The sequence below is a fragment of the Sphingomonas paeninsulae genome (assembly GCF_003660165.1).
GTDB lineage: Bacteria > Pseudomonadota > Alphaproteobacteria > Sphingomonadales > Sphingomonadaceae > Sphingomonas_O > Sphingomonas_O paeninsulae.
Map to the genome: position 1 here is coordinate 512012 of NZ_CP032828.1, position 112031 is coordinate 624042.

At 58.9% G+C, this 112031-nt stretch carries 116 protein-coding genes and 3 pseudogenes (2 of these 119 running past the window's edge); 54 read left to right on the plus strand and 65 right to left on the minus strand.

Features of this window, described 5'->3' with window-relative positions:
* A protein-coding gene (locus tag D3Y57_RS03655) for a TonB-dependent receptor (protein WP_121151431.1) crosses the window boundary here: on the minus strand, positions 1-1666 show its 5' portion. It extends 665 nt beyond the left edge of the window; only the first 1666 of its 2331 coding nucleotides appear in the window; it begins with the start codon at positions 1664-1666; its stop codon lies beyond the left edge, outside the window.
* A 133-nt stretch (positions 1667-1799) separates the two neighbouring features.
* A complete protein-coding gene (locus D3Y57_RS03660; protein ID WP_239025725.1) occupies positions 1800-2717 on the minus strand; it encodes a 3-keto-5-aminohexanoate cleavage protein in 918 nt (305 codons plus the stop codon).
* Between the two features lie 390 nt (positions 2718-3107).
* Between D3Y57_RS03660 and D3Y57_RS03665 the strand changes: the two genes are divergently transcribed.
* From D3Y57_RS03665 to D3Y57_RS03675, 3 genes are all read left to right on the plus strand, one after another.
* On the plus strand, positions 3108-3650 hold the full coding sequence (locus tag D3Y57_RS03665; protein WP_162986921.1) for a TetR/AcrR family transcriptional regulator: 543 nt from the start codon (positions 3108-3110) through the stop codon (positions 3648-3650).
* A gap of 227 nt (positions 3651-3877) precedes the next feature.
* Positions 3878-4201 carry an EthD domain-containing protein gene (locus D3Y57_RS03670; protein ID WP_162986922.1) on the plus strand — a complete coding sequence of 108 codons (324 nt, stop codon included), beginning with the start codon at positions 3878-3880 and terminating at the stop codon, positions 4199-4201.
* Positions 4198-5850 carry an FAD-binding protein gene (locus D3Y57_RS03675; RefSeq protein ID WP_121151437.1) on the plus strand — a complete coding sequence of 551 codons (1653 nt, stop codon included), beginning with the start codon at positions 4198-4200 and terminating at the stop codon, positions 5848-5850. The genes D3Y57_RS03670 and D3Y57_RS03675 overlap by 4 nt, the downstream gene beginning before the upstream one ends.
* 38 nt (positions 5851-5888) lie before the next feature.
* On the opposite strand, the gene D3Y57_RS03680 is transcribed toward D3Y57_RS03675, so the two are convergent.
* Positions 5889-6734, minus strand: coding sequence for a TIM barrel protein (locus D3Y57_RS03680; RefSeq protein ID WP_162986923.1), 846 nt, complete (start codon positions 6732-6734; stop codon positions 5889-5891).
* A 135-nt stretch (positions 6735-6869) separates the two neighbouring features.
* Between D3Y57_RS03680 and D3Y57_RS03685 the strand changes: the two genes are divergently transcribed.
* The gene (locus tag D3Y57_RS03685; RefSeq protein WP_162986924.1) at positions 6870-7310 is read left to right on the plus strand and encodes an EthD domain-containing protein; all 441 of its coding nucleotides are present in this window, start codon (positions 6870-6872) and stop codon (positions 7308-7310) included.
* Between the two features lie 50 nt (positions 7311-7360).
* Here the strand turns inward: D3Y57_RS03685 and D3Y57_RS03690 are convergent, their stop codons facing one another.
* The 8 genes from D3Y57_RS03690 to D3Y57_RS03725 all read right to left on the minus strand — a co-directional run bounded on the left by D3Y57_RS03690 (position 7361) and on the right by D3Y57_RS03725 (position 13428).
* Positions 7361-7699 carry a DUF4286 family protein gene (locus tag D3Y57_RS03690; RefSeq protein WP_121151443.1) on the minus strand — a complete coding sequence of 113 codons (339 nt, stop codon included), beginning with the start codon at positions 7697-7699 and terminating at the stop codon, positions 7361-7363.
* A 31-nt stretch (positions 7700-7730) separates the two neighbouring features.
* Positions 7731-8072, minus strand: coding sequence for a 2Fe-2S iron-sulfur cluster-binding protein (locus D3Y57_RS03695; protein WP_430738981.1), 342 nt, complete (start codon positions 8070-8072; stop codon positions 7731-7733).
* Positions 8062-8571, minus strand: a complete 510-nt coding sequence (locus D3Y57_RS03700; RefSeq protein WP_121151445.1) for an SRPBCC family protein — start codon at positions 8569-8571, stop codon at positions 8062-8064. The genes D3Y57_RS03695 and D3Y57_RS03700 overlap by 11 nt, the downstream gene beginning before the upstream one ends.
* 9 nt (positions 8572-8580) lie before the next feature.
* Entirely contained in the window at positions 8581-9357 is a 777-nt protein-coding gene (locus D3Y57_RS03705; protein WP_162986925.1) for a lipoate--protein ligase family protein, read from the minus strand.
* Positions 9358-9406: 49 nt separating this feature from the next.
* Positions 9407-11152, minus strand: coding sequence for an FAD-binding protein (locus tag D3Y57_RS03710; RefSeq protein ID WP_121151449.1), 1746 nt, complete (start codon positions 11150-11152; stop codon positions 9407-9409).
* 1 nt (position 11153) lies between these two features.
* Entirely contained in the window at positions 11154-11462 is a 309-nt protein-coding gene (locus D3Y57_RS03715) for a YciI family protein (protein WP_121151451.1), read from the minus strand.
* A 33-nt stretch (positions 11463-11495) separates the two neighbouring features.
* Complete coding sequence (locus D3Y57_RS03720; protein WP_121151453.1) at positions 11496-11951, minus strand: nuclear transport factor 2 family protein; 456 nt, start codon at positions 11949-11951, stop codon at positions 11496-11498.
* A gap of 88 nt (positions 11952-12039) precedes the next feature.
* Positions 12040-13428, minus strand: coding sequence for an aromatic ring-hydroxylating oxygenase subunit alpha (locus tag D3Y57_RS03725; RefSeq protein ID WP_121151455.1), 1389 nt, complete (start codon positions 13426-13428; stop codon positions 12040-12042).
* 166 nt (positions 13429-13594) lie between these two features.
* Here D3Y57_RS03725 and D3Y57_RS03730 point away from each other — a divergent pair, with 166 nt between their 5' ends.
* Complete coding sequence (locus D3Y57_RS03730) at positions 13595-14164, plus strand: carboxymuconolactone decarboxylase family protein (protein WP_121151457.1); 570 nt, start codon at positions 13595-13597, stop codon at positions 14162-14164.
* Positions 14165-14170: 6 nt separating this feature from the next.
* On the opposite strand, the gene maiA is transcribed toward D3Y57_RS03730, so the two are convergent.
* From maiA to D3Y57_RS03780, 10 genes are all read right to left on the minus strand, one after another.
* Positions 14171-14815 (minus strand): maleylacetoacetate isomerase, encoded by a 645-nt coding sequence (gene maiA / locus D3Y57_RS03735; RefSeq protein WP_347400364.1) that lies wholly within the window; start codon positions 14813-14815, stop codon positions 14171-14173.
* A 50-nt stretch (positions 14816-14865) separates the two neighbouring features.
* Positions 14866-15396: a VOC family protein gene (locus tag D3Y57_RS03740; RefSeq protein ID WP_121151459.1), complete on the minus strand. Its 531-nt coding sequence runs from the start codon at positions 15394-15396 to the stop codon at positions 14866-14868.
* Complete coding sequence (locus tag D3Y57_RS03745) at positions 15393-16325, minus strand: alpha/beta fold hydrolase (RefSeq protein ID WP_121151461.1); 933 nt, start codon at positions 16323-16325, stop codon at positions 15393-15395. The genes D3Y57_RS03740 and D3Y57_RS03745 overlap by 4 nt, the downstream gene beginning before the upstream one ends.
* 98 nt (positions 16326-16423) lie before the next feature.
* The gene (locus D3Y57_RS03750; RefSeq protein WP_121151463.1) at positions 16424-17125 is read right to left on the minus strand and encodes a 2-oxo acid dehydrogenase subunit E2; all 702 of its coding nucleotides are present in this window, start codon (positions 17123-17125) and stop codon (positions 16424-16426) included.
* A complete protein-coding gene (locus D3Y57_RS03755) occupies positions 17122-17355 on the minus strand; it encodes a biotin/lipoyl-containing protein (protein ID WP_121151466.1) in 234 nt (77 codons plus the stop codon). Before D3Y57_RS03755 ends, D3Y57_RS03750 begins: the two co-directional genes overlap by 4 nt.
* Positions 17352-18419, minus strand: a complete 1068-nt coding sequence (locus D3Y57_RS03760) for an alpha-ketoacid dehydrogenase subunit beta (RefSeq protein WP_121151468.1) — start codon at positions 18417-18419, stop codon at positions 17352-17354. The genes D3Y57_RS03755 and D3Y57_RS03760 overlap by 4 nt, the downstream gene beginning before the upstream one ends.
* A complete protein-coding gene (locus D3Y57_RS03765; RefSeq protein ID WP_239025726.1) occupies positions 18406-19407 on the minus strand; it encodes a thiamine pyrophosphate-dependent dehydrogenase E1 component subunit alpha in 1002 nt (333 codons plus the stop codon). The genes D3Y57_RS03760 and D3Y57_RS03765 overlap by 14 nt, the downstream gene beginning before the upstream one ends.
* An 18-nt stretch (positions 19408-19425) precedes the next feature.
* Positions 19426-21585 (minus strand): TonB-dependent receptor, encoded by a 2160-nt coding sequence (locus D3Y57_RS03770; protein ID WP_121151470.1) that lies wholly within the window; start codon positions 21583-21585, stop codon positions 19426-19428.
* A 134-nt stretch (positions 21586-21719) separates the two neighbouring features.
* A complete protein-coding gene (locus D3Y57_RS03775; RefSeq protein ID WP_121151472.1) occupies positions 21720-22826 on the minus strand; it encodes an NADH:flavin oxidoreductase in 1107 nt (368 codons plus the stop codon).
* 40 nt (positions 22827-22866) lie between these two features.
* Positions 22867-23223, minus strand: a complete 357-nt coding sequence (locus D3Y57_RS03780) for an EthD domain-containing protein (protein WP_121151475.1) — start codon at positions 23221-23223, stop codon at positions 22867-22869.
* A gap of 224 nt (positions 23224-23447) precedes the next feature.
* Between D3Y57_RS03780 and D3Y57_RS03785 the strand changes: the two genes are divergently transcribed.
* The 8 genes from D3Y57_RS03785 to D3Y57_RS03820 all read left to right on the plus strand — a co-directional run bounded on the left by D3Y57_RS03785 (position 23448) and on the right by D3Y57_RS03820 (position 30399).
* A complete protein-coding gene (locus D3Y57_RS03785) occupies positions 23448-25133 on the plus strand; it encodes an FAD-binding protein (RefSeq protein WP_239025727.1) in 1686 nt (561 codons plus the stop codon).
* Positions 25134-25289: 156 nt separating this feature from the next.
* Positions 25290-25976, plus strand: coding sequence for a GntR family transcriptional regulator (locus D3Y57_RS03790; RefSeq protein ID WP_162986926.1), 687 nt, complete (start codon positions 25290-25292; stop codon positions 25974-25976).
* A gap of 19 nt (positions 25977-25995) precedes the next feature.
* On the plus strand, positions 25996-26457 hold the full coding sequence (locus tag D3Y57_RS03795) for a nuclear transport factor 2 family protein (protein ID WP_121151481.1): 462 nt from the start codon (positions 25996-25998) through the stop codon (positions 26455-26457).
* Positions 26458-26662: 205 nt separating this feature from the next.
* Positions 26663-27070 carry a transposase gene (locus D3Y57_RS03800; RefSeq protein WP_121150514.1) on the plus strand — a complete coding sequence of 136 codons (408 nt, stop codon included), beginning with the start codon at positions 26663-26665 and terminating at the stop codon, positions 27068-27070.
* Positions 27067-27420, plus strand: coding sequence for an IS66 family insertion sequence element accessory protein TnpB (tnpB, locus tag D3Y57_RS03805; protein WP_121150512.1), 354 nt, complete (start codon positions 27067-27069; stop codon positions 27418-27420). The genes D3Y57_RS03800 and tnpB overlap by 4 nt, the downstream gene beginning before the upstream one ends.
* 68 nt (positions 27421-27488) lie before the next feature.
* A complete protein-coding gene (gene tnpC / locus D3Y57_RS03810; RefSeq protein WP_121150510.1) occupies positions 27489-29051 on the plus strand; it encodes an IS66 family transposase in 1563 nt (520 codons plus the stop codon).
* 65 nt (positions 29052-29116) lie between these two features.
* Positions 29117-29752 carry a CoA transferase subunit A gene (locus tag D3Y57_RS03815; RefSeq protein WP_121152107.1) on the plus strand — a complete coding sequence of 212 codons (636 nt, stop codon included), beginning with the start codon at positions 29117-29119 and terminating at the stop codon, positions 29750-29752.
* Between the two features lie 11 nt (positions 29753-29763).
* Complete coding sequence (locus D3Y57_RS03820) at positions 29764-30399, plus strand: 3-oxoacid CoA-transferase subunit B (RefSeq protein ID WP_121151483.1); 636 nt, start codon at positions 29764-29766, stop codon at positions 30397-30399.
* 228 nt (positions 30400-30627) lie between these two features.
* On the opposite strand, the gene D3Y57_RS03825 is transcribed toward D3Y57_RS03820, so the two are convergent.
* From D3Y57_RS03825 to D3Y57_RS03840, 4 genes are all read right to left on the minus strand, one after another.
* Entirely contained in the window at positions 30628-30819 is a 192-nt protein-coding gene (locus D3Y57_RS03825) for a hypothetical protein (RefSeq protein WP_121151485.1), read from the minus strand.
* 162 nt (positions 30820-30981) lie between these two features.
* Positions 30982-33120: a TonB-dependent receptor gene (locus D3Y57_RS03830; RefSeq protein WP_121151487.1), complete on the minus strand. Its 2139-nt coding sequence runs from the start codon at positions 33118-33120 to the stop codon at positions 30982-30984.
* A 73-nt stretch (positions 33121-33193) separates the two neighbouring features.
* Positions 33194-34795, minus strand: coding sequence for a class I adenylate-forming enzyme family protein (locus D3Y57_RS03835; RefSeq protein ID WP_121151490.1), 1602 nt, complete (start codon positions 34793-34795; stop codon positions 33194-33196).
* Positions 34785-36092, minus strand: coding sequence for an MFS transporter (locus D3Y57_RS03840; protein WP_162986927.1), 1308 nt, complete (start codon positions 36090-36092; stop codon positions 34785-34787). The genes D3Y57_RS03835 and D3Y57_RS03840 overlap by 11 nt, the downstream gene beginning before the upstream one ends.
* 323 nt (positions 36093-36415) lie before the next feature.
* Between D3Y57_RS03840 and D3Y57_RS03845 the strand changes: the two genes are divergently transcribed.
* The 3 genes from D3Y57_RS03845 to D3Y57_RS03855 all read left to right on the plus strand — a co-directional run bounded on the left by D3Y57_RS03845 (position 36416) and on the right by D3Y57_RS03855 (position 39439).
* Positions 36416-37114 carry a FadR/GntR family transcriptional regulator gene (locus D3Y57_RS03845; protein WP_162986928.1) on the plus strand — a complete coding sequence of 233 codons (699 nt, stop codon included), beginning with the start codon at positions 36416-36418 and terminating at the stop codon, positions 37112-37114.
* A gap of 749 nt (positions 37115-37863) precedes the next feature.
* Positions 37864-38967 carry a DNA (cytosine-5-)-methyltransferase gene (dcm, locus tag D3Y57_RS03850; RefSeq protein ID WP_239025728.1) on the plus strand — a complete coding sequence of 368 codons (1104 nt, stop codon included), beginning with the start codon at positions 37864-37866 and terminating at the stop codon, positions 38965-38967.
* The gene (locus tag D3Y57_RS03855; protein WP_205590052.1) at positions 38960-39439 is read left to right on the plus strand and encodes a very short patch repair endonuclease; all 480 of its coding nucleotides are present in this window, start codon (positions 38960-38962) and stop codon (positions 39437-39439) included. The genes dcm and D3Y57_RS03855 overlap by 8 nt, the downstream gene beginning before the upstream one ends.
* Here D3Y57_RS03855 and D3Y57_RS03860 read toward each other — a convergent pair.
* On the minus strand, positions 39409-40752 hold the full coding sequence (locus D3Y57_RS03860; protein WP_121151501.1) for an MvaI/BcnI family restriction endonuclease: 1344 nt from the start codon (positions 40750-40752) through the stop codon (positions 39409-39411). The two genes, D3Y57_RS03855 and D3Y57_RS03860, sit on opposite strands and share 31 nt — an antisense overlap.
* 188 nt (positions 40753-40940) lie before the next feature.
* On the opposite strand from D3Y57_RS03860, the gene D3Y57_RS03865 reads away from it, so the two are divergent.
* Positions 40941-42359, plus strand: a complete 1419-nt coding sequence (locus D3Y57_RS03865) for a protein NO VEIN domain-containing protein (protein WP_121151503.1) — start codon at positions 40941-40943, stop codon at positions 42357-42359.
* Positions 42360-42546: 187 nt separating this feature from the next.
* Here D3Y57_RS03865 and D3Y57_RS03870 read toward each other — a convergent pair whose 3' ends face one another.
* Complete coding sequence (locus D3Y57_RS03870) at positions 42547-42921, minus strand: hypothetical protein (RefSeq protein WP_205590032.1); 375 nt, start codon at positions 42919-42921, stop codon at positions 42547-42549.
* Between the two features lie 348 nt (positions 42922-43269).
* Positions 43270-43808: pseudogene (trbF, locus tag D3Y57_RS03875) on the minus strand (conjugal transfer protein TrbF); the annotation flags it as partial.
* Positions 43809-43860: 52 nt separating this feature from the next.
* Between trbF and D3Y57_RS03880 the strand changes: the two are divergent.
* Positions 43861-46293, plus strand: coding sequence for a TonB-dependent receptor (locus D3Y57_RS03880; protein ID WP_121151505.1), 2433 nt, complete (start codon positions 43861-43863; stop codon positions 46291-46293).
* A 365-nt stretch (positions 46294-46658) separates the two neighbouring features.
* Here the strand turns inward: D3Y57_RS03880 and D3Y57_RS03885 are convergent, their stop codons facing one another.
* From D3Y57_RS03885 to D3Y57_RS03900, 4 genes are all read right to left on the minus strand, one after another.
* Positions 46659-47300: a glutathione S-transferase family protein gene (locus D3Y57_RS03885; RefSeq protein WP_121151507.1), complete on the minus strand. Its 642-nt coding sequence runs from the start codon at positions 47298-47300 to the stop codon at positions 46659-46661.
* 17 nt (positions 47301-47317) lie between these two features.
* On the minus strand, positions 47318-48700 hold the full coding sequence (locus tag D3Y57_RS03890) for an MFS transporter (protein WP_162986929.1): 1383 nt from the start codon (positions 48698-48700) through the stop codon (positions 47318-47320).
* Between the two features lie 7 nt (positions 48701-48707).
* Entirely contained in the window at positions 48708-49883 is a 1176-nt protein-coding gene (locus D3Y57_RS03895) for a thiolase family protein (protein ID WP_347400365.1), read from the minus strand.
* A 166-nt stretch (positions 49884-50049) separates the two neighbouring features.
* Positions 50050-52494: a TonB-dependent receptor gene (locus D3Y57_RS03900; protein ID WP_121151511.1), complete on the minus strand. Its 2445-nt coding sequence runs from the start codon at positions 52492-52494 to the stop codon at positions 50050-50052.
* 366 nt (positions 52495-52860) lie between these two features.
* Between D3Y57_RS03900 and D3Y57_RS21525 the strand changes: the two genes are divergently transcribed.
* The 6 genes from D3Y57_RS21525 (at position 52861) to D3Y57_RS03925 (ending at position 59436) form a co-directional block, all read left to right on the plus strand.
* The gene (locus D3Y57_RS21525) at positions 52861-53271 is read left to right on the plus strand and encodes an acyl-CoA dehydrogenase family protein (RefSeq protein ID WP_430738982.1); all 411 of its coding nucleotides are present in this window, start codon (positions 52861-52863) and stop codon (positions 53269-53271) included.
* Complete coding sequence (locus D3Y57_RS03905; RefSeq protein WP_430738983.1) at positions 53187-53993, plus strand: acyl-CoA dehydrogenase family protein; 807 nt, start codon at positions 53187-53189, stop codon at positions 53991-53993. Before D3Y57_RS21525 ends, D3Y57_RS03905 begins: the two co-directional genes overlap by 85 nt.
* A complete protein-coding gene (locus tag D3Y57_RS03910) occupies positions 53993-55204 on the plus strand; it encodes an acyl-CoA dehydrogenase family protein (RefSeq protein ID WP_121151513.1) in 1212 nt (403 codons plus the stop codon). The genes D3Y57_RS03905 and D3Y57_RS03910 overlap by 1 nt, the downstream gene beginning before the upstream one ends.
* A 121-nt stretch (positions 55205-55325) precedes the next feature.
* Positions 55326-56846 (plus strand): class I adenylate-forming enzyme family protein, encoded by a 1521-nt coding sequence (locus D3Y57_RS03915; RefSeq protein WP_162986930.1) that lies wholly within the window; start codon positions 55326-55328, stop codon positions 56844-56846.
* 22 nt (positions 56847-56868) lie between these two features.
* Positions 56869-58167 carry an FAS1-like dehydratase domain-containing protein gene (locus D3Y57_RS03920; protein WP_121151518.1) on the plus strand — a complete coding sequence of 433 codons (1299 nt, stop codon included), beginning with the start codon at positions 56869-56871 and terminating at the stop codon, positions 58165-58167.
* Between the two features lie 126 nt (positions 58168-58293).
* A complete protein-coding gene (locus tag D3Y57_RS03925) occupies positions 58294-59436 on the plus strand; it encodes an acyl-CoA dehydrogenase family protein (RefSeq protein WP_121151520.1) in 1143 nt (380 codons plus the stop codon).
* 41 nt (positions 59437-59477) lie between these two features.
* On the opposite strand, the gene D3Y57_RS03930 is transcribed toward D3Y57_RS03925, so the two are convergent.
* Together D3Y57_RS03930 and D3Y57_RS03935 are read right to left on the minus strand one after the other, a co-directional pair.
* Positions 59478-60347, minus strand: a complete 870-nt coding sequence (locus D3Y57_RS03930; RefSeq protein ID WP_121151522.1) for an alpha/beta fold hydrolase — start codon at positions 60345-60347, stop codon at positions 59478-59480.
* On the minus strand, positions 60344-61576 hold the full coding sequence (locus D3Y57_RS03935; protein WP_121151524.1) for an MFS transporter: 1233 nt from the start codon (positions 61574-61576) through the stop codon (positions 60344-60346). Before D3Y57_RS03935 ends, D3Y57_RS03930 begins: the two co-directional genes overlap by 4 nt.
* A gap of 116 nt (positions 61577-61692) precedes the next feature.
* Between D3Y57_RS03935 and D3Y57_RS03940 the strand changes: the two genes are divergently transcribed.
* Positions 61693-62475, plus strand: coding sequence for an enoyl-CoA hydratase-related protein (locus D3Y57_RS03940; RefSeq protein WP_121151526.1), 783 nt, complete (start codon positions 61693-61695; stop codon positions 62473-62475).
* Here the strand turns inward: D3Y57_RS03940 and D3Y57_RS03945 are convergent.
* The 9 genes from D3Y57_RS03945 to D3Y57_RS03985 are packed head-to-tail and all read right to left on the minus strand — an operon-like array spanning position 62472 to position 72222.
* Positions 62472-62933 carry an HIT family protein gene (locus D3Y57_RS03945; protein ID WP_121151528.1) on the minus strand — a complete coding sequence of 154 codons (462 nt, stop codon included), beginning with the start codon at positions 62931-62933 and terminating at the stop codon, positions 62472-62474. The two genes, D3Y57_RS03940 and D3Y57_RS03945, sit on opposite strands and share 4 nt — an antisense overlap.
* Positions 62930-63745: an HTD2 family dehydratase gene (locus D3Y57_RS03950; RefSeq protein WP_121151530.1), complete on the minus strand. Its 816-nt coding sequence runs from the start codon at positions 63743-63745 to the stop codon at positions 62930-62932. Before D3Y57_RS03950 ends, D3Y57_RS03945 begins: the two co-directional genes overlap by 4 nt.
* Positions 63745-65376, minus strand: coding sequence for an acyl-CoA dehydrogenase family protein (locus D3Y57_RS03955; protein WP_121151532.1), 1632 nt, complete (start codon positions 65374-65376; stop codon positions 63745-63747). The genes D3Y57_RS03950 and D3Y57_RS03955 overlap by 1 nt, the downstream gene beginning before the upstream one ends.
* Positions 65373-66590 (minus strand): CoA transferase, encoded by a 1218-nt coding sequence (locus tag D3Y57_RS03960; protein ID WP_121151534.1) that lies wholly within the window; start codon positions 66588-66590, stop codon positions 65373-65375. Before D3Y57_RS03960 ends, D3Y57_RS03955 begins: the two co-directional genes overlap by 4 nt.
* 1 nt (position 66591) lies before the next feature.
* Positions 66592-67770 carry an acyl-CoA dehydrogenase family protein gene (locus D3Y57_RS03965; RefSeq protein ID WP_121151536.1) on the minus strand — a complete coding sequence of 393 codons (1179 nt, stop codon included), beginning with the start codon at positions 67768-67770 and terminating at the stop codon, positions 66592-66594.
* Positions 67763-68971 carry an acetyl-CoA acetyltransferase gene (locus D3Y57_RS03970; RefSeq protein ID WP_121151538.1) on the minus strand — a complete coding sequence of 403 codons (1209 nt, stop codon included), beginning with the start codon at positions 68969-68971 and terminating at the stop codon, positions 67763-67765. The genes D3Y57_RS03965 and D3Y57_RS03970 overlap by 8 nt, the downstream gene beginning before the upstream one ends.
* Before the next feature lie 43 nt (positions 68972-69014).
* Positions 69015-70469 carry an OB-fold domain-containing protein gene (locus D3Y57_RS03975; protein ID WP_121151540.1) on the minus strand — a complete coding sequence of 485 codons (1455 nt, stop codon included), beginning with the start codon at positions 70467-70469 and terminating at the stop codon, positions 69015-69017.
* Positions 70466-71302 (minus strand): MaoC family dehydratase, encoded by an 837-nt coding sequence (locus tag D3Y57_RS03980; protein WP_121151543.1) that lies wholly within the window; start codon positions 71300-71302, stop codon positions 70466-70468. Before D3Y57_RS03980 ends, D3Y57_RS03975 begins: the two co-directional genes overlap by 4 nt.
* Positions 71302-72222 carry an SDR family NAD(P)-dependent oxidoreductase gene (locus tag D3Y57_RS03985; RefSeq protein WP_121152108.1) on the minus strand — a complete coding sequence of 307 codons (921 nt, stop codon included), beginning with the start codon at positions 72220-72222 and terminating at the stop codon, positions 71302-71304. The genes D3Y57_RS03980 and D3Y57_RS03985 overlap by 1 nt, the downstream gene beginning before the upstream one ends.
* Before the next feature lie 104 nt (positions 72223-72326).
* On the opposite strand from D3Y57_RS03985, the gene D3Y57_RS03990 reads away from it, so the two are divergent.
* The 6 genes from D3Y57_RS03990 to D3Y57_RS04015 all read left to right on the plus strand — a co-directional run bounded on the left by D3Y57_RS03990 (position 72327) and on the right by D3Y57_RS04015 (position 77412).
* Positions 72327-73070 (plus strand): IclR family transcriptional regulator, encoded by a 744-nt coding sequence (locus D3Y57_RS03990; RefSeq protein ID WP_162986931.1) that lies wholly within the window; start codon positions 72327-72329, stop codon positions 73068-73070.
* Between the two features lie 64 nt (positions 73071-73134).
* Positions 73135-74163 carry an acyl-CoA dehydrogenase family protein gene (locus D3Y57_RS03995; protein ID WP_121151547.1) on the plus strand — a complete coding sequence of 343 codons (1029 nt, stop codon included), beginning with the start codon at positions 73135-73137 and terminating at the stop codon, positions 74161-74163.
* Positions 74163-75317 (plus strand): acyl-CoA dehydrogenase family protein, encoded by a 1155-nt coding sequence (locus D3Y57_RS04000; protein WP_121151549.1) that lies wholly within the window; start codon positions 74163-74165, stop codon positions 75315-75317. The genes D3Y57_RS03995 and D3Y57_RS04000 overlap by 1 nt, the downstream gene beginning before the upstream one ends.
* A gap of 45 nt (positions 75318-75362) precedes the next feature.
* The gene (locus D3Y57_RS04005; RefSeq protein ID WP_121151551.1) at positions 75363-76367 is read left to right on the plus strand and encodes an aldo/keto reductase; all 1005 of its coding nucleotides are present in this window, start codon (positions 75363-75365) and stop codon (positions 76365-76367) included.
* A 200-nt stretch (positions 76368-76567) separates the two neighbouring features.
* Positions 76568-76894, plus strand: coding sequence for a helix-turn-helix domain-containing protein (locus D3Y57_RS04010; RefSeq protein ID WP_121151553.1), 327 nt, complete (start codon positions 76568-76570; stop codon positions 76892-76894).
* 53 nt (positions 76895-76947) lie between these two features.
* A complete protein-coding gene (locus tag D3Y57_RS04015) occupies positions 76948-77412 on the plus strand; it encodes a hypothetical protein (RefSeq protein WP_162986932.1) in 465 nt (154 codons plus the stop codon).
* Positions 77413-77450: 38 nt separating this feature from the next.
* On the opposite strand, the gene D3Y57_RS04020 is transcribed toward D3Y57_RS04015, so the two are convergent.
* From D3Y57_RS04020 to D3Y57_RS04035, 5 genes are all read right to left on the minus strand, one after another.
* Positions 77451-77633 (minus strand): hypothetical protein, encoded by a 183-nt coding sequence (locus tag D3Y57_RS04020; protein WP_121151557.1) that lies wholly within the window; start codon positions 77631-77633, stop codon positions 77451-77453.
* Between the two features lie 79 nt (positions 77634-77712).
* Positions 77713-78225, minus strand: a complete 513-nt coding sequence (locus D3Y57_RS04025; RefSeq protein WP_162986933.1) for a winged helix DNA-binding protein — start codon at positions 78223-78225, stop codon at positions 77713-77715.
* 142 nt (positions 78226-78367) lie between these two features.
* A complete protein-coding gene (locus tag D3Y57_RS04030) occupies positions 78368-79036 on the minus strand; it encodes a JAB domain-containing protein (RefSeq protein WP_239025819.1) in 669 nt (222 codons plus the stop codon).
* Positions 78934-79338 carry a hypothetical protein gene (locus D3Y57_RS20695; protein WP_239025826.1) on the minus strand — a complete coding sequence of 135 codons (405 nt, stop codon included), beginning with the start codon at positions 79336-79338 and terminating at the stop codon, positions 78934-78936. The genes D3Y57_RS04030 and D3Y57_RS20695 overlap by 103 nt, the downstream gene beginning before the upstream one ends.
* Positions 79339-79929: 591 nt before the next feature.
* Entirely contained in the window at positions 79930-80940 is a 1011-nt protein-coding gene (locus tag D3Y57_RS04035) for a sigma-54 interaction domain-containing protein (protein WP_239025729.1), read from the minus strand.
* Positions 80941-80944: 4 nt separating this feature from the next.
* On the opposite strand from D3Y57_RS04035, the gene D3Y57_RS20015 reads away from it, so the two are divergent.
* Complete coding sequence (locus tag D3Y57_RS20015; protein WP_205590053.1) at positions 80945-81154, plus strand: hypothetical protein; 210 nt, start codon at positions 80945-80947, stop codon at positions 81152-81154.
* Positions 81155-81264: 110 nt separating this feature from the next.
* On the opposite strand, the pseudogene D3Y57_RS04040 reads toward D3Y57_RS20015, so the two are convergent.
* The 13 genes and pseudogenes from D3Y57_RS04040 to D3Y57_RS04100 all read right to left on the minus strand — a co-directional run.
* Positions 81265-82134, minus strand: a pseudogene (locus tag D3Y57_RS04040) (flagellar motor protein MotB); the annotation flags it as partial.
* A complete protein-coding gene (gene motA, locus D3Y57_RS04045; RefSeq protein ID WP_121151568.1) occupies positions 82134-82997 on the minus strand; it encodes a flagellar motor stator protein MotA in 864 nt (287 codons plus the stop codon). The gene motA and the pseudogene D3Y57_RS04040, both read right to left, overlap by 1 nt.
* Positions 82998-83110: 113 nt before the next feature.
* Complete coding sequence (locus D3Y57_RS04050) at positions 83111-83950, minus strand: flagellin (protein WP_121151570.1); 840 nt, start codon at positions 83948-83950, stop codon at positions 83111-83113.
* Positions 83950-85278, minus strand: coding sequence for a flagellar hook-associated protein FlgK (gene flgK, locus D3Y57_RS04055; protein WP_121151572.1), 1329 nt, complete (start codon positions 85276-85278; stop codon positions 83950-83952). The genes D3Y57_RS04050 and flgK overlap by 1 nt, the downstream gene beginning before the upstream one ends.
* On the minus strand, positions 85275-85532 hold the full coding sequence (locus D3Y57_RS04060) for a rod-binding protein (RefSeq protein WP_121151574.1): 258 nt from the start codon (positions 85530-85532) through the stop codon (positions 85275-85277). The genes flgK and D3Y57_RS04060 overlap by 4 nt, the downstream gene beginning before the upstream one ends.
* A complete protein-coding gene (locus D3Y57_RS04065) occupies positions 85529-86614 on the minus strand; it encodes a flagellar basal body P-ring protein FlgI (RefSeq protein WP_121151576.1) in 1086 nt (361 codons plus the stop codon). The genes D3Y57_RS04060 and D3Y57_RS04065 overlap by 4 nt, the downstream gene beginning before the upstream one ends.
* Complete coding sequence (locus D3Y57_RS04070; protein WP_239025730.1) at positions 86614-87240, minus strand: flagellar basal body L-ring protein FlgH; 627 nt, start codon at positions 87238-87240, stop codon at positions 86614-86616. Before D3Y57_RS04070 ends, D3Y57_RS04065 begins: the two co-directional genes overlap by 1 nt.
* Before the next feature lie 10 nt (positions 87241-87250).
* Positions 87251-88033 carry a flagellar basal-body rod protein FlgG gene (gene flgG, locus D3Y57_RS04075; RefSeq protein WP_121151580.1) on the minus strand — a complete coding sequence of 261 codons (783 nt, stop codon included), beginning with the start codon at positions 88031-88033 and terminating at the stop codon, positions 87251-87253.
* A 10-nt stretch (positions 88034-88043) separates the two neighbouring features.
* Positions 88044-88787: a flagellar basal body rod protein FlgF gene (locus D3Y57_RS04080; RefSeq protein WP_121151582.1), complete on the minus strand. Its 744-nt coding sequence runs from the start codon at positions 88785-88787 to the stop codon at positions 88044-88046.
* 2 nt (positions 88788-88789) lie between these two features.
* On the minus strand, positions 88790-89620 hold the full coding sequence (locus D3Y57_RS04085) for a flagellar hook-basal body complex protein (protein WP_121151584.1): 831 nt from the start codon (positions 89618-89620) through the stop codon (positions 88790-88792).
* Positions 89621-89633: 13 nt separating this feature from the next.
* Complete coding sequence (locus tag D3Y57_RS04090) at positions 89634-90275, minus strand: flagellar hook assembly protein FlgD (protein ID WP_121151586.1); 642 nt, start codon at positions 90273-90275, stop codon at positions 89634-89636.
* Positions 90272-90664: a flagellar basal body rod protein FlgC gene (gene flgC, locus D3Y57_RS04095; RefSeq protein WP_430738999.1), complete on the minus strand. Its 393-nt coding sequence runs from the start codon at positions 90662-90664 to the stop codon at positions 90272-90274. The genes D3Y57_RS04090 and flgC overlap by 4 nt, the downstream gene beginning before the upstream one ends.
* An 8-nt stretch (positions 90665-90672) precedes the next feature.
* Complete coding sequence (locus D3Y57_RS04100) at positions 90673-91014, minus strand: flagellar basal body rod protein FlgB (protein WP_121152109.1); 342 nt, start codon at positions 91012-91014, stop codon at positions 90673-90675.
* Positions 91015-91383: 369 nt separating this feature from the next.
* Here D3Y57_RS04100 and D3Y57_RS20020 point away from each other — a divergent pair, with 369 nt between their 5' ends.
* Genes D3Y57_RS20020 through D3Y57_RS04115 form a run of 3 tightly spaced genes read left to right on the plus strand, consistent with a single transcriptional unit; the run spans position 91384 to position 92327 of the window.
* Positions 91384-91683: a flagella basal body P-ring formation protein FlgA gene (locus D3Y57_RS20020; protein WP_162986936.1), complete on the plus strand. Its 300-nt coding sequence runs from the start codon at positions 91384-91386 to the stop codon at positions 91681-91683.
* Between the two features lie 57 nt (positions 91684-91740).
* Positions 91741-92025 carry a flagellar biosynthesis anti-sigma factor FlgM gene (locus D3Y57_RS04110; protein ID WP_239025820.1) on the plus strand — a complete coding sequence of 95 codons (285 nt, stop codon included), beginning with the start codon at positions 91741-91743 and terminating at the stop codon, positions 92023-92025.
* Positions 92022-92327, plus strand: coding sequence for a hypothetical protein (locus tag D3Y57_RS04115; protein WP_121151596.1), 306 nt, complete (start codon positions 92022-92024; stop codon positions 92325-92327). Before D3Y57_RS04110 ends, D3Y57_RS04115 begins: the two co-directional genes overlap by 4 nt.
* Before the next feature lie 142 nt (positions 92328-92469).
* Here D3Y57_RS04115 and D3Y57_RS04120 read toward each other — a convergent pair whose 3' ends face one another.
* Entirely contained in the window at positions 92470-92835 is a 366-nt protein-coding gene (locus D3Y57_RS04120; protein WP_121151599.1) for a peptide deformylase, read from the minus strand.
* 224 nt (positions 92836-93059) lie between these two features.
* On the opposite strand from D3Y57_RS04120, the gene yghU reads away from it, so the two are divergent.
* Positions 93060-93941, plus strand: a complete 882-nt coding sequence (yghU, locus tag D3Y57_RS04125; protein WP_121151601.1) for a glutathione-dependent disulfide-bond oxidoreductase — start codon at positions 93060-93062, stop codon at positions 93939-93941.
* 337 nt (positions 93942-94278) lie between these two features.
* Here the strand turns inward: yghU and D3Y57_RS04130 are convergent, their stop codons facing one another.
* Entirely contained in the window at positions 94279-95157 is an 879-nt protein-coding gene (locus tag D3Y57_RS04130) for a HEPN domain-containing protein (RefSeq protein ID WP_239025731.1), read from the minus strand.
* A 173-nt stretch (positions 95158-95330) separates the two neighbouring features.
* Positions 95331-95986 (minus strand): annotated as a pseudogene (locus D3Y57_RS04135) (nucleotidyltransferase domain-containing protein); the annotation flags it as partial.
* A gap of 248 nt (positions 95987-96234) precedes the next feature.
* Between D3Y57_RS04135 and D3Y57_RS04140 the strand changes: the two are divergent.
* Genes D3Y57_RS04140 through D3Y57_RS04150 form a run of 3 tightly spaced genes read left to right on the plus strand, consistent with a single transcriptional unit; the run spans position 96235 to position 99829 of the window.
* Entirely contained in the window at positions 96235-97005 is a 771-nt protein-coding gene (locus tag D3Y57_RS04140; protein ID WP_121151605.1) for a lytic transglycosylase domain-containing protein, read from the plus strand.
* Positions 97002-99119 carry a flagellar biosynthesis protein FlhA gene (gene flhA / locus D3Y57_RS04145; protein ID WP_121151607.1) on the plus strand — a complete coding sequence of 706 codons (2118 nt, stop codon included), beginning with the start codon at positions 97002-97004 and terminating at the stop codon, positions 99117-99119. Before D3Y57_RS04140 ends, flhA begins: the two co-directional genes overlap by 4 nt.
* On the plus strand, positions 99110-99829 hold the full coding sequence (locus D3Y57_RS04150) for a sigma-70 family RNA polymerase sigma factor (RefSeq protein WP_121151609.1): 720 nt from the start codon (positions 99110-99112) through the stop codon (positions 99827-99829). Before flhA ends, D3Y57_RS04150 begins: the two co-directional genes overlap by 10 nt.
* Before the next feature lie 152 nt (positions 99830-99981).
* Here the strand turns inward: D3Y57_RS04150 and D3Y57_RS04155 are convergent, their stop codons facing one another.
* Complete coding sequence (locus tag D3Y57_RS04155) at positions 99982-100797, minus strand: flagellin N-terminal helical domain-containing protein (RefSeq protein ID WP_121152110.1); 816 nt, start codon at positions 100795-100797, stop codon at positions 99982-99984.
* Positions 100798-101236: 439 nt separating this feature from the next.
* Between D3Y57_RS04155 and fliE the strand changes: the two genes are divergently transcribed.
* From fliE to D3Y57_RS04230, 15 genes are all read left to right on the plus strand, one after another.
* Positions 101237-101563: a flagellar hook-basal body complex protein FliE gene (gene fliE, locus D3Y57_RS04160; protein WP_121151611.1), complete on the plus strand. Its 327-nt coding sequence runs from the start codon at positions 101237-101239 to the stop codon at positions 101561-101563.
* On the plus strand, positions 101563-103245 hold the full coding sequence (gene fliF, locus D3Y57_RS04165) for a flagellar basal-body MS-ring/collar protein FliF (RefSeq protein ID WP_121151613.1): 1683 nt from the start codon (positions 101563-101565) through the stop codon (positions 103243-103245). The genes fliE and fliF overlap by 1 nt, the downstream gene beginning before the upstream one ends.
* Positions 103238-104245, plus strand: a complete 1008-nt coding sequence (locus D3Y57_RS04170; protein ID WP_162986938.1) for a flagellar motor switch protein FliG — start codon at positions 103238-103240, stop codon at positions 104243-104245. The genes fliF and D3Y57_RS04170 overlap by 8 nt, the downstream gene beginning before the upstream one ends.
* Before the next feature lie 67 nt (positions 104246-104312).
* Positions 104313-104783: a FliH/SctL family protein gene (locus tag D3Y57_RS04175; RefSeq protein ID WP_162986939.1), complete on the plus strand. Its 471-nt coding sequence runs from the start codon at positions 104313-104315 to the stop codon at positions 104781-104783.
* Complete coding sequence (locus D3Y57_RS04180) at positions 104780-106114, plus strand: FliI/YscN family ATPase (RefSeq protein WP_121151619.1); 1335 nt, start codon at positions 104780-104782, stop codon at positions 106112-106114. The genes D3Y57_RS04175 and D3Y57_RS04180 overlap by 4 nt, the downstream gene beginning before the upstream one ends.
* A complete protein-coding gene (locus D3Y57_RS04185; RefSeq protein WP_121151621.1) occupies positions 106111-106524 on the plus strand; it encodes a hypothetical protein in 414 nt (137 codons plus the stop codon). Before D3Y57_RS04180 ends, D3Y57_RS04185 begins: the two co-directional genes overlap by 4 nt.
* A 383-nt stretch (positions 106525-106907) precedes the next feature.
* Positions 106908-107909, plus strand: coding sequence for a hypothetical protein (locus tag D3Y57_RS04190; RefSeq protein WP_162986940.1), 1002 nt, complete (start codon positions 106908-106910; stop codon positions 107907-107909).
* Positions 107910-107922: 13 nt separating this feature from the next.
* Positions 107923-108423: a flagellar basal body-associated FliL family protein gene (locus tag D3Y57_RS04195; RefSeq protein WP_121151625.1), complete on the plus strand. Its 501-nt coding sequence runs from the start codon at positions 107923-107925 to the stop codon at positions 108421-108423.
* Positions 108420-109253, plus strand: coding sequence for a FliM/FliN family flagellar motor switch protein (locus D3Y57_RS04200; RefSeq protein ID WP_121151627.1), 834 nt, complete (start codon positions 108420-108422; stop codon positions 109251-109253). Before D3Y57_RS04195 ends, D3Y57_RS04200 begins: the two co-directional genes overlap by 4 nt.
* Complete coding sequence (gene fliN, locus D3Y57_RS04205) at positions 109250-109558, plus strand: flagellar motor switch protein FliN (RefSeq protein ID WP_121151630.1); 309 nt, start codon at positions 109250-109252, stop codon at positions 109556-109558. The genes D3Y57_RS04200 and fliN overlap by 4 nt, the downstream gene beginning before the upstream one ends.
* A gap of 62 nt (positions 109559-109620) precedes the next feature.
* A complete protein-coding gene (locus D3Y57_RS04210; RefSeq protein WP_162986941.1) occupies positions 109621-109776 on the plus strand; it encodes a flagellar biosynthetic protein FliO in 156 nt (51 codons plus the stop codon).
* Positions 109773-110489 (plus strand): flagellar type III secretion system pore protein FliP, encoded by a 717-nt coding sequence (gene fliP, locus D3Y57_RS04215; RefSeq protein ID WP_121151633.1) that lies wholly within the window; start codon positions 109773-109775, stop codon positions 110487-110489. The genes D3Y57_RS04210 and fliP overlap by 4 nt, the downstream gene beginning before the upstream one ends.
* A gap of 1 nt (position 110490) precedes the next feature.
* On the plus strand, positions 110491-110766 hold the full coding sequence (locus tag D3Y57_RS04220) for a flagellar biosynthetic protein FliQ (protein ID WP_121151635.1): 276 nt from the start codon (positions 110491-110493) through the stop codon (positions 110764-110766).
* A 20-nt stretch (positions 110767-110786) separates the two neighbouring features.
* Positions 110787-111497, plus strand: a complete 711-nt coding sequence (locus tag D3Y57_RS04225; RefSeq protein WP_162986942.1) for a flagellar biosynthetic protein FliR — start codon at positions 110787-110789, stop codon at positions 111495-111497.
* Positions 111494-112031, plus strand: partial view of an EscU/YscU/HrcU family type III secretion system export apparatus switch protein gene (locus D3Y57_RS04230; protein ID WP_121151639.1) — the 5' portion only. Its footprint extends 596 nt past the window's final position; only the first 538 of its 1134 coding nucleotides appear in the window; the start codon lies at positions 111494-111496; its stop codon lies beyond the right edge, outside the window. The genes D3Y57_RS04225 and D3Y57_RS04230 overlap by 4 nt, the downstream gene beginning before the upstream one ends.

The window sequence follows — 112031 nt, forward strand, 5'->3', positions numbered from 1 at the left end:
GTCGCAAAGTTTTGTCGAATAGGCGAGCCTTGAGCCCAATCTCGCCGCCCCGATCGGTTTGCTGGTCGTAGTTCAGTTTCACACCAGTGTAATTTCCACCCGCCGAGCCGTTGAACCCTCCGGAAAGAAAGCCTCGCCGGTAAGATGCGAACAGATTGATGTCCGGTGTTGCGCTCCATTTCAGCGTAACTTCGGGTGAAAAATTTGACCAGCTATCCGCAGGGACCGCGGAAATCTGCTCGATGCCCCTGGAAATCGTCCGAAGCCGCTTATCCTCATGTGAATAACGCCCTCCTCCCGATAGCTCGATATTGTTTGCCGGTTTAAGAATGAGCTGGCCAAAAAGCGAATAAGATTTGCCCCGCTGGCTATTGTCGACATTGAAGAGGCTGGTAATTACCCCGCCCGGTGAAAAATAAGCGCGGTTATTATAGTCTATGGCCCCGGACTGGTACATTCCACCGGCTGAAACGTTTATAAAGCCAGGCAGTGTCGTGAGAACGCGGAGTTCCTGATTGATATCTCGATAGGTAACGCGCTCTGGAGTATAAAGCAGGTTACTCTGGATATCGATCGCGCTCGTGTTGCTTAGATTCTCTGTATGAAACCGATAGACACCGGTGAGCGAGGTTATTGTTACGTTGTCCACTGGAGTGAAATTGAGTTCCAGTGAGGACAGAAGTTGATTCCGATCGGAATAGAGGCGGCCCCCATGTTTGGTGGGGTAGATAGCCTGAAATGCAGGTCCCGGGTCGATCAGTGAAGTTCGCCCGTTTAATTGGCAGTCCATCCGGATACTGGCCAGCTGAGGCGTTGCGCCCGAACAGGCGGAAATCTGATTGGTAGACGTCGATCCCGTATCTTCTCCTTCGCCGTATGCAAATTTGAATCGAGCGCTGAACCGATCGTCCGGAGAATATTTGAGTGTTACCCGGCCAGCAAATTCGTGCCCCTGCGGTCCATAACCAAAGGATTTAAGAGAGCCGGGAGCGGCGACGCCGACATTTTCTATGTAGCCGCGCATCCCAGAAAAATAACCGGCAACGCGCACGCCCAATGTTTCCGTGATCGGCCCCGAAACATATCCCTCCAAGCGGGTTTCGTGGGCATTGAATTCGTAGCCAGCGGAAACTTTCATTTCCAATTGAGCGGTGGCATCGGCGCTGCGAATTGAAATCACCCCGCCTGGACTGTTTTTTCCAAAAAAAAGGGCCTGTGGTCCTTTCAGGATTTCAACGCTGGAAACGTCCATGGAAGCGAGCCGTTGAACGCTTGATCTTGCGACCTGGATGCCATCGATGTTGAACGAAACTGCCTGATCGGAAAACGGGTTGATTTCCGACCCAGCAATTCCGCGTATCGCGATCGGGGCGCCCTGAACCCCGCCCGTGTTTTCGCCAATCAGAAGGAGCGGAGTGATCCGGGATAACCCTTCAACATTGACGATAGAGCGACGGCCCAGTTCTTCCCCGCTGACGGCTTGTAAGACGACCGGCGCATCGAAAGCAGTTTCCAGTCGTTTTCTGGCAGTGACGATAATTTCACCATCCACCTGTTGCCCATTTTCGTCTTTTTGCGGCGAAGTTGTTTGAGCAAAGCTTGAATGCACGACGAGTAAGCTCGCCGCCGTGCAAAGTAGCTTGCAAGCGCAGTTACGGATTCTCATTTCCCTCTCCTGTTGTATAAGCCGCGTCGTTGGCGCGCAGCATTTCTCGAATGCGAGCTCTGGGGCCTCCTCTTTTGGGAAGCGCGGCCTCAGAAGTCCGCAATTCTTGAACGAACTATGCTATGCAGAGCCTTTAGGCGTCAGCGAACGATCTTTGCTTCGCTTTTAGCAAGTTTTTTGCGTCGCGACCTTCGGCCACCGGGCGCCCAACCTCGGCTGCTAGTGCACGGGCAGCGTCGACCGTTTCGACATTGGTCATCTCGGTACCGCCAGCAGTGTCTTCGATTCCAACACGAAGGTGACCGCCGCGCTCCAGCGCATAACGCGCGACAGGCGTATCGAGCAGAACGCCCGCCTGACAGCTCACGATCCAGGGGAGATCAATGCCCTCCATCATGGAAAGATATATATCGAGCGCCTCTTTCGTGGGATGCATGCCGAAGTTGACGCCCTTCACCTTGTGAAGGCCCATAGTGTAGGGGCCGCCGAAATAGAGTTTGATTATGGTTCCGGCAGGAAACATGTTGCGCTCAGCATATGCTCGCACCCAGCGAAGCTGCCCCGGCTCATAAATGCCAAGAGACATGGGCACGTCGGTTTTCTGAGCAAATTGCACCATCTCAAATGACTGGGCATAGGTTAGCCCATTGAGATTGCTGTTCGTCGGAAGTCCCCGTTCATCCAGTATATCGAATTGGGTAATGCCGGGATCGATCGCAAACATGCGCAGCACGCCGTCATCGAACATTGGGCGAAGATGCGCGTTCTTTTCCCAAAGCTCGTCGCCTTTCAGATAGTCGCCATACATAAGCGCATCAGGATATGTCTCGAGAATTGCCCGTTCGATGGCCACCATTTGCTTGACGCCCTCTTCGCGGGGCGCGCGAAAGTCATGATGGTGATGAATGATCGCGGCGCCGGCCGCTAAGCAGGCGCGCGCATCGGCTATCGTTTTTTCCATGCGTTGGACAGGTTCCCCTCTCCGCAATGGCGTGATGGCTGCTTCCAGAACGACCGGAGAGTTGGATTTATTATAAATACTTGATGACATTTAATCAGTTCCCTTTACATTTTTATGTTACTGAACATCAAAAATTATAACTAAATTGCTGTATGAAAATGAATGCGATATTCATGCATTAATATTCGATATGTTATCGAATATTACTTAACTTATGCTCATACTGAACGTTATATATGGTAGATTATCATTCAATTTTGCCGCATTATCACAAGTGGCAGTAACTGCCAAGATCAAAAATGTTAGAATAAAATAGGTCGAGCTAGATTTTTGGGGGGCCTGCGCAGAAATGCTGCGCGCGGGTACTCGCGAAACATTTCACGGCGTATGCTAAAGTGATTTGGAGAATTTTTTGTGAGATTCCTATCGACCAACGGGACGCACGCGGCGGCTGACAAGGCAACGGGTTACGATCCGGCGATGAGCGTCTCCCAGGCGGTGCTTGCCCTGTTTGTCGAGACCGGCACGACGCAGTTCAGTGTAAAGCAACTGGCCGAACACGCTGGAGTGTCCGAGCGAACATTCTATCGCTATTTCCCGCGCAAAGAAGATGTTGTCAGGCCTGTCCTTTCTGCGGGGGCAAGCCAACTTAGCGATCTACTGATACATCGGGATGATTCCGAATCCCTCACCGTGGCTATCAGTGGCGCTTTCGCCGCTTCATGGTGGGCCGACTCGCCTATCGAGTCGCAAACTCTGCGTCGCCTGATGAAAGAAACAGAAGTATTCCGTGCAGTCTGGCTCGATATTATCGTAGAAACCGAGAACAGGCTTGCGGTTGCCTTGGCAACAAGAATGGCCGCCGGTACCGGCAACGCACGTGCAAAGCTGATGGCAAGTATCGTCTGTGCCGTCATCAGGGCTTCCGTCGAGGGTTTAGACAGTCAATCACACACCCTCGCTACCGTCTTTTCCCACAACCTCGATCTGGTGGCGGCGGGGTTGTTTAACGTAGAGCCTTGATCGTTTTTATGCAGCTTGGCGATGCCGCCACGGCAGGAAGCCAGTTGTCTCCCTGATACCAGCCATCTCCAGTTCAGTAGCTTAAAACTCCTTGAATGCGTCGATCGGTAGCAGAATTGTCCCGTCGGTTTCTTGACATCCTTCCGTCCGTGTAATCATATCATTCTAAGATATTAATAGAGGCCCTCGTCGGTTTTTTCCGGACGGATGCTATAATGAGGATGTCCATGTTCAAGGCGATCTGCCTGATCAAACGCAAATCCGGTATGACTCTGGATGCATTTATCGATCGCTATGAGCATCGCCATGCCGCGCTGTGCGCTAGATTGATTCCCGATATGGTGAATTATGTCCGGCGCTATGTGGTGACCGAGCTCTGGTACGAAGACCGCGCCGCCTACGAAATCTCGATGAAGACCCTTGAAGCACCCGAAAAGGCAGCTGCATTGCGCGCAGACGAACAGGAGCTCTTCGATCTTGCATCGATTCGGCGCTTTATCGTTGATGAGCGAGCTACGGTTTTTCCGCTGGGGAACACGTCGGCGTTATGAGCGAAACGCGTGAGGTGGATTTTCTGATCGTCGGAAGCGGAGCGGGCGCGATGTCGGCGGCCTTGCGCATGGTAGATCAGGGACTTTCGGTACTGATCGTCGAAAAGCAGTCGCAGTTCGGAGGATCAACCGCAATCTCGGGAGGCGTGCTGTGGATCCCGTGCAGCACTGTCGCGCGGCGGGCCGGGTCGGCGGATACAATGGACGAAGCGCGCGCTTATTTTGACGCGTGTCTTGGTCCGGAAACCCCGGCTTCGTCGCGCAGCCGTCGCACGGCCTTTTTGGAAAAGGGACCGGAGTGTTTAGATTTTCTGGAGCGGCTCGGGATGCGCTGGGCATTTGGTGACGGCTATTCTGACTATCACGAGGGCGAATATGCCGGTGGTAGTGTGCGCGGCCGTGCAGTCGTCGCTCCGATGTTCGACGCGCGGACGCTTGGCATCTGGATGGATCGCATCGGGTTCAATTTCGACCTTCCGCCGGTAATGTTCCAGGAAACGGTGCCGCTCCGCAGCAGGGGGCGAACCTGGGCCAGCAGGATCGCCTATTTTCGCGTCGCGCTACGGATGGCACGCAACAAACTGGGCGCCCGAATTGTCGGCATGGGCGGTGCATTTTATGGTCGACTGTTTGCACAAGCGGTTGCGCGCGGCGTGGAGTTCAGCGCCGGTGTGACGATCCAGTCGCTGACGGGGCAGGACGGCGCGGTCACCGGCGCGATAGTGCGCGAGGACGGGCATGATGTTGTTATTCGTGCGCGCCGGGGCGTGCTGCTGAATTCCGGCGGTTTCTCGCTGAACCGCCTCATGCGCGACATATGGCAACCAAGGCCTAGCTCGATCGACTGGACACTCGCCAATCCCGGCGACACCGGCGAGATGATCGAGATGGTGCATGGCATGGGTGGCGCGCTCGCCTTGATGGACGCGAGCTGGTGGCTGCCAGGAACCGTGTTGCCGGGCGACGTGCGAACCTATCTCGTGCCCGAATTACAGCAGCCGCACGGTTTCGTCGTTGATTCCAGCGGCCAGCGCTACATGAACGAGGCGACCTCCTATGTTGCGATCGGTCGGAGCATCTATGAACGCAACAAAACGGTATTGGCGGTCCCCAGTTGGCTCGTCATGGACCAACAATATATGAACAAATACCTCATCCTCGGCGCATCGATGCGCACGATCCCTCCGGCTTGGCTGGAGACGGGGGTCATCGTGGAGGCGGCCAGCCTCGCGAATCTCGCAATTAGGTGCGGTTTGCCCGCCGCTGCGCTTGAGGCGTCGGCCGATCGTTTTAACGAAATTGCGATTTCCGGAGTCGACGAGGATTTTGGACGCGGACACAGCGCTTACCACCGCTTGTTCGGCGACCCGCTTCACAAGCCGACGCCGGGTCTTGGAACGGTGGAGAAGGCTCCTTTTTATGCGATGCCTATTTTTCCAGCCGATGTCGGCACGGCGGGAGGATTGCTGACCGACGAACATGCACGTGTGCTGCGAGAAGATGGAACGCCGATTGCAGGGCTTTATGCTACCGGCAATTGCACTGCGACGATCATGGGCCACAGTTATCCGGGCGCCGGTGCCAGCATCGCGCCATCGCTGGTGTTCGGGTACATTGCGGCCGAACACGCTATTTCCAATAGCCACTGAAGAGCTTAGTTATTGCGCTGACGACGGTTACAGTTCGATCAGATCGCCCTGTCGATCGCTTCGAGCCGCTCCAGCATAAGGTGTTCTCCCGCAATGCCCGGCATGGCCACCTCATGTTCCAGTTCGATCAGCCCGGTATAGCCTAGACTGCGGATGTGTCGCAGCACATTGACCCAGTTCAACTCGCCGCTGCCCATTTCGGCACGCCCGGGGTTATCTGCTACCTGAACTGCCGCCACCATGTCCCAGCATCGCGTCAGCGTATCAATCACGTCGCCGCCGCGCGCCTGAACGTGAAAGATATCGAGGAGAATGCGGACCGCAGGACTGCCGACCGCCAGTGCTACCGCATAGGCGTCGGCGACATCTGACAGGAGCAACATGGGGTAGTCGCGGGCGTTCACCGCCTCGAGACAGATGATGACTCCCGCGCGTTCTGCCAGTGGCGCGACCCGCTTCAAATTGTCGATCAATGCCGCTTGCTGGAAGGCGGGCGATTCACGGTCGTTGCGACCTATCAACGTCGTCATAAGTTTTGCGTTGGCTCGCTTGGCGGTTTCGATCGAGAGTTCCAGTTCGCCTTGGAGCGCGGTCTGTTCGTCCGGATCGCGCGAAGACCAGCGGCCGAGATTCCAGCTTTCGACATTATTGACGAAGCATCCCATCTCCAGCCCGCGTCGGGCGAGTTCAGCGCCGATACGCGCCTGGTCGGCGGGTGCGCGCAACTTCAGGAAATTATCTTCGATGCCAGCGAACCCGTGATCGTCGATAAACGCGATTTGCTCGATCGGATCGATGGAACCGACGCTTTCCAGAAATAGCGGCGTATCGAGCGAATTCAGTCCTATATTCGGGGCATAGCGCATTGCTCGGCCTGATTTCATAACAACCCTCTCTTGGCCGTCGATCGCGGCTGCGCGGTTCATCTGCTCCTCAGCTTAGCAGTAGACGTGATAAATTCTAGCATCTAACATTTCCGATGGGTACCCAAGCAAGGTGTGCCCATGAGGAGGGATGTCATGATCAAGGTAATCTGGCTATTGAAGCGAAAACCCGGCATGTCGAAGGAAGCCTTTCGCGAGCACTACGAAAGCAGTCACGTGATGCTGGCGCATCAATATGTCGGTCATCTGCTTGAAGGCTATCATCGCAACTATCCGGTCGAGGGATGGCTCGCGCCGAGCAGCAAGCGCGAGGACGGCGTCGTCGAACCGTTCGAATATGAATATGACTGCATTACCGAGATGCGCATCAAGGACGAGGCCGCTGCCGACGAGATGTTGCAGATTTTCAACGATCCGGTGATCGGCAAGATATTTGTCGACGACGAGCATCGCTTTCTTGATCGCAAAAAGGTCGTGATGCTCACTTGCGACGAGGTCAACAACGGTACGGGCACAGGTCCGCTTGCGCCGTCGAAGGAAGAGCTCGCAGCCCGGGCACCCGTACTCGCGCACTAACCGGACGGAATCACGCAAGGTCGGCGTCGCCGGCCTTGCGTCCGATCCATTCAGACTGTTTTTGCCACTTTGCGTTCAGTGATCGACTCGTAAAGCACGCAGTAGAGATCTTCTGCCATCGCCTCGCTCATCCGCATGCGATCGGTACCGACGCGGCTCATCATGTCGTCAAGCACTTCCTGGGGATTATCATGATCCACCTCGTAGACTGCGAAATAGTCCCACGAGTTTGGACTGATCGCGGTACCCTTGATCTTGAAACGCTGTGCCGCGACGAAGCCTGGAATAGCCAGGACGTCGTCGAGATGCTGATCGTTATACCATGTGTTAAATTCGTCCTCGCGCCCTTTGACGGGGCGGGTGAGCACAACGAGCTTTCCTTGGGTCATTTTCTCTTTCCTTAGTTCCGATTGGATTGGCTCAGGTCGCCACCGTCACTTGCAAACCATTGAGCGCAGTCGTCAGGTCGATTTGACAGGACAACCGGCTCGTCGGCCGCCGCGCGGCACCGAAATACAGTGTATCATTCTCCATCGGGCCGGGCGGGCCGACCCTGTCGTACCAGTCGGGCGAGACGATCACGTGGCAGGTGGCGCAAGCGCAGCACCCGCCGCAGGTCGCCGCGATGCCGGCGATTTGATGATCGACGGCCGCCTCCATCAGCGTCTCGCCGACGACGCCCCTGATGTTCTGGACGGCGCCGTTCGACATGACGATTGTAACGCCGATCGTATTCACTCCGCTCTGCGTGTCAGGCGCCAACCAGCACCGCCTTCTCCTGTTTCACCGCAGAGGCCATGCCCTGGATAACCGATTTATTATACACGGCCTCGAGGAAATCGCGGACTGGGCCGACCTCGGCATCAGCGGGAATGTCGAACGTGCTTTGCAACGTCACACGACACCGGTTCGGTCCGAGCTCATCGATCCACGTCGTGGCGAGATAGTTTTGCATCCCGCCCGACACCACACCTTCGACATTGTAATAGATACGCCGCGCGACGGGATCGGCATGGATCAGCGTTTCAGGAAATGGTGGAAAGCCGCTTTCCGGGGCGAAAAGGCAGATACGCGTGCAAGGGAGAACATCGACGCTGTCGCCGTCCTTGTAGATGGTGTCGATAAGCGGAGCCGGAGCGTCCGGTCCCTTTGCCGCCCATTTCATCACCGCCCCCCAATCACGCAGCATTGCCCAGAAATCATCCGCCGAAACATCGACCTCGCCAGATGCATGGGCCGTTCCCCGTTTGAAATGTGTCATTTCTCTCTCCTACTTGACTGCGTGAAGCGGATTATGCCGGGCCGCCAGAATGCGCTCGACCGTCGTGTGTGCGGCCGTGTCGTACGGCACGGGTTCGCCCAAAGCAGCTTCGAACCGGTGGATCGCTTCGAGGTCTGGCCCGATCGCGCCGCCGAGCTGCAACGATGCGTGATAGACCCGCCGCGTGGTCGATCCGTGTGTCACCCAACCCGCGGTGCCGGCAATCTTTTGGCCATGCCACTTCAGGTTATAGCGTCCGTCGCAATGTGCGCCGGGCACCTCGCCATAGTCGCAGACGATACCGAGCAAGGCCATCGCATCGCGCATAACTTCGAGAAGGGCGATATAGCTGGCATCGAGCGCAATCGGCGTGACCGCGCCTTGCGCGCTGATCAGGCTTATATTGAGAATTCCGGGCCGATGGACCACTGCAGTGCCGCCCGATCGACGAACCGCGATCGGCCAGCCACTCGCTTCGCTGAGTGAACGCGCATGCGAAAACCCTGTCAGCATGGATTGCCGGCGAGAGGCAACGACACAAGGGTCGTTGCGCCACACCCGCAATATGGCGCCCCCGTCATGCAGGTCCGCTGCGATTTGCACATCCGTATTGACACTGTCCTGAATTGCGGTTTGAACATCGTCTATCCGCACGGGGCAGGGCGCGACCTGTCGCAACATCTCAATGAGCATAGACTCGATCCCCGCGATTTTCAGACGCGGGATCGGGCGGGTTTGCCCGGGCCATTCGCTCGTCTCTCTCACCGTGGCCGCCGTAGTCGTCAATGCCCGCTCCAGGATATTGTCGTTCTAATATTCTAGATAGTTTTACTGGTCAACTTTTCTCGGCAATATCCACCGATGCTTCCGACGCCCACATCTCGCGTCCTACAGCGTAACCGAACGTCATGGCCGGCCCGAGTGTGATCCCGCCAGAGGGGTAAGTGCCTGCCATCACGGAATTCATGTCGTTGCCGCATGCGAACAGGCCGGGAATGGCTTCATCCCTCTCGTCGAGGACGTGCGCATGGGCGTCGGTTCTCAGCCCGAGGCTTGTTCCGATATCGCCCGGATAGACCTTCACCGCATAAAATGGCGCGCGTGCGATCGGTCCGAGACACGGGTTGGGTTTGTGATCCGTATCGCCGAGGTAACGGTTGTACCCCGTGCTCCCTTTGCCGAACTCCACATCGATTCCGGTCTTTGCCGCTTCGTTGGCTGCGGCGATTGTCTCTTCCAGCACACCTGCGGGTATATCCAACGCCTTCGCCAGAGCAGCGATATCGTTAGCCCGCGTAAGATAGCCCGATCGCACAAACCGCGCGAGCCGGGTCGGACCGGGCCGAACCAACCCAAGGCCGTATTTGCGGATGAAACGGCTGTCGCAGATCAGGATTGCCGGAATCGTCGGCACCTGTTCGTGCTCGCGATGCATCGCCGCGACAAAGTCGTGATATGACGTGGCTTCATTGACGAAACGCCGACCGATCCGGTTCACGGCAATCAGACCCGGTTTTGATCGGTCGGTGATAAGATGCGGGCATTTGAGGAGCGTGCCGTCTGTATTTTGCATGACCGAAACCGGCGTCCAGAACGCATTGTCGCGGTTGATTATGTCTAACCTTCCACCTGCGGCCAGTCCGATCGTAATGCCGTCACCGCGGTTGTCGGCCGGAGCCATGCTATGATGCAGATCGGGAAACGGCAGATGAGCGCTCATCATGGTTGCGTTGCCGGGAAAGCCGCCGGTCGCGAGAACAACTCCGCTGTGGGCGCGGATGTGCCGTGCGACGCCGTTACGCGCGATCGAAAGACCCGCAATTCGGCCATCTGCGGCGCGGAACACCGCGTCGGCGTCTGCCTCGCTCCACAAAGTCACGCCAGCGGTAACTGCGGATTCGAGCAGGCGTCCGGCCAGTGCGTTACCGAGCGCAAGCCGGGTGCCGCGACGATACAACGTCAGACGGTCGCGGACGTATCGTCCCACCATTGTCGCCGCATGCCTGAAGGCCTTGGCCGAGCGATAAGATTTGAGCAGCATATCGACATCGTATTTGCCGACCATCATGCCGCCGAACAGCAGGAACGTCGGGAGCGGCTTGCGCAATTTATCGAAGAGACCGCCAAGCCTGCGGCCATCATAGATTGCCGGATCGAGCATCCTGCCGCCGGGTGTCGCGCCTTCCTCTTCTGAATAATAGTCGGGGCCGACAGGCCGGGGCACCAGCTTTAGCGCAGTGTTGGCATGCATGAACGCCATCATTTCCGGCGCGGTATCGAGATAGGCGTCGATCAGATCCCAGCGCGCGCGATTCCCGAGCACCTTGCGCAAATACAAAGCTGCTTTCTCGCGACTGTCATCGATGCCGAGAGCGGCCATGTCGGCGTGGTTCGGAATCCAGACGACGCCGCCGGATATGGCTGCACCACCGCCGAACATCTCGGATTTCTCCAGCACGAGCGTTCGCGCGCCACCGATCGCCGCCACCGTCGCCGCGACGAGGCCGCCCGCGCCCGAACCCAGGACGATGACATCGTACTCCTGGTCCCAGCGGGCGGGTGCGGGCAGCAGTTCGATCATGTTATTTGGCGGCAGGATAAATACGCTTGAAATCGAGGAAAGACATGCTCCAGCGCACGATTTCGACACGAGCAAACAGGTTCGCGTGCGTAAATGGATCCTGCGCAATGAACGCTTCCGCCTCGGCTTTTGTATCGACGTCGAGCAGCATCAGCCCGCCGATCACCGCGGTCTTTTCGTTATTCCAGAAGCCGCCGCCCGCTATCATCTTGTCGACGTTCGCTTCTAGAAACTCGAGGTGTCTGGCGCGTGTGGCGTCGCGCACGTGTTCGTGTTCGGGCTTGTCGTAGGTCGCTATCATATAAGGCATGGAATGCTCCTGTGGTGTCGGGATTGCACTGCCCTAGGCAACGGTAACGGCAGGTGGCGTGCGCTCGAGCCGCAGCCGGGTAAGTTTCAGCGTCTGGATGTACCACTGGCCATTTTGGCGAACATATTCCTCGTGATAATGCCCAAAACCATGGATGTGTTCGAGATTGAACAGACGGGCGCGCTCCGGTGGCCAATAGACGACATCTTCCATTGCCCAGATTCCGGAAGCGCGATCGTCCGACAGGATTTCGATCTCTGGCATATGGCCGTGATGGATGCTGATCACGCCATCCAGAAAGTCGCGAATACGTTCGATTGATTTGTCGCGCGAAAGCGGCGCGTCCTGGCCCTCGGGGAAAAACATCGTTGCATTGGGCGTGAAAAGTGCCCGTAGTTTCTCCCATTCCTTGGTATCGGCGTAGCGAAAATATCGCGCCTTGAGCGCGGTAATCTGTTGGATCGCCTCCAGCTTGTCAGTGACGGTCATATTTTCTCACTTATTCTTGTGCCTTTGCACTGCCGGCATCGGCGACCTGGTAGCCGTCGACGCCGTCTGTGCGGTGAGCGATATCGATCTACTCGGCCGCCAGCGCCGTGGCTTCGCGCTGATAGGTTCCAGCACGCGGCCCTTCATTCATGAACTGACGGATCGATCGATAGAGGTTGGAAACGGCCGTTTCCTGCACCGGATTAAGCAATGACCCGGCAAATGCACGCGACTTGGAACCCTTTTGCACGGCGAGCATATTGGCGAAATCCTGTTCCAGAATACGGCCCCATTTCGCCGCTGGATCGCGCCAGTCGCTGTAGAATTCGCGTTTTAATGGGGGTGCCTTCCCTTCCGCATAGCGTTCGAGGGACCAGATATCCATGATGCAGCTATCAGGATCGTAGCCGTTTGGCCGGAAACGATACCAAATGACGCTGTCTACGGCCCCGTGCAGGTAAATACTGTTTGGGAAGATCTGCCAGTCGAGATGAGAGGCTTCGACATATTCGGCGGTGAGTTCCATTGGCCAGCCGGCGCCGTCCTTGATTGCCTCTTCGACTAAAATTTCGCCCCAGCGTGTCAGAACTTCTCCCTGTGGCGTGTCGGAAGGAATGTCGGTGTCGAGCCGTTCCAGGGCGCGATAGGCACGGCCGCTTGCCATGGCGCCTAGCTCGTTATGAAATTCGGTCGTCACGCCCCGGATGTGCTCGCGCATGTCGGGTTCGGGTATCTTCGGGAGCCGCGAGGAGCGGCGATAGGGCAGGGCACCGTCGCTCACATACCACATTGCGCCGTGCCGCCCGTAAGCACCGGCGTTTGAATAATCCTCGACATAGTTCAGCAATTGCGGGTGCGACTGCTGAACGTGATAGAATTCGTTGAAAAAGCCTTGGCCGACCTTCCAGTTGCACGGCATGATGCCGGTCTTGTAGTAACGATAACGCAGCTTTTCGAATTCGAATTTGTCACAAAAATCGTCGATGGGCGCGATGAAGTCTTGCAATGGCTCGCAGTCGGCGTCCATGTTGATATAGACGAAACCCGCCCAGGTATCGACCTGCACCATTTTCAGGTGCACCTTATCGTCGGTCAGTTCGGAGCCAAAGTCCTTGCGGTCGATAACGAGCGTGTTGTTGCCCTGGAGGTCAAATTCCCAGCCGTGGAAGCGGCACTTGAACATCTTCGTGCGCCCGCAGCCTTCGGTCAATTGTCGGCCACGATGGGGGCACACGTTATGATAAGCCTTGATCTCGGTCGGGCTGGTACGGATCACGACGATTGAATCATCGACGATATCGTAGGTTACGAAATCGCCGACCTTGGGGATCTCTTCCAGGCGACATGCGATTTGCCAGACAAAAGGCCACAGCCGTTCGGCTTCGTATCGCGCGAATTCCGGGCTGCAATTGTCCTCTGGCGGAATGAACGCCGCCGTGACCTCGTCGGTCGGAAATTGGTGCGTCATACCACTCATAATTATCCTCTCACCCGATTTTTTCCCAGCCTACAACGCAGCGACAGACGTAGCAAGACTCTTACCTTCTAACATTTATCTATGGACCTAACATTTTACAATGGTTGTCGCTATTGCTATCGCTGGCGTCAGGATTGCGCCGGAATTCTTAAGCAGGAGAGAACAGATGAGAGTCGATGTTCATATTGACCATATTATGGAGCCAACCGCCTATGTTGCGAGCACCTATGCACGCGAGATCGTCGGCGCGGCATTCACATTCTCCAAAGTCACCTATGAACATACGCGCCTGTCGCTGCGCGAGTTCGAGGCGGCGCGGGCGCGAACCGCACAGATTAATGGCTGTTTGCTCTGCCAGACCTGGCGCGCCGATCGCGATACAGCAGCATATCTCGAATCAATGGGTAGCGCGACGGAGTCTGTTGCCACCCGTGGTGGCGACGCGCCTGACGAAACATTCTACGATCAAATTGGCGACTGGCGCGACTCGACGCAATTTAGTGAACGCGAGCGCGTGGCGATTGAATATGCGGACGGTCTGGGGCTGAATCCTCATGGGATAGCCGATAACGAGCCATTCTGGGCGCGCATGAAGGCTGCCTACTCGGATGATGAAATTGTTGACCTGTCCTATTGCATCGCTTGCTGGATGGGGCTGGGCCGGGTCGCCCATGTGCTCGGCATTGATGGAGTTTGCCAGATACCAGCGCTGGCCCGGCTGCCGGTCGCTGCATAGGCTGACCTAGACCGGGACGGCATCCGGCTGGAGATCGGGGTGCGATGCGCTGAAGGCAGGAATATCAGCAAGTCGCGCCTCGATAGCCAACAGCCCCGGATAGCGGGTCAGGTCGGTCGAGACGCGACGCGCGTTATAGAGTTGGGGCACCAGACAGAGATCCGGCAAGGTCACGCAGTTGCCCATTAAATAGTCCGTTTGTGGATCGATCTGCGCCTCCAGCGCCTGAAATCCTGGCTCGATCCAGTGCCGCGCCCATACATCCACTCGCGATTGGTCGAGGCTGAATTCCGCCTTTAGATATTTTTGCACTCGCAAGTTGTTGAGCGGGTGAATGTCGCAAGCGATAAGCTGCGCCATCGCGCGTGCCTTCGCCCGGTCGAGGGCAGTTCCCGGAAGGAGCAGTGGGTCGGGATAAAGCTCATCGAGATATTCGATGATGGCGAGACTTTGACCGACCCCAACCTCTTCATGCCGCAGAAAAGGAACCAACCCCTGCGGGTTTACCGCCATATAGGCTTCGGAATTCTGGTCGCCTGCAGGAAGACTCAGCAGGATCGTTTCATGAGGTAACTTTTTCAGGTGCAACGCAATCCGCACGCGCCATGCGGCGGTCGACCGCCAAAAGCCATAAAGGGTCGTCAAAGGCACGATTACAGCTCCGCTCGAATGGAGGATATCACTGAACGGAGGATGACGGTCTAGGTGTGAAGCGATTTATGGACCCAGGCCGCTTTGTCTGAGACCTGTTTACTCTCGCTCCATTCCTGAAGCATCGGTATCGCGAGGTCGCCCAACTCCTTCATCGCCTTCGGCGTCTCGGTGCGATAAGTCAGCTCGAGCCGGTGTCCGTCCGGATCATGGAAGTAGACCGACTGAAAGATGTGATGGTCGATCGGCCCGATCACGTCGACACCATATTCCTTCAATCGCACGACCGCCTGGTCGAGTTCTTCGGCATTATCCATTTCGAGTGCGATATGCTGGACCCAGGGCGGCGTATTCGGGTCCAGTTCCATCGGCGACTGCTCGGGCAGATCAAAAAAGGCGATGTGGCTGCCGTCGGCCATCTGGAAGAAGATGTGCATATAGGGGCAAGGCTCACCCGTCGTAGGCACGCGGGCCTCCGACATTGCCATCGTGAATTTCAGCCCGAGCGCCTTAGTGTAGAAGTCCGCCGTGCGCCCTGCGTCGCGGCAGCGATAGGCAACATGATGCAGTTTACGGATCATCGGATGCTCTCAGTCTGGGTAATGTCCGGGATGTTGGTTTTAAACGAATTCCGCATGTCATTGTCGGAGCGCACCGACGCAGGATCCGCAAGAAACGCAAGGTGAAGCGCATTGAAACGCTCCCATTCCTCGAGCTGCGGCATGTGGGATGAATTGTCGAATGTGATAAAGCGCGAGTCTGGAATACTGTCGGCATAGCGCCTTCCATCGTTCACGCTCGCGGTTGGGTCATCGTGCGTCCAGACGATGAGGGTTGGTGCCTCGATCTTCGAGAGCTCGTCCTCGGTCAACAGATTGCGCTGCCGGATTTCCATGTTCTGAAGACACATGATGTTCTTGACTGATCGCTTGTAGTCATCTGCCGCGTAGATGTCGTGGCGGATATCAATCAATTCATCGGTCAGTGCTTCCTGGTTCTTGATAACAAAATCGAGACGCGCGCGTACACCTTCGCGTCCGGCGACAAGCGAAGCCCGTTCGGTCAGCGTCTTGAGATTGTGCATGACGGATGGGTGTGCGGTCAGGCCAGCGCTACTGATGAGCGCGAGGCGATCGACCATTTCGGGATGTCGCGCAGCAATGCGCGCAGAAACCCACCCTCCCAGCGACGTGCCCGCAAAATTGGCGTGCTTCACATCCATCACTTCGAGGAATTTCAATAGATGGTCGACATAGCGCTCGATCTCGTAATCGCCGTCTGGTTTCGCGGTATAGCCATGTCCGAGCATGTCGATCGCCAGAACGCGGTAGCCCGCCTCTGCGTGGGGAGCGATATTGCGGCAGAAAGTTTCGATATGACCGCCGATCCCATGCAGGAACAGCACTGTCGATTCACCTTCGCCTGCTTCCACCACCCGCGTGCTAAGACCGCCCACATCGACCCAGCGATGGGAAAAGGCCGTTCGATTCAACGCGTTCCAGTAACTCACGTGATACTCCTGCGGACCTGTCCTTGTAGTATATTAGTATACTTGAAAAGAAAAGAACATTTGGACATCCATCGTTATTCTTTCGGCGACTGAATAGCTTAAGCCGGTTCGAACGTTTCGATTTCCTGGCACAGTCGGGTCAGCAGACGCCCCGCCGGTTCGCCATCGACGACCCGATGATCGACCGTTAGGGACAAGCCGAGCATCTGCCGCTCAACGACATTGCGGCCCGCGTCCAACGACAGGCGAGGTGTCACGCACCCAATTCCCAGTAACACCATCTGCCCATTGTTGAGGATCGGTGTGAAATGCTGGACGCGCGTTGTGCCAAGGTTGCTGATTGTCGCAGTGGCACCCTTCATTTCGGAGACCTGCAGCTTCCGGGTCGAGGCTCGCGTGGCGAAGTCCTTTCGTTCCACAGTAATTGCTTCCAGTGACTTTGCATCGGCATCCCGGATGACCGGCGTCTTGAGGCCATCCTTCGACGCGATGGCGATGGCGATGTGAACCGCGTCCGACAGCAATATCTCGTCGCGGGTGGCCGTACCGTTCAGGTCTGGCTGAGCCTTAAGCGTGCGCGCAAATGCCATGATCAGACAATCTTCGATTCCGCTTGCTAACCCTTCTCGCTTCCAGCCAGCCCGCAGTTCAAAAAGGCGCCCGGCGTCGGCTTCGCTGTGAAAGGTCAACTGTGCGGAGGAGGCCAGACTCTCCATCATCTTGTCGGCGATGAAACGACGCACGCCCGAAATACGCATAACGCGCGCGCTCGCCTCGGAAGAGATGTCGGTGGTCGTCATCCGGCGATCTGGGCTATAACCTGCCCCTTGGAGACTGGCTGTTCGGCGGCGACCAGAATTTTAAGGACGCCCGACGCAGGCGCCAGAAGTTCGTTCGTCACCTTCTCGTTCATGATCTCGGCGACCAGATCCCCCTTGCTCACGTCGTCGCCATCCGAAAAGAACCAAGACGCGATCGATCCCTCGCTGTCATCATCCCACAAATCGTTCGGGATCGTTAAATCGGTCATGTTCGTTTCTCCGAAAGGACCTCACGGGCCAGCGCAGCCAGACGTTCGCCGTTGGGCAGCAGTCCGGGCTCAAGTGCCGGGCTGAAAGGGATGGGAATATCTGGAAAGCAAAGGCGGCGCGGGGTTGCTTTCAGCGCAATGCCTGCGTCTTCGCATACCGAGGCGATAACTTCACCGCTTACGCCATAACTCATATAGTCGTCATCGACCGCGATCAGCCGCCCGGTCTTGCGCACCGATGCACGAATTGTGTCGCGATCGAGCGGTGCGATGCTCCGAAGGTCGATGACTTCGCACGACACGCCCTCCTTCTGGAGCACGTTGGCGGCGTCGATCGCGTGATGCACGGTCAGTCCCAGGCCCACAAACGTCAGGTCGGTGCCTTCGCGCGCCACGGCCGCCTTGCCCAGGGGGACATAATATTCCTCCTCGGGCACGTGTGTGGCTGCTCGCGGAACGGTGCCCAGCCAACCCAGTCCGTGAACACCTTTGTGAAACATGAAAACGACCGGGTCGTCATCGCGGATCGCGCTGCGCAACATGCCTTTCGCGTCATAGGCGTTCGAGGGGATCACGACCTTCAGTCCCGGAAGATGTCCGAACGTAGCGTACAGGCACTGCGAATGCTGGCCACCATCGCTGTAGCCGCCACCGACCGAGGTCATCAGCACCATCGGGCATTTCACCTGACCACCCGAGAAAAAACGTTGCTTTGCAGCAAGGCTCGAAATTGCATTCATGCAAACGCCGAAGAAATCGACGAACATCAGTTCTACGATGGGGCGGAGACCGACGGCCGCCATACCGACCGCTGCACCAATGAAGCCCGATTCCGAGATGGGCGTGTCGCGCACGCGATCGGCACCGAAGGCATCCAACAGGCCCCCGGTGGTCGACCAGACTCCGCCGATCTTCGCCAGATCTTCGCCCAATACGACGACCGACGCATCGGCGGTCATTTCCTGATGGATTGCTTCGTTCAGGGCGCGGGCTATGGTCAATCGACGCTGGCGCGGCGCTGTCGCGCTGCTTTTTGTTTTTTCTACGGTATCAGGCGAAGACATGGGCAAACGCCTCCCGGGCGGCAGGATATTCAGAATTACGGGCGAAGGCGATCGCATCGTCGGCAAGCGAGATTGCTTCCGCCTCGATCGCGTTGAGCTCTGCACCGTCGTGGCCGTCCGCTTCGAGGCGGGCGCGAAATAAGGTTATCGGATCCAGAGTGGCGAGACTTTCCAGTTCCGCCGGTGGCCTGTATTCCACGGTGTCCCCCACGAAATGTCCTTCTAGCCTGTGTGTTTCCAGTTCGATCAACGTCGGGCCACCACCTGCGCGGGCGCGTGCCACCGCTTCGCCAGCCGCTTCATAGATTGCGTCAGGATCGTTTCCGGGCACAAAGACACCGGGCATTCCATACGCGGCCGCTCGGTCGGCGTTGCTCGCAACCGATGTACTTTCCGCCTTGCTGACCGAAATGCCATATGCATTGTCTTCGATAATAAAAACGACTGGCGCTTTCCATAATGAGGCGAGGTTCAACGCCTCGTGAAACTGGCCCTGGTTGGTCGCTCCTTCGCCCATGAAAGAGACTGCGATATCGTCGCGTCCCTGTATCTTCATGGCAACTGCGGCGCCGACGGCGGGAGCAATGCCTTCCCCGATGATGCCGCTGCAGCTGAAATTTACCGACGCGTCAAAGAGGTGCATGTGGCCGCCCAGGCCATGCGACAGGCCAGTCTCCTTGCCAAAGATTTCAGCGGCCATGGCTCGCAGGTTGACGCCTTTGGCGATTGCCACGTGGTGCGGACGATGCGTGGCCGTTACGAAGTCGCTCGGTCGAAGATGCGCGCAGACGCCGACGGCGCACGGTTCCTGCCCAACGGAGAGGTGCATCTCTCCCGGGATCGGTCCCTTTGCCATGTTGAATACTGGCAGCTTGCCCTCGAAGTAGATCGTCTTGATCCGCGTCTCGAGTTCCCGGCTCTGAACCATCGCCTGGTACATCCACAGGCGATGGTGCCGGTTGCCGATCGGTGTTGCGTTTGATTGCATCAGTACGAGCCTTCCGGTTTAAAATGCATAACCGATCGAGCCCCCAAAGGTTCGTGGTGGCGCATAGGATACCTGATCGCCAGCGCCCGTGAAGAAGCTACCCTGGATCACTTTCTCGTCACTCAGGTTCTTGCCCCATACCGAGAATCTGAAATTGGTGTTTGCGGGCTTGAAGGTCAGCGTCGAGTTAACGAGGGTATATGCTTTCTGTTGCACGCGGCCGCTTTGTTCCAGGGGAACATCGTCGGTGTGATACAAATTTCCTGCCAGACCGATCGTGCCAATGTTGAACTCGTGTTCATAGTTTGCGCCGATATTCAGTGTCCACGTTGGTGCGCGCGTTACCTTGAAACCACTCAGGTCGACGCCTGACACAGTGGCGTTGCCGCCGCCGGGAATGGGCACGAGGATCGAAGCGTTGGTATAGTCGTGGTAACGGGCATGTAGATAAGTGAATCCGCCACTGAAGCGCAGATCGTGCGTCGGACGAAAGGCACCTTCAATATCGAATCCGTAATTGCGGGCAGCACCAGCGTTAGTAAGAAGATCAAATCCGCCGCTGTTAATTTGTACCTGCAAGTTACTATATTTGTAATAGTAGCCCGCAAGATTGAGATCGAAGAGCCCGTGACTGGTCTTAAACCCGACCTCGTAAGCGTCAATTTTTTCAGGATTTACCGGCGTCGTAGCAGTGCCGTTTAGATCGTAAACGCCGCTCTTGAAGCCTTTGCTGTACGTAGCATAGATATCAGTGCGTGGCTCGAATTCGTAACGCAGTGAAAGTCGCGGCGTGGCTGCATTATATGATTTTTCATGCAACGCGGTCCCAACGAAGGTCGCAGCATCTCCTCCCACATACTGCACCGTGCGCTTTTCGTGCGAATAGCGTACTCCCGCGATCGCCGTGAGCTTGTCAGTAATCTGGAAGGTTCCCTCGGTGTAAGCTGCATAGGCGCGGGTCGTAACGTTTGCATAATTGACGAAAGGTGCGGGAAAGAAACCGATCAGGGGATCGTAGGAAGAATCGTCACGATAATAAAACAAACCTGCGATGAAACTGAATCGTCCGAACTTCTCCGAGGCAAAATTTAACTCTTGCGTAAAATTCTTATCGGGTGAATCGATTGTAAAACTGATGATCTGTGCCGGACTTGCATCGCCATCTGCAGCGATATCCAGTTGAGTTTTAGCATAAGCCGTAAGAGATGAGATTGTACCAACTTTTGTATTTACTGATCCTCGCAGAGATATATTATAACTTTCGGTATTCGTTAATGGTTTGGTGTTAACGGCCACGTCATAGGGTTCTACTGCCGTTTTAGGACCAATAGTGTTACCGTTCAGCGCCGAATACGCGAACAAGCTGTCGTCGCTACGTCGGGAGTATTGTCCGCCGAGAACGAACTTCAAGTTATCGGCCGGTTCGAAGAGCAATTTTCCCCGAATCAGACGCGACTTGATGTCACCAACATGGCCGCCGTTAAGCAAATCATGATTCCACCCGTCCATGTCCTCGTAAGAACCGGATACGGAAAACGCCAGTTTATCGTCGATTAAGGGCGCAGTAACGAATGCTTTGACGGCCAGGTCGTTGTAACTGCCATAGCCGACCTGCATGTCGACCGAGGGCTTGTATTCCGGTTCGCGCGTGAAGATCTGGATCGCGCCGCCCGTTGCGTTGCGGCCGAACAAAGTGCCTTGAGGCCCCTTCGAAACTTCGACCCGTGCAACATCAGGCAGGTCGATCGTGTTGGCCGCCTGGTTCGGTTGATAAATACCATCGACATAAATTGCCACGTTGGCTTCGGAACCCGGGTTGGTGGATCCGGCAGTAACGCCGCGGATGGATGGCTGCGTGTAACCGCCAAGGCGCTCCATGCGCAGGCCGGGCGTGATCTGCTGCAGCGAATAGGTATCGGTGACGCCGCTGCTCACGATCGTTTCGGCGGTGAGCGCCGTCACGGAAACCGGAACATCGGTTAACCGTTCTGAGCGGCGCTGCGCAGTCACGACGATATCTGAGCTGTCGGGCGTGGGCTCGACCTCTGAAGCTTGAGCAGGAGTTGGTTCATTGGACGCGGTTTGCGCGACCGCCGGTGAACTTGCCATGCAAACCGACAACGCGGCGAAGACGATCGTACTGAGCCGACCGTTGCGGATGGAAACGTGGATAGTCATTTAAATCATCCCCTATTAACGTTGCGGGCATTGCTTGACGGCCCGTTTGAAACTTCTAGTATTCTAGTAGTGACGAATGTTCAACCTTGAATTTTTCGCGTGGCAAACTTAAAAATGGGCTTAGAAACGGGGCTTTAGTAAAGCGTCTGCATCGCTTCTGCGGAGTAGGGAGTCAGTTCACCCAACCGTCCTTCGCGAACTTTCTGAAGCCACGAAGGATCCGACAGGAGAACGCGTCCAAGCGCCACCAGGTCGAAATCGCCGCGATCAAAGCGTCGCGCCAGTTCCTCCAGAGACCTCATATTGACTGCCGAAGTGCCGCCCGCGAAATCGGCGAAAAGATCACGATCGAGCCCGATCGAACCGACTGTCATCGTTGGCACGCCGAGCATCTTTTTCACCCAACCCGCAAGATTGAGGTCGGATCCTTCGAACTCCGGCTCCCAGAACCGGCGCTGCGAACAGTCAATCAGATCGACACCGGCTTCCACGAGTGGCCCCAGCCATTGTTCGATCTCTGCGGGGGTGGAGGCTAGTTTGGTATCGTAGTAACCGGTCTTCCATTGCGAGACCCGCATCATCAGCACGTAGTCTTCGCCGACCGCCGCCCGCATCGCACGCACGATCTCTGCAGCCAGATTCGATCGAGCACGAAGGTCTGTGCCGCCGTAGCGGCCGTCACGGCGGTTGGTTTCGGACCAGAAGAACTGATCGACGAGATAGCCGTGTGCTGCATGGACTTCGACACAATCGAATCCCAGCCGATTGGAATCTCCGGCAGCGCGGGCAAACGATGCGATCGTGTCGGCGACATCCTCTTCGCTCATTACGCGACCGCCGGGCGTGTCGGGACCGATGAGGCCGGACGGACTTTCGAGCGGATCGTGCTCGGCATCGGGATAATTGTAATCGGCAACGCCGCCGACATGCCAGAGCTGAGGTGCCATCGCGGCGCCTGCGGCATGCACGTCAGCGACGACCTTACTCCATTCGCTCAGGGCATCGTCACAGAAATTCGGTACGAACGAAACTGCTCGCGAATGCACCCGGTCAAGGCCCACGCCTTCGGAAATGATGAGGCCGACACCGCCCTCAGCACGCCGTCTATAATAAGCCGCGACGTCTTGGGTTGGCAGTCCGTCCGGCGAGAAATAACGCGTCATCGGCGACATTGCGAAGCGGTTTTTCAGCCTTAATGATTTGAGCGTAAAGGGGGTTTCGAGTGCTTCCAAAAGGCTCATCGTGTCATCCTGAAATTGGCGTTCGGCGAATATCTGCGCTTCAAATGCCGCATTCCTTCACGGCGTAGGTCTGCACGATCGAGCGATCGAGGAAGCGATCCTCATCCTCCTGCAATCGCCGCGAAACTTCGGGATCGGCGAGCGCATCGATGAAGCCCTGGTAGGCCGTGTCATCGTTGAACCAGAGTTCGGTGATCACGTCGAAATATGGCGAAGGGGCATCGCCATCCTGGCGGTTGGACGAAACAGATGTCGTGTCGAGATAATTGCGGACATACTTACCGATCGTTGGTAACACTTCGCGCACGAGTGGGACGTGCCGATTTTCGTAATGATCGATAAATTGATCGACGGTGATGTCGGTCTTGCGCTTCAATAGCACTATTGCTTTCAGCATCGTTTGCCCTCTCTCAATCAGCGTCAATCCGCCGATGTCATTTTCTGCGCCATCCGGTTCAGCGCCGATTCCCGCTTATTATATATCATTGCTTCTAGAATGTTACGTGTCAATCGCGAACTGAAATATCAGAATACTAGATTGACGAGCGGCAATTGCTGAGCGATGAGAATGGTTCAAGCGGCGCCGTGATGCGTGGTTGGATTTAAATGGAGGTGATCAGGGTGAGCGCAGTAACGGACCGGGAGTCCGAGCCACTCGTGTTACAAGACGCTGATTCGGGAGTCTGGGACGATATCGCCGATGTCATTGTCGTTGGTTTTGGCGGCGCGGGCGCGTGCGCAGCAATTGAAGCGCGGGAATCGAGTGCCGATGTTATCGCGATCGATCGGTTTGCCGGAGGGGGCGCGACGGCCTACAGCGGTGGCATCATCTATGCTGGTGGCACAAGTTTCCAGAAACAGGCCGGTTTTTCGGACACTGCCGAGGTGATGTACGATTATCTGGCTATGGAAGTAGGAAACGTCATTCAACCCGAGACGTTGCGACGGTATTGCAATGAAAGTGCTGCCAATCTTGATTGGTTGATCCGTCATGGTGTTCCCTACGCGGCCGATCCCTATCTCGAAAAGACGATCTATCCGCCCGACGGCAAGTTCCTTTATTATTCGGGTAACGAGAAAGTTCCTGAATATGCTGCACGCGCAAAGCCTGCGCCACGTGGGCATCGTCCTGTCGGCACCGGCATGACGGGTCATGTCTATTACGCTGCACTGGCGCGTGCGGCTGCAGCGATCGGCGTACGGTTGCGTCAGCACGAAAAGGTCGTGCGTCTGGTTCAGGATTCAACCGGCAGAATTATCGGCGTCCAGACGGCCCGTGTGCCAGACGGCAAGCGGGCGGCCCATAAGCGCCTGTACGACAAGGTTGTGCCGATGCTGCCGTTCAAAGCCAAAGTCTCAGAACGGGCAATAAGAGAGGCGCGCGCGCTGGAGCTGGCGGTATCGGAAACCCGCCTGATCCGGGCACGAAAGGGCGTAATATTGTCGACGGGCGGGTTCGCGTTCAATCTTGACATGCTCGGCGAGCACCGGCCGTTCTTCGCCAGGAACTATCGTGCGCTAATGCGCCTTGGATCAATGGGCTGCGATGGCAGCGGTATTATGCTGGGCCAGTCGGCCGGTGGCGCCACAGATCGAATGGATAGCGTCTATGCTGCGCGCAATATTGCGCCACCGGCCGCGCTGCTCGACGGAATTCTGGTCAATGCACGCGGCGAACGTTTTATTAACGAAGAAACCTATTCGGGCTACCTCGGCCTCGCGATTGCCGATCAGCCAGATGGTGGCGCGTGGCTCATCCTGCCTTCCCGTAGTTATCGCGAGGCGATCCGCCAGGCGTTGTTCGGCGGCTGGCTGTTCTTCAAATTCTATGGTGTGCCGGCGCTGCTTAATTTCCTTTTAGGGGGCACGCGCTCGTCGTCGTCGATCGAGCGGTTGGCCGCAAAATTGGCGATCGATCCCGTCGTGCTGCGGCGGACGATCGACATCGCAGACGCCGATCTGGCCGCCGGGGCCGCGGATCGATTGGGCAAATCAACCGAGCACCGTGCGCGGCTTGGTGGTCGGCGTTTGCATGCCATCAATATGGCGATTCCAAACATCTACGCCTTTACCTATTTGTTCACGCTTGGCGGTCTCAAGGTCGATGAGAATAGCGGCAACGTAATCCGCGGGGACGGTAGCCGGGTGGATGGGCTATATGCCGCGGGCCGCGCTGCGGTCGGTCTTTGTTCGAACGGTTATCTCAGCGGGATGTCGATTGGAGACGGAATGTTTTCAGGGCGTCGCGCCGGTCGTGCCGCGGCGGTGGATGCGCCGACTGAAACGAAGAGACGGGTGACCGCCTAAATGCGAAGCGGCAGCAATCGACCTGGGGACGAGACGGTGCGCCGAAAAAGGGCGGGTGTTGGCAAGACTTCGCAAACGGTTTATCGGACGCCGCTTGATCAACATCCTGGCGCCGGCGAGCCTGTGTCGACGGGCCGGGACCGGAGGAGCGCCGCCTTGAAAAATTCGCGCAGGGGTGGCCTCAGTGAACGGGCCTATGACCATCTGAAAGAAATGCTCGTTACTGGGACCGTCACCGACCGCGAATGGTTCCAGATTGACGATATCGCCACGCAACTCGATATGAGCCGTCAACCGGTAATGGATGCATTGCGCAGATTGTCGACGGAGGGTTTCGTCGAGATCGTGCCGCAGGTCGGTTGCCGTCCCCGACGCCCTGATGTCAACGAGATCCGGGACTTTTTTCGACTGTTTGCCGAGGGCGAGGCGATCATCGCCGAGCTTGCGGCAGAGCGCGCAGAACCCAACGTGCTGCTCACGATGCGGCTGATCTCGGCACAAATAGGCGCACTGGCCGACCAACCAGAGGAGGTGGGTGGTCGTGCGGATATGTATCGGTCGCTAAATCGTCAGTTGCATTCGGAAATGCGCCGCGCCGCACATTCTGCCTCCGTCGCCGAAATCGTCGAGAGCCTTGGCGATCGCTCGGATTTCTACATCGCCTGTTTCAAGGACAGAGTGTTCGCGCCGAACCTGAAGATCGCACACGCTGAGCATGAGGAAATCATCGAGGCGATTATTGCGCGCAACCCACGCAAGGCGCGTTCCGCAATGAAGAAACACATTTCGGCGACTGAAAAGCGGCTTGAGGACAGTTTTCGCGAATCACCGTCTGGCACATAATTTAAGAGGTATATCGCGCATGGAATCGAGCGCCGCATCGCGGCTTTGGGAAATCGAGGAAATCAGGCGATTGAAGGCGCGGTACTTTCGCTGCGTCGATACGCAGGACTGGATCGGTCTGGCGGCGCTCTTTACCACCGATGCAACCATGTTCTTTCCCGAAAGTCAGGATGCACCGGTCAACGCGCGGGATGGTATCGCGTTTATCTCAGGAGCGCTGCGCGGCGGCGTGAGCATCCATCATGGCCATATGGAAGAGATTGAGATGACGTCGCCGACGAGCGCACGCGGCATCTGGGCAATGGTTGACCGTATTTTCTGGGCAGATGCTTCTGCCGGTACGCTCGGGCTTGGAGGGTTGCGCGGCTCTGGCCATTATCGCGATGAATATCGCAAGATTACAGACCGTTGGCTGATCCAGTCGTTTCGGCTTTCGCGACTCAGGGCTTCCACCCAGCCCGCGCCGACGAGTGTCATCTGAGATGCGGACCTGCATCTCGTTTTCGATCATCGTTAACGTTGTCATCCACTCATAAAACATTCCGGGCGTGGCATCAGTCAATGAGGAGCAGACGTGGCGAACAAATCCTATTCTGACGCGATCGCAGGTAAGCGCCAAATCTCCCCCACATATCGGCGATCCGTGATCTGAGTATGCTTAGCCTCCTCATGTGAGGGGAAGCTTGGTGTCAGGTATCGAAACAACATTCGAAACGACTTTCGAAAGCAAGGGTGGCCGCCGTCCTCAACGGATGGACGTGATCCCGGCGGGTGCGGCACGCCGGATGTGGGCACCCGACGCCAAGGCGCGGATCGTCGAGGAGAGTTTTGTCGCTGGTGCCAATATCGCGGCGATCGCGCGCGCCAACGACCTTTTACCCCAGCAGCTTTATGCGTGGCGGCACACAGTGTTGAAGGCGCGTGAGATGGCGTTTGTGCCGGTGGTTGTTGACGAGCCCGGCCCGCCGCTGTCGTCCGTATCAACCGTCGCAGAGGTTATCATCCATGCGGGGACGATGACGATCCACGTTCCTGATAATGTCACGGTCGCGCATATCGAGCGCGTTCTTACTGCGATGAGGCAGATGACGTGATCCTCCCACCGGGACCACTCAAGGTGATGGTTGCGACCAAGCCGGTCGACTTCAGGAAGGGAGCCGTCAGCCTTGCAGCGCTCGTCGAGAATGAGCTTGGCCTCAAGCCGTTCTCGGGCGTGGCATATATCTTCCGGTCGAAGCGCGCGAACCGGATCAAGCTGCTGGTCTGGGACGGCACGGGCCTGGTGCTGGTGAGCAAGGTTCTCCAGACCGGCGGCTTCTGCTGGCCGCGAGCTGGCGACGGCGTGATGCGGCTGACGCCAAGCCAGGCATCGGCGTTGTTCGAGGGTCTGCAATGGACCCGAATGCATGAGGTCCGGGTGCAGAAACCGCAGGTTGCGCAGTAGGTCGCACGCCTGAATCTGCTCGTCGAAATGACGGTTGCGACGCCGGAAAAACATGCCAGAAATAGTCCATGTCTGCGAGCGAAGCCGACCTTCCCGACGATGTCGTGGTCCTCAAGGCGATGGTGATCGCGGGGCTCGAACGCGAGGCGCGGATGCAGCATCTGCTCGATCAGCTGAAGCGGGCAACGTTCGGCAAACGCTCTGAAAAGCTCAGCGCCGATCAACTGGCACTGGCGCTCGAGGACATCGAAGTTGCGCAGGCCGAGTTGCTGGCGCTCGCCGAGCAGTCGCCGGTCGGGCCGAAGGCCGAGAAGAAGCGCAAGGAAACGACCGAACGTGCTTCGCTGCCAGCACATCTGCCCCGGATCCGCGAAGTAATCATGCCGGTTGAAACCGAATGTCCGTGCTGCGGCGGTGCGCTGCACTGTATTGATGAGGATGTCGCCAGTCGGCTCGATGTCATCCCCGTCCGGTATCGGGTGATCGTAACGGTGCGTCCGAAGATGGCGTGCCGCACATGCAGCGACGGCGTGTTCCAGGCCCCTGCACCAAAGCATGTCGTGCCGGGCGGCCTTCCAACCGAGGCGCTGCTCGCCGACGTGATCGTCAGGAAATACGCCGACCATGGTCCGTTTTACCGGCAGGCACAGGCACTGCGTCGCCAGGGCATCCAGATCGATCGCGGTACGATGTGCAACTGGTCGGGGCGTAGTGCCGCGTGGCTCGGGCGGATCACCCGGCGCATGAAGGCTGAACTGCTGTCGGGCGACCGGCTCTTTGTCGATGAGACCACTGCGCGGGTGCTGGCACCGGGCACGGGCAAGACAAAGACCGGCTATTTATGGGCGATCGCCCGCGACGACCGTGCTCATGGCGGGACCGATCCGCCGGCCGTGGTCTACAGCTACATGCCGGGGCGCGGCAAAGTCTGGGCCGCGCAGTTGCTCGGCAGCTATCACGGCATCGTCCAGTGCGACGGTTATGGGGCTTATAAGCATATCGAGGCCTCCGATCGTGCCGGTGGCGCGGGAAAGCTCGCCTTTTGTTGGGCGCACGTGCGGCGCGGCTTCTTCGACGCGACAAAAGGCGGCAACGCACCGGTGGCCGATGAGGCGCTGCGCCAGATCGCCCGTCTGTACGCCATCGAGGCCAAAATCCGGGGATCAGACCACGAGCATCGCCGCGCAATCCGTCGGGCTGAATCCGCACCTCTGGTCACGGCGATGAAGCTCTGGATGAAAGACATGCTGCCCAGGCTACCAAGAGGCTCCGGAACGGCAGGCGCAATCGGCTATGCGCTCAATCACTGGAATGGCCTCAATCGCTTCCTCGACGACGGTCGCATCGAGCTCGACAACAATACCGTCGAGCGTTCGATGCGACCGATAGCTCTGCAGAGAAAAAATGCGCTTTTTGCTGGGCACGACCTCGGTGCCGAAAACTGGGCCATCATCGCCAGCCTCGTGGAAACCTGCAAGCTCAACGCCATCGATCCGCAAGCCTATCTGACTGACGTTCTTGGCCGCATCATCCACCGCAGCGACGGCGACCCCATCGATGATCTGCTGCCGTATAACTGGACCGACAGCCGCACCGCGAACCTGCCTAACGTCACCGCGCAAGCCGCATAACCAAACCCCGTGGGGATGATTTAGCGCTTACCATCGCAGCGCTTGACGGGTTGCTGTTCGACGGCATGACGATAGCAGCCGGCGGCTTTGGCCTATGCGGGATTCCGGAGACGCTGATCGGAGGCATCGTCGCGAGCGGTGTTAAGAATCTCACGCTGATCTCGAACAATGCGGGAGTGGACGATTTTGGGCTCGGTTTGTTGTTGAGATCCCGCCAGGTGAAGAAGATGATCTCTTCTTATGTCGGCGAGAATAAGGAATTCGAACGGCAGTATCTTTCAGGCGAACTTGAGATCGAATTTAATCCACAGGGCACATTGGCCGAACGGATGCGTGCCGGGGGCGCTGGCATTCCGGGCTTTTACACGCGCACGGGAATCGGGACCGCAATCGCCGAGGGCAAGGAAGTGCGCGCGTTCGAGGGCGAAGACTTTCTTCTCGAAACCGGACTCGTTGCAGATCTCGCAATCGTTAAGGCATGGCGTGGCGATCCGTTCGGCAACCTCGTCTATCGAAAGTCAGCACGCAACTTCAATCCAATGGCAGCCACCTGTGGCCGCGTAACAATTGCTGAGGTCGAGGCTTTTGCCGAGGCTGGTGCGATCGATCCTGACGGCGTCCATACACCTGGCATTTTTGTTCAGCGGCTAATCCTTGCTACACAAAACGAGAAGCGCATCGAGCAACGCACCATTTCCTGAGGACTTGATAAATGCCGTGGACTCGTAATGAAATGGCCGCACTGGCCGCCGCTGAATTGCATGATGGCTTTTACGTTAATCTTGGCATCGGCATTCCAACGTTAGTAGCAAATCACATTGCGCCCGACATCGACGTCACACTGCAGTCGGAAAACGGTATGCTGGGACTCGGGCCCTTTCCATCGGACGAATTGGTCGATGCCGACATCATCAACGCGGGCAAACAGACGATCAGCGAACTGAGCCGCACAAGTTACGTGTCCTCTGCCGATAGCTTCGGGATGATCCGCGGCGGGCACATCGATCTATCGGTTTTGGGTGCGATGGAGGTGTCCGAAACGGGCGACCTCGCCAACTGGATGGTTCCCGGAAAAATGGTAAAAGGGCCCGGCGGCGCGATGGATCTTGTCGCTGGCGTGCGTCGCATCATCGTGCTGATGGACCACGTCGACAAAATCGGAACGCCGAAGTTCAGGCGGGCCTGCACCTTGCCGCTGACAGGGACCAATGTGGTAGACATGGTGATCACGACACACGCGGTCTTTCGCCGTGCGGATCGAAAGAGCCGTTTCGTACTCACTGGGCTTGCACAAGATGTTACCCTCGAACAGGTGCGCGCTTTAACTGAGGCTAGCTTTGAATACTGATGACTTCTGGCGTCTCACTTTAGCTCCAAGTTGAATTGCATCTGCTTGAAGTCAAAAGAGCTTAATTTGACGGCCGGGACAGCAAGAATTAAGAGCGCTCTGCCGGATCGGCTATTCCGCGCCAACATCGCAAAAACTTGTTTCTCTCATCTTAATTTCGCAGTTCCTGGACGTGTGCGTCTTAAAACGGGATAGGGCGCGTTTCGTGTCCTGCTTTTCGTTATAAGGTCACCGGTCATCGTCCAGATCAACTGTTGCATACGACAGTTTGCAGGCGACCGTGATTGCTGCGATAAAGGCCATAATCCGATGCAGAGTCGATGCTCCGTCTTCGATCATAACGCCCGTTGTCGGACTGGTCAGTGCGACGCTGATGTCTCGCTCGGTAGCAGCCGACTGGAGCTGCTGGCTTACGTACACGACGAGCCTTGGTCGAAAGGGAGCGAGCCGATTTTCGGTTTGGGCAGCAGATTGCCGCCATTAGCGGAAACTCTTGGATATGGCGACAGTGGTCCTTTCGATCATGGTGATGATGCCGAGACTCATTGGCGGTCGGATGAAAGCCCCCGACCGCCGGTAAAATCAGAAACGATAGCTTGCCGACACACCGTATGTTCGTGGCGTAGCATAGACGATGCTGTCGCGTGTCGAACTCGTACTGCGGAACGATGCGTACGTCGTGTCGGTCAGGTTTTTCCCCCACAATGACAGTCTGCAATCAGCGTTCAGTACGTACGAAATACTCGCGTCCAGTGTGAAATAGCCGGGCTGCTGGATACGCTCGTCGTAAGTGTAATTGACCTTACTCGTGTAGTAGGGCGTCGCTGTGAATTCGATCTGACGCTCGCCGATATCCACGCGGTAGTTGGCCGTGGCGCTGGCGGTTATCGCGGGTGCGCGGATCATTGTAGATCCGCTGGCATCCACGATCTGCGTGATATTGCCGACATTCCCACCCGGTTTTGGAGTGAAAACGATTGCGCCCGGGAAAGATGTGTAGCGGCCATGCGTGTAGCCCGCTGCGACCCGAAGATCGAAATTGCGCGAGGGGCGAATGGTGGCATCGGCATCAATCCCGTAAATCTCGGCTTTGGCGGCGTTGAACAGGCGGCTGATGCCGGTCGTGAAGTCGAAAGCGGTGACCTGGATGTTATCGTAATTATAGTAAAAGCCGGCTGCATTGAAATCGATCAGTCGCGACGCAACCTTGTAACCGAGCTCATAGGCATCGACTTTTTCAGGTTTGACAGCGACCGTCGACGCCGCAGTGCCATTGAACAAACCGCTTTTGAAGCCCTTGCTGAAGGTAGCGTAAAGGTTGCTGCGATCCGTGATGGCATAGCGTAGGCCGACACGAGGGGTGAGGTCGTTAAAGCTTGCATTTGCGTTGACTGTGTAGGGACCCGTTCCCGCACCGTACTTGTGATTGCGCTTCTCGTCGCTGTAGCGGAGACCCGCGATCAGCGAGAATTTCCCGATCTTATATGTACCGTCTGCAAACACCGCATAGGCGTCGATGGTATCTGCAGCGCGCAGAGCCGTAACGCCATTGATGTTGTAGCCGGGATAATGGCCGAACCCGTGATAATAGAACAATCCCGTCACCCAGTTGAATTTCCCGGTGGAGGGGGAGGTCAGCGTAAATTCCTGAGACTGGGTGCGCAGCGGCTGGTCGTAGATTGCCTGCTGGACGGCGGCATAACTGGCGTCGAGATCGGCCTCGATATGTGTCTTTTCGTCGCGATAGGCGCTGATAGACCGCAGCGTGGCAAAACCGAGGTCGAAATCGGCATGCAACGAAATTGCCGTCGCCTTTGACCTGATGACCGGTGCCAGATTGTGCGAGAGTTGCGTACGCCCTTCGGCAATCGGGCCGGACCCCGCAATCGGTCGGCCCTGTGTGTTGCCGTTCAGGGCGTTGTACGCGAGCCCGGTTGGATCGGAAGTGTCGTTGTACGACGCGGTGAGCACGAACTTGATGGTTTCGGTTGGCTGAAACAGTAATTTCGAGCGCAGATCGAGGCTATGCTGTTTCGCCTGCAGATCGCCGGTCCGCACATCGTGCTTGAAGCCATCGGAACGGCGATAATAGGCGGAAAGATCAATCGCCAGCGTGTCGGTCAAGCCTGTGGTGAGGTAGGCCGAGCCCCGCGCTTCATTGTAGCGACCATAGCTGACGAGCATGCGGCCCGATGGTGTGAACGAAGGATCAGCTGTCGTTATGAGGATAGCGCCGCCGGTGGCGTTCCGACCGAAGAGCGTGCCCTGCGGTCCCTTCAGGATTTCGACAGACTGAATATTGGCGAGATCGAAAAAATTACCGGTCTGGCTTGGCTGATAGACTCCGTCGAGATAGATGGCCACGTTTGGATCGGCTGTACCGCCGGTCACATTGGTGCCGATGCCGCGGATGGTTGGCTGCAGATAACCGCCATTACGATTGATGACCACGCCCGGCGCTGTTTTGGTAATATCGAACACGCCGGTCGCGTTGCCGCGTTCCAGTGTTGCGCCGCTGATCGCAGTAATCGAAACGGGAACGTCGATGAGGCGTTCGGCACGACGCTGTGCCGTCACGATGATATCGGCACCGCTTTCTTCAGGCGTGGAGTCGGCCTGCGGGATCGGCGGCGTCTGCACGGTTTGCGCGGAGAGCGGCGCACTGATCAAAGTGACCATAAGCGCCGTCGTGACCAATAAGGTCGTTTTCACTTTTAGCATTTTCTTCTCCCTAATTCCCCCGCGCTGGCCGCGGTGAGATCCCTTGTGTTGCTGTCTCAGTCGTTCACGGCGTTCACGGCGTTCCCGCGCAGCGCAGCGCGTCGCGCAGGGCGTGCTTCAGAACCTTTCCGGTTGAATTTCGCGGGAGCTCAGAAGCGATCACCAGAATGCTCGGCGTCTTGAAGCGTGGCACGGATCGCGAAGCGAACCAGGCTGCAATATCCGGTAAATCCAGGGTCGTGCCGGACCGGAGCACAACGACGGCGGCGACAGCTTCGCCCATGCGCTCATCCGGTGCCGCGATTACCGCGACCTCTGCTATTGAAGGATGGAAGCTGAGATGGTTCTCGACATCCTTGGACGATACGTTCTCGCCGCCGCGGATGATGATGTCCTTCTTGCGATCGGTGAGGACCAGATAGCCGTCAGCATCCACGAATCCGATGTCGCCGGACCGATACCATCCGTCGGGCAGAAAAGCTTCCGCATCCAGGCCCGCATCCCAATAGCCCGAAAAGCGATCCGGGCCTCGCGTAACGATCTCGCCTTCTGCTCCGTCGTCCAGCAGCACGCCTGCATCATTGGCAGTTCTAAGCTCGGCACCTGCGACGATGCGACCTTCGGTCGTGAGCCGTTTCTCAAGCGGGTCGAGAGGGGAGCCGTAAGTCGAGGTAGGGTGTTCGGTCGAACCATATGACCGATACGTACGAATATGTTTTTCAGAACAGCGTTCTACCAGCCGACTGGGCACGGGTGCTGCACCCACCTGAAAATCCTGGAGCGACGAGATGTCGCATCCGGTTGCCTCCGCGGCGTCGAGCAACCCCGTCAAATGAAATGGCGTGCCTGTTCCCTGCACGGCACGATGACTTTCGATGAGCCTGACGGCTCGCTCCGCGTCCCAGTGCTCAAGAGAGAGCATCGTCATGCCCAGCAGCAGGAAACGATAGGTGACGAGCGCGCCCGCAATATGGCCAGATGGCCAAGGCGCGACTACAGCGCCGTGCGCCCTGCTTCCAAGGCTGATCTGAATGGACGCGATTTCGTTCAGTATTGATCGGTGGGAATGGCGAACGCCTTTTGGCGCGGCGGTCGTCCCGGAGGTATAGACAAGCAGCGTGTCGTCTTCCCGGTCGATGATGGCGGGCGACGGTATGGGCAGGTCGCTACGTTCCAGCGCTTCCCAGCCGAATTCTCCGATCGCCTCCACCACGATGTGCGCGAGCAGATCAGGCAACGCGCCTGCTGCCGCTACGCGCGCGCGACTTTCGCTATGTCGAAGATGTTCGGGCGTGATCAAAAGCCGGGCACCCGACTGCCGCAGCACGAAGCCCAGTTCGTCGGGTCCGTAAGAGGGCGTGATTGTCAGCAGGATAGCTCCGAGGCGGGCCACCGCGGCAAAGCACAAGGCAAGCTCGGCGCCTTGAGGTAATTGCACCGCCACGACGTCGCCGGGGCGGATGCCGAATGCGGCCATGCCAGCCGCCACGTACGGTGCCCGGTTCATCACAGAGCCAAGTGTAATTTCTTCGATGCCGGTTGCCCGCGATATAACGAGCAGGCCATTTGGCATCAGCGCACCGGCACGCTCAGCCGCGGCATGGATCGATGCCGACCCGTTAAGCGCCGCAAGCAACGTCTGCCTGCCGGAATTGGAAGAAGCGTTAAGCGACATCGTCCGCCATTCTCAAAGCGCGCGCTTCCCGCATGGGCCGTAACCCGAATGCAAAAAACACGCAGGCCAGTGGTCCCACAATCAAATAGGTTATACTCAACGAGTCGTTGACCCGATTGTCGTCCGCGAAAATGAACTGCGTTATTCCCGAAACGAGCGCGGGACCTGCGGTCATGCCGATCAAACCCGTCACAAGCAGGTAAATCGCAGAAACGCGGCCCCTCAGTTCACCGGGAGTGACGATTTGCAGGGCGGCAGGCGCAATGGCTGCAAGATTTACAAACAGAGCTCCGAAAGCCGCAATGCATAAATAAATAACAGCATTGGGAGCCTGAAATGCGGAAGCGCCGGCGAGGGTCGTTATCAGACTCCCCACAGCATAGTATCGTAAATGTGCGTCTTCATAACCCCGGTTTTGAAGCCATTCGACCATCTTGCCGCTGAACAGAAAACAGAAAATGCCCAATAGCAGGCTGTAAACCGACAATGTCGCGCCGACCTGCGGAATGCTCCAGCCAAAATGCCGAACCAGAAACGTCGGACCCCAGGCGAGGTTCGCATAAGCAATCGTCATCATGCAGCTGAAGCCGCCAAGATGACAGATGAAGAAACGCCGCCGAAGCCGGATGAATGCGAACAAGTCGGGCCAGCTTGCCTGGATGCCACGATGACCGCGTCGCGTCGGCTCGGGCACCAGAAAGATGCAGAAGGCGATTAGCAGTCCCGGCGTTCCCACGATCAGAAATACGGCCTGCCAGCTGCGCAAACCAAAAAGGGCGGTCTCAGCCGCCTGCGTGAGTCCGATCACCCATCCGCTAAGTGCAAAGGCAAGCGCGTTGCCGACCAGTGACCCCATCGAATAAATGGACAGCGCAAATGTAAGCTTCTTCGGCGGAAACAGGTCGCTCAGCATCGAGAAGGCTGCGGGGCCAAGGGCCGCTTCCCCGGCACCGACGAGGATCCGGGCCGCGAAAAGTTCGCCATAGCTCGACGCAAATCCACTTGCAGTGGTCGCCGCCGCCCAGACCATAACGCCGACGAATACCACCAGCCGCCTCGACACACGATCGACCGCGTAGCCGAAGGGAAGCCCGAACAGGCAGAAGGAAACCGCGAAAGACAGGCCCTGCAGCAGCCCCACCTGGAAATCGGTGGCGCCAAGATCCTTGCGGATCGGGCCGACCAGAAGGAACAGAACCTGCCGATCGACCATCGCAAGCGCATAAAACAGCAAAAGAACGGCCACCGCCCGCCAGGCTACCCCGCGACTGGCGGCAGCGGCCGTTTGTGGCTTCATGATGGCACTCAAGACCATCGCGCCGTCTGCGTGATAAGATACAATGGCACTCTCCTATGGCGCGGTCCTGTCTCAGCAGCGCTATAGCCGGAGGACCTCTTGCGCATCTTGTTTAACATGTTGATGCGTCTTGTCTAACGATTATCGCCCTGGCTCATGCGAGACTGCATGACAGCGCAGTCGAGAAAGAATAATGTTATGCGTGGTCCGTATGGAGAACAGATTTGAGCGCTGGTTTGCTACAAACTTCGGAGCAGAAGGAGGAAAGGCCCCCAAAGCCACGGGCGTCGGAGGAAATTGCCGGTGAGCTGAGGCGACTTATTTTGACAGGCGAAGTCGTCAAGGGCGAGTTTCTGCAGCCAACCGTTTCCCTGATGCGCAGATTCAACGTGTCACGACCGACCATGCGCGAGGCGCTCCGGCTGCTGGAAAACGAGCAACTGATCAGTGTGCGACAAGGATCGCGTCGGGGCGTACAGGTGCTTCAGGTATCGACTGATGCGGCGACCCGCATGGCCGGTCAGACACTTCAGGCAACGGGCGCGACCATCGCTGACCTTTATGAAGCGCAAATTGGATTTGAACCATTCGCCGCGCGCCTGCTTGCGAAACGCTCTGATCGACGCGATATCGCCGAACTTCGGGGGCATTATGCCGTCCTGAAACAAACCCTCGCTGCAGGCTCCGTATCGGAGCATGGGGTCGCGCTGGCGCGCTTTCATCATCTACTGGTGAGCCTGACGGGCAATAAGGTCATGATTCTTGTAGGTGATCTGATCGCCAGCACGCTTGAGCGTCACCAGCAGCGTGACGATGCGAAACGTTATGGCGCGATCATGACCGAGAAGGAGAAGCTTTCGTTTCGGCTGGGAGGAATCAAATCCATCGCCAAGCTGATCCAGTTTATTGAAGATGGTCAGGTGGACGAAGCGGAGGCACACTGGCGTCGCCATGTCGAAAACGCGAACGAATACTGGCTGAGAGACCAGGATCGCCATGCTTTGGTCAACGTCGTGTTTTAGGCGATGCGGTCTGGCCAGTTATAGCGCGCGTTATCGGAAAGACTTAGCCCTCGTCGCCGAACGAATGGCCGGGTGTGGCCATTTCCTAAGCGGCAGGTTTCAGGTTTGAACGACTGATAGCTGTGCCTGCACAAACACCCATCAACGGCCGCTCGCAATGAATTATGGCAATAGTCCGGCATCAACTGATTGCGTCGCTGCAGAACACGCTGCAATTCCCGAACCTTGTATATAATCGACATCAAATCCGGTTGGTCCTGAGATAGGCTGCCCAGTCTGCAAAACGCGCGATGCGCTTCCAGAAAAGCACTCTCGTTCCGGCAAAATTGTGCATGTGGCTCATCCGCGGGCAGCCAAAAACATCAACCGAGGTGGATGAGCGATATGCGCGCGACTCTCCTGCAACATCTGCCGCGGTGTCCCGCTCGACGACGGGCGAACTGATGATCTCGCCCTGTGAACTCGCGCGACGATGTGGGTCATCTGTTGGCGCCCACGTAGAACATACCAGAAACAAACTTGCTCTCTGGGAAACTTTATGCCATCGTGTCCGGAAGTAACCCAGTGCAGTGTGTGACGGGTGAGTTCAGGGGAATGCAGTGTCGGGCCAGAGCAGCGATTTCGATACAGAATTTCGCCGGTCGGGTCTGACCATCGCTGAGGCTGAAACCGAACTCGGATTATCCGGCCGCCACATCAAGCGTTATCTTTCGGGGAGCACGCCACCGCCAAAGCTGGTGCGCGATAAAGTGCGCGACATCACGCTTAGCCGCGCCGGGAAAACGCCCGTCCCGAATGCAGCTGAGGCCTTCAGCTTCATCGACCTGTTCGCCGGAATCGGAGGATTGCGGCTGGGATTCGAGGCGATCGGCGGCAAATGCGTTTTCACCAGCGAATGGGACAAATGGTCGCAGGCAACCTACCGGCGCAACTTCGCTGAAACTGAGGACCATGTCATGGTCGGCGACATCGGTCCCTATGGTGCTGATCCCTCACTGATCCCGAAACATGATGTGCTGCTGGCGGGCTTTCCCTGTCAGCCGTTCTCGCTGGCCGGCGTGTCCAAAAAGAACTCGCTCGGCCGCAAGCACGGGTTCGAGGATGTAAAGCAGGGCAATCTGTTTTTCGATATCGAGCGCATCATCCGCCATCATCAGCCCTCGGCCTTCCTGCTCGAGAATGTGAAACATCTGAAGCGCCACGATCAGGGGCGCACCTTCGAGGTAATCCGGCGGACCCTCGAGGATGACCTTGGCTATAAGATCAGCTTCCGCGTGATCAGCGCCGCTCCCTGGGTGCCGCAGAAGCGCGAACGCGTATTCATCGCAGGCTTCCGCGAGGAGGTCGGGTTCAGCTTCGACGATTTCGACCGGATGATCCCGCCCGAGGCCGAATGGCCAAAGCTCGGCTCGATCTTCCAGTCGCACAATGAGATCGATGCCAAATACACGCTGACCGAAAACCTCTGGAAATATCTGCAGGGGTACCGGCTGAAGCATGAGGCGGCGGGCAACGGCTTTGGGTTCAGCATGTTCGGGGACAATGATGTCGCCCGGACACTGTCAGCGCGGTATCACAAGGACGGCTCTGAAATCCTGATCGAGCAAAAGGGTACACGGCCGCGCCGGCTGACCCCGACCGAGTGTGCCCGGCTGATGGGCTTTGAGCACGGAGATCGGACGTGGGATACATCGGCTGTGTCCGACACGCAGGCCTACCGTCAGTTCGGCAATGCGGTGGTGGTGCCGGTCGTCGAAACCATTGCCCGTTACATGGAGCCCGCCATCACCCGCATGCTGGCCATGGACCGGGCAGCGGAGAAGTCTGCGGTGCGGCGCGTCCGGGTTGGCTGAAGCCGCCATCAGCGATGCGCGCCGCCGCAATATGGCGGCGATCCGCGGCACCAACACGAAACCGGAGCTGGTCCTGCGCCGCGGTCTCCATGCAATGGGCCTGCGCTACCGCCTCCACAGCCGCAGCCTGCCCGGGAAGCCCGATCTGGTGTTTCCGGGGAGGAGGACGGTGATATTCGTCAACGGCTGTTTCTGGCATGGCCATGCCTGCCATCTGTTTAAGTGGCCGAAGACCCGCGCAGACTTCTGGCGGACCAAGATCGGCGGCAACATCGTCCGGGATCAGAAGGTGAGGGCGGCGCTCGCCGCTGTCGGCTGGCGCGTGCTCGATGTCTGGGAATGCGCGCTGAAGGGCAGAGAGCGGCAACCGGTCGATGATGTCCTGCAGCAGTGCGTGGCGTTTCTGGAGAGCGACGTTGCAACCGCCAGCATTGGCCATCCTCAGACGGTGACGATCTCGGACGACGCATAAAGCAGCGACATGGCAGCAGGCAGGTCGCTGACATTGATCCGCCACTGCGAGCGGACCTTGGGTCTGCCGTCGGCATAGATGGTGTCGGCAGGATCATAGAAGACCATGCCGGTGTCGATCGCACGCAGCAGCCGCCAGACATCGGTGCCCTTTCCGGTCAGCCAGCGCGGGGTGTACTGATATTCCTTCAGACCATTTTCACCGACCCGGTCACGAAACGGGATGTAGAGCGCATTGGCGTGCTTGGCATTCCAGCAGTTGGCCATCTTCTCGAGCGACCATGAGGCTGCAATGTCGCCGGTCTCAGCGTTCCACAGCTCAACGCGGACGGCAGCAGCATCGGTGAAGGTGCCAGTCTCGCGGTCAAAGCCTGTAAGTCGCATGCCAAGGCCCGTCCGGGCATTGACGATCCCACAGCGGTGAAGTCCGGTAAAGCGCAGCGATCCGTCATCCTTCACACCGGCATGGCCATAGCGGGCCATGAAATCGCGGAAACTGTTGTCACCCTGATATCCGCCATCGGGTGTCGGTGTCATCAGACTGATGCGGCTGCCGCTGAAACTCTTGATCTCGAACCCGTGCCGGTCGGGAGCCTTCCTGCCGTTGGCGGCAACACCAAGCAGTGCTTCCAGCGTATAGCCGCCACCCTGTGCTCCCACAAAGGGGGTAATGACACCGCCGCGGTTGATGACCGAGGCGTGCCAGCCACCGCGCGTGATCGCGGTGATCTCGGCGCGCAGCAGTTCGGCAGGTGGCGTCCCGGCATCGTCATCAATGTTGAGGACGCGCAGGACACCGCCGGTGCTGGCAACCGGCAGATCCGGAAACACAGCGACGAGCGGGTCGTCGCGTTCGGTCAGAACGACGCCGACGACCTTGCCGTCGCTCGCCGTGCCCATGACAAGGATGCGCTTGCCGTACTCAGCCTGCTCTTCACGGCGCAGCGATCGAGGCGCGTCGTCGCAGCCCTTCAGGAAACCCGACATCCGGACTTCGGGATACTGGAAATAGTCGATGATCCGGGTGTTCGGCGCATCATGGCGCTGACCGTTCGCGCCAAGCCAGGCGAAATCCAGCCGGGCCTCGAGCTTCGGTGTGCCTGAACTCGAACGGCGTTTGGTCAGGCTTTCGCTCGCCGAGCGGACATGGACTGTTGCAGGGAAAAGGTTGGTGACGCCGTCGAGGCCGCTGCCGAGGTAGATCTGGTTTTTGCTGTTGTCCTGCTTTTCTGAAAGATGTTTCAGGTAAGCGGTGCGGACGCCCTGGCCCCGGAACAATGTCCGAAGCTGTTCAAGGGTTTCGATGCCTAGCATCTGCGGGCGTTATTGCAGTGGAAGGTTATTGGATACCCTTGAAAAGGACGGACCACTGGGGGTTGCCCCAGACATTCGAAAAAGCCGTATCCGCGGTAACGTGCTTGGCAATACGGTACAGGTCGGGCACGATGCATCGCGCCGCAGGCATCTCGGGACGAGGCGTGTAGGGCAGGCTCGGGGGATTCATGCTGACAAGCGTTACCGGTGAATCCGGCAAGAAGCTCGACGCGAAAGTTGAGGTCGAGGACGGGAAGGTCGTACTGCACAGCCGGGGCGGCGCCTTTGGCAAGCCGAACCTCCGTAATCCCGATTACCGCGAGGCGCTCGTCGTCATTCTCTCACGGCTGCTAGCCAGCAAGCTAAACCCGGCACGCGTGCTCGTTGACAGCCGCGAGGCACATAAGGTGGCAGAGGCAGAGAGGGTCTTGGTTAAAGCGGATGAATTACGCCGACCGGTGGAGGAGCTGGTCGCCATGATAGGGAAAAGGGTGGCTGCGTTCGGTCGCGAGCCCGGGGTCAGCGGCCACGGTAACCAGACCAAGCGCGTCCTCGTAGAGGTGCCGGAAGCGTCAGAAAATGAAATCCTGGCCGTTCTTCGGAAATCGACCTCAATGCCGTCGATCATCTACTTCAACATCGGCTGGATGAAGCACTACGCAGGTGCCAGCGCCGATGACCCTACCATCGGCGGGCACGGGTGGTTGGCCGATAATAAGCATGGCCTCGAAAGCTTCAACTTTTTGCCCACTAAAAATGGTGAGCTCCAAGGGTATCGCCCGCCCGGCAAGCGAGACAAAGTGAACATCGATCGGCTCGGCGCGAAGCCGGGCGAAGATGCAATCGAGGGGGTATTGGCCGTGTGGTTGGCCCGCGAGCCCGGGTCCGGCAAGACACTGGTGGTGGGCTGGTACCGGAGCGCGACCGTTTACCGCGAAGCGAGGCTTGGGCCGTTTTACTTAAATGACATGGAGTCCGAGTACTCGGTCATGGCGTCGAAGGAAGACGCGATTCTCGTGCCGATAGGCGTGCGAAGTTTTCAGGTGTCGAGCAGCAGGACGGCGCCCGGTGAGGGCTTCGGCCAGAAACCGACCTGGTACGGCGCGCCTGACGTGGACAGGCGCGTGTGGGCATATGTGAACGGCTGGGACGATGCCAAGAAGCACGGCGAGCCGACCAAAGGGAAGCTGCCGCCTCGCAATACCGACCCAGAGTTGAGGCGCAAGGTCGAAAAAGCTGCGGTCCGGCACGCTTGGAATTACTACGAGACGAAGTACGGGAAGGGAAGTGTCGAGAGCGTCGAGCCCTACGGCCGTGGGTGGGACCTCGAGGTCCGCAGTGGCGACGTCGAGTGGCTCGTCGAAGTCAAGGGCCTGCTTAACGCTGGCCTCACCTGCGAACTCACGCCGAACGAGTATGAGAAGATGTGCTCACCGGAGTACTGCACGAGGTACGTAGTCTACGTCGTCAATAATGCGCTAGCCGAAGAGCCCGCAGCACCAGTGCCGTCGATCTTCACCTGGAAGGCCAGTGAAACATGGCTGACCGAAGACGGACGCGAGCTGCAGGTAGCCGAGAGGGTTGGCGCGATGCTGACCTGCAAGTAGCGCCGCACCGCGCTTAGCAAAGGCAAGTCATCTTTTAAGAGCCTCAAGAAAAGTCAGAAATCTGTTGCGCTTAACCTGATATCTGCCCGTTCTTAACATTCCAACAGCAATCATCCCCACCAAGCGCTAACGGCAAGTAAATCTGAAAGTTGGATGATGTACACGATAGATTTTTTAGTTCGTTTGCCTAGAATCTTTCTGGCATAGCACAGTCGGGTGCCTGCTCATTCCAGCAAAGAGGCGTCCCGGCCATGCGAGCGAGCGTCTGCCGATTGAGATCAGCCGGCTGCTGTCCCTCCAGTATGGCTTGGGTGGTATCCGGTGCAAGCCAGCTCAGCCGCAGCAACACCCCGAAATAGTCGCGGTCGTGGCCCTGTGTCTGAGCAATTTCGTTGATAGATTTGTGAGGTGCGGCAAGGATCGCGGCCCGCGCTGCATGGGCTTTGACGATGAGCTTGATGAGCGCCGGATCACGATTATTCTCATCTTCGCGCGTTCCAGCTGAGGATGATGGCCCTACGACGAGACGCACTTCTTTTCCAGTTCGTCCCAGCTTTGTCATGACCATAAGCCTGATAGCACCGCTTTGCTCTGCTGCATGATCGGAGACCGGATCTGAGGCGCCGATCAACGAAGCCGCAACGACATCCACTGATCTACAACTTGGCAATTGTAGTTATAAGTGTTGGGGTCAGCGCCTTCGGGTTCGGTCGCACCGGTAATAGTCGTTTGTCGGGAACAGGGTCGTCTGCGCGGTCGGAACATGCCCGCCGCATGATAGGTTTTCGTGGGCTGGATCTTCCAATGTGTGGGACGCAATTTGCCGGAATAGGGCAGTGCAACCTGATTACGGAATGATCCTGTCACCAATGCGTGATTGATCCTGCGCCATAGCCCGTTGTCACGCCAGATAGGCGCTCTCTGTCCACTTGACCTGGAACGAGCGATCGGACGCCCGCACCACGCTGGTGACCTGAACTGACACGGTCCGCTCGCCGATACTGGCGAAAGGATTGGCACTGCGTGCATAGTCGCCGAGGAACTGGCTGCCGCGCTTGGTGGTGAAGTCATAAGCCTCGAGCCAGTTTTGCCGGACCAGCACAGGATCGAGCGAGCGGCCACGGACATTCGCGACGAAGCGTGACAGATGCCATGCGATCTGCGGATCGGTCGGGTGATAGCCAGCTTCAGCTTGCGTGACGGCGCGGGCTTCACCCAGTCGGTCGACCTCTACGATATAAGGCGTGACGCGGCTCTGCATCGATTGCCAGACGAGACCGGAGGAAAGTCCGCCGGTGAGCACAAGGCATCCGAAAGCCATCAGCCGCCAGTTGCGGGCCTGAGCGCGCGCGGAGCCGATCCGCTCATCCCAGACCTGGCCGGCACGTTGATAGGGCGTTTCGGGCTCGGGGGTTGTCCGTATCGCTGGATAGCGCGCTTGAAGATCATCGTTCGTCCCTTTCCTTGATATCGGGGGTGTCGACACTTGAGACCATCTATTATGGTGCACAAGTTTCTGGCCGGATCGGCTGGCATTGCGGCGATGGTCTCGGGCCACGAGGTTCATGCCCAAGCGGTGCAAACCCAGAGAGCGGATACGCAAACCGCAGCCAGCAGGAGCTCGGCCGTTGGCGTTGGCGATATCATCGTTACCGCGAATCGCCGTGAAGAACACCAGCAAGACGTTCCCATCTCGATCACGGCCTTCTCCAGCGAACGGCTTCAACAGCAGGGCATCACCAAAGCTCAGGATCTTGCGGCGAGCGTGCCATCGTTGGTGGTGGGCGCCAACGGCCAGGCGTCCCGCGATACGCAGACCTTCACGCTTCGTGGCCAAGGCGCCACATTCCAGGCGTCGCCCGGCGTCGTCGTGTACATGGCCGAGGTGCCGCTGCCCGCCCCGATCACGCTCAGCCAGCAGGGCGGACCGGGCAATTATGTCGATCTCGAAAGTCTACAGATTCTCGCCGGGCCGCAAGGCACGCTGTTCGGTCGCAACACGACCGGTGGCGCAGTTCTGCTCGTGCCGCACAAACCAACCAACGTACTGTCCGGATCGGCATCCGCGCAGTACGGGAACTATAACGACAATGAGTTCGAAGGCATGCTCAACGTGCCCGTCGTGGACGACAAGCTGCTGGTCCGCGTTTCCGGCGCCTATCACGATCGCGATGGGTATACGCGCGATGTGACGTACAACCGGGATCTCGACAACATGCATTGGTACACGGGCCGCATCGGCATCACGTTCCGGCCCAGTTCGAACTTCGAAAACTATCTGATGGCCTATGGCACCTATTCGCATACCAACGGCACCGCCTTGATTCACAAGGGCTTCAACATCCCTCTTCTGAACGGCTACGGTTTATGCGGGGTTCCAGGACAGGTTCCTTGCAGCTTTTATAGCAACCTCACCGCGCAGGCGAACGCGCTGGGGCCGCGTGCGGAAGCCCCCAGCGTCCTCCAGAGCCAGACGACCCGCACCTGGGGTATCATAAACTCGTCGCAACTGGACCTCACCGACGAGCTGCTGTTGCGCAACATCATCAGCTATCAGACATTCAAAAGTAATTATTATTACGACGGCGATGGCACCACGGTGCAACAATATGATTCATCGCTACCGAGCAACCCGCTGCCGCGTGATGATATTCGGGAATTCACCGAGGAATTGCAGCTTCAGGGCACCATGCTCAACAAGCGCCTGACATTCACGGTCGGCGGCTTTTATTATAACCAGACCCCTGCCGGTGAAATGGGCGTCAACTCGATCGTCTTTTGTCCAGCCGCCTACACGGGCTTTTGCCCGTCGTCCCAGGCCAATGTTGCGGTAGGGAATAAGTCAAAGGCGGTTTACGCACAGGGCACGTTCGATTTCGGCGCGGTTGCTCCCGCCCTCGAAGGGCTGCGGCTGACCGCCGGCTATCGTTATACCTGGGATACGATCACCGGCTCCGCTTATTCCTATAACGCGTCCAGGACGGTCCCTGGCGCATTCACCTGCGTGGCTACCGGCCAGACCGTCCTCACCGATCCGAAAACGAGCTGCGCCTTCTCAGCAACGTTGCACAGCAGTGCGCCAACCTGGACCGCGGGTCTCGATTACAAGCTGATGTCGCATGTCCTGCTCTACGCAAAGGTGGCGCGGGGCTATAAAGCGGGCGGGTTCAATTCCTATGCGGTCCGCCCGACGACCGAGACGTTCGATCCCGAATATGTCACAGACTATGAAGGCGGCTTCAAGTCCGACTTCCATTTGGGCGATATGCCGGTGCGCTTCAACGCAAACTATTATTTCCTGAACTATACCAACATCCAGAAGGCCACCGGCGATTTTAACCCTGCGTCCAACGCCAGTGGTGCTGCCATTTATGCAGCCAAGGCTCACGTCCAGGGCGTCGAAGTGGAAGCGACGATCCGGCCGATCCGACAGGTGGAAATTGGTGGCAATTTCAGCTATACGGATTTCAAATATACCCAATATCTAATCCCTGCCAACGGGCTGCCGGACTGCACCGGCATCACGCCGGTCGCGCCCGCAATGTCCAATGTGAAGTGCCTGCCCGGCCAATATGTCGCGCCCTATATCTTCAGCGTACACATGGCGGTAAACAAGGAGTTGCCGGGTACGATGGGCGCCCTGTCGTTCTTCGTGAATTACGCGCACACCTCGTCCCAGAATACTGAAGCTGTCCTGCTTCCCGCTCTCCAGCCAGGTTCGATTCTGGCCGGATATGGTCTGCTCAATGCTTCTCTCGACTGGAAGAATATCAGCGGGACAGGTATTGATGCCGGTGTCTTCGTCACCAACGCGACGGACAAACTCTATCGAATCAGTAACTCCGACGTAAACCAGTCGCTGGGAATTTGGGCAACGATGTATGGCGAACCGCGCATGTACGGGATGCGCATTCGTTACCACTTCGGCTTATAACCAGGGCAAAATCATAGATCGTTAACAGGCCAGGATTTGGGATCGGTAGGTTTGGTTGAGCATTGCCTTTCTCCGCTCAACCAAACTCACGAACGGGTCGAACTGCGACCGGCGGTATCGTTCCTCGGCCCGCCGCGACCAACGATATCGGCGATAAGAAATCGCCCAAAAGTCGGTTCTTCGAAAGAGGACTGGACTTCGCAGTTGTTACTGATTCCGCCGCTTCCCCATAATTACCGCAGGTGTTCGAAAACATTGTGGGACTGAGTGTGGGGCTGTGGCGAAGAAATAATATATTCCGGCCATAAATCAATACCTTATTGGTTTGTAATTATCCCTGCCTCGGATTCACATCCGAATCTACGTTAGCTGAGATTGAGCGGCTTTCCGGGGTCGGCCTTTTCCATCGCCCGGATATAGGCCGGCCGCGTTCCGATCCGCTGGAGATAGGCGCGGAGATTCGGGAAGGGGGCGATATCTCTCGGCGCGAACATCCGCATCGTGGTGAGCGGAAACACCATCATGATGTCGGCGGCACTGAAATCATCGCCCGCAAAATAGGGCGCTTCACCAAGACGCGCTTCGATCATCTCATACGCCCGTGTCGATCGGGCCTGAAGTGCAGCGATGGCCTGCGCGTCGATTGCGGTGCCAAAACGCGCGACGATCAAGTCGACCAACGCGCTCGGCATCAGCGATCCGTTGGCGAAATGGTACCAAAACAGATAATTTGTGAACCCGGGATCGCCGAAACCGACCGAAAGCTGCCCATTTCCGTACTTTGCAACAATATAATCGATAATCGCCGCCGATTCACCGAGCACTAAGGTGCCATCGGTGATGACCGGCGCAGTGCCGAACGGATGCAGTGCGCGATAGTCTGCAGGTGCCATCCCGCTCTTGGGATCGCGATCGTAGAGTACGAGATTGTAGGGAATCGCCAGCTCCTCACACAGCCAGACGATTCTATCGGATTGCGATACGCCAAGATGGTGGACGGTCAGCACTGGACTACACTCCGCTTCTAGATTGCATCTTCCTGCGCGCCCTTTGGCAAAGCGAGCGCAAGCGCGGTTGCCGCCAGACTCAACGCCACGATCACACCCATCGTCAGCATGAAGGCACGCTCCGTCGGATAGCTCGCGCCACCATCTGGGCCAATGACCGTATGCGTCGCAAGCAGCAATGTCACAAGCTGTGCCCCGATGCCGAGAAATGCCTGGCGAACGACGGTCATCATTCCGGCCGCCTCGCTCGTGCGGTCGGGCGGGACGGCTCCGGCAAGGATGGTGGGGCCGACGGCAAACAGCATCGTCGCACCAAAGGAAATGACGCACAGGATAACGGCGATACCGGTGATCGAGCCATGCATTGCCATCGCCATCAGCCACCCGACACTGGTCAGCAGACCACCGATCAGCATCCCGATCCGTCCGCCATGCCGCTGGGTCAGCCAACCACTTAATGGTCCGGCGAACAGCGAACCGATGTTAGAGGGGAGCTTGACCAGCCCGGCGAGCGTTGCAGTGACGCCCAGTCCGACCATCGTCCAGCGCGGAGCCTGTAGCAGCACTGAGAATACCAGTGTGATCTGGAGCGTGCTCATCGCGACCAGAGCGGTGGTTAGATTGGCGACAAGCACTTGTCGGTTACGAAACAGCCTGACGTCGAACAGCGGATCGACCGCGCGCAGGCTTTGCCGCACCCACAGGGCAAACAGTGCCGCGCCACCGGCTAATGTGCCAAGCGTGCGTGCGTCGAACAATCCCCATTTCGGCCCGCTGCTGATTGCCAGCAACAGCGCGAGGATCGCCGGCACGAACAGCACCCCGCCCAACCAGTCCAGTGGTGCCGTTCGCGCAACCCGTGGCGAGCGTGGCAGGCACAGCCATATGGCGACGAAAGCGACCGCCGCGAAGACCGCGCTGCCCGCAAAGATGCCGTGCCATGAATAATGATCAACGATCATCCCGCCGATGACGAGGCCACCGGCCGTACCCGCCGAAGCACCCGAGATCATCAGTCCAATGCCCATCGGCACGCGTTCTCGGGGCAAGTTTTCACGGACAAGCCCAACGGTCAGTGGCAGGATAGCGCCTGTCAGTCCCTGCATCGCGCGACCCGTAAGCAGCATCGCGTAATTGATCGAAAAGGCGCTGATCAGCGAACCGGCAACACCGACCGCAAGCAGGACGAGCAGCACGCGCCGACGACCATAGATATCGCCCAGTCGTCCCGCGAGCGCCGCCGCTCCGGCACCGATCAGGAGATAGGTCGTGACGAGCCAGCCGACGAGGACCGGATCTTTGAAATCGGCGATCAGCGCCTTCAGCGCGGCATAGATCATCGCCGTCTCGAACGACCCGGTCATCTCTGCGATCCAGAGAGCCGCGATGATTGCGGCCATTTTGCCCTTAGTCATCAATCACGGACGACGAGCATTGCGCCAGCGAGCGGTCCGCCCCCATGCCCACGGCAGCGACGCGCGCGTCCGGCACTTGCCGTGCGCCCCCTTCGCCCCAAAGCTGGACGCAAGCCTCGTGCAAATGGCCGAAGCCGTGGAGGCGACCTGCAGAAAGCTGGCCACCGCCGGTATTGGTCGGGAGGCTGCCATCGAGGCGACTGTGGCCACCCGCGATAAAGTCCTTTGCCTCCCCGTGACCGCAGAAGCCAAATGCTTCCATCCACAACGGCACGAAAATGCTGAACCCGTCATAGGTTTGCAGCACGTCGACATCTGCCGGTTTCAGATCGGTGTTCTTCCACATATCGGCGGCGGCATCGTGCGACGCCATTTTTGTCAGGTCTGGCTGTTGATCCCAGGTTTCCTTTTCATTCATCGCCGCACTCATCGCTTCGATGCGGAGCGGCGTCTTGCGGCAATCGCGTGCGGCGTCAGCAGCCGAGATGATGATGACGCAGGCACCGTCGATCGGCACGTCGCAATCGAACAGGCCGAGTGGCGTGGAAATCATCCGCGCGGCATAATAATCGTCAAGAGTGAGCGGCTTGCCATGCATCAGGGCGCGCGGATTCCCCTGAGCATTGAAGCGTTGATTGACGGCGATGGCGCCAAGATGTTCGCGGGTCATACCGAATGCGTGGAAATAACGGGTAGCCGCCCATCCTGCCCAAGTGGTCGCGGACATCGCATACATCGGCAGATACCAGCTCGGCCAACCACTCACGCGCCCGGTCGATCCGGCTGGCAGGCTGGCACGTCGTTCGGGCGTTTGCGATGAGCTTTCGGTCAGGGCGCGGAAGCAGATGACGTGGCGAGCCTGTCCGGTTGCCACCGCCATTGCGGCCACCATGATGGCAGACATCTGGGCGGCACCTTCGGGAGTTGCCGAGTGCCAGCGCGTCTTGAGTCCGAGAGCATTGCGGAGTTCGCCGACGCCCAGTGGTGACATGCCGGGCGACCCGGTCGCACGACCGGGGTAGGTGGTTATGCCGTCGATGTCGTCGCGGGTCAGGCCAGCATCGGCCATAGCTTCCAGCGCGGCATCGAGCAGCAGGTCCATCGGCGGGCGATGGAGGTTGCGTCCAAGTTTCGACATGCCAATGCCGGTGATCGTTGCACCCTTCATTCGTGTCCTCTTTCAATTTTTCCGGACCCTATACGATCCTGTTTGCTGCCGACAGTCCTAACTAACCAAGTTAGCGAAGAGGGGAACACGCAATGTTGATGGAATAAAAAAAGGGGCGGTCCTCGCGGACCGCCCTCTGATTAATTAGACGCTGTTATTCTGAGCGTCATTTAGCGCCGAATTTGAACGTCGCTGTTACGCCGTAAGTGGCAGGATCGTTGCGCTGGGTCGAAGCCACGTTCAGCGGGGCACCAAACAACAGGCCAGTGTTGTTGTAACGACGGTTGAGGATATTGCGGCCGAACACTGCAACTTCGAACGCGTCGTCCATGAAAGTCACCCCGAGACGACCGTTGACTTCACCACCGGCCTTGCGGGTCAGGGCGTTGGCAATCGCGATCGTGTTGGCATCAGTGGCGGCGTTGCCGGTTAACAGGGTACGATAGTTATACAGTGCAGTCTTACCCTGCCATGCATAATCGAGATGCGCCCGCAGCTTGCCGAAGTTCAGCTCATGTTCGTAGTCGCTGGCGACGCTAAACGTGATCTTCGGGACTTGCTGGAACACTTCGTCGCGCTTGTCTTCGCCGGTCTGAGTGTCGGTGTACGAAAGATACTTGGGCTCGCTCAGCGCCGCGGTACCCGAAAGCGTAAAGCCTTCGAAAACCTGTGCGGTCAGCTCGGCTTCGCCGCCATAGAAGCGGGCTTTACCAGCATTGGATACAATCGTTGCGGTCGAGGTGACCCCGTTGATTACGGTCGTCAGCAGTGACGTGCGCTGGATGTTGCTGACTTCGTTGTAGAAGGCCGCGAGGTTGAAGCGGATACGACGGTCGAAGAACTCGGATTTAAGGCCGATTTCCTCTTCGCGGGCGATTTCAGGCTGGAACGGCACGAAGGCGGCACCAGCCGAGGCACCTGGAAGATCCGCAGCGCGCAGATTCTGTCCGCCCGAACGGAATCCCTTACTGGTCTTGGCATAAACCATAATGCCCGGGGTGATCTGATAGTTCAGACCGGCGGTGTATGATACGCCGCTGAAAGCAGCATGACGTTCGATGCGGCAATTTGTAGGGTCAGAGCCAACGATCAGGCATGAAATCAACGCGCCTGTATCGAAGTTCCGTGTCTGATTGTATGATACAAGGTTCTTGTCCTCGACCGAATAACGCACGCCGGCAACGACCGAGAGCTTGTCGTTAAAGTGGAGCGTTCCTTGACCATACATGCCCATGCTGCGGTTCGTCACATCACCGATGTAGTAGGTCTGCGGCAAGACACCGCCGTTTGAAATGCGCGTGAGGACGGGGAGAGCGATCGAAGTCGACTGGTCGCGGCCGCTCTCATTGAATGCATAGACGCCGGTCGCAAAATCGAGCGCATCGTTGAATGCCTTACCAGTGACCTGCAATTCACCCGAATAGGATTCGAGATCCTGCTGACCATAGGTCCGCACGATGTTGATGGGCGAACCGTCGAGATCGATGTTGGCATTGGCCGCGATCTTGCGATAGCCGCCGATGAACTTGATCGCGCCGAAGAATGTGTCGAGTGTCGCTGTGCCCGTATAAGTGTGGGTCGTTGCGTAGCTCCGGGGATCCTCGTTCAAGGTAGTGCTGTCAGTATTGCGCGTGCCGTTGATATAGTTTGTAAATATCGAGCTGCCGATACCGACAAGCTGGCCCTGGCCTGCCGGTGTTGCGAGCAGCGCGGCATTTGCAGGATTGGCTTCCAGGGCGGCTTCGATGTTCGCAGCCGACGATCCGCTGACGTATTGAAGCTGGTAAGGCCGTGTGATCGAATTGGAGTGGAAAATTTCCCCCGAGAACAGCAGCGAGAGATTGTGCGTCGGATTGATCAGCAACTTGACGCGCGCGGTGTAGCTGTTGCGTCCGCCGAGCTCGCTGCCGGTGGCTGTGTCGGTGAAGAAACCGTCACGCTTGTTGGCCGTGAATGCGCCGCGAATGGCGACCTTGTCTTCAATGAGGGGAACGTTGAGAATCGCTGTGCCGACGCGCTCGTTAAAGCGACCGTACGTTGCCGAAACCTGACCCCCAACGCCGTTATACGTCGGATCGTTTGTCTGCAGTAGCAGCGCGCCACCGGTCGTGTTGCGGCCGAACAATGTGCCCTGTGGCCCGCGAAGAATCTGTGCGCTCTGCACGTCGAGCAGATCGGCGTTCAAACCGTAAGCGCGTGCCCAGTAGAAACCGTCGACATAGGTGCCAACCGATGGATCGAGCGTTGCAAGGATGTCGGTCTGCACCTGACCACGGATCGTGATGGCGGAAGCGGTCGCCGTCGACGATGCAGGGGAGAAGGTGATGCCGGGCGACAGGCGGGCGACATCGGGAATGCGAACCGCAGACTGATTCTGCAGTGCTTGACCGGTCTGCACTGTGATGGCGACTGGAACGTCCTGCAGGTTTTCCGAAACCTTACGCGCGGTAACGATGATGTCGCCAAGACCGCTGGTTTCTGTATCGTTGCCAACCGTCGATGCGGCGTCGGTCGCGTGAACGTCCTGTGCGAATGCTGGGGCTGCGATTCCGGCGACGAGTGCCGCTGCGGAAACGAAGGTTGTCATGGTAAAGCGCGAACGTGGCGTCATTATTCTCTCCTCTTGAGGTCGCGATCTGGCGGTCGCTGTTCGGCCACCCTTTTGGCGGATGAAACACTGGTGGTCGATAGCTGAAAGCGCGTCAGTTAGAATTAGCTGGAACTGTGTGACCTATTTGGCACAGGTTGATCGGTCGTTTGGACTGCTGCCCATCGCTGGTCAGTCACATCGTTAGCGATGTTGATTCGAAAGCCCGCGGCCCCATTAGCTTGCAAAATTATTATGGCAAGTGGCGTTGCAGAATGCAACGAGACCGCCTGCCGCAATAGCGATATGGCGGAAAGCGCTTTCGTTGCACGGGCTACCTGTTTAGCCTAGTGAACTATGGATGCATATTAGAGCCTGTGAGGACCAAGGATGAATTTCGATCTTTCCGACGAACAGAAGATGCTGGCCGAACAGGCGCGGAGCCTTCTTGGCGACCGGTCGACGCCCGACCGTTTGCGCACACTGATCGATGCGGGGGCGGAATGGGATGAGCCCCTGTGGCGCGAGATCGCCGAAATGGGTTTTCTCGGCGCGGGAATCGCAGAAGACCATGGCGGCCTCGGCATGACGGAACTCGATCTTGGAGTGATTAGCGAGGAAATGGGCCGGGCGAACGTCGCGCTGCCATTCTTCTCCTCGATCGTGCTGGCAGCGGACGCGATCCAGCTTGCGGGTAACGATGCGCAAAAGGCAAAATGGTTGCCCCGACTTGTCAGCGGAGAGGCGATCGCGACCTTTGCTTATGCAGAAGGGTCGGGGGGTGGACCGGGGCCGCGCTGAAAGCGACGTTCGAGGGCGGCAAGGTTTCGGGTGTAAAGACGCCGGTTGCCGATGGCGGAATCGCCGGGCTGGCGGTCGTGCTGGTCAACAGTGGCGGAAAGCCTGCGCTGGCTCTGGTCGAGCTGGATCAGGCGGGCGTGACGCGGACCAAGCTCGATAGTTTCGACCAGTTGCGCGCACATTATACGGTGCGCTTCGACGGCGCGACTGCGGAATTGCTCAATGGGCCGACGGCAGGGCAGGCGATTGACCGGCTGTTCGACCGTGCTGCCGTGCAGGCTGCGTTCGAAGCTGTTGGCGGTGCCGAGGCGTGTCTGACCATGGCGCGCGATTACGCGCTGGACCGTCAGATTTTCGGGCGTGCGCTGGCCGGGTATCAGGCGATCAAGCATAAGCTGGCGGACATATTGGTGGGCGTCGAACTGGCGCGGTCGAATGCCTATTATGCGGCATGGGCGGCGGAAAATGCAGCGGACGAATTGCCGCTTGCCGCTTCTGCTGCGCGGCTGACGGCGATCGGCGCGTTCGAGAATGCGGCGCGCGAGAATATTCAGGTGCACGGCGGTATCGGTTATACGTTCGAGGCCAATTGTCATTTCTATTACCGTCGCGAACGGACGCTGGCATTGAGCCTTGGCGGGCGCGAACCGTGGGCGAACCGGTTGATCGCGAACATCCCGGGTGCTCAGGCGCAGGGAAATCTTCAGGCGGAGGCAGCGTAATGGACTTCAACGACACCCCACAGGAAGCCGCGTTCCGCGCTGAAGCGCGCACATGGCTGGCGGCGAACGCGCCGGAGTTCATTATCAAAGCCGGCGAAACGCTGACCGACGCCGAGGAAGTTGCGCGCGGCAGGGCGTGGCAGCGGCGTCTGGCGGAGGGTGGCTTTGCGGGCATCCTGTTGCCGAAATCGCTCGGTGGGCGCGGTGGCGCGACGATGGAAGCGGTCGTGTTCGGCGAGGAAGAGGGCAACTATCATCTGCCAAAGGGGCCCTATATCGGCATCGGCCTCGGTATGGCGCTGCCTGTCATCAATAAGCATGGCACGCCTGAACAGATCGGGAAATTTGCCGCCCCTACACTGAAGGGCGAAGTTACATGGTGCCAGCTCTTCTCCGAACCGGCGGCAGGGTCCGATCTTGCCGGCATTCGCACTCGCGCGGTGAAGGATGGTGATGACTGGGTCGTCAACGGGCAGAAAGTTTGGTCGAGTTGGGCGCACCATGCCGATTGGGGCATCCTGATTGTCCGCACCGATACCAGCGTGCCCAAGCACAAGGGCATGAGTTTCTTTGTCGTCGATATGAAGACGCCGGGCATAGATGTGCGCCCGATTCGCCAGATTTCGGGCATGAGCGACTTCAACGAGACATTCTTTACCGACGTTCGCATTCCTGACAGCAATCGCATCGGCGGGGTTGGCGATGGCTGGGCTTGCGCGATGACGGTGCTGATGGGTGAGCGCCTGAATCAGGGTGGCGAGGGCAAGCACGGTGGCATCGCTGCATTGATCGCTTATGCAGCGGACACACCGCGTGACGGTGGCACGGCGCTCGACAGCGGTTCGGTTCGCGTGTCGCTCGCGGCGGCCTATGCCGAGGAGCAGGCCGAGCGGTACTTTCAGGCCCGGTTACGGACGATGGTGTCGCGCGGTGAAAATCCGGGCGCGCTCGCTTCGATCGTAAAGCTTGCCTATACCACTCGCTATCAGAAGACGGCGGGCCTTTCGCTGGAGGTTCGGGGCCTCGCAGGACTTGCGCCACCGGAAGGCGATACCGAAACCCGGCGTATTCAGTATGACTATATCTGGGCAACGGCGTTGCGCGTTGCCGGTGGCGCGGATGAAGTACTGCGCAACCAGATATCGGAACGGATTCTCGGGATGCCCGGAGAGATACGGACCGACAAGAATGTGCCTTTCGACCAGCTTTAGAATGACGCCGACAGCAACGGGCACAAACCAAGAGTATTGTGCCCGTTGCGGTTGGTGACTAACCTAGTTATATATAAGAGGCTCGATGGCCTCGAGGCCGGCTCGACTGGGGAAGTTTTTAATGTCCGTGTTTTCCGATCTGCTGAATGGCGTGCTGGCGATAGATCGCGAAGCCGATGTCATCGATTACCAGGGGAAATGGTATAAATGGGGCGAGCTTGGCGACACGATCGAGGCGATCCGTGCGCAGCTTGCCAAGCTGGAGCTTGGGGAGGGAACGCGTGTCGGTGTGATGGTGCGCAACCGTCCGTCGCCATTTGCCGCTGTGCTGACTGCGGTTGCGGCCGATGCCTGCATGGTCTCGATCAACCCGCTTTATCCCGACGAACGACTGGTTAAGGACATCGAGAGCCTGAACCTGCCGGTTGTGATCGGTGAAACGGCCGATCTGGAACGATCCGGTGTGCTCGATGCCTGCAAGGCGACGGGTACTGCGGTGATTGAGCTTCCGGGCATATTGCAGGGCGCTTCGCTGCGTGCCGGGTTTGAGACGATCGGGCCGAATGTCGAGCGCGAGCAGCCCGGCGTCATTATCGAGATGCTGACCAGCGGCACGACCGGCGTGCCCAAGCGTATCCCGTTGAAGCGCAATGCCTTCGAGAAAAGCTTTGCCGGTGCACTGTCCTACGAAAAGGATCGGACCGAAGGTGAGGCTGCCAAGCTGCGGCCCGGCACGACCATCCTGTCGAACCCGATGACGCATATCGGCGGTCTGTGGGGCGCGCTGTCCTGTATCGCCGGTGGCCGCAAAGCCTGTTTGATGGAGAAATTCTCGGTCGAAAGCTGGCGCGACGCGATTGTGCGTCACAAGCCGAAAGTTGCGGGCGCGGTTCCGGCCGGGCTTCGTATGATCCTCGATGCCAATATTCCTAAGGAAGATCTGGCCAGTCTGGTCGCGCTGCGCACGGGTGCTGCACCGCTCGATCATTCGGTCACGAGCGAATTCATGGAACGCTATGGCCTGCCGGTTTTGCAGAATTATGGCGCCACCGAATTCTCGGGCGCGGTTGCGGGTTGGGGCCTGAAAGAGTTTCACACGTTCTGGAAGGAAAAGCTCGGCAGCGTCGGTCGTTTCCAGCCGGGCGTGACCGGCCGTGTCGTTAATGCCGAGAGCGGCGAAGATATGCCGCACGGCGAAGAAGGCGTGCTTGAAATGAAGGCAGCGCAATTTGCCAACGGTGGCGAGTGGCTTCGCACGACGGATCGTGCGATCATCGACGCCGACGGGTTCCTGTTCATCAAGGGGCGCGCCGATCTCGCGATTATTCGTGGTGGTTTCAAAGTGCATCCCGACGATGTGAACAAGATTTATGAAGATCATCCGGCGATCCGCGAGGCGGTTACCGTCGGAATGCCGGATCGTCGCCTTGGCGCGGTGCCAATGACGGTACTGATTCTCAAGACGGGTGCCACGACGCCGACCGAGGCTGAACTGACTGCTTATGGCCGCGAACATTTGATGCCATATCAGGTGCCGGTGCGTTTCCTGATCGTCGATGATGTGCCGCGTACGCCGTCGATGAAACCTGCTCTACCTGCGGTTCGCGAACTGTTCGCGACCGATGCTGCCGACGCGGCCTGAACCCCTTTTTCGGAGAGAACACATGGCGACTAAAAGCACCGATATTCTGCAGAGCGACGAGTGGCAGAAGGCAACCGAATACGCGATTACCGACGAGGATATCGAGCGTTCTAAACAGCTTGTCGGCTACTACGAGCCGTCGAAGATGCGCGAATATATCCAGACCGCGACGACCGACAATATTCGTAACTACGCGCATGGCTGTGGCGACGATAACCCGCTTTATTGCGACCCTGAATATGCCAAGGGCACACGCTGGGGCAGCGTAATTGCACCGGGTATGATGGCCGGCGTCATCAATTCGCCGATGCTTGGCGACCGCACTCCCGACGAGATCCGCGCGCTCAAGAAGTCGCTGTTCCGTGGCGTCCATGTGTTCGTTTCGGGTTCGACCTGGGACTGGTATCGGCCGGTATTTCCAGGCGACACGCTCTACAGCTTCAACGGCGAGGAAAGCTGCGAGGTCAAGCAGTCCGAATTTGCTGGTCGTTCGGTGATTACCGTGCGCCGCGACGTGAAAGTCAACCAGCGCGGCGAAGTCGTTGCGGTGTACCGCATCCTGCGCGTGATGACCGAGCGCAAGACCGCCGCCAAAAAGGGCAAATATTCGGCGATCGAACCAGCGACCTATACCGACGAGGACATGGCCAAGATCGAACAGGTCTATGCCGCCGAGCAGGTACAGGGTGCGACCAAGCGCGACTTCGACAGTGTTAATGTCGGCGACAGCCTTGGCACGATGGCAAAGGGTCCGCTGACCGTTACCGATGTGATCTGCTACCATGCGGGCGGTTATGGTTTCGTGCCCTATGCGCCGACCGTTGGCCGTCTGGCTCACAAGAACCGCAAGCGTATCGCGCCTTTCTACATCAAGAACGAATATGGCATTCCCGACGTCGCGCAGCGGCTTCACTGGGATCCAGTATGGGCGCAGGCGATCGGCAACCCGATGGCCTATGACTATGGCGTAATGCGCGAAAACTACTTCTTCCATTACCTGAGCGACTGGGCTGGCGACGATGCCGTGGTGCTTCACGTCAACGACGAAATCCGCAAGTTCAACTATATGGGCGATACCCAGATGATCACCGCCGAGGTGACTGGAAAGCGTCAGGAGAACGGCCAGAACCTCGTCGATATCGTGGCGCGCTTCACCAACCAGCGTGGCGAAGAAACGGTCAAGGCGACTGCAACCATCGCTTTGCCAAGCGGCGGAAAGCCAGTGCTTTATCCCGACGTTCCCCGCGACCTCGCCGAAAAGGCAGCGGAGATGATGGCACGCCATTGGGAATTGAGCGCGCAGAAGAAGAACGACAAGTAAGCGATTGCGGCTTTCTGCACCATGTCGGTCGAACGTGGCACGATCGCCATGTTCGACCGGCAGCGCGCCTTTTTTCGGTCGCGCCAATCGATTTACTCGCGCACCTAATTCGAACCGGAGACGAACATGCTCGACCTGTCCACCCGCACCGCCTTCAACGACGAACATGCGATGTTTCGCGATACCGTTCGGCATGTCTTCGATGCGGCGCTGATCCCCAATCTCGAAAAGTTCGAGGAAGATGGCATCGTCAGTCGTGACTTCTGGCGCGCGTGTGGCGAAGCAGGGATGCTATGCCCGAATGTCGATGAGAAGTACGGCGGACTCGGCCTCGATTTCGGTTACAATGCCGTCATCGATGAGGAACTGGCCTATTCGGGGTCGTCGGCGGGGATCACGCTGCAAAACGATATTACGGCTGCATATATCGAGGTTTACGGGTCAGAAGAGCAGAAGTTGAAATATTTGCCGGGCATGATCTCGGGCGAGATTATTTCGGCGATTGCGATGACCGAGCCGGGCGCGGGGTCCGATCTTCAGGGTATCCGCACCACCGCTCGCAAGGATGGTAATCATTACGTCATCAACGGCAGCAAGACCTATATCACGAACGGTCAGCTTTCCGATCTCATCATTGTTGTCGCCAAGACCGATCCAGATCTGGGTGCCAAGGGCACGTCACTGATCCTTGTCGATGCCGATACGCCGGGCTTTTCGCGCGGTCGCAACCTCGACAAGATCGGCCAGCACAGTGCTGATACGTCCGAAATGTTCTTCGAAGATGTCCGCGTGCCAATCACCAATTGTCTCGGTGCCGAAGGGCAGGGCTTCATTTATCTGATGAGCCAGTTGCCGCAGGAGCGCCTGTCCATCGCGGTGTCCTGTCAGGCATCGGCTCAGCGTGCATTCGACGAAGCGGTGAGCTTTACCAAGGATCGCAAGGCGTTTGGCAAGACCGTGTTCGAGTTTCAGAACACCAAATTCACGCTCGCCGATCTGAAAAGCCAGCTTCAGGTTGGCTGGGCGCACCTTGACTGGGCGATCGCGCGGCATATTCGCGGCGAACTGACGACTGCCGAAGCTTCGGCTGCGAAACAGTGGCATTCGGATATGCAGAACCGCATCGTCGATGTCGCGCTGCAGCTTCATGGCGGTGCCGGTTACATGAATGAATATATGATCGCGCGGTTGTGGCGTGACGCCCGCGTGACGCGCATCTTTGGCGGTACGAACGAGATTATGAAGGAAGTGGTCAGCCGCTCGCTTTGAGGGCTGACGGAGTGGGTGGCTGGTTGCCGCTCACTCCGACTTTATCGCGTGCGCGGTGTCGCTAGCAACGCTTCGATCGCAGTAACGAGCGCAAGCGGTTGTTCGATCATGATGTGGTGGTGCGCGCAGGGTATCGCGATGGGTGGTCCGCATAATGGCGCGATTTCGGCGGCCATTGCGCGGCGCTCGGGCGTCATTACTTCGCTCTGGACGCCATAGATGACGTCGGTCGGAATGGGCACGCCGAACAACGCCTCACGATAGAATTCGCTATTCAGCGACGTCGCGGCATCCTCAGCGAACTTCCACGTCCAGCCTTCGTCCGTCTCACGCACAGAATGATGCGCGATATAGGCGAGCACCTCGGGGATCGGCCATTCGCCGGGCGGAATAAGGCGGAACCGCTCAATCGCGGCCTCACGTGTGGGATAAAGGCGAAGTGGCGGCACCGGGATCTGGTGACCGACATCGGCTGCCGTCGGCAGCGCGGTATCGATGACGATCAGACGGCGCACCCGATCAGGCTCGGCGATCGAAGCCATGATGCAGCCGATGGCTCCATAGCTGTGGGCGACGAGAGTGACCGGATCGAATCCACACGCGGCGGCCACGGCCATCACTTCACGGCCATGCTGGGCGCGGCTATAGGCAGGCCGGCGACCGCTATCGCCCATGCCCGACAGGTTGATCGCCGCGACGCGGTGGGTGCGGGCGAGCGACGGGGCGATGTGATCCCACCAGCGCGCGTGAGCCCTGAAGCCATGGATCAGGAGCAGGCCGGGCAGGTCAGTGGCCTTCAGATTCCAGCCCCGATAGACGATCGGTGCTCCTTCGACCTCGACGCCGCGTTCTTGCGCGGGAACCGCCCATTGTTCGGTCAGCCAATTCCTGATTGCGTCATCACCGGTCATGCAAGCGCCTCTTCTGTTTTTTGGGAGACGATTCCGGGCAACGGCAGGGGAATCGACAGGATCAGGGATATGCACAGCGCGAAGGCCGAAACGAATATCGCGGTGGACACGCTGGTGGCTTCGGCGATGCTGCCCCAAAGTAGGCTTCCGATGGCGAGGCCACCAAAGGCGTGCATATGATACAGGGCAAGGCAACGCCCAACGACCGCATGGGGCGCGGCGATCTGGACGGTGACATTGATGGATGACAGCACTGTCACCCAGGCAGATCCCGCAAGCGCCGCCGCCAGCAATGTCCAGCCGAGTGTTGGCGAGAGCGCAGCGCCCGCGGTCCCTGCCGCATAAATGAAAGTTCCCATCGCAACGACACGCTCGGTGCCGAACTGGCGCCGCGCTCGCGTGGCGACCAGTGCCCCACCGATAGAGCCGATGCCGAACGTACCGAGGATCAGTCCAAAATCCGACTGGTTGCCGTGCAGGATGTCGTGCGCGACCAGCGGCATCAGCGCCCATAGCCCCGCGCCCGACAGGCCGAATATCGCAGCACGGATCAGTGCGCAACGTACCGCCGGCGTGCCATAGGCTGCCACGACGCCAGTGCGGATTGCCGGAACCAGCCGTTCAGGCTGCGGGGCATGATCGAAATGTGGCTTCCAGCGCAGCAGGACGACGATGAGCGCGATATAGGAGCAGGTGTTGACCGTGAAGTTGGCGGCGGCGCCGAACAGCGCCATCAACGCGCCGCCGATTGCCGGACCGACGGATCGCGCCAGGTTGAAATTGATGCTGTTGAGCGCAACGGCTGCTGGCAAATCCTCGATCGGCACCTGCGCACGGATTGACGCCTGCCACGATGGACCGTGCAGCGCGGTGCCGCAACCGACGACGAGCGTGCAGAGGAGGAGCACGGCAGGAACGACCTCGTCCATAAAAGTCAGCACCGCGAGCGTGGCGGAGGCGGCCAGCATGACGATCTGCGCGATCAGCATCACACGTCGGCGGTCGTAACTGTCGGCGACGGCACCCGAAAACAGCGCCAGCAGCATGATCGGCAGGGTTGCGGAGGACTGGACAAGCGCAACCATGCGTGGCGACCCGGTGAGCGTCGTCATCATCCACGCTGCACCCGTCGACTGAATCACCGCACCAAAGTTAGAGATCAGCGTCGCCACCCAGATTGCGCGGAACACCGGTTGGCGAAATGGTGCCAATGCGCCCCCTTTCCGCATTCTTTTCTTCTCCCTCACCCGGCGTGCTGGGCAACTACGTTATACTTCTCCATAGATGGTGAGCAGGTGCTGTCAATTTTGCTTGAGCGGGACGGCTGGCTGGGCGAAAGGAAATCATGACTTACGAAAACATCCTGTACGAGATCGTCGATGACGTTGCCTTCATCCGGCTGAACGACCCGGCGACGTTGAACGCGGTATCATCCCAGATGGGCGAGGAACTGCTCGATGCATTGTGGCGCGGCGAAAGGGAGTCGCGGGCGATCCTGCTTGGCTCGGTCGGTCGCGGATTTTGCTCGGGTGCCAATCTGGCGGAGGGCGGCATCGATCTGAACGATCCCAACCGCGACATGGGTGGTCGCCTCGACGGTATCTTCCACCCGATCGTCTATCAGATGCGCGCGTCCGAAGTCCCTGTCGTTACGGCAATCCGTGGTCCGGCGGCGGGTGTGGGCTGTGGTATCGCACTGGCGGGCGACATGATCGTCGCCGGGACCAGCGGTTCCTTCATCATGGCGTTCCGTAATGTCGGCCTCGCGTCGGACGGGGGCGCGTCCTATTTCCTGACCCGTGCCATCGGTCGTGTTCGCGCAATGGAAATGATGCTGCTCGGCAAGAAATTGCCAGCCGCGACGGCGCTTGAATGGGGCCTCATCAATCGCGTCGTTGCCGATGAGGAACTGGATGCTGCGGGCATGGAACTGGCAAAGCAGCTTGCCAAGGGTCCGCGCTCGCTCGGGATCATCAAGAAACTCGCCTGGGCTTCGCTCGACGCCAGTTTCGAGACCGTACTATCGAACGAGCGCGTGGCTCAGCGTGATTCCGGACGGACCGAGGACTTTATCGAAGGGGTTGCCGCATTCCGTGAGAAACGGTCGAGCGTGTTCAAGGGGCGCTAGGGTTTTGCCGCTGCAATGAATGGGCGGATCTCTGCGGCCAGTGCTGCGAGATCGGCTTGTTCCGCGCGGCGACCACCTTCCTCGTAATAGCTGAGGATGCCGAGGTTTTTGCCAGTCCAGCGCGGGACGATGTGGACGTGCAAGTGAAATACCGATTGCCCGGTATCACCGCCGTTGAACTGCGCAATGTGAAGGCCGTCGGGTTTCAGGGCGGTGCGCAAGCCGGTCGCCACGCGCTTCACCGTCGTCATTACCGCGCATAGCGCCGGGGGTTCGATTTCGAGGATATTGCGCGCGCGGGAAGTCTTGGAAATGACGAGGCTGTGGCCTTTGCCCTGCGGATTGACGTCGAGAAACGCCAGCGTAGCATCGTCCTCCCATAACGTGTGATTCGGCAGTTTGCCCTGAAGGATAAGGGCAAAGACGTTGTTGTCCTCATAAACACCATCCAGGCTCATGCGCTGTTCCGTACACTGGCGGTCGCGGTCATATGGTCGTGACCCGCAGCGGAGCGGACGCGCAGGATTATCGCATCGCTCTCCCGTCGGCCGAGCAAGGTTAGCGGCGCATCCACGAACGCAGGGGCAACGGCGCGGAACGAGAAACTGGCGAGCGCATCGCGACCCAGTTCGCGATCGGCAAGATCGAGTAACAGGCTCGCCATCAACGGGCCGTGGACGACGAGGCCCGGATAGCCCTCTTCGCCGCTCGCATAGGGCAGGTCGTAATGGATGCGGTGGCTGTTAAACGTCAGCGCCGAATAGCGGAAAAGCAGCGGTGCGGTAGGCATGATTTCGCGCTGCCAGTCCCAATGTTCCTCAGGTGCGGGAGCCGGGGCAGGGGCCGACGCCGCTCCGGGCGACGGTGCCGCGCGATAGACGATGGTTTGCTTTTCATCGACCACGAGCACGCCATCTGCGCGCGTTTCATGGCCGACCGTTACGAACAACAATGTCCCGCTGCCGCCGGTCTTCTCGGTCGAATCCAGCACAGTGGATACGCGCTCGATTGTCGCCCCGACCGAAATTGGGGCATGGAAGTTGACGGCGCTGGATGCCCACATCCGACGTGGCAACGGGCTTTCGGGCATGAAGCCACCGCCACTCGCTGGGTGCCCATCGGGTCCGAGCGCGGCGGTCGGAGCCTCGGGTGTGCACAGGCACCAGTGGATACCCTGCGGCGCAGTCTCGCTGGGGTCACGATCGAACGTCGCGGCATAATGTTCGGCAAGCGCCGGGGTCAGCAGATCGGTACGCGTCTCGGTCGACATTAGTTGCGCGCAGTCAGTAATCCGCGCGCGATCACATGGGCCTGAATTTCGGCGGCCCCTTCGAAAATGTTGAGGATGCGGGCGTCGCACAGCACGCGGCTGATTTCATATTCGAGCGCATAGCCATTGCCGCCGTGGATTTGCAGTGCGTTGTCAGCGTTTGTCCATGCGACGCGCGCGGCCAGCAGTTTTGCCATGCCCGCCTCCACATCGCAGCGACGCCCCTTGTCCTTTTCGCGCGCGGCAAAATAGGCAAGTTCACGCGCGGCCACGGTTTCGACGATCATCATGGCGAGCTTGTCGGAGACGCGCGGAAAGTCGGCAAGCGGACGACCGAACTGACGGCGTTCGGTCGCATAGTTCAGGCCGAGCTCGAAGGCGCGCCACGCCACGCCAACCGCGCGTGCTGCTGTCTGAATGCGGGCACCCTCGAACGTTTTCATAAGCTGACGAAAGCCCTGACCTTCCTCGCCGCCGAGCAACGAGTCAGCGGGTGTCGAAAACCCGTCGAACATCAGTTCATATTCGCGCATCCCGCGATAACCGAGTACACCGATCTCTCCGCCCGACATGCCGGGCGCGGGGAATGCGTCGTTTTCGGTGCCGCGCGGTTTGGGCGCGAGGAACATGCTGAGACCCGCATTGCCCGGCCCGCCCGTGCGCACCAGCAATGTCATCAGGTCGCTGCGCGCGGCATGGGTGATCCATGTTTTCGCGCCGGTGATCGACCAGTCGCCGTCGCTTGTTTTCACAGCGCGCGTGGCGAGGTTGGCGAGATCGGAGCCGTTCGACGGTTCGGTAAATACCGCCGTCGGCAGAACCGCGCCGCTGGCGATGCCGGGCAGCCACTGGGCCTTTTGCACGTCGGTTCCCGCTAACCCGATCAGTTCGCCCGCGATTTCGGACCGTGTGCCGAGCGAGCCCGCACCGATCCAGCCGCGCGACAATTCTTCGGTGACAACGCACATTTCAAGCTTGCCGAGGCCGAGGCCGCCGAAGTCAGGCGATATGCAGACACCGAAGGTTCCGAGCGCCGCCAGTTCACCGATCAGCGCATCGGGAATGAGTTCGTCGGCAAGGTGCCATGCATGAGCAAATGGCGTAATCTTTTCGGCGGTGAAACGGCGGTACTGATCGCGGATGGTGTCGATCATATCGTCGCCGAGCGATTCCGCGACCGTGCCGCCACCGCGAACATGGGCGACTAAGGCTGCGCGTGTTGCAGGCGCGCCGCCGGTTTCAATCAGGGCCGCAAGCGCGGGGTCGGCGGCAAGGTCCATAGCGGAGATGCCAAGCTGTGCCGGGCGCACGATTTCGTTCGCGCTGATCGGCAAGCCGCCGATGAGCTGCGCGCCATATTCGCCAAAACCGATGGCGAGTAGATGGCTTTCTGCCGCGCCGAAATCTCCGCGCGCGTGTGCCGCCTCTGCCCAGACGAGCAGGCTGTCGAGTGCGGCAATGGTGGTGGCGATCCACGCAAGGCCGTGGCCTGCACGCTGTTCGGCATCCAGCAGTTTGGGATCGAGCGCCCCGACAGGAGCAACGCGGGCGCGCACGGCCTCGCGCGCTGCACCGCCATAACGGTGGAGTGCGGGAAGGGCGGAACGGGCGAGATCGAGGATTTTCGTCATGCGTTGGCGACCAGCCCGGCGTCGTGCAAAGCGCCGATCTGACCCGAGCCGAGGCCAAGGACTTCGGCCAGAACTTCGTCGCTATGCTCGCCAAGGAAGGGCGCGCGGACGGGCGGCAGGCGTGGTTCCTCAGGGATCGTCGCCATCGCTCCGGGGACTGGGTAGCTGAGGCCACTGGTCTGCTTAATCGTGCTGAAAACTGGATTTTCGCCGACCAGTGCCGCATCGTGGGCGGCCTCGCGCATTGTTTGGTACGAACCCCAGCAGCAACCGAGCTGATCGAACATAGCGCCGAGTTCGTCCGACTGGCGCAATGCCACGGCCGCTTCGACGAGCGGAAACAGGGCGTCGCGATGCTCGAAGCGCACGCCCTCGTCCTTTGCGAACGAAACGCCGCGCGTTGCTTCGATTTCGGCGACCGGCGCGGCAAGGTTGAGTGCCGTGACCAACCCGGTCCATTGGCGCGGCGTGATCGCCATAATCATCAGGCGCACACGGTCGGCGGTCACGAAATCACGCCCGAACGCGCCATAGACGCTGTTGCCATAACGCGCGCGATTGTCGCCGGTGGTTATGACTTCGGCGAGTTGCCCAAGATTGGCGATGGTCGCGATCCCGACATCGGCGAGCGGAATACGTACTTCCTGCCCCCGTCCGGTTGCCTGTCGATGCTGAAGTGCTGCGAGCATGGCGAAGGCGGCATAAGCGCCGGTCAGCAAATCCCACGCCGGAAGGACGTGGTTGACCGGTTCGTCGCCAAGGCTTTCAGGGCCGGTAATTTGCGGAATTCCGAGTGCCGAATTGACTGTGTAGTCGAGCGCGGGGCCACCATTTGCCAGCCCCATGATCCGTGTCGTGATAAGATCGGCGCGGCGCTGCTGAAGTTTCTCGTGGCTCAGAAAACCATCGACGGGGAAGTTGGTCAGGAACAGCCCCGCGCGATCGCCCGGAGCTGTCGCGAGGGCGGCCAGCAATTCGCGCCCCTCCGGTCGCCCCAGATCGAGCGCGACTGACTTCTTGCCCTTGTTCAGCCCCTCCCAATACAGGCTCGCGCCATTGTCGGCCTTGGGCCAGCGGCGAAAGTCGGGACCGCCGCCGAGCTGGTCGACGCGGATAACTTCTGCACCCATTTGCGCGAGATACAGTCCTGCGCTGGGTGAGGCGACGAACGACGACGCCTCGATGACCCGGGTGCCGCCCAGCAAAGCGTACATATTAGCTCTGGCTCGCGAATTCGCGTAGCATGTTCTTGGCGATGACAAGCTGCATGATCTGCGTGGTCCCTTCGTAAATGCGGTAGATGCGGCTGTCACGAAAGAAGCGTTCGGCTTCATATTCGGCCAGATAGCCAGCGCCGCCGTGGATCTGGACGCAACGATCGGCGATGCGGCCACAGGCTTCGGACGAAAACATCTTGGTCGCCGCAGCTTTGCGCAAGATGTCCTCGCCAGCGTCTGCGCGGCGACATGCGTCGGCGATCATGCATTCTGCGGCGTAGAGTTCGGCTTCGCTGTCGGCGAGCATTGCCTGAATCAACTGGAAGTTAGCGATAGGCTCACCGAATGCCTTGCGCTCGGTTGCATAGCGAAGACCGGTGTCGATGATGCGTTGTGCGTAACCCGCCGCACCCGCTGCGACCGAAAGCCGACCGTTGTCGAGGCTCTGCATAGCGATCTGAAAGCCTTTGCCCTCGACTCCACCCAACAGCGCGTCACCGGGAATATGGACGTCCTCCATAATGATGTCGGCGATATGGCTTCCGGCCTGACCCATCTTCTTGTCGGATTTGCCGACGGTGATGCCGGGCGTGTCCATCGGCACGATGAAAGCGCTGACGTGTGCGTTCTTGGGCAATGCTTCTTTCGACGTGCGCGCCATGATGAGCGCAACCTTCGCGAACGGCGCGTTGGTAATGTAGCGTTTGGTGCCGTTGAGGACATAGCCGTTGCCGCTGCGCGTTGCCATCGTCTGCATGGCCGCGCTGTCGGAACCGCTGCCGGGTTCGGTCAGGCCGAACGCCGCTATTTCACCGGCAGCAAGGCGTGGTAGCCATTCGGCCTTCTGTTCGGCGGTCCCGCTTTTGATCAGCGCCGCGCTGGTCATGCCGATGTTGATCGACGTGATCGAACGAAAGCATGGCATCGCATAGGAAAGCTGCCGCACGAATTCGATATATTGGGATACGTTCATCCCCGCGCCGCCATATTCGGTCGGCGTGGTTACGGCAAACAGTCCCATTTCGCGCATTTCGGCAAGAATATCGTCGGGAACCCGATCGGTTTCGACGATGGACTTTTCGGCGGGGACAAGTCGGTTGCGGACATAGTCCTTGAACTGCACCATGAACGCTTCGAAAACGTCCGCGTCCATTCCGGTTTTGATCTGATCAGGCATCGGCCATTCCTACAATTGCTATGGCCGAGACGTTCTGGCTCGGCATTCCACCAAGATTATGACTGAGCGCGAGACTTGGCGGGGTCTGGCGCTGGCGTGGTCCGGCACGACCGAGCAACTGGAGATAGTTTTCGTAGATCATGCGCAGGCCCGAGGCACCGATGGGGTGGCCGAAGCATTTCAGGCCGCCGTCGATCTGGCACGGGATGGTGCCGTCGGCATCGAAAAAGCCGTCGAGCACATCGCGCCAGCCATTGCCCTCTTGCGAGACGAAAAGATCCTCCATCGTGACCAGTTCGGTGACAGAGAAACAGTCGTGCACTTCCATCAGGCTGATCTGTTCGCGCGGATTGGTGATACCGGCTTCTTCATAAGCCTTGGCCGCGGCGATGCGGGTGGTGTGGAAGAAACTGCCGTTCCAGCCGCCGCCCTGCTGCATTTCCCAACCGTTCGATGCAGCGATCTGGAGCGCCTTTACCGTGACGAGATCGGTCTTGCCGAGTGCGCGGGCGATTTCAGGCGTGGTGACGATGGCGCAGGCTGCGCCGTCCGATACACCGCAGCAATCGAACAGGCCGAGCGGCTCGGCGATCATCGGCGCGTTCAGGACCGTGTCCATGTCGATCGCTTTTTGCAGATGTGCCTTCGGGTTTTTCGCACCGTTCGCGTGGCTCTTGACCGAAACATGCGCCATCGCGCGTTTCAGATCGTCTTTCGAAACGCCGTGGACGCTGCGATAGGCCGACGCGAGTTGCGCGAAATTGCCGGGTGCAGAGCCTGTGATGCCGGTCATGTCGTGCATCGTGCCACGCGTGCGGACGGGAAGGCCGCCATAGCCCGTGTCTTTCAGCTTCTCGACGCCAAGTGCCAGCGCGATATCGGCCGCACCGCTGGCAACCGCATAAACGGCTCCGCGAAAACTCTCTGTACCGCTCGCGCAGTAATTCTCGACCTTCGTTACGCCGATATTCTTCAGGCGCAGCGCGGTGGCGAGCGGGATACCGGACGGACCGATATTGACTGCATCGAATGCCACGCCCAGCCATGCCGCGTCGATCTGCGAGGTGTCGATGCCGGCGTCGGCGATCGCTTCCTCATAAGCTTCGACCATCAGGCTGTCGGCATCCATATCCCAGCGTTCGCCGAACTTTGCGCAACCCATGCCGAGGATTGCGACCTTGTCCTTGATGCCCTTGGCCATGTGCTTATCTCCTCTTGGGTTTCAGGTCAGGCTACGGTTCAGGTCAGGCGACCGGAACCGCTTTCCAGAAATATTTGGTGAAATCGCGCATTTCATCGACCGATTTAATGCGGAACATCATCATCATGTCGCGTCCCACCTCGACATCGCTCGGATCGACATCGGCGAATTCGGCCATCATGCGCCCGCCGCCCTCGAAATCAATCAGCCCGTAGTAGCTGGGCGGATTTGGCGAATAGGTCAGGCTGTCGGCGGTGTAGGTGACGATCTTTGCCGCGACATCGGCGAGCGGGTAATCCTCTTGCGTGCCAATGGCATGGTCGTTCGGATTGACGCTGATATCGCTTTTCGGAAACTGCACGGTGCCGGTTTTGGTGCACCGTCCGCCGACCAGTCCGAACACGGCCTTGCGGTTGCGCCATAATGTCGTGCCGGGCTGTTTCTGGTCCGCCTCTGCGCGCATCCCGCGATCGAGGCCGAGTAGCCCGCGATGGAACAGGAAACGCATGTAATTGTCGGTCTTTGCACCGCGCGCGATTGAACCTTTTACGCCGCGCCGGGCAGGAAGGTTCGCGATGGCGGCAGTCGTTTCGAACAGCAGGACATCGACGCCCTGACCAAAGCCGACGAGCAGGATTTTCTCACCCGGAGCAGCGGCTTCGAGTGCCGCAGCGAGCAGAAGCGTGGCATGAGCGACGCCCGCTTCGCCAACGGTCTGACTGAGGGATTCGACCACCGCTTCTGCTTTGACGCCGGCGCGTTTGGCGAGGCCATCGGCGACGCCGCGCAGCGTGATCGGCACGATGAAACGGTCGATCGCGGCGCCTTCGACACCGAATTTCGCCAGTGCAGCCTTGATCGCCGCACCGATGAGGCCGGTATAGCCTTCGTCACGGATCCAGCGGCTTTCCCAGGTGTAATCGAATTCCGCGCCGGTGCTGCGGAAATGGTCGACGAAATCGATCGTCGTGGAATGGCTGCCGAGGAAGCGGGCGATGACATCACCCTGGCCGACAAGCACGCCTGCCGCTGCATCTCCGTAAACCAGCTCGCCTTCGGACGCAGGCCGCGCCTTGCGCATTTCGGTGGCAAGCGCGAGGTGCGGGCGGGCGGCGGATCCGGCGGCGTTGAGCGCCTGAATAAGCTGCGATGTCGCGGCGCGCTGGCTGCCGGTCACATCGATGGCGGCGGTTGCATCGTCAAGGACCAGTGCTTCCTTGACCACGCCAGCGTTCAGCCGATCGGCAAAGGGTAGGGTGGTCGAGGCGAGCGAGACGGTGCCGACCTGCGCCCGGTCGATACCGACCAGCGTGTCGCGCGCGGCCTCGACCGCCATCGTGATCGTGTCCTCGTCCCAGTTCGCCGTAGCGCGCTCGCCCTTGGCAAGCCCGCGCAGACCCGGCGCGAACCACGCATTGGCGGCATAGACCGCCTGCCGCTGAAGGCGGCCGCGTGGAACATAAGCGCCGAAGCTCAATATGCCGATGTCAGTGGTCATTGGAACTCCACATAGCCATTGTTAAGGACGATAAGGTCGCGTTCGACCACTTTGGAACGAAAGGCGGCGGTGCCGTCGCCTTCATGCCAGATTTCGGTGCTGATCGTTTCCCCGGGGAAAACCGGTGCCGAAAAGCGTGCGTCGATGCGCGTGATCCGGGCGGTGTCGTTGTCCGCCAGCGCGGCGAGCAGCGAGCGCCCGGCAACGCCGAACGTGCACAGGCCATGCAGGATCGGGCGCGGAAAACCGGCGGCTTTTGCAACTTCGGGATCGACGTGGAGCGGGTTCATATCGCCCGACAGCCGATAGATCAGCGCCTGATTTTCAGCGGTCGTCAGCGTGTGGACCAGATCGGCCGGGCGGTCCGGAATAGCATGAGGCGCTGGCTGCCCCTCCGACGTGCCGCCAAAACCGCCGTCGCCGCGCAGGAACGTCGCGTTGCGGACGGTGGCGACATGAGTGCCGTCTTCATGATGGATTTCGCGTGTCTGATAGACAACCGCACCCTTTGCCGCGCCCTTGTCGAAAATCGGACCGAAGCTCGTCTTTCCGATAAGTTCACCCGACACCGGGAGTGGTGCGTGACAGGTGATGCTGGTTTCGCCGTGAAGGATCTTCGTCCAGTCGATACCATATTGCGGATCGCGCCAGATGAAACCCGGATAGGCCATGATGACCGCCATGCCCGGCAGCGCCTGCAAACCGTCCTCATAGACGAACGGCAATTCGTGCGCCCCGACGCCGAGTGCGTAGAGCATCACCTTTTTCGGGGTGATATGCTGGCGCGTTTCGATCGGTGGCTGCGACAGCAACTGGTTGGGGTCGAATGCCATCAGATTGGGTCGTAAGGCCAGATCTCAGCCGAGCGCGTGAGCGGTGTCATCGCCGATTCCATTGCGGGCAACAGGTCGGTGACGATTGTTTCCGGCGTCCAGCCTTCCGAACGGTGCATCGATTTCACCGGGCGTGGTTTGGAAAACACGAAGATCTCGTTCTTGCGCACGCCGAAAGTCTGTCCGTTAACCTTGCCAGCCGCATCGGTGAGCAGAGCTGCAACCATCGGCGCGATTTTGTCCGCCGACATCGTCTTCATGCGTTCGACCCGTTCCAGTTCGGCGGGACTGGTCGCGGGGATCGTTGCGATCAAACGGCTCCATGCGAATGGGGCGATGCAGTTCGAGGTGACGCCGAAACGCTCCATGTCGAGCGCGAGGCTGTTCGACAGGCCCCAGATGCCCATTTTCGCCGCCGAGTAGTTCGCCTGACCGAAATTGCCGATCAGCCCCGATGTCGATGTGAAATGGACGAAGCGACCGAAACCCTGATCCTTAAAATAGGGAGCAGCAGCCTTCGACGTGTTGAAGCAACCATTTAGGTGAACGTCGATGACCTGACTCCAGTCGATCTCGCTCATCCGGTGAAAGATGCGGTCGCGGAGGATGCCGGCATTGTTGACGACGCCGTGGATCGCGCCGAAATTCTTGACCGCGTCTTCGATGATGGAAGCTGCGCCTGCCGGGTCGGCGACGCTGGCACCATTGACGACAGCCTTGCCGCCCTCGCTGCGGATGAGTGAAACGACTTCCTCGGCAGGACCGGCATCATTGCCTTCGCCTTCTGCCGACGCGCCGAGATCGTTGACGACGACCGCTGCACCCTGACGCGCACAAAGCAGCGCGATTTCGCGGCCAATCCCGCGCCCTGCGCCGGTAACTGCCACGACTTTGCCTTCGAGTGTTGCCGCTTCAGTCATATCGTCCTCTCGAGTCTCGTTCGTGAGCCAATTGTAAACCAGCTCGATGACTTGTTCAACTATGAGAATGGACATTCATGATCGTGAATGGCAAACAGGGTCGCATGAGCACGCCAACAGATGCCTCCGGTCTGTCCCGCCCGCCGATCGGTTCGATCATGCAGGCGGCTGCGATATTGCGTTTGCTGGGTGGGAGCAGTGAGCCTGCCGGCGTAACTTCGATTGCCCGCACGCTCGGGATTGGGCCGAGTTCGTGCTTTAACGTCCTGAAAACGCTGGTTCTCGAAGATCTGGTGGCGTTCGACCGGGTGACAAAGACATATAGTCTTGGGCTGGGCACGATCGATCTGGCACGCCGCGCGCTTGGCCGGGACGCGGTCGTGCAGGCAGCCGATATGCCGATGGCCGCACTGGCGGAGGAACATGATGCCACCGTCGGCTTGTGGCGGCTCGCGCCGGGGGAGCGGCTCGTGCTTGCAGCATTAGCCGAAAGCGGTGCGGCCACGCGGATTCATATGATGGTGGGTCAGCGCCAGCCAGCTGCGGCGGGGGCGGCGGGACGCGCGGTGCTGGCAGCGCGGGTGCTGGACGACGGCGCGATCCAGGTTGCCCACGCGGGTCTGCGTTGGCAGAATCCGCCGAGCGCCGCCGATTATCTGGCGCAGGTCCGTGCCGCCGAGAAACAGGGTTATGCAACCGATGTCGACCAGATCAATCGCGGCATTGCGACGGTGGGGCAGCGGTCGTCGATCATCTGGGCATGGTGCGGTTCGTGCTGTCGGCGTCGATGTTCATGGGACGTGATGCGGCGGCGCTCGACACGATCGGCGAGAGCGTCCGTGCCGTAGCAATTGAACTTGGCCGCGTTGTCGGTCGCAGTTTTGCGGCCAGCCCGAATTTGGAGACTAAGAGATGAGTGACGGCGCGATGCTGGTGGAGGCTGCCGAACGGCTGATCGGAAACCGGATCGACGATGCGGCGATGCGTCGCGCGCGCGCTGGCGAATGGCTGGCGGCGGAATGGGATGCGCTGGCGGGCATGGGCCTGCCACTTGCGCTGGTGGACGAGGATGCGGGCGGCTTCGGTGTCGCGCCCGAGGATGCGTTTGCGCTGGTGCGCCTCACCGGGCGTCATGCCCTGCCGCTGCCGCTGGCGGAAACGATGGTTGCCAATCATGCGCTCGGGCGGGCCGGATTGCCGCTTGCCGAACGTGCTGCAGTGCTGATCGACGGCGCGGACCTGACCGTTTCTGCCGAGGACAAGGGTTGGCGTTTGAGCGGTACGGCGGCGCGGGTGCCGTGGGGCCGCGATATCGGAACGCTGGTCGTCGTGCACGCGGGACGGGTGTTTCGATTGGATACGGGTTGGGCAATAGCCGAGGCGGGAACCAATCTTGCTGCGATGCCACGCGATACGCTGGCGATCGACGCACGCTGCGATGTTGCGGGCACCGCCAATGGCCTGTCTGCACTCCAGATGGGGGCCGTGATCCGCACTCTGCAAATTGCGGGTGCGCTGGAGCGCGTGCTTGAACTGACGGTCGGCTTCGTGTCGGAACGGGTGCAATTCGGCAAACCGCTGTCAAAGTTTCAGGCGGTGCAGCATGATCTTGCCCGCCTTGGTGGCGAAGTCGCTGCGGCGGGCGCGGCTGCCGATATGGCGGTCGAGGCATTCGTTGGCGACCCGGCGCGCGCTGCACTACCAATAGCCGCCGCCCGAATTCGCACGGGAGAGGCTGCGGGCGTTGCTGCCGGAATCGCGCAACAGCTTCACGGCGCAATCGGGTTTACCGCCGAGCACCGGCTGCACTGGTACACCACCTCCTTGTGGAGCTGGCGCGATGAATATGGCGGCCAGCGTTACTGGACCGATATGCTCGGTACGGCCACTTTTACCGCTGGCGGTGCGGGCTTTTGGCAATTCGTGACGGAGGCCGCGTGATGGACATGATCCGCTTTGCAAACCCACCTGTGCATGATGGCGCAGAGGCGCTCCGCCACGAAGTTCGCGCGTTCCTGGCCGAACAGATCAAGGGTCGGACGCCATTGGACCGGTCCGAAAGCTGGAACGGTTTCGACCGCGATTTCAGCCGGGCAATGGGCGCGCGTGGCTGGCTCGGCATGACCTGGCCCAAACGTTATGGCGGGCATGAACGCAGCGCCTTCGAACGCTATGTCGTGGTCGAGGAAACGCTGGCCGCCGGTGCGCCGGTGTTTGCGCACTGGATCGCCGACCGGCAAAGCGGCCCGACGCTGCTGAAGTTCGGCACCGAGGAACAGCGTGAAACCGTGCTACCCGGTATCGCGGCGGGTGTGACGACGTTCTGCATCGGTATGAGCGAACCCGATTCAGGGTCCGACCTTGCCGCAACGCGCACCCGCGCCATTCGCACGAATGAGGGCTGGCGGATTACAGGCACAAAGATCTGGACGACTTACGCGCACCGTTCGGATTACATGATCCTGTTCTGCCGCAGCGGTGACAGCTCACCCGCCGACCGTCAGGCGGGGACGAGCCAGTTCCTGATCGACATGAAGGCGACGCCGGGCATGACCGTGCGGCCGATCATCAATCTGGCCGGACAGCATCATTTCAACGAGGTGCATTTCGAGGATGCGCTGGTTCCACTCGGCGCGCTGATCGGGACCGAGGGGCAAGGCTGGGCTCAGGTCATGGGTGAACTTGCCTTTGAACGCAGCGGGCCAGAGCGGTTCCTGTCCTCGATCCAGTTGATTGTCGAACTGATCCGCGCGTTGGAGGGGAGCGAAAGCGATGCCGCTCGCGCGGCTATTGGTCGGCTCACGGCACATCTGATCGTGCTGCGTCGCCTGTCACGCAGCGTCGCAGCGATGCTGGAGGCGGGCGAAAACCCCTCGCTTCACGCGGCCATCGTCAAGGATCTGGGCGCCACGTTCGAACAGTCGGTGCCAGAGATTGCGCGCACTCTGGTCGATGCGGAACCCGACCTCGCGTCGACATCGGCATTTTGCGCGGTACTGGCAAATATCGTCCTGAACGCGCCATCATGGTCGTTGCGCGGCGGCACGCGAGAGATTTTGCGTGGCATCATCGCGCGCGGTCTTGGACTTCGATAAGGCAGACTCAACGGCTGAGGCCCACATGAACAGGATTGGATAAAGATGGAATTCACCCGACTGGGATCGACGGGCACACAGGTATCGCGCCTGTGCCTCGGCACGATGAGTTTCGGCAGCCAGCAGGACTGGATGATCGGCGAGGAGGACAGCTTTGCGATCGTCCGTCGCGCGGTCGAAGCAGGGATCAATTTTTTCGATACAGCGGATGCCTATTCACGCGGCGAAAGCGAGGAGATCCTTGGCCGGGCGCTGAAGAAATATGCGGGCAGCCGTGAGAATTATGTCGTCGCGACCAAAGTCTATATTCCGATGTCGGCGGGCGCGAACACGGGCGGTCTTTCGCGCAAACATATCATGCACTCGATCGACGCCAGCCTGAAGCGTCTCGGCACCGATTATGTCGATCTCTATCAGATTCACCGCTTCGATTATCATACGCCGATGGAGGAAACGCTCGCTGCGCTCGATGATGTGGTGAAGGCGGGCAAAGCGCTCTACGTCGGGGCAAGTTCGATGCTCGGCTATCAGTTCGCTAAATATCTGGCGCTGGCCGATCGGCTTGGCGGGACGCGCTTTTCCACGATGCAGAACCAGTACAGCCTGTTGTATCGCGAAGAAGAGCGCGAGATGAACCCGCTTTGCGTCGAGGAAGGCGTTGGCCTGATGCCGTGGAGTCCGCTGGCTGGCGGCGCGCTCGTCGGCAATCGCGCGGCGGGCACCGCCCGTTCCAAATCGGCGCTGAACGCCAAACGGTTCCAGCGGCCCGAGGATCAGGCTGTGATCGATATCGTCCGCCAGATCGCCGATGCGCGCGGCGAAAGCCCTGCTCAGGTGGCTATGGCATGGCTGTTGTCGCGGCCCGGCGTCACCGCACCGATCATCGGCGCAACCCGGATCGACCAGCTCGACGCGCCGCTGAGCGCAGTGACAACGCGCCTGTCGGCGGAGGAGATTGCGGCGCTCGAACGGCCCTATGCACCGCAACGCGTGGATCGCACGCTTGCCCGCCCGCAAGACCCATCACCTGCCGCCCCGCGCGCGGCATAACCAAACCATTATATATAAACCGGGCTTAAGAAGTAGGCGCACGCTGGCAATCGCCAGCAGAATCGCTTTGCAATTCACAGTACACTCCCCCAGAGTCTTTAACCTCACGAGAGCAAAATCCGACCGGATAGAATCGCAGGGCTTTTCATGAGGCAGGAAATCTGATTCATCCTGTGTGCTGGACGAGGAGGCCAGCATGCATGGCGAGATCGTTATCGGAAGACTTGCGGGCACGCGTAATCGCAGCGGTTGATGGCGGGCTGTCGCGACGGGCGGCAGCGGCACGGTTTGGGGTGGCGGCTGCAAGCGTGGTCCGCTGGGTCCGGGAATGGCGTGAGGCAGGGGTCGCGCGTGCCAAGCGGCAAGGCGGCGATCAGCGTTCCCATCGCATTGAAGCCTATCGCGATATCATTCTGGCGGCGATCGAGAACCAGGTGGATATGACGCTGGCCGAGTTGACCGAACTGCTGCGCCAAAAAGCGGCTATTCTATCAACTTCGCCCGTTATCATTTCAGGCATCCGCTAAAGTTAACATCGCTAATGCCGTTATAACCATGATCAGGCTTAGGGAGTGGGAATATGGGGAGCATCGGTGCGCTAAGATTGGTCTCGACAGGCAGTGAAGATTGGTGGGAATGCGTGCGATATCGCACGCTGATGGCAGCAAAACTTGTAACGACCGCAGGAGAGCACGCCGTTATTGTCCGTGAGCTTTCTGCCACACAGGCCCTGTTGAAGGGCGAAAACCTGCCCGCGATCGGCGTCGATGTGATTTTCAGCCGTCGGGGGATCAAAGTCTTTGCAACAGTGAGCTGGTCTAACGGCGCCACCGCTGGCCTTCAGTTCGAAGCGCCACTCAACGATGCCGAGATGGCGACTCAGCTCGGAGCACACTCAGTCGTCACGCCCTCGATCGAATGTCGGGCATACAGACCAGCTGTCAGGAAGCCGGTCATAACCAACGAAGAGCTTGCAACTGCGCTTGGCTGGTCGGGTGTCAGTTCAGGGGCAACGCTGAGACGGCCATGTCGCATTTCGCTTTAATGTTCGAAATTACTTTTGTTGCCCGTGCTTGCCGAAAATTATCCGTGCATGCGTGTTTTGGATCGGTTGCGCTTGAGCTGGGATGATTGTTCAATGGCGTCAATGGTCATCGACATTTTGAGGCATGCCAAGGACAACCCGCCGTCATCGAGGCGCTGAAGTAAAAGGTTCGCATCGCGAACCAGTTTCTGAATCTCGGCATCACTGGACTTGATCATCATTACATACTCTCGATCGCCCCGATATCGGCCCATCGAAATGAACACAGGATGAGTACGTTAGCGCATACGGATTAAAATTTTATTCTCCCTTCCAAGTGTTGCGAACACTGATTTGTTCGGGCGCGCGTCTCGGTTGCACAGTCTGAAAATAGGCGTCCATCTTAGATTTCGTTTCGTCGGTAAGACTGACGAAAACCCGCCGTAGGTCATGCGGGTCGGCAGTTCGCAGAATCACCCCTTCCTCGACCAGATATTTCAGGCAGCGTTGAGCGGTCGTATCGGGAACGTTCGACGCAATGCACGCGCTTGATACGCTAATATCGCGCTGTTCGCCGTCGGCGATATATAGATCCAGCAGGATATCCCAAGCGGGCTCGCCGAATAGATCGCTGCCCAGAAATCTAGACCGCGCTCTGCGCTCGTTCACCATGGCGCGGGGCAGCGACATGGTATCGATGATCACTTCGGAATAGGCTTTTTGCAGTGGCGCTTGTTCGGCGTCGGTAGGCAGATCGAGTATCTCTCGGGCGATTGAGCGCAGGCGTGCGTGGAGGTTGTGATTGTCTGAGGGCAACGAAGCGAGAGTGTTCAACACCACCTCCCCAACGAACTGATCTGATTTTTTGTGAGGCGAACGAAGCCATATTCCTTGCGTAATCGCATGGCGATGCGATCAGCTGCAAGGAGGCGTGGGGGGCAGTTGTATGCGTGCGCACGCTTTCCAAGGGTTTCCATCAGATAAGGTCCAGCTGGCGCAAACTGTTAACATCATTGCGACCCAGGATGATGTGGTCATGAACAACGATATCAAATGCGCTTGTGGATCGTATGAGTTTGCGAGTCAGAAAAATATCGGCAGCGCTGGGACTGGCATCGCCGCTCGGGTGATTGTGAGCGACAATCAGTGCCGCAGCATCGAGCTGCAACGCACGGCGTACGATGTCACGAGGCTCAAACGACGTGTCCGATATCGAACCGTGACTGACGATCTCGTCGCGGATCAGCCCATTTTTGCAGTTGAGATAAAGCACCCGTAACTGTTCCCGGCTTTCGAATGCCATTTGGATGCGAAGATAGTCGACGAGCTGCGATGAGCAGCCAACGATAGGGCGGTCGCTGACGCGATAGAGCAGGATATGCCCGAGTACTTCTCGGATGGTCGCTATTGCGACACCGATATCGCTCCGGCCTGCTGCGCTCGATATGAGTATCGGATTCGTCGCCATCACATCGCTCAGTGATCCGAATTCCTCAATCAGGGTTTCCGCACTTGTCTCGCAATCGTCGCCGACGACCGGTCTTAAGACACTCGCCAGAAGACGGACTTCGACGGTACGCCGCGCAAGCGCCGCTGATGAATCCTCGTTCCAAGCGCCAGCGCAAGAAGTGCCGGGTAGGCCCAGAAGGGTTGCGCTAGGGCATAAGCCCAAGGAACGACGGTGTGATCGATCATCATCACGATGTGCGTGATGACGGCGATAATTTGCGCTGATACCGCCCATAGAGACCATGACCTGTCTGCCCATAATGCGAGCCCAAGAAGTGACGCCAGCACGATCAGATCTACGAAAAATACGCCCAGTTGGGGGCGCATCCACATAGAGCCAAAAAGGATCGCTGCAGGGACGCTGAGAATACCACCTGCCAACATGATCGTAGCGCCCAACGTTCCGGCGGGCCTCCTGACTGCTGTGCGTAAATGCACGATGCGGTCCAGACGATCAAAAAGACAATTTACAACAATGCTGAGACATTCATTGCTGGACCAGACCAATAATTGATCTGGTCAACACCGATTATGCTGCTCCGAAGCCAATTCACTCCAATATGAAATTGCTTCATCAAGGGTCTTTCCTGCGGGCATCAGTCGCTCGATGGAATCCTGTCCGGATTTTTGACGTTGATTGAGCATGCATCTCCCCCACCGTCCCTAGACGGAATTTTCAGTTGCAACAGTGATTTGAAATGCACGGCATGGAAACCGGGACGAGTTGGTCAGGCCGCTGGCCTGAACCGATTTGCGATGGCCTCGCTGATTCGCGTGGCCAGTGCCCCCGTTGTTCATCACGGTAATAGCTGTGCATCTCTCCTCGATGATGGTGTCTCTGGCTGACCCTTGAGCTGTGATCGCGCCGCCCGACTGACACGGGCTGGTCCGGCAACTGATCAGAATTTTCAGGGCAACTTCGACCCTTCAAATGATGCCAGTTAGGTCGGGCGTTGGCCCATCCCCCGCACGGCACTAGTGCTCCAAGCACTAGATCAATCCTCAAGACTGGTTGCGTGTCCCAAAGCCTTAGGCTGCGTAGCGGCGCATTTTTTCGATGAGTGTCGTACGACGGAGGCCGAGGATACGCGCGGCCTCGGCGATGACGCCACCGCTGCGCTCGATGGCTTCATTGATATAACGACCTTCGATCTCGGCCAATACATTGCGCAAGTCGATGATCCCGGCACCAAGCAGCGATGTTGTCGCAGTCGGTGCGGCTGGAGCTGTAATGGCCATCGAGCGTAGTTCGACGGCAGTGGTGGTCGGTGTCCGCGACAGCAATCGGGAGACCTCGTTAGCACCGATCGTCTCGCCGGGATGGAGGATGACTGCGCGCTCGACGAGGTTGCGCAATTCACGCAGATTTCCCGGCCAGTTGTGGTTCGCCAGCCGGGCGATGCCGTCTGGTGCAAAGCGCACCGAGCCGCGCCGGTCACCGAGGGTTGTCAGAAAGTGATCCATGAGGATCGGTAGATCGCCGGTGCGCTCGGCCAATGGCGGCAGCTCAACCGGAAAGACTGCAAGGCGATAATAGAGATCTTCGCGAAATCGACCGTCGAGGATAGCCGCTTCAAGGTCGCGATGCGTAGCCGACACAATCCGGACATTGACAGGAATGCGCGTTCGGCCCCCGACGCGTTCGATAACCCGCTCCTCGAGCACACGGAGCAATTTGACCTGCATGTCATGCGGCATGTCGCCGATTTCATCGAGGAACAACGTGCCGCCGTGCGCCTCTTCGAAGCGGCCGATGCGTGTGGCATGAGCGCCGGTGAACGCTCCTTTTTCATGCCCAAAAAGCTCCGATTCAAGAAGGTCGCGCGGAATGGCGCCACAATTGATTGCGACAAAGGGGCCTTTGCTTCGGTCGCTTTCAGCATGGATTGCCTGAGCGACGCGCTCCTTTCCGCTACCTGAGGGCCCCGTGACCAGCACCGATGCATTGCGATGAGCGACCTGAGTAACGAGCGAACGGACCGCTCGCATTCGGCTGCTTTCACCACAAAGCAAAGTCTGTGCCGATACTTTGGCGTCCAAGGTCTTGATGCTTGATATGGTCATGATTGTCGTTCGCCCCACCCCGAACAATCGATCTCGTTCGGTTCGTGGATTATTAGAAAACAAGGATGACAAAACCTTTCGGAATCGCCCCAATACGGGGATGGTTAACATCTGGGATTCACAAATTATCGCACTCAGCCGCTTTTTTGATGGGAAAACCGTGGTCGAGTGGCGCAAGGGCAGGGCGTAAATTTGCCCCTAATCGGTTTATTTTCCCCGGATTGGCGGGCGGTTCTTGCAAAATACCACTGTTTGGACGTTAGCACCTTTAAGGATTTTCGGGTTTTGCCCTTCAGGTCACCGTGACCAGGTCAGGGTGATCGACATTCTCCGGTTGCGAGGATCGAGCCTATCTGAAGGTACATAGGGCTCGCGGTCGGCGACGCCTTCGATCCGCGCATAGCGCGGCGCTGCCACGCCGGCCAGAAGAAGAGCTTGCCGCGTGGCTTCGGCGCGTGCGGTCGAAAGCGTCCAGTTGTTTCTTGTACCACGGACGCCATAGGGAATTGAATCTGTATGGCCCCGCACGATCAGATCGTTCGGCACATCGGCGACGACTTTGGCGACTTCGGATACAAGATCGCGCGCTTGCGGAGACAGTTGATCGGTTCCAGAGGCGAACATCGCGAAATCGGCTTCATCGACGATGTCGATGCGAAGGCCGTCACGCGTATCGGTGAAGCGGATATTTTTCAGGAGCCGCTTCATTCCGGCCTTGGAATCGATCCTGACCTGAAGCGCGCGCTTCAGGTCTTCAAATCTTTTGCGGTCGGCGGCCTTTGGGTCGCCGCCCATGATGTTCGCACCGCCCGTCGAATCCTTGGGGATCGTGATTGAGCGATTGCCGACGCCACTGGCGCGATTGGGGTAATTGTCTTTTGCCGTAATTGAATCGCCGCCAAACGGCCCGTTCGAACCCGCGCTGTTCTGGCGCATCTCGACAAGCGTTGGCGAGAAGTAGTCAGCGATCGACTTGCGTTGCTTCTCGGTTGTCGCCCCGAGGAGCCACATCAACAGGAAAAATGCCATCATCGCCGTTACGAAATCTGCATAAGCGACTTTCCACGCGCCGCCATGGTGCCCAGCATGCGGGGCCTCGATGATCTTCTTGACGATGATCGGGCGGACGGGCGGTTCGTTAACCCCGCGTTTGACAGGTGGCTTGGCCATTATTTTCCGCGCATACCATCAAATACCTCAGCAAAGCTCGGCTGAACACTGTGCGCCAGACCCGAGCGCGCGGCTTCAATGACCAGTGCCTGCGGATGTCCATGAAGCGAAGCGACGATAATCTGTTTGACCACGCCATAGATCGCACCATCCTCTTCAAGGACGGCTCGCGCCTTGGTCGCAAATGGTCCCACAACGCCATAAGCCAGAAGCACACCTAGGAACGTGCCGACAAGCGCTGAGCCGATCATCGCTCCAAGAACGGCGGGCGGCTGATCGATCGATCCCATCGTTTTTACGACGCCGAGCACTGCGGCGACGATTCCGAGCGCGGGAAGGGCATCGGCCAGATTTTGAAGATTGTCGGCTGGACCCATCGCTTGGTGGTGATGCGTTTTGATCGCATTATCCATGACGTCTTCGACCGCGTGTGGATCGAGCAGCCCGGAAGATATAACAACAAGGCGTAGCGTGTCGGTGATTAGATGAATAAGCGTTTTGTCTTTCAGCAACCGCGGATACTCGTTGAAGATGGTCGATGCGTTAGGATCCTCGATATGCGGCTCTACGGCGACAGGTCCCTCAATCCTGAGCATCTTCATGAGGCGCGATACAAGAAAAATAGTGTCGAGATAGTCCTGCTTCTTCCAGGAAGGACCTTTGAAGATCTTGGCCACGCCGCCACCAAGCGCCTTCAGCTGAGCACCTGAATTGCCGGTGATCAGCGATGCGGCGGCGGCACCCCCGATGATCAACATCTCGTGCGGCAGCGCCTCTAACACAGGCATCAGATTGCCGCCGGTGATTGCGAAACCGCCAAAAACCATCGCCAGCAGAACGAGAAGGCCAATGGCTGGAAACATGAAGCGTTGGTCCTTGTGCTGAATTGAAAGCGTTGAGCGTGTCTTAATTAACGGACGGACGCCGCCAAACTTTAGGAATGGGATCGATCTTGTGTACCGATGCTCGCTTCAGCCTATCCAATAAGGTCGAAAAGCGTCTGCTTGTTGACCTTGGCGAAAATGGCCTGTGCGGCGTTGAGGCTGAGTTGGTCGGCCGAGATATGCGCAATTGTCGCGGCGACGTCGGTTTGCTGGAGCGAGGAAAGCTCTTCGGTACCATTGGTCGATACGGTTGTGAGCCGATTTGCGACCGCGTCGATGCGCGCCGCGCGCATACCTTGTTCGCCATTGACGGCCGAAATATGGTCCGATGCGGCACCAACATCGCTAACCGCCGCGGCCCGCGCCGCAGTGGACCCCGACATGGCGGCCGCCGCATTGCGCAGAATCGTTGCAATGTCGAGCGCCCCGGATGGCAGCGTCACAGTAAACGCATCGCTCACGGTCGTCGTAGCGGTTAGCGTCAGGTTTTTACCCATGGGGATCTGCAAAGCCGCGCCGCTCGGATAGAGCCGGGCTCCGCTGGAATCGGTTTCAGCCGAAAGACCGTCGATCTGGTCCGCGAGATTCGCCAATTCGGATGCGATGGACGCGCGGTCTGAAGTACTGAGCGTGTCGCTTGCGCCGCTCGTCACCAGTTCGCGTGCGCGCACCAATAGCGTACCGACGTTGCCTAGATTGCTGTCGACTCTTGCTGCGAGCGCGGTCGCCGCACCGATGTTCGTTTTCCAGGCGACCGCGTCGATAGCCTCTCCGCGCAGCACCGCAATCCGTGCGGATGCTGCAGGATCGTCCGAGGCGCTCTGCAACCGCATGGTTGTGGAGATATCCGACTGCCCGCGGGCGATACGCGCTGACAGGGCCGTCTGGCGCGCAATGTCGGTATCGATGCGAAAGCGTGTTCCATTTATCATCAGCTGATCTTCATGATGGCGTCGACTGTATCTTTGGCCGCCTGAATGACTCGCGCGGCCGCCTGATAGGCCTGCTGAAATCGCAGCATGTCGGCGGCTTCACGATCGAGATCGACGCCTTCAACGCTATCGCGTGCTGCGTCGGCGGTGCTCTGCCGCGCGGCGGTCGAGGCTTCAGCCGTTTTCGCAGTCGCCGTCGTTTGCGCCTGAGCACTCACGATGTTTGCCCAACTTGCCTCGACGCCGCTTGATGCACGCAGATCTGACAGCGCAAGGGCGTTACCATTGGCAGCACCGGTCGTTGCCGCTGCGACAAGATCGGGATTGGATACCGTTGCGCTGAGACCAAGGGCCCCACCGGTTGTCGTGAGCAGAGCGACGCCGGGCGTCCCGGCCGGCGTTTGCCCTGTCGCCTGCCACTGGTTGAGCGCTGTGGTGAGGTCACTGGCAACGGTGTCGAGCGATGCGCGCCGGTCCGCAACGGTGTTGGCAGCTGTCGCCAACCCCTGAAGTTCGCCGCTTATCGGCGTGAACGGGGTGTTGGCGATACTGAAGCTGAGCCGCCCGTCGGAGGCTGTGACTGCAAGCATCTGCGCGGCGGTGCCGTTTGTAACCAAAGGCTGGTTTCCACTGGCGAGTGTTGCCGAACCGTCGGGGGCGACCGTCACGGTCACGTCAAGGCGCTGTGCGATCGTGTCGATTAAATTGTCACGCTGATCGGACAGCTCGTTATACCCTGTCGTTCCCGGCGGCGTATGCCGGATCGCTAGGTTGACGGTTGCCAAGCTGCTCATACTTGCGTTGAGCGCGTCGACAGCGACGCGGGTTGCATCGCCAATGCCGACCGAGGCGCGCTGAAGGTCGCCCGCGCTGGTGCTTATGACCTGGGCAGTCTGGGTTATGCTCGTCAGAAACGCACTGCGCGAGGACCGCGATGCCGGATCTGCAGCGAGCGTGTTGCCCGCTGCGAAAACCTGGGCAAGCGAAGCGCCAACGCCTGTCGCGCTATCGTCCAGTCCGTTTTCGGCAACGGTCATCCAGTTCGAAATCGCCGCCGCCGAGCCGTGCGCCGATGCCGCGATTCGAGACTCACTGGTGCGAAACATGTCGGTTGCGCGATTGATCGCTGCGACATCCACCCCGCCGAAAAAAGTCGAATTCGTATATAGAATATTGGGCTTCGAACTCGCGTTACCTTCGGTGAGCTGCGTTGTGCGGCGCGCATATCCAACAGTTTGGGCATTGGCGACATTGTCACCGACGGCCCCGAGTGCCGTCTGGTAGGCGCGGATTGCGGAAGCGCCGATCGCAAGCAGATCGCCGCTCATTTCGCTTGATCCTTAAACTGTTTTTCAAGCATCTGCGCGATCCCGAATTTTCCCGCCATTGAATCCGCCAGCCTGGCATCGGACATGTCGCGAAACTGGTTGCTTGCATTCGAACCGAACACGTCCTCACCAAGCGACGGGCTGCGCATCGCTCCGATCATCTGACGTAAAAAGACAGCTTCGAAGGATTTGGCCGCCTTGACCAGCGGCGTTGCCGCAACTGTTGCTGCTGCTTTGGATACTGGCGCGATCATAGCACGATTAACTCCGCTTTCATGGCACCGGCCTGCTTCAGCGCTTCGAGGATGGCGACAAGGTCGGCCGGCGATGCGCCGATCTTGTTGACCGCAGCCACAATATCACTGAGCGAAGCTCCTGGAGCGAGTTTGAACATGGGGTTCCTGGTCTCTTCAACGGCTATTGTGCTGGATTGTTGAATCGCGGTCTGGCCTTGCGAGAAAGGTGCGGGCTGAATCACCCTCGGATCCTCATCGACACGCACTGTCAGCTTGCCATGTGAAACCGCTGCTGGCGATATCCTGACTGCACCGTTGATGACGACGGTGCCGGTTCGGGCGTTGACGATAACGCGCGCAGGCGCATCCGCCGGTTTGACGTCGATATTTTCGATGGTCGACATTAGCGCGGCACGCGCGGTTGCGCCCATGGGGGCATCGATCGCAATCGACACACCGTCGATGGCATGTGCGCGACTGCCACCGAGCCGCAGATTGATGACGTCGGCAACGCGCTGTGCGGTTGTCAGGTCGGCTTCGGACAGGTCAAATTGGAGTCCGGGCGCGGTGGCAAAACCGCTTTCCACCGTCCGTTCGATTGTTGCCCCGCCGGGGATGCGTCCGGCGCTCGGAACGTTGACGGTGAGCTTCGATCCATCGGCAGCTTCAATACCCAGGCCGCCAACCGCAAGATTGCCCTGCGCCATCGCATAGATTTCGCCATCCGCGCCACGTAGCGGCAGCATGATGAGCGTGCCACCGCGCAGCGACTTGGCCTTGCCGAGCGCCGAAACCGTGATATCGAGCCGCTGTCCGGGTTTGGCAAAGGGCGGAAGTTCGGCGGTAACGAGCACCGCAGCCGCATTTTTGAGCGCCGGATTTACGCCAGCCGGAAGCGTCAGGCCGAAGCGGCTGACCACGCCGCGCATAGCCTGGGTAGCATAGTCGAGACTGTCGTCGCCCGTGCCTGCGAGCCCAACGACCAGGCCATAGCCGGTCAGCTGATTTTCGCGGATGCCCTGAAATGTTCCCAGGTCCTTGATCCGGTCGGCGAGTGCCGGGGTCGCGACAAGAGCGATGAAAGCAAGAAAATAGCGCATTAGAATGGGCTCACGATACTGAAGACTTTTTGCAGCCAGCCTTGCCGACTGGCGCGGGCGACTTCTCCCTTGCCGGTATAGGTAATCTTGGCGTCGGCGACGCGTGTCGATGGAATACGGTTGTCGGGACCGATGTCGACGAGGCGTACCAGCCCTGAAAGGCGGATGGTTTCGTCGCCGCGATTGAGCGTCACATTCTTCTCGCCGCGGATGAGCATCGTGCCATTGGGATAGACCGCAACGACAGTGACGCTGATTTCGCCAGTCAGAGCGTTTGACTGTGCGGCCTGGCCCGCGCCTTTGAACGCCTGTGAACCGCTCATGGCGACGTCGGATCCGCTGAACAAGGCGAGCGGTCCCGAGGTTGGCGGGTTGAGACCGATGCTGCCGTCGCGTCCTGCCGTCTGCGTCGCCGACTTGGTCGCCTGCGTTCGCTCGACGAGCGCGATCGTGAGGATGTCGCCCACCGCGCCTGCGCGCGCGCCACTGGTTAACGCCGAATAGCCTCCCGATGCCTGGAAAATAGCGCCGTTGGCGGGTGTTATGAGGGGGCGGCTTGCCAGCGTGGGTCCGAAATCTTGGGGAGGGGCCTTGCCCCCGGTGAGGAGGGTCAGTGCCGCGACCATGGCTGCAGGCCTAGAGCTGTTGATTGACATATTTCAGCATTTCATCGGTCGCGCTGATCATCTTGGAATTGACCTCATACGCACGTTGGGTTTCGATCATGTCGACCAACTCTTCAACGACATTGACGTTTGAGGCTTCGAGCGAGCCCGATTGGATATTGCCGCGGCCATCGACACCGGGCGCGCCCGCCTGAGGCGCGCCGCTCGCGGGTGTTTCGAGCAGCAAATTACCACCGACTGATTCAAGACCGGCGGGATTGACGAACCGTGCGGTCTCGATCTTGCCAAGTTCGGAGACCGCACCATCGACGGTGGCTGATACGGTTCCATCGGTCCCGACGGTGATCGACGACGCCCCGTTCGGGATGGTAATAGGAGGCAGGACCGGCAAACCCGACGAGGTTACGATCGCTCCCTCTGAAGACCTGCTGAAATTGCCCGCGCGCGTGTAGGCGGTCTTGCCGTCGGGAGTCTGGACTTGGAAATATCCTGCACCCTCGACTGCGAGGTCGAGGGCATTGTCGGTTGTCGTGAATGATCCTTGCGTGTCGATCTTGGCGGTTCCTGTCATCTTGACGCCCGAGCCGAGGGAGAGACCCACAGCATATTTGTTGTCGGCCGATGAAGGTGCTCCTGGTGTCGTGATCGACTGATAGGCCAGCGTCTCGAAATTGGCGCGATCCCGCTTGAAACCGGTCGTGTTCACGTTTGCCAGATTGTTTGAGATGACGCGCATGCGCGTGTTCTGGGCATCAAGCCCGGTCCGGGCGACTTGAAGTGCAGCATTGGCCATGATCAGTTCCTCAGTTCGGCAATTTCATGAGCGAAGCGGTCTCGCTGTCGAGATCGCGGGCAGTCGTCAGCAGCTTGACCTGGGTGTCCCAGGCTCGCTGGGCGTCGATCATGTCAACGAGCGCTGTCGTCGCGTTGACATTCGAGCCCTCGAGCGATCCCGATGTCAGTTTGGCATCGGGATCGGAGGGCAGAGCGCCGCCGCCGCGAACGCGAAATAGCCCATCGACGTGCTTGACGACATCAGACCCTGTGGGCGATGTAAGTTTCAGTCGGTCGATGAGTTGAGGCTGATTGGCATCCCCTCCGGCAGGTACCATCCATACCGATCCGTCGGCATTGATCGAAACCTTGTCGGCCGGAGGAATGGTCAGTGGACCATTCTCGCCCAGCACGGGATGGCCATCACCGGTTGTGAGCAAGCCACTGTCGCTGACCGTTAGGTCGCCGCGCCGTGTATAGGCCTCGTCCCCATCTTCGGCCTGCACGCTCAGCAGTGCATCGCCCTGAAGCGCGACATCAAGGGGCCGACCAGTTTGCGTGATCGTTCCCCCTTGCATGTCGGCGGACACGACTTCTTCGGACGCAAAGGCGCGGTCGTTCAATCCGGCACCTGTCAGCCAGACCGGACGAACGCTGGCCATTTCCGCGCGAAAGCCCGTTGTCGAGGCGTTTGCGAGATTGCTGGCCGTTACCGCCTGTCGGGCCATCGCCGATCGTAGGGCCGACAGCGAGGTGTGGATCAGCTTGTCCATGATCAGACGCGCAGGTTAATGATCGAAGACATAATGGTGCCCTCGGTTTCGAGAGCTTTGGCATTGGCCTGAAAGTTGCGTTGTGCGCCGATGAGGGCGACCAATTCCTCGGTCACATCGACGTTGGCACTTTCGAGAGCCCCCGAATGAATCGATCCGAGCGGTCCGTTTTCGGCTGAATTGATCATCGGCGGCCCGCTATTGCCGGTCGATTGCCAATGGGCGTCGCCAATGGGTTTCAGACCGTCTTCCGACGGAAAACTTGCCATGGCGACCTTGCCGAGCATGCCGCTTGTACCATCGGCATAGGTGGCCGTTACAAGACCGTCCTGACCGATAGAGATATTGGCCAGGGCCACGGTCGGATCACCGGGTTTACTCGCCGGAAGTTGGAGCGTTGTCAGATCGCCAAGGCCGGTTCCCGTGACATTGCCACTGGCATCGACCGGAAGCACCTGAAGCTTTTGCCCAGTGGCGTCGAGCACGTTGCCGTCCTTGTCGGGGGAAAAGGCACCGTTACGCGTGTAACTGGTTTCCGAACGCGGTGGGTCGCCCTTGACGATGAACATGCCCTCGCCTGCAATCGCCAGATCGAGCGTTTTGCCTGTCGATGTCAGCGTCCCTTGGGTAAACTGCTGCTTGATTGATTGGAGATGCGTGCCGAGCCCGGCGATTTGCTGGGTTGACTGTGTCGGGGACGACGCAAACAGATCGCCAAAGGCGGCGACGCTCTTCTTGAAGCCGTTCGAGCCGACGTTGGCGACGTTGTTTGAAATCGTCGAAAGGTCGGACTGTGCGGCTTTCAAACCAGTGAGCGATGTGTTGAAGGACATGAATGATCTCCTGTTAGCTGAGTGAGATTGCAGCGCTCGGTGCGATGAGGCCGTTGGGGGTCACGAGCCGCTGGCTCGTGCCGCTGCCGGGGGACTGAACGGCCGTGATCGGTGTCCAGACATTGGTCGTGGTTGCGACGGTAGTGGTGCCGCTCTTGGCGGTTACGCGGACGCGGAGTGCATCGCCGGTGGTGTTTCCATCCCAATGGAATGGCATCGGTCCCGTGCCGCCGCCAAGATCCTGAGTGTTGAGGATCAGGCCGTTCTTGTCGAGGAGGTCGACAATCACGCTATCGGCTTTGGTATCGAGGTTGATTTGGCCCGAATAGGTGCCCGTAGTGCCCTTGTTTACGAAGTCTGCAGCAACCAGAGCACTTTTTCCGATCCAGCCCGCCGCATCGGCGACCCGCGTGGTGTCGAGTTGTGCCGCGATCGCTTTCAGCGATGCATTCATCTCGGTAATGCCCGCGACGCTGGAGAATTGCGCCATCTGTGCAACCATCTGCGAGTTATCCATCGGATTGAAAGGATCCTGGGCATTCAATTGCGTTGTCATCAGCTTCAGAAAGCTGTTCTGGTCGAGTGCAGCGGATCCTGTTGCTTTTGTCGTCGCGTTCAGTGCTGTCAGCCCGCTTGTGTCTATTGTTGTGGTCATTTACCGATCCTCAAAGTGTCAAGAGTGAGTGATTTTGCAGTTTCAAGAACCTGCACATTGTTTTGATACTGGCGTGCGGCCTCGATCATTTCGACCATTTCTGCTGTCGAATCGACGCCGGCTTCCCAGACGTCGCCGTTCTTGTCGGCCATCGGATGATTGGGTTCATGGCGCCGGGTCGCGGGCGTGTTCGATGCGATCACGCTGTCGACCTGAACCGTGGCCACCCCGGGCTGATCGCCCACCGCGCGAAAGATCGGCTTGAGGGCGCGAAAGGCACCGGCCTCGGTTCCCGATACCGAGCCCGCATTGGCGAGATTGGATGCCGTGGTGTTGAGGCGGACAAGTTGCGCGGACATCGCTCGTCCGGCTATGTCAAAAACGTTCATCGCCATGACTATTCTCCCTTCAATGCGCGCGTGATGCTGGCGATGCGGCTGTCGAGAAAAGCCAATGTCGTGCGATATTGAACGGCGTTTTCGGCAAAGGCTGTCTGTTCGGTCGGCAATTCGACGGTGTTACCATCGAGCGATGTCTGGACGGGCAGGCGGTAGCGGATTGCCGACGCCGTATCGCTGCCTTGCTGGGCGAGGCCCATCGCAGTTTTGAAGTCGATGTCGCGCGCTTTATAGTTAGGCGTCGCAGCGTTGGCGATGTTGGAGGCTAGCATCGTCAGACGCTGCGAGCGCAGCGCGAGCGCTGTGCCGTGTATCCCAAAAAGTGCATCTTCTGCCATGATCGGACAAGCCCCCAAAAGTCGCTAAGTCGGGTATCAGACCAGCGATGTCGGATACTCAGCAAAGAGCGTGCCAAATGTATCGCGTTGCCCTTTGTGATCAGAAATATGGCTAATATCTAAGGGTTTTGGCCAATTGAGGCGTTGGCACGGAAGATGCTGGTTGGGCAGGGCACAACCAAGGATTTGCTCGATGACGTCAAAATTTCGACATGCCGCGTTCGGTTTGCTCCTGATACCCCATATTGCTCTTGCCGACGGGTGGCAGAATCTTGACACCGTCGACGCCGCAGTAGCCTCGTCGCTCCCCCCGGCGCGACCGCCACACCTATTGATCGACGAATTAAGCTGGCGCCTTGCCCGGAGACGCTCGTGTTAGAACCTCCGGTAGCAGGTGGCGTTATCGTACGATGCCCCAGCCTTGGTTGGCGGCTTCGTGCTCTGCTTACATTTCCTGCGGCGCACGCGCGTACGGATACGATGGGGCCGATTGTCGTCAGGCGAGGCGATACTCTGACCGTCGTCACGGGTGCCGATAGCTTCAGTGTCGTCAGCGCCGGGATCGCCGATAGCGATGGTCGCGTCGGCGATCGTGTCAAGGTCAAGATGACGCCTGCAGGTCCAGCAATCGTTGGCCAGCTCACCGATCCGGGCACCATACGAATTTTTTAATTTAAGTTTTTGCGTATCCTGCCGTTCTTGAGTTTGTATATTTGGGAAGATGACGTGATGGTCGATATAATCAGGCTTGGCGCCGCACAGCCACTGGATCCGGCGACGTTGCACCGAACCACCGCGCAAGCGGTGCCGACAAGCGCGCCCAAACCGGTTTCGGCAGCGGAGCCCGCGATGGCGACACCTTCGGCGGTCGCCATGATTGCTTCTCGCGGTGCGCCGCTCGACATGGCATTGGTCAACTCGGTGCGCGCCGCGATCGCCGAAGCGCGCTACCCGGTTGAGCCCGACAAAATTGCAGCGCGCATGATCGAATCCTACCTCGCGGCCGACAAATGACTTCAGTCGCGGTGCTCCAGGATCTGACGCTTGCAAACGCGCGCCTTCTTCAGGCACTCGACGAAAATGACACCGATGCCGTCAACCAAGCCGTGGCCGTCATGACCAAGGCTATCGAAGGGGTAAGTCCGCTGGCGCATGCGCTCACGGTTAGCGAAAGTCGCGACATGCTCGATACTCTGTCGGGATCGCTTGGCGCAACCGCACAGCGCGTTGAAGACATGACAGGCCTCTTGCGCCGTCGTCGCGTCATTATGGCACTCCCCACTCTGAAGAAGACGTGCTGGCAATCGAGCGCCTGAGCGTCGTCGGAATTACTTCAGGATCAACAGAATAACCGAATACCGAACCGGATTTTGGGGTTGGTCCCCCGCCAGCCGGTTCGGCAAGGCCCCGATGCATCCCCACCCGCGTCGGGGCCAATTTTTCAATAAATCGGGCGGTCTATTTGCCAAGCGAGAGGGGGATATGCGTCGCGCGGGGCACAAGCCCACGCATGCCGGGCACTGACAGGTACCCCTCCCAGCCGTCTTCGGTCTCCTCGGTCAGAACTTCGAGCCAGGGATTGATAAGCGTGGTAGCCGGCACAGGCTTTTCGTTGGGAAAGCGCGGGTTCGATTCAAAGCCGAAGATCAGGAGGCGCAGGTCGATCCCGACCTGGGGCGCGGCAAGCCCGACACCATTGGCGGCGTGCATCGTCTCGTAGAGGTCCGCGATAATCCCCGTAAGCGCGGACACATCGCGCTCCTCGATCGATCGTGCGACTTGCAGTAGCGGGGGGTCGCCCATTTTGAGGATTGTGCGGATCATGGTTTGCTCAGCGTCCGGGTCATTCAAAGGGGGGGAGGGCGCCTTGATTTCTGGCGTCGACAAAAGTCGGGACATCGTACCATCCTGAAAGCATCGGGAGCCACGATGATCCCGAGTAGCCGCTGGCAAAGGAATTTTTCCTAACGTGGAGACAGCATATCTTTAGTCACTTGGCGCACGATAGCGGTTAGACTGTCGAAACTAAGGCTATTTGTGAGAGCAGCATGGCGGACAACGAAACCTATACACCGCCAAAAGTATGGGTCTGGGACAAGGCAAATGGCGGTGAGTTCGCCAACATCAACCGTCCGATCGCCGGCCCGACGCACAATCAAGATTTGCCCGTCGGTCGTCATCCGCTGCAGCTTTACTCGCTCGCCACACCGAACGGACAGAAGGTCACCATCCTGCTCGAGGAACTGCTCGCGCTCGGCCATAGCGGGGCCGAATATGATGCCTGGCTCATCCGGATCAATGAGGGCCAGCAGTTCGGCAGCGGTTTCGTCGATATCAACCCCAACTCGAAAATCCCTGCATTGCTCGATCGTTCGGGCGCGGCGCCGGTGCGCGTTTTCGAATCCGGCGCGATCCTCACCTATCTGGCAGAAAAGTTCGGCGCGTTCCTGCCAACGGATGCAGTGTTGCGTGCCGAGACATTGTCCTGGCTGTTCTGGCAGATGGCCAGCGCCCCCTATCTCGGCGGCGGCTTCGGCCATTTTTACGCCTATGCGCCTATCAAGATCGAATATGCGATCGACCGCTTTTCGATGGAGGTGAAGCGGCAGCTCGACGTGCTCGACCGCAGGCTTGCCGAAAGCACCTATCTGGGCGGCACTGACTACAGCATCGCCGACATTGCGACATGGCCCTGGTATGGCGCGCTCGTCCTCGGCAATGCATATGGTGATTCCGCCGAATTTCTCTCGGTGCATGAGTATAAGCACGTCCTACGCTGGGCAGGTACGATTGCCGAGCGGCCTGCGGTCAAGCGCGGGCGGATGGTCAACCGGGTCAATGGTGATCCTGCCGAGCAATTGCGCGAGCGGCATACCGCAAGCGACTTCGAGACGCGCACGCAGGACAAACTGGATCAGGAAACGGCGTGACGGCCGCGTGCTTTTGTCTCGAGTTCGGTAACCTCGAGATATAGGCTTAGGAAGGCAATCGCTGTGCCATTCGGGCGCATTGCGACCTTTAGTCACGGCGTGGTGGAGCAGCGTCAGCGTGCAAAGATCTATCTTGCCACCTCGAGCGGGGTGGCAGCAGTCGACCAGAGCACGAACATGACGTAATCGCGGGAGCGCTGACCGATGGCCTCTGATTCGAGATTGCTGGAAGGTTGGTTGCCCCCGATAAGATGGAGAACGGGCTCACGATTTTGGACCGGGCCCAACATCAATCGAGGACAAACCCGGGGACCGGCTGCTCGCCTTCCTGGATGGCTTATGACCCGATGCCGGCTTTCGCGCGCAGCGCATCGAGCCAGTCGCGCGACATCGCCTCGACCCGGTCGCGAAGGTCGTGCACCGCATCCGTGATGGCCAGGAGATCGTCGCTGCTGATCTCGTAGTTGGTCGAGTACCTGGCCTCGACATAGGCGCGTTTTGCAAGTTCAAAGCGCCGCCGGTCCAGCTTGGTCGCACGTGGCCAGCTGTCGATGAGCCGCGGCTCCTTGTCTTCCGCAAGCGAGCACAAAAACTTGATATTGTGCGACCGCGGAACGTAATGAGTGCGAACAAGCAAGAAGCATATGTAGGCAGTTTCCGCTGCCTGATGCAGGTTGAACGCTGCGTTTTTGCTCCACGCGCTATCGTCCTTGCTTTCAGCTGAGGAGACAGCGGCCAGCTTCATCCAGCGATCAATCGCAGGAAGCTGCTCCTTAAAATAATTGCTGGCCATTTCGTACGCATCCGTCGCCGTCAGCGGCTTTGGGGTCGCGAGCACGACGCCGGGTAATTCATACAGAGCGATGCCATCGCGCGCGATGTCGACCCAAAAATACTCGCCACGCGTCAGCCCATGGTTCACCTCTTCGAGAGTGTGGACGATCATATTCACAGGGCGCGCGATCGCCGCGTCACGCTGTATTTTATCCTCCGCGACATACCAGTATTCGGCAACATCGGTCAGATCTTTGTGACTAACGATCACCAGGATATCGAGGTCCGACTGGTATCCGTTCGACGGTTCATCGACCCAGTCATTTCGGCTAAACGAACCAAACAAGATTATTTTCTGGATCTTTCCGTTCTTCTTCCAGGGCTGCGTCGCGCACGAGATCGCAACGGCAAATTCATCCAGCAATATCTGCTGCACGCGCACCAGCTCTTCTTGCTGGACTATAGGAAGATGATCGACGTCTTTTCGCACCCCCGGATTCTCGCCGTCTCCGTGACCAGTGGCAAGCCTAAAACTATGCCGAGCCGATTAAAGCTAAACCCTTCGCAAACTGAGGAGTTCTGCGCTCACTCGGCATAGTGTGACGCGCGGCATAAAGGCGTGTAGAAGCAGCAGACCAGCAGGACGCAGTGATAGTAGCTCTCGGTGGCTTGATGGAGAAGGAATGCCGATTTTTCCAGTCACGCTCGCCAACAAAAAATCTAAACCCCTTTTGGAAGCTATTTCCGCCGGTATGCCATTCGTCAAAATACTCGCGTGCCATGGCGAGTGCCTGCTCGGGCGTCTTGGGCTTGGGCTCAGGCAGATCGGTCGCATCGCTCTGGTAGAGCGCGATGCCGTCGCGGGCGATGTCTATGAAGAAATAGCGGCCGTCCGATAGCCCCGCATTCACCTCTGCAAGCGTGTGGACGATGAAGTTGACCGGGGTTCGGAGCGTCTTTGTAATCGCGAGTTCGCGGTTGAGCCGATCTTCGGCGGTCGCCCAGAAATCAACGCGATCGGTCAGCTTCTCGTGATTGCCGACAATGAGCAGATCAAAATCGGATTGATATCCTTTCGCGGTATGCGGCTCATCGATCCAGCCGCCGCGCGCATGACTGCCATACAAAAAAATCTTGGCGATGCGTGCCTGCTTCTTCCACGCCGAGGTTGCAATTGCGGTCGCATCGCCGAATTCCTCAAACAGGATCTGGACGATACGCTCGAGTTCGCGCTGCTTGGCGGGCGGCAGGTGATCGAGGTCGGTGCGCATGACATTATCCTATGGTCTCAACAGGATTTTTGCCAGAGCGGCCGACGCGGTCTTTCTGTGCGTCGGACGCAAATTTTGGGCCACCCGATAGCGGCGACCTTATGCCCCGCATCCTGTCATGGCACTGTCCTTCTCCGCGACAGTCGACGGTTACGAGTTCCATATGCGACTTAGATACCGCCTGGTCCACCGGCCAAACATAATTGGCACGAGAGTTGCTGATCACTCCCTGAATCTTGGGGAGTGTCATGGTTTCGACGGTTGCAAATGAAGCGCGTATGGCGCGCGTCCAGAACGCGATCGCGATGGCTTCTGCTCGGACCGGCGTTGGCTTTTCTTATCTTGTCCATCAGGCGCGTCTTGAAAGCAGCCTTAATCCTGATGCGCAGGCCTCCACCTCAAGCGCATCGGGACTTTACCAGTTCGTCGAGCAAAGCTGGCTGAACATTGTCGCCAAACACGGCGCAGATCACGGTCTGGGTTGGGCGACTTCGGCCATCAGCCGCGGTTCGGATGGACGGTATCGCGTCGCCGATCCCACCACGCGCAATGCCATCCTCGCGCTTCGCCGAAATCCGGAAGCGGCATCGGCGATGGCCGCTGCCTCGGCCTCGGACAATAGCGCTTATCTAACGCAGCGTCTGGGTCATCCGGTTCAGCAGGTCGATCTGTATCTTGCGCATTTCCTGGGAGCAGCGGGTGCGGGAAAGTTCCTGCAGGCTCATGACGACAATCCCTCGACACCGGCGGCGACGCTGTTCCCAGCTGCCGCGCGTGCCAATCATGCCGTGTTTTATGACCGGGCGGGTGCAATGCGCTCGCTTGGAGATATTCGTCAGCGCTTCGCCGCTCGCTTCGAAGACGAAACGCCAGCCGCTCCTGCGCTGTCGCCACGAACAGCGCCTGTCCAATGGGCACGCGCCGACACGCAATCGATCCAGTCGCCGATGTCTGCCGTTGCACCGCAAAGTGCCCGGCTGGCCTATCTGATGCTCGCTTCACTGGGAATTCAGGCATGATGCCGTCCAAAACCATAATTGCACTCTGGGGCGCCACGGCCCGTGGCGCCATCCTGCCTATCATGACACTTGCCATTGTTGTCCTGATGATCGTCCCTGTACCGAGCATCATTCTCGACATCGGCTTTATCGCCAATATCGCAATTTCGCTTGCTGTGCTGATGATCGCTCTGAACGCAGCCCAACCACTCGAATTCTCGTCGTTCCCGACGGTCCTGCTCTTCACGACATTGCTGCGGCTGTCGCTCAACGTGGCATCGACCCGCGTGGTACTGGTTGCTGGGCACAAAGGCGAAGCGGCGGCTGGCCACGTCATCGAGGCCTTCGGATCGTTTGTGATCGCGGGCAACTGGGCTGTCGGGATATTCGTGTTCCTGATCGTGATGATCATAAACCTTGTTGTCATTACCAAGGGGGCGGGGCGCGTATCCGAAGTCTCCGCGCGATTCACACTCGATGCGCTCCCTGGCAAGCAAATGGCAATTGATGCCGATTTGAACGCAGGCCTGATGACACCTGAACAAGCCAAGGCGCGGCGCCAGGAAGTCGCGACTGAGGCTGATTTTTATGGTTCGATGGACGGTGCATCGAAATTCGTAAAGGGCGATGCGGTCGCTGGGGTGATGATCCTGTCGATCAATATTATTGGCGGAATCGTGCTGGGCACCCTGTCGCATGGCCTATCGCTGCAGGACGCAGCAAAGACATATATATTGCTGGCAATTGGCGACGCTCTGGTCGCCCAGGTGCCGGCGCTGCTGCTCTCGATTGCCGCTGCTGCCATTGTTACGCGGGTTTCATCGCCGCTCGACCTTGCCGGACAGGTTACAGCTCAGTTCGGCAAATCTAGTGCCTGGATTCCGGTTGCGGCCATATTAGGATTTCTCGGCATACTTCCTGGGATGCCACACTTCATTGTCCTGCCAGCCGCGCTCGGCACAGGGGCCCTAGCCTGGCAATTGCGAAAGCGTGAAAAGCACGGCGTGATCATTGTGCCCGCGCTTCCGGCACAGCAGACCCATATCATCGAATGGAGCGACCTTCAGGAAGAGGCGGCGCTGAGCGTGGAAATCGGCTATGCTTTGATCGGCCTGGTTGATGAACGCCGTGGCGCTCCCCTGATGGCCCGGATTACCGCCATTCGCCGCCAGTTATCGCGCGAACTCGGCTTTGTCGTGCCACTGGTTCGGGTTCGGGACGACATGTCCTTGGCTCCCAATATCTACCGGCTTACTCTGTCGGGGATCGTCGTTGGCGAGGATGAGGTTTTCCCCGATGATTTTCTCGCGCTCGACAGCGGTGACATCGAAGCGCCGGTCCGTGGACATGCCGTCAAGGATCCGACGTTCGGACTCGACGCCGTATGGGTCTCGGCTGACCTTCGTTCGGAGGCGATCAGCGCGGGCTATACCGTTGTCGATGCACCGACCGTCATCGCAACGCATCTAAACCGCGCGATTGTCATCGGCGCCGCTGATCTGTTTGGAATCGACGAAGCTCAAAAACTCATCGAAGGGCTCAAGGAAAGCGCGCCCGAACTCGCCAAAGGCCTGACGCCGTTGCCCTTCGGCCTGCCCGCGATTGCCGCCTTGTGCCGCAGCCTTCTCCTCGAAGGCGTACCACTCAAGGATTTTAAACGCATTGCTCTGGCCATGGTCGAAAGCGCGCCACTTGCGGCAAACCCCAGGGCCTTGCATGAAGCCGTTCGTCAGCGAATTGGCGCACTGATCGTCCAGACCATCGTGCCCGCGCGCATGCCACTGCCAGCGATCACGCTCGACCCGGGCCTCGAACTTCTGCTCGCGCAGGCGCTGCAGGTCGGACCCGACGCTGAGTATCCATTTGAACCGGCGCTTTCGACACGCTTGGTCAACGCGGTCAACGAGGCGGCAACCCCAATGATGGCAAGCGCGCGCAGCTTTGCAATTGTCACTTCACCCACCGCGCGCGCTTCTCTGTCGCGTCTCCTGCGGCCGCATTTCCCCGAAACGCCGGTGCTATCGTTTCTCGAAATTCCCGACACAAAAGCCGTGGATGTGATCGCGGTTGTCGGCTCAGCAGGTGTCGCACCCTCAGCACTCACAAGCAACCAGGGAGATCATTCATGGCGTTAAGCGATCCCGCGGACGTTTTGACCTATACCCAGCATAAACGTCCCGACCCCGACCAGCTTGTTCGTGCGCATATGGGACTGGTCCGCAAGCTTGCTTGGCATGTTCATGGTCGGGTCTCGAACGCGATTGACATAGAGGACCTGATCCAGAGCGGTATGATTGCCCTTATTGAGGCTGCCCGCGCCTTCGAGAACCGTGGCCACGCGTTTGCGACATACGCGGGCCTGCGTATTCGCGGCGCTATGATCGACACTTTGCGCCGTCAGGCGACCCAGGGTCGCGCAGCGATGGTCAAGCGCCGCGAGATCGAAAAGGCGCGGATGCACCTCGAACGACAGTTCGGACGCACGCCGACAGACGTTGAGATAGCCGGTCTTCTCGGTCTCGACCTCACCGTCTATCGCGCGATGGCTGAAGCGGCTCAGTCGGTGCGCCATGAGTCCATCGACGAACTCTATTCCGATCATTCGATGTGGTTTGCCGATGCAGGAGACGGTGCCGATGTCGCAATGGAGCGGGGTCAGCTTCAAGCTTCACTTGCGAATGGCATCAGTAAGCTTCCCAAACGCGAGGCCATGGTTCTGCAACTGTATTTTGTTGAGGAAATGAATCTCGAGGAGGTCGGCGAAACGCTGGGCATTAGCCCATCGCGGGTCTGTCAGATCAAGAAATCCGCGCTCGAGACATTGCGTGCGTCGATCGGCGCCTGACCAAAAAAAGCGTCACGAGCGAGCGAAGTGCTTGCCCATGCCGCTTGAGGAGGTGGATAAAGGTTGTTGGGCCCCGACGGGGTGGGGTTACGTCGGGGCCCGTTCACCGGACCTGGTTCGGGGACCATCCTTCTGCAGGCCGGGAAACCGTTTTAGCGGATCAGGCTCAGTACATCCTGCTGGCTCTTGTTCGCCTGTGACAGCATTGCCGTTGCCGCCTGGCTGAGGATCTGCGACTTGGCGAGCTGCGTCGTTTCAGCCGAGAAATCGGCATCTTCAATACGGCTGCGGGCCTCGGTCAGATTCGTTACAGTTGAGGTCAGGTTGCTGACTGTTGCCTCAAAGCGGTTCTGCGCTGCGCCGAGATTTGCGCGTCCGGCATCGACAGTGTTGATTGCAGTGTCGAGGAGCGCGAGCGCCGCCGACGCGCCTGTTGCCGTCGATAGATCAATCGCTGCAATGCCGAGATCGCTCGTTTTGACCGACGCAATGGCAAGCGTCACTGTGTCGCCCGAATTAAGCCCCGTCTGGATCGACAACGCGGTCGCCGATCCATCAACCAGCTTGGTGCCGTTGAAAGTCGTTTTGCTGGCGATGTCGTCTGTCTGGGCGATGAGCTGTGTAATTTCGGCCTGGATCGCCGTGCGGTCGCTATCAGAGTTGGTGCCGCTGGCCGACTGGACTGCCAGTTCGCGCATCCGCTGCAGCATGTTGGAAACTTCGCCCATCGCGCCTTCAGCAGTCTGAGCGAGCGAGATGCCATCGTTGGCGTTGCGCATGGCGGCGGTGAGGCCTCGCACCTGTGATGTCATTCGACTGGCAATGGCCAGCCCGGCAGCATCGTCTTTGGCGCTATTTATGCGCTTACCTGTCGAGAGACGCTCCATGGAAGTTTGCAACCCCAGGTTTGCCGAATTGATGCCGTTCTGCGAGCGCAGTGCAGCGATGTTGGTACCGATGTAAGTCATGTAGATCCCTTTCATGTGCCCGGCGGCCGGAGCTCGTCCGCATCGCCACAGCTTTGGTAACGGCGTCTGTGCCGAAAGCTTTAGCCCGCCATTTTTATGACGCTGGCGACAACCCTTTGACGGATGGCATGTGTCGGTGGCTGGTTCTTCTCGAGACACCGAGGCTCACGGCATTTGGGCTGTTTGGAGCTGGGTCATGTTCTTTTGGCACAGCTCTTGCTGAAATGGCCAGGTACACATTTGAAGGACCAGAAATGTTGAGCGATCGAGAATTGGCGATGATGACGGAAGCGATCCATAGTAGTCGTCCGCACGCGCTTGCATCGCACCAAGCCAAACGGTCGCTGTCAGGTTGGTCCCCGGTAGCTATCGCTCGGTGCGGGTTCCCTTCGATCTTCGAGCGGGCCCGCACCGCCTCCGTTAGGAAAGGCGTAGTCCGATGAGCGGCATTGATGCTTCGGGTCTTATGGCAATGCGCGGTGCCGTCCTGGCTCGCAGTGAAGCGCTCCAGAAAGTGGCGAAGGATAGCGATGCCACGCGCGCTGCTGCGCCGATCGGCGCTGGCTTTGGTCAGATGCTGAGCGAGGTCAACACGCTCCAGGCCAAAGCCAATACGGCTTCCGAAGCCTTCGAACGCGGCGATCAGACCGATATTGCCTCGGTCATGCTGGCTCGCCAGAAAGCATCGATTTCGTTCGAAGCTACGTTGCAGGTACGGAACAAGCTGCTCTCGGCTTACCGTGATATCATGAACATGCCCGCATAATGGCAACTGAGCTCATTTCCGCCACCATCCCGGGCGCAGGGAGTTTGCCGGGCCTGGTCCAGCTGCGCAGTGTGATTGATCAGCCGCTTGTCCGGCGCAGCTTGCCCATGCTCGGGTTGCTGGGCGTTGCCCTAGCCGCTGTGTTTGCCTGGATGGCGATCAGCGCGCCGGCGCAGCGCCCACTTTTTACAGCGCTCGCCGATGCCGACAAGGCCGGCGTCGCCGCGGCACTCGACACGGCCGGCGTCAAATACAAGATCGATGGCGATAGCGGCACGCTTAACGTTTCGGGGGACGACTATCATCGTGCGCGCATGCTTCTCGCGGGTCAGGGGTTGCCAAAATCGGCACCCACCGCTTCCGCCTCACTGGACAGCCTTCCGATGGGGGCCAGCCATGCCCTCGAAGGCGAACATCTCCGGACCGCACGCGAACTCGATCTGGCGCGGACCGTTGAGGCGATCGATGCGGTTGAATCGGCCAAGATTCATCTGGCGGTCGAACCGCCAAGTCTTTTCGTTCGCGATCGCATAAAATCCTCTGCCTCGGTCATGGTCAAGCTTGTTAATGGCCGGTCACTCTCCGACGCCCAGGTACAGGCGGTTGTCCATCTCGTGGCTTCGTCGGTGAGTGGCTTGAATGCCGATGACGTGACGGTCATCGACCAGGCAGGCCATTTGCTTTCGCTTGACATGAGCAACCCCCTCGCTGCGGAAACGGCTCGTCAGCTCGACGTACAGAACAAGGTCGAGGCCCGTTACCGTGATGCTGTCATGCATATTCTGTCACCGATCGTCGGTCCTGACGGCTTTACTGCCGAAGTTCATGCCGATCTTGATTTTGATGAAAAGCAGGCGACCAGGGAAATTTATCCCGAAAGCGGCCGAGCCGTGCAGCTCGAACAGTCTCACTGGACTTCGGCGACCGGCGAACAGCCTGCCGTGGGCATACCGGGCACGCTCTCGAACCAGCCACCGCCAGCATCGTCAGTGACGGCCACACCGCCCGCGTCGTTAACACCGTCAAAGGCCGGCGCGCCCGTTCAGCCCGGAACACCAACCACGGCAGCTGCAAATGCGCAAAGTGTTCAACCCGGCGTGACGCCTCCAGGAAGAACCTCCGAAGATACATCGAAAAGCTACGAACTGGGCCGCGAAGTATCGGTATCAAAGACCGCAAGTGGTCAGGTCAGACGTCTCTCGGTTGCCGTCGCCCTTCGGGACGGGCCCAAGAAACGCTCGGGTGTCGAATTGGCAGCTCTTGATGGCCTCGTAAAGGGCGCGATCGGTTTTGATGCAACCCGCGGCGATAATGTGACGGTTTCAGCACGTCCCTTCCAGGTCGCAACGGTGGATAAGCCTGCGTGGTACGACAATGCATGGCTACCAACGATTGGTCGCAATGTCGCTGCCATCATCGTCGTCGCACTGCTGATCTTTGGTGTCGGGCGCCCGTTGTTGAAGCGTCGTGCTGCCGCAAGTGCTGCGCGGCTTACCGAGATCGGTACGCTGATTGGCCAGGAGTTGAACAATAATACGACCACTGGCGTGACGCTCGACATGATCGAGTCAACGCCAAGCTATGCCGACCGTGTTGCGCTGGTTCGTGATTTTGTTCGCGCTAACCCAGCGCGTGCGGCGCTTGTTGTGCGCCAGCTCGTCAGCGAGGCCGACAATGGATGAACTGCGCGCCGCGCCGGGAAAGCACGAAACAGCAGCCATCCTGCTCATGTTGCTTGCCGAAGAGGAGGCTGCGGCCATCGTGTCGCGTCTTGAGCCACAGGAAATCGAACGTCTCGGCAGCGCGATGTTTGCGCTGGGCGATGTTAACGAAAACCGCGTGACTTCAGCCCTCGACAGGTTTGTCGAAGGCGCAAAAGGTCAGACCACCATGTCGAGCGAGGTCGGAGGTCATCTGAGCGGTGTGGTAACACGCGCGCTTGGCAGCGCGCGTGCCCCGGCCATGCTCGAGCGGATTATTCCCGAGACTCTTGTTGATCCGTTACCGTCGTTGAAATGGCTGTCAGTTAATGATCTTCTCGTCATTGCACGTGACGAACACCCCCAATTTGTGGCGCTCCTCGTTGCGCATATGGCGCCCAACGTCGCCGCCGCCGTTATTGCGCAACTGAGCGAAGGTGAGCAGACAGATATTCTATTCCGGGCAGCAACGCTCGGGCACGTTAGCGAAGATGCCTTCGCACTCGCCGATTCCCAGCTGGCCGAATGGATCGGAACCGGGGGTCAGGCTGCGCCCGGCGTTCTCAGCAACGTACCCACAATCGCAGCGGTTCTGAATCATGCGCCAAGGGCGCTGCAGCAACGACTTATGAAGGCACTCATGAAACGCGATCGTATCCTTGGCCAGCGGATCGAGGATGAACTGGTCATCTTCGATGACATATTATCGCTTGCTGACAAGGATCTTGGAGTGGTTTGCAGGTCCGTCGACCCCGCCGATCTCGCGCTCGCCATGAAAGGCGTTACAGAGGCGCAGCGCGAACGCATCTTTGCAACGATGTCGGCACGCGCCGCCGACACGATGCGCGACGCGATTGCCGAGCAGGGCCCAGCTCGCCTCGCAGAAGTCCTGGTCGCGCAAAAATCCATAGTGATGATTGCCAAAACGATGGGCGAAAATGGGACCATTCAACTGGGTCAGGGGACAGAAGATTTTGTCTAATTTATGGAAACAGGGCACCGCTGTCCGGGCGCACCGCCTTCAACTGGTCCCAAAGGACAAAATCGCGGTGGCAGACGAGATGGCCCAGTCCGACCGCTATGCCGAAGGTCTTGCCGAGGGACGACGGATCGTCGAGCAGGAGTTTCAGGCCGAGCGCGTCGCTCTACTCTCGCTGGTTGAGCAGGCCAGTCAAATCGAACCTTGCGATCCCGAGCCGCTTGCGACCTTGCTTTCGGAAGCAGTTCTGCGCCTCGTCGAGGACATTGTTGGAAAGGCTCCAGTCGATACCGAGCTGTTGTGCATGCGCGCGCGCACTCTGGCCGGTGCCATCTGCGGTTCTTCAGGACCCGTTGTCCTCTATGTCTGTCCCGAAAACATCGATCTGGTGACTGGACTGGGCGATGGCATTGAAATTCGCGCTGATTCTGCGCTGGCGTCCGGCGCTCTTCGGTTGACCGTCGGAGAGAGCGCGGCAGAAGATGGCCCGTCCCATGCTCTCGACCGCTTGCGCGTCGCGATGCGCGATCTTGCGGCATGAGGACGCAGGTCGATTTCTTCACGCGTGTCGACACCCTTTTGTCGACTGTGAGTATCACGACGGCGTCGCCTAAACTTTTCGGGACGATTGCCCACAGCGCCAACGGCATGTTGCGCGCCCGCGGTCTTGAACTCGCGGTCGGCAGCGGTGCTCGTATCGCAACCGAAAATGGCCGTTGGGAGCCCGCTATTGTTGCCGGGTTCGGCGATGACGGCCTTCATCTGGTACCGTTTGCGGGCGACATCGCCGTCACCATTGGCGCTCGTGTTACCGGTGACGAAACCGTCGGAGAGATCGATGTCGGACGTGCGCTTCTTGGTCGCGTGATCGACGCGATGGGGCTTCCGCTCGATGGCTTGGGTCCGGTCAACGCTCAGGCGCATCGGCGGAAACAAACCTCTGCAAATCCCATGAACAAGGCTCGGATTGATACCGTCATGACTACAGGGGTGCGTGCGATCGACGGTCTGATGACCTTGGGGCAAGGGCAGCGTCTCGCCATTATCGCAGGCTCTGGAGTCGGGAAATCGACGCTCCTTGCTCAAATCATGCGCGGCGTGACCGCTGACGCCATTATCGTCGCGCTTGTCGGGGAGCGCGCGCGCGAAATCGCCGATTTTGTCGATCGGCACGTTGCATCTGAGGCTCGTGCACGCACGACTGTAGTTGCTGCCGCTGCCGATGTACCCGCAATGCTACGGTTGCGCGCCGTCGAGCGCGCAACAGCGCTTGCCGAACAGTTTCGCGACGAGGGTAAGCGTGTTTTGCTTATTGTTGACAGCCTCACGCGCCTTGCTCATGCCCAGCGCGAAATCGGACTGGCAATGGGCGAGCCTCCAACCGTCAAGGGTTACCCACCATCTTCTCTCGCCATGATACCGCGCCTTGTCGAACGGAGTGGCGGCGACAAGCGTTCTGGGGGCTCGATTACTGCGCTTTACACCATCCTTGCCGATGGCGACGATCTCGACGACCCTGTCGTCGACACCGCGCGTTCGATAACCGATGGCCACATTGTGCTGTCACGTAGCCTGGCCGAAGCCGGGGTCTTTCCCGCAATTGATCTTGCACGATCTCTGAGCCGATCGATGAATGATCTGGTTGACGAACCGCACCGCGTCGCGGCTGCCCAGATTCGGCGCGACTGGTCGCTTGCTGAAGAGAACCGCGATCTGGTTCTGATGGGTGCCTATCGGCAGGGTGCTGATCCAGAAATTGACCGAGCGATCGCGATCAGGCCTGCGATCCTCGACTTCATCCGGCAGGATCCCGACGGCTATGTTGCGCCAGCGCGAACGCTGTCCGACCTCCAAGACCTGCTGCAATCGTGAGCCGGGTAAAGCGGCAGGACAGGCTGGTGCGATTGCGCACGATCGAACGCCGGTCAGCGGTTAGCATCGCGGCAGAGGCTCTCGCACAGGTTGATCGTACAACCGATCAGATCGCGCGGCTTGAGCTATTGTCGCAGGCCATCAGTCCGGGCGCTGGGGTGTTGCTCGGTGGCGGGCTCGCGGCGGCGGGAGAATATGTCACGCGACTGGCCAACGGTTATCTTATTACCGAACGTCGTCTTTATCGACAGACGCTTGAGGCCGATGCCGCACACAAACGCTATGCCGTGACCGATGTCAGGCTTCAGGTCGCGGAGCGCTTGCTCGATATTGCCCGGCGGAGCGCCGAACGTGATGATGAACTGCGCCGCGAGAGAAAGAGACCTGCTCGGGCACGGCCCGCGCGCTAGCTTGCTGCGCGTCTGATCCGTCGATTTCCTGACAGTTGTGCCGCCTTGTCCGACGGTCTGCTGACGCTTGCTGTCTCGCGAACGTCAATCGCGCTGCAGAAAAGCGCTTGGCACGTCCTTTGCTAGAGGGATGGCAGTCAGGAAGGACGTTCGGATGGTTTTGGATCAATTGCGTATTTCGACAGTCGACGTTGACTGGTCCATCGGTCGCTGGTCGACATGGTAGTGCTGACGCCGGTGCCGACGGCAGCAACAAAGGCGGCGGCTACGCGTACGCCTGTGCAGCCATCTGAGTCACAAAGGCCGGGCGAGCCTTTCTCGTCCATATTTGATCGTAAAGCGGGTGCTGCCGACAAGGGGGGCGACGTGCGGGTACGACCGAAGTGCCGCCAGAATCTGAGGCTGCCAATGAGACTAAGGGCAATGTAGGTGCCGATGGTGCCGCCCCTATCACCGGGTCGGTGAGGCTCATCAATGCCCAATCACAGATCTCCGTTGTACGGGTTGCCCAGCCTCATCTTGATATTATCGCCGAAGACTCTGGAGACGGAACCTCGGGCCTAACAGCTCATCGCGTTCACAAAGACGAAGGTGTGACACCGTCAGCCGTGATCGATCCTGTACACCAACTGATCGTTAGTCTCAGTTTCGTACCTCTCAGCACCCCCACATTCTCGCTTCAGGCTAAGGACGCCGCCGCCAACCAGGAACTTGCCCAGATAGGCGACAAGGCATCACGGGCCAAGGCGCCCAAAGCCATCGCGGCGATGCCCGATCCAGTCGACGATAAGGGAGCGATGATATCAGGGTTGTCGGAAAAACTTAGTGCCGATGCTGCAACGAGCCTTTCGCTCGTAGCGGAATCGCCCCAGCCCAAACACGTGGCTCCAGTGACCGGCGACACGATCCTGGCATCAATGCCGACGTCTACGATGCCCAATGCGTCTGCGGTTCCTGGCGCCGCAGTACCAGTCGGCACGCAACTCCTGAATGCGATGGCACGCGCCAATGGGGTCGATCAGCAGTGGCTCGAGGGCGTTGCCACCGATATCGAACGCTCGTCGCAGAATGGAGACGTGCGCTTCAAGCTTCAACCAGCCGACCTTGGAAACATCTCGGTTTCGATCGCGCACGATGGGGTGTCGAGCCATTTGACTATTGCTGTCGCCGAGCCGCGGGCGCTGTCCGTTGTTGCCCAGGCGCATCACCAGATGGTCGCTGGAGCCTTGGCACTTGGTGTGCCCATTTCGGGCGCTTCAGTGTCACTGGACCAATCCAGCGCGGATCGACGCAGTTCGGGAGAGCGCGCCCGTCGTCGGATCGAGATCGCCGTGGCCGACGAGGGTACACTCCGCGCCCCCGTTGACCGCAATCGTTACGCTTAAAGGATTAGCTTAAATGACTGAATCGAAGAAAAAGAAATCGGGAAGGATAAAGACCATTATCGTCTTTGTCCTTGCGGTCCCAGTCCTCGCTGGAGCCGGCGTCGCGGGTGGCATCTACGCCGCACGTGCTGGTTGGATCGGTCAGTCTGGCGGGCCGATGGCAACCAAGACTGAAAATACGCCAGTGGCCGCAAAATCTGCTCCAATCTATTACAGTTTCCAGGCGCCTTTCACGTCGAACCTTAGGGACAGCGGCAGTTTCGTACAGCTTGCTCTGTCCGTTGCCACGGCCGACCGGCCAGAGATCGCAGAGCAGGTCAAGCTCAACGAATCGGCTCTACGCTCGGTCGTCCTGATGACGGTCGCCGATGAAGACGCCGGTGCGCTGGCCACGACAGCTGGCAAGCAGCAGCTCCAGGCCAAGCTGCGTAGCGTGATGGATCAGGTGCTCAAGACCAAGACCGGTCAGACCGGGATCGACAGCGTCTATTTCACGAGCTTTGTCATCCAATGAATGTGTCTCAGCACGTCAACCCGCTTGTGAAGGGCGATGCCGAGGCGAATCGCGCCGACGCCGTCATGATCCGCATCGCCTCTCAAATGGCGATTTCGGTCGCCCGGACGATGTCCGATCTCTGCGGCGACCCCATCACGATCACCGCGGAGCCGACGGGCATCATCGCATTTGAAGAATGGCGCTCGGACCGGTCGCTGTGGGAGGCTTCATACCAGTTTGGAGCGAAACTGGCGATGGTTGTCGCGGTCAATGATGGCTTGGCCGATGCCATGGTCGAGCGCCGGTTTGGCGGCACTTCGCAAACCATCGAACGGACTCCTTTTCGTGCCTGCCGAGCAACTGCACAATTAGCCGGCCAGTTTTCAGACAGTGTGGCGAGCGCCATAACGCAGATGTTTCCCTCGATCGGTCGTGCCGAGATTCTACCGGCGATTGCCGTTCAGCAGTTCGCCCGCGCTTCCGACAGGATCGCCACGATCGCGCTGTGGGTGACATCGGGTGCCATTTCAGGAAAGATCGACATTGCCTTTGCGCCAGAACGGGTCGCGCGGTTGCGCGACGATGGCGTGGCCAAGGTCACCTCGAGCTGGGCCATTGATCTACGCGACAGCGTCCTTGCCGCCCGCCTTCCGGTCCGCGTCGTCCTCGCACGACCCGAACTCTCGATATCGACCTTGTCGCGGCTTGCGGTCGGCGATGTCGTTCCCATCGCCAAACCGGCGCTTGTGCCGATGCTTGCGGGAGCGCTGCGCCTGGCCACGGGCACAATTGATGATCGCGACGGCCATGTGGCCATTCGCATTGAACATATGGAGTCCAGTATATGACTGATGATATTCTGAGCGAAGCGGCGACCAGTGCAGGCAACAATTTCGATCTCCTGTCGCGCATTTCGATGCGCCTGTCGGTTGAGGTTGGCTCGACTGCACTGACGCTGGCTGATCTTCTTGCTCTGGAGCGCGATGCTGTTGTCGAACTCGATCGCGCGATTGATGATCCGCTCGACATCCTGGTCAACGGCACGCTTATCGCTCGTGGAGAAGTGGTGACAGTCGATGGCCGTTACGGCGTCCGGATTTGCGAAATCGTTGCACCCGCGCAAAGTCTCGGTGCCATTGAGCGGCGCGCATGATTGATCTCCAATCTCTGTCCAGTCGCGCGTGGTCGGCCTTTCGCCGTCTACAAAGAACGGCGGTGGATCAGCGTCGCGGAAAGCTGGCGCGGGTTGTCGAGGTTCATGCTTTTAGCATTGCGGTTAAACTGGCTGTCGTCGAATTTTCGGGAAAAACACTGCTGCTTTCTGTGGGCAAGAACGGCATTTCGCTGATTGCCGAGGGGCGCGGCGAATGATCGCAATGCTCGCAGTCGCGGTTTCGTCGACAGCTATCGACCTTAGCGCAGTCGGCGGCGTTCCCGCACCCGCAGGCACACCTCTTGCTTTGCCGCTGCAAATCCTTGTCCTCATGACAGGCCTGACGGTCTTGCCGACGCTGGTTCTCATGATGACGGGCTTTACGCGCATCCTGATTGTGCTTTCGATCCTGCGTCAGGCGCTGGGATTGCAACAGACGCCGCCGAACCAGATTCTGGTGGGAATGGCGCTCTTTCTTACGATGTTCGTCATGCGGCCAACGATCACGGAGATCAATCAGACAGCATGGCAGCCGTATCACATGCAGCAGATTCCCCTTGAAACGGCTGTCGAACGTGGGGGAACGGTGCTCCACAAATTCATGGCGCATCAGACGCGTAGCGCTGACCTTTCGCTCTTTTATAAGATGGGCAATGAAAAGCCTGGCAGTGATATCGCTGCCACACCTTTCTCGATCCTGGTTCCTGCTTTTGTCACCAGTGAACTGAAGACTGCCTTTCAGATCGGGTTTCTGATCTTCCTCCCCTTCCTCGTCATCGACCTGGTCGTCGCCAGCGCGCTGATGGCGCTCGGGATGATGATGTTGTCGCCTTCGGTCGTTTCTATGCCATTCAAGCTCTTGCTGTTCGTCGCCATCGACGGATGGGCGCTTACCATGGGATCACTCGCTTCGTCGTTCGGGACCGGTTGAAATGGGTAATGAACAAGACATTCTTCTGGGCTTTGCACAACAAGGTCTATGGACAGCTGCGCTGGCCTCCGCACCCTTGCTGATCCCCGTGCTTGTCGTGGGCATTGCGGTCGGTCTGTTCCAGGCGGTCACGTCAATCAATGAGGCGACGCTCTCCTTTGTTCCCAAGCTGCTTGTCGTGGCTCTGGTGCTTGCGCTGTTTGGTGCAACGATACTTGGCGTTGTTGCTGATTTTGCGCGCGAAATGTATGCTCGCATTCCTGACGTGCTTAACTGATGACGTTGAGTGAAGCAGCCATGGGTATTGCGATCGCTTCGATCCGGCCGGGGGCTGCGCTTTTGACCTCGCCGCTTTTTGGCAACACGCATGTCCCCGTAACTCTGCGGATTGGCCTCTCGGTAGCACTGGGCTGGTCGGCGTTTTCCACCATGGACCCTGTAACCGTTCTTGCAGCGGCCCATGATGCGCCTTTTCTAGTTTTGCCTGAGCTGGTGATCGGCTTTGCCATGGGCTTTGCGGTGCAAATGGCCTTCGGTGCCGCGATGATGGCAGGGGAGGTCGTTGGAAACACGATGGGTTTGGGGTTTGCGACGTCGATGGACGGACTCTCGGGACCGGCGCCCACGTTGAGCAATCTGATGGGCTTTGCGGCGACCGCGATATTTCTGGCGGGGCAGGGGCACCTGACGCTCGTTGCGACGATCCTTAACAGCTATCGGTTGCTGCCGCTGGGCGCCAGCTGGATGCCGAGCGGCGACATGGTGGGATTTGGGACGATGATGTTTGGAGGCGCCGTTGCCATAGCGTTACCCGTCGCTTTTGCGCTTGTCCTCGTCCAGATCGTCACTGCGCTTATCGCGCGTGCGGCCCCTTCACTCAATCTTTTCGCAATCGGGCTCCCATTCACACAGCTCGCTGGCGCAGCGCTGCTCGTCGTCGCTTTTCCGTCGATGGGATCCTCCATTGCTGCGCGCCTTACCGAAGCACTGGCGCTCGCTGCACCATGAGTAACGACAGCGGAGAGCGCACCGAAGCGGCGACACCCAAACGCCTTCGTGAGGCAAAGAAGGATGGCGATCTTCCCGATATCCGGGACCTTTCGACTGCTGCGATCGCAATTGCAGGGGCGGGATGGATAGCGTTTTCAGGGCGCGCAGTTTGGAGCGGTGCTAAACAGGCGCTGGTTGTCGGGCTCGCCGGAAATCTTGATCCGCAGTTGGGCTTTGATCCCGTGACTGCGGTTGTGCCACTTTTGGAAGCCGTCGCCATGCCTTTGGCGGCACTCTTCGCGGCAACCTGGGTCGCGGTCTTTGCAAGTCGCGCGATTGGCGGGGGGCTCGGTACGAACTGGCATGCGGTTGCTCCTAAAATGGCGCGCGTCAGTCCGATCCAGGGCCTTCAGAGACTGTTCAGTTCGCGCGGCCTCATCGACTTTGCAAAATCGCTCGCGAAACTCATTTTTCTAGGGAGCGCCGCAGCCTGGGTCTTCTCATCCTCCAGCAACGCGATCATGGCGCTCAGCGCTGCCGATGTCGGATCGA

Excerpts from the sequence above, each read along its gene's own strand:
- D3Y57_RS03765 (WP_239025726.1), bottom strand. The coding sequence starts at position 19,407 with ATGCAATCAAACGCAACACCGATCGGCAACCGGCACCATCGCCTGTGG.
- fliF (WP_121151613.1), top strand. The coding sequence starts at position 101,563 with ATGGCAACTGAGCTCATTTCCGCCACCATCCCGGGCGCAGGGAGTTTG.
- D3Y57_RS03960 (WP_121151534.1), bottom strand. The coding sequence starts at position 66,590 with ATGTACGCTTTGCTGGGCGGCACCCGGGTCATCGAGGCGTCGTCGTTC.
- fliN (WP_121151630.1), top strand. The coding sequence starts at position 109,250 with ATGACTGATGATATTCTGAGCGAAGCGGCGACCAGTGCAGGCAACAAT.
- yghU (WP_121151601.1), top strand. The coding sequence starts at position 93,060 with ATGGCGGACAACGAAACCTATACACCGCCAAAAGTATGGGTCTGGGAC.
- D3Y57_RS03965 (WP_121151536.1), bottom strand. The coding sequence starts at position 67,770 with ATGCCTGATCAGATCAAAACCGGAATGGACGCGGACGTTTTCGAAGCG.
- D3Y57_RS03750 (WP_121151463.1), bottom strand. The coding sequence starts at position 17,125 with ATGACGACCACCGACATCTCTTCCGAGGCGAGCGCGCGCGTTATGCGT.
- fliP (WP_121151633.1), top strand. The coding sequence starts at position 109,773 with ATGATCGCAATGCTCGCAGTCGCGGTTTCGTCGACAGCTATCGACCTT.
- D3Y57_RS04115 (WP_121151596.1), top strand. The coding sequence starts at position 92,022 with ATGACTTCAGTCGCGGTGCTCCAGGATCTGACGCTTGCAAACGCGCGC.
- D3Y57_RS03675 (WP_121151437.1), top strand. The coding sequence starts at position 4,198 with ATGAGCGAAACGCGTGAGGTGGATTTTCTGATCGTCGGAAGCGGAGCG.
- D3Y57_RS04150 (WP_121151609.1), top strand. The coding sequence starts at position 99,110 with ATGGCGTTAAGCGATCCCGCGGACGTTTTGACCTATACCCAGCATAAA.
- D3Y57_RS04220 (WP_121151635.1), top strand. The coding sequence starts at position 110,491 with ATGGGTAATGAACAAGACATTCTTCTGGGCTTTGCACAACAAGGTCTA.
- D3Y57_RS03975 (WP_121151540.1), bottom strand. The coding sequence starts at position 70,469 with ATGACCACTGACATCGGCATATTGAGCTTCGGCGCTTATGTTCCACGC.
- D3Y57_RS04050 (WP_121151570.1), bottom strand. The coding sequence starts at position 83,950 with ATGATAAATGGAACACGCTTTCGCATCGATACCGACATTGCGCGCCAG.
- D3Y57_RS03680 (WP_162986923.1), bottom strand. The coding sequence starts at position 6,734 with ATGAAATCAGGCCGAGCAATGCGCTATGCCCCGAATATAGGACTGAAT.
- D3Y57_RS03730 (WP_121151457.1), top strand. The coding sequence starts at position 13,595 with ATGAGAGTCGATGTTCATATTGACCATATTATGGAGCCAACCGCCTAT.
- D3Y57_RS03815 (WP_121152107.1), top strand. The coding sequence starts at position 29,117 with ATGACGATAGCAGCCGGCGGCTTTGGCCTATGCGGGATTCCGGAGACG.
- D3Y57_RS04090 (WP_121151586.1), bottom strand. The coding sequence starts at position 90,275 with ATGACCACAACAATAGACACAAGCGGGCTGACAGCACTGAACGCGACG.
- D3Y57_RS04020 (WP_121151557.1), bottom strand. The coding sequence starts at position 77,633 with ATGATGATCAAGTCCAGTGATGCCGAGATTCAGAAACTGGTTCGCGAT.
- D3Y57_RS03725 (WP_121151455.1), bottom strand. The coding sequence starts at position 13,428 with ATGAGTGGTATGACGCACCAATTTCCGACCGACGAGGTCACGGCGGCG.
- D3Y57_RS03770 (WP_121151470.1), bottom strand. The coding sequence starts at position 21,585 with ATGACTATCCACGTTTCCATCCGCAACGGTCGGCTCAGTACGATCGTC.
- D3Y57_RS03980 (WP_121151543.1), bottom strand. The coding sequence starts at position 71,302 with ATGGCATTCGACCCCAACCAGTTGCTGTCGCAGCCACCGATCGAAACG.
- D3Y57_RS21525 (WP_430738982.1), top strand. The coding sequence starts at position 52,861 with ATGAATTTCGATCTTTCCGACGAACAGAAGATGCTGGCCGAACAGGCG.
- flgC (WP_430738999.1), bottom strand. The coding sequence starts at position 90,664 with ATGAACGTTTTTGACATAGCCGGACGAGCGATGTCCGCGCAACTTGTC.
- D3Y57_RS04060 (WP_121151574.1), bottom strand. The coding sequence starts at position 85,532 with ATGATCGCGCCAGTATCCAAAGCAGCAGCAACAGTTGCGGCAACGCCG.
- D3Y57_RS04005 (WP_121151551.1), top strand. The coding sequence starts at position 75,363 with ATGGAATTCACCCGACTGGGATCGACGGGCACACAGGTATCGCGCCTG.
- D3Y57_RS03930 (WP_121151522.1), bottom strand. The coding sequence starts at position 60,347 with ATGACCGGTGATGACGCAATCAGGAATTGGCTGACCGAACAATGGGCG.
- D3Y57_RS03935 (WP_121151524.1), bottom strand. The coding sequence starts at position 61,576 with ATGCGGAAAGGGGGCGCATTGGCACCATTTCGCCAACCGGTGTTCCGC.
- D3Y57_RS04200 (WP_121151627.1), top strand. The coding sequence starts at position 108,420 with ATGAATGTGTCTCAGCACGTCAACCCGCTTGTGAAGGGCGATGCCGAG.
- D3Y57_RS04070 (WP_239025730.1), bottom strand. The coding sequence starts at position 87,240 with ATGGTCGCGGCACTGACCCTCCTCACCGGGGGCAAGGCCCCTCCCCAA.
- D3Y57_RS04170 (WP_162986938.1), top strand. The coding sequence starts at position 103,238 with ATGGATGAACTGCGCGCCGCGCCGGGAAAGCACGAAACAGCAGCCATC.
- D3Y57_RS03840 (WP_162986927.1), bottom strand. The coding sequence starts at position 36,092 with ATGAAGCCACAAACGGCCGCTGCCGCCAGTCGCGGGGTAGCCTGGCGG.
- D3Y57_RS03870 (WP_205590032.1), bottom strand. The coding sequence starts at position 42,921 with ATGACAAAGCTGGGACGAACTGGAAAAGAAGTGCGTCTCGTCGTAGGG.
- D3Y57_RS04155 (WP_121152110.1), bottom strand. The coding sequence starts at position 100,797 with ATGACTTACATCGGTACCAACATCGCTGCACTGCGCTCGCAGAACGGC.
- D3Y57_RS03945 (WP_121151528.1), bottom strand. The coding sequence starts at position 62,933 with ATGAGCCTGGATGGTGTTTATGAGGACAACAACGTCTTTGCCCTTATC.
- D3Y57_RS03940 (WP_121151526.1), top strand. The coding sequence starts at position 61,693 with ATGACTTACGAAAACATCCTGTACGAGATCGTCGATGACGTTGCCTTC.
- D3Y57_RS04225 (WP_162986942.1), top strand. The coding sequence starts at position 110,787 with ATGGGTATTGCGATCGCTTCGATCCGGCCGGGGGCTGCGCTTTTGACC.
- flgK (WP_121151572.1), bottom strand. The coding sequence starts at position 85,278 with ATGAGCGGCGATCTGCTTGCGATCGGCGCTTCCGCAATCCGCGCCTAC.
- D3Y57_RS03780 (WP_121151475.1), bottom strand. The coding sequence starts at position 23,223 with ATGCTGAAAGCAATAGTGCTATTGAAGCGCAAGACCGACATCACCGTC.
- D3Y57_RS04010 (WP_121151553.1), top strand. The coding sequence starts at position 76,568 with ATGGCGAGATCGTTATCGGAAGACTTGCGGGCACGCGTAATCGCAGCG.
- D3Y57_RS03835 (WP_121151490.1), bottom strand. The coding sequence starts at position 34,795 with ATGTCGCTTAACGCTTCTTCCAATTCCGGCAGGCAGACGTTGCTTGCG.
- D3Y57_RS03970 (WP_121151538.1), bottom strand. The coding sequence starts at position 68,971 with ATGGCCAAGGGCATCAAGGACAAGGTCGCAATCCTCGGCATGGGTTGC.
- D3Y57_RS03890 (WP_162986929.1), bottom strand. The coding sequence starts at position 48,700 with ATGGCCGCAATCATCGCGGCTCTCTGGATCGCAGAGATGACCGGGTCG.
- D3Y57_RS03990 (WP_162986931.1), top strand. The coding sequence starts at position 72,327 with ATGAGCACGCCAACAGATGCCTCCGGTCTGTCCCGCCCGCCGATCGGT.
- D3Y57_RS03740 (WP_121151459.1), bottom strand. The coding sequence starts at position 15,396 with ATGATCCGTAAACTGCATCATGTTGCCTATCGCTGCCGCGACGCAGGG.
- tnpC (WP_121150510.1), top strand. The coding sequence starts at position 27,489 with ATGTCTGCGAGCGAAGCCGACCTTCCCGACGATGTCGTGGTCCTCAAG.
- D3Y57_RS04085 (WP_121151584.1), bottom strand. The coding sequence starts at position 89,620 with ATGTCCTTCAACACATCGCTCACTGGTTTGAAAGCCGCACAGTCCGAC.
- D3Y57_RS03955 (WP_121151532.1), bottom strand. The coding sequence starts at position 65,376 with ATGACGAAAATCCTCGATCTCGCCCGTTCCGCCCTTCCCGCACTCCAC.
- D3Y57_RS03685 (WP_162986924.1), top strand. The coding sequence starts at position 6,870 with ATGATCAAGGTAATCTGGCTATTGAAGCGAAAACCCGGCATGTCGAAG.
- D3Y57_RS04110 (WP_239025820.1), top strand. The coding sequence starts at position 91,741 with ATGGTCGATATAATCAGGCTTGGCGCCGCACAGCCACTGGATCCGGCG.
- D3Y57_RS03895 (WP_347400365.1), bottom strand. The coding sequence starts at position 49,883 with ATGAAGGGTGCAACGATCACCGGCATTGGCATGTCGAAACTTGGACGC.
- D3Y57_RS03865 (WP_121151503.1), top strand. The coding sequence starts at position 40,941 with ATGCTGACAAGCGTTACCGGTGAATCCGGCAAGAAGCTCGACGCGAAA.
- D3Y57_RS03830 (WP_121151487.1), bottom strand. The coding sequence starts at position 33,120 with ATGCTAAAAGTGAAAACGACCTTATTGGTCACGACGGCGCTTATGGTC.
- D3Y57_RS04080 (WP_121151582.1), bottom strand. The coding sequence starts at position 88,787 with ATGGACAAGCTGATCCACACCTCGCTGTCGGCCCTACGATCGGCGATG.
- D3Y57_RS03670 (WP_162986922.1), top strand. The coding sequence starts at position 3,878 with ATGTTCAAGGCGATCTGCCTGATCAAACGCAAATCCGGTATGACTCTG.
- D3Y57_RS04195 (WP_121151625.1), top strand. The coding sequence starts at position 107,923 with ATGACTGAATCGAAGAAAAAGAAATCGGGAAGGATAAAGACCATTATC.
- D3Y57_RS03690 (WP_121151443.1), bottom strand. The coding sequence starts at position 7,699 with ATGACCCAAGGAAAGCTCGTTGTGCTCACCCGCCCCGTCAAAGGGCGC.
- D3Y57_RS03860 (WP_121151501.1), bottom strand. The coding sequence starts at position 40,752 with ATGCTAGGCATCGAAACCCTTGAACAGCTTCGGACATTGTTCCGGGGC.
- D3Y57_RS04120 (WP_121151599.1), bottom strand. The coding sequence starts at position 92,835 with ATGATCCGCACAATCCTCAAAATGGGCGACCCCCCGCTACTGCAAGTC.
- D3Y57_RS03755 (WP_121151466.1), bottom strand. The coding sequence starts at position 17,355 with ATGACCGATTTAACGATCCCGAACGATTTGTGGGATGATGACAGCGAG.
- D3Y57_RS03715 (WP_121151451.1), bottom strand. The coding sequence starts at position 11,462 with ATGCCTTATATGATAGCGACCTACGACAAGCCCGAACACGAACACGTG.
- D3Y57_RS03985 (WP_121152108.1), bottom strand. The coding sequence starts at position 72,222 with ATGACTGAAGCGGCAACACTCGAAGGCAAAGTCGTGGCAGTTACCGGC.
- D3Y57_RS03795 (WP_121151481.1), top strand. The coding sequence starts at position 25,996 with ATGGAATCGAGCGCCGCATCGCGGCTTTGGGAAATCGAGGAAATCAGG.
- flgG (WP_121151580.1), bottom strand. The coding sequence starts at position 88,033 with ATGGCCAATGCTGCACTTCAAGTCGCCCGGACCGGGCTTGATGCCCAG.
- D3Y57_RS04000 (WP_121151549.1), top strand. The coding sequence starts at position 74,163 with ATGGACATGATCCGCTTTGCAAACCCACCTGTGCATGATGGCGCAGAG.
- D3Y57_RS03995 (WP_121151547.1), top strand. The coding sequence starts at position 73,135 with ATGAGTGACGGCGCGATGCTGGTGGAGGCTGCCGAACGGCTGATCGGA.
- motA (WP_121151568.1), bottom strand. The coding sequence starts at position 82,997 with ATGTTTCCAGCCATTGGCCTTCTCGTTCTGCTGGCGATGGTTTTTGGC.
- D3Y57_RS04180 (WP_121151619.1), top strand. The coding sequence starts at position 104,780 with ATGAGGACGCAGGTCGATTTCTTCACGCGTGTCGACACCCTTTTGTCG.
- D3Y57_RS04065 (WP_121151576.1), bottom strand. The coding sequence starts at position 86,614 with ATGCGCTATTTTCTTGCTTTCATCGCTCTTGTCGCGACCCCGGCACTC.
- D3Y57_RS03760 (WP_121151468.1), bottom strand. The coding sequence starts at position 18,419 with ATGTCTTCGCCTGATACCGTAGAAAAAACAAAAAGCAGCGCGACAGCG.
- D3Y57_RS03920 (WP_121151518.1), top strand. The coding sequence starts at position 56,869 with ATGGCGACTAAAAGCACCGATATTCTGCAGAGCGACGAGTGGCAGAAG.
- D3Y57_RS03700 (WP_121151445.1), bottom strand. The coding sequence starts at position 8,571 with ATGACACATTTCAAACGGGGAACGGCCCATGCATCTGGCGAGGTCGAT.
- D3Y57_RS03665 (WP_162986921.1), top strand. The coding sequence starts at position 3,108 with ATGAGCGTCTCCCAGGCGGTGCTTGCCCTGTTTGTCGAGACCGGCACG.
- D3Y57_RS03660 (WP_239025725.1), bottom strand. The coding sequence starts at position 2,717 with ATGTCATCAAGTATTTATAATAAATCCAACTCTCCGGTCGTTCTGGAA.
- D3Y57_RS03820 (WP_121151483.1), top strand. The coding sequence starts at position 29,764 with ATGCCGTGGACTCGTAATGAAATGGCCGCACTGGCCGCCGCTGAATTG.
- D3Y57_RS03880 (WP_121151505.1), top strand. The coding sequence starts at position 43,861 with ATGGTGCACAAGTTTCTGGCCGGATCGGCTGGCATTGCGGCGATGGTC.
- D3Y57_RS03915 (WP_162986930.1), top strand. The coding sequence starts at position 55,326 with ATGTCCGTGTTTTCCGATCTGCTGAATGGCGTGCTGGCGATAGATCGC.
- fliE (WP_121151611.1), top strand. The coding sequence starts at position 101,237 with ATGAGCGGCATTGATGCTTCGGGTCTTATGGCAATGCGCGGTGCCGTC.
- D3Y57_RS03900 (WP_121151511.1), bottom strand. The coding sequence starts at position 52,494 with ATGACGCCACGTTCGCGCTTTACCATGACAACCTTCGTTTCCGCAGCG.
- D3Y57_RS03925 (WP_121151520.1), top strand. The coding sequence starts at position 58,294 with ATGCTCGACCTGTCCACCCGCACCGCCTTCAACGACGAACATGCGATG.
- flhA (WP_121151607.1), top strand. The coding sequence starts at position 97,002 with ATGATGCCGTCCAAAACCATAATTGCACTCTGGGGCGCCACGGCCCGT.
- D3Y57_RS03710 (WP_121151449.1), bottom strand. The coding sequence starts at position 11,152 with ATGATCGAACTGCTGCCCGCACCCGCCCGCTGGGACCAGGAGTACGAT.
- D3Y57_RS03905 (WP_430738983.1), top strand. The coding sequence starts at position 53,187 with ATGGTTGCCCCGACTTGTCAGCGGAGAGGCGATCGCGACCTTTGCTTA.
- D3Y57_RS03910 (WP_121151513.1), top strand. The coding sequence starts at position 53,993 with ATGGACTTCAACGACACCCCACAGGAAGCCGCGTTCCGCGCTGAAGCG.
- D3Y57_RS03775 (WP_121151472.1), bottom strand. The coding sequence starts at position 22,826 with ATGAGCCTTTTGGAAGCACTCGAAACCCCCTTTACGCTCAAATCATTA.
- D3Y57_RS04015 (WP_162986932.1), top strand. The coding sequence starts at position 76,948 with ATGGGGAGCATCGGTGCGCTAAGATTGGTCTCGACAGGCAGTGAAGAT.
- D3Y57_RS03950 (WP_121151530.1), bottom strand. The coding sequence starts at position 63,745 with ATGTCGACCGAGACGCGTACCGATCTGCTGACCCCGGCGCTTGCCGAA.
- D3Y57_RS03720 (WP_121151453.1), bottom strand. The coding sequence starts at position 11,951 with ATGACCGTCACTGACAAGCTGGAGGCGATCCAACAGATTACCGCGCTC.
- D3Y57_RS04140 (WP_121151605.1), top strand. The coding sequence starts at position 96,235 with ATGGTTTCGACGGTTGCAAATGAAGCGCGTATGGCGCGCGTCCAGAAC.